101 protein-coding genes, 2 pseudogenes and 1 riboswitch (2 of these 104 only partly in view) are annotated in these 113,704 nt (G+C 71.8%); of the genes and pseudogenes, 57 read left to right on the top strand and 46 right to left on the bottom strand.

Going from position 1 to position 113,704, the window contains the following annotated elements; translation table 11 throughout:
- The 4 genes from ACGFZW_RS27910 to ACGFZW_RS27895 all read left to right on the top strand — a co-directional run.
- Positions 1-440, top strand: partial view of a zinc-binding alcohol dehydrogenase family protein gene (locus ACGFZW_RS27910; RefSeq protein WP_393895984.1) — the end only. The gene continues 505 nt to the left of window position 1, outside the view; the window shows 440 of its 945 coding nt (coding positions 506-945); the start codon falls outside the window, past its left edge; its stop codon occupies positions 438-440.
- A 156-nt stretch (positions 441-596) separates the two neighbouring features.
- A complete protein-coding gene (locus ACGFZW_RS27905; RefSeq protein WP_393895983.1) occupies positions 597-1,517 on the top strand; it encodes an IclR family transcriptional regulator C-terminal domain-containing protein in 921 nt (306 codons plus the stop codon).
- Positions 1,518-1,804: 287 nt separating this feature from the next.
- Complete coding sequence (locus tag ACGFZW_RS27900) at positions 1,805-2,443, top strand: uridine kinase (RefSeq protein ID WP_393895982.1); 639 nt, start codon at positions 1,805-1,807, stop codon at positions 2,441-2,443.
- Positions 2,444-2,714: 271 nt separating this feature from the next.
- Positions 2,715-3,176: a type II toxin-antitoxin system PemK/MazF family toxin gene (locus ACGFZW_RS27895; RefSeq protein WP_393895981.1), complete on the top strand. Its 462-nt coding sequence runs from the start codon at positions 2,715-2,717 to the stop codon at positions 3,174-3,176.
- A 90-nt stretch (positions 3,177-3,266) separates the two neighbouring features.
- Here the strand turns inward: ACGFZW_RS27895 and ACGFZW_RS27890 are convergent, their stop codons facing one another.
- From ACGFZW_RS27890 to ACGFZW_RS27880, 3 genes are all read right to left on the bottom strand, one after another.
- The gene (locus ACGFZW_RS27890) at positions 3,267-3,809 is read right to left on the bottom strand and encodes a DUF1697 domain-containing protein (RefSeq protein ID WP_393895980.1); all 543 of its coding nucleotides are present in this window, start codon (positions 3,807-3,809) and stop codon (positions 3,267-3,269) included.
- A gap of 50 nt (positions 3,810-3,859) precedes the next feature.
- Entirely contained in the window at positions 3,860-4,468 is a 609-nt protein-coding gene (locus tag ACGFZW_RS27885; RefSeq protein ID WP_393895979.1) for a methylated-DNA--[protein]-cysteine S-methyltransferase, read from the bottom strand.
- Positions 4,469-4,551: 83 nt separating this feature from the next.
- Positions 4,552-5,436, bottom strand: a complete 885-nt coding sequence (locus ACGFZW_RS27880) for a glycerophosphodiester phosphodiesterase (protein WP_393895978.1) — start codon at positions 5,434-5,436, stop codon at positions 4,552-4,554.
- Positions 5,437-5,988: 552 nt separating this feature from the next.
- Between ACGFZW_RS27880 and uvrB the strand changes: the two genes are divergently transcribed.
- The 4 genes from uvrB (at position 5,989) to ACGFZW_RS27860 (ending at position 12,352) form a co-directional block, all read left to right on the top strand.
- Positions 5,989-8,112: an excinuclease ABC subunit UvrB gene (gene uvrB, locus ACGFZW_RS27875; RefSeq protein WP_393895977.1), complete on the top strand. Its 2,124-nt coding sequence runs from the start codon at positions 5,989-5,991 to the stop codon at positions 8,110-8,112.
- Positions 8,113-8,344: 232 nt separating this feature from the next.
- Positions 8,345-8,923, top strand: a complete 579-nt coding sequence (locus tag ACGFZW_RS27870) for a TerD family protein (protein ID WP_393895976.1) — start codon at positions 8,345-8,347, stop codon at positions 8,921-8,923.
- Positions 8,924-9,041: 118 nt separating this feature from the next.
- Positions 9,042-11,102 (top strand): TerD family protein, encoded by a 2,061-nt coding sequence (locus ACGFZW_RS27865; RefSeq protein WP_393895975.1) that lies wholly within the window; start codon positions 9,042-9,044, stop codon positions 11,100-11,102.
- A 266-nt stretch (positions 11,103-11,368) separates the two neighbouring features.
- Positions 11,369-12,352 (top strand): TerC family protein, encoded by a 984-nt coding sequence (locus tag ACGFZW_RS27860; protein ID WP_393895974.1) that lies wholly within the window; start codon positions 11,369-11,371, stop codon positions 12,350-12,352.
- A gap of 75 nt (positions 12,353-12,427) precedes the next feature.
- Here ACGFZW_RS27860 and ACGFZW_RS27855 read toward each other — a convergent pair whose 3' ends face one another.
- The 3 genes from ACGFZW_RS27855 to ACGFZW_RS27845 all read right to left on the bottom strand — a co-directional run bounded on the left by ACGFZW_RS27855 (position 12,428) and on the right by ACGFZW_RS27845 (position 15,066).
- A complete protein-coding gene (locus ACGFZW_RS27855; RefSeq protein ID WP_393895973.1) occupies positions 12,428-13,486 on the bottom strand; it encodes a S66 peptidase family protein in 1,059 nt (352 codons plus the stop codon).
- Positions 13,487-13,656: 170 nt separating this feature from the next.
- Positions 13,657-14,313: an MBL fold metallo-hydrolase gene (locus ACGFZW_RS27850; RefSeq protein WP_393895972.1), complete on the bottom strand. Its 657-nt coding sequence runs from the start codon at positions 14,311-14,313 to the stop codon at positions 13,657-13,659.
- 9 nt (positions 14,314-14,322) lie between these two features.
- On the bottom strand, positions 14,323-15,066 hold the full coding sequence (locus tag ACGFZW_RS27845; protein ID WP_393895971.1) for a maleylpyruvate isomerase family mycothiol-dependent enzyme: 744 nt from the start codon (positions 15,064-15,066) through the stop codon (positions 14,323-14,325).
- A 664-nt stretch (positions 15,067-15,730) separates the two neighbouring features.
- Between ACGFZW_RS27845 and uvrA the strand changes: the two genes are divergently transcribed.
- Positions 15,731-18,772: an excinuclease ABC subunit UvrA gene (gene uvrA, locus ACGFZW_RS27840; protein WP_393895970.1), complete on the top strand. Its 3,042-nt coding sequence runs from the start codon at positions 15,731-15,733 to the stop codon at positions 18,770-18,772.
- A 104-nt stretch (positions 18,773-18,876) separates the two neighbouring features.
- Here the strand turns inward: uvrA and ACGFZW_RS27835 are convergent, their stop codons facing one another.
- Together ACGFZW_RS27835 and ACGFZW_RS27830 are read right to left on the bottom strand one after the other, a co-directional pair.
- Positions 18,877-19,890, bottom strand: a complete 1,014-nt coding sequence (locus ACGFZW_RS27835) for a carbohydrate kinase (RefSeq protein WP_393895969.1) — start codon at positions 19,888-19,890, stop codon at positions 18,877-18,879.
- Entirely contained in the window at positions 19,871-20,995 is a 1,125-nt protein-coding gene (locus ACGFZW_RS27830; RefSeq protein WP_393895968.1) for a LacI family DNA-binding transcriptional regulator, read from the bottom strand. The genes ACGFZW_RS27835 and ACGFZW_RS27830 overlap by 20 nt, the downstream gene beginning before the upstream one ends.
- A 351-nt stretch (positions 20,996-21,346) precedes the next feature.
- Between ACGFZW_RS27830 and ACGFZW_RS27825 the strand changes: the two genes are divergently transcribed.
- Positions 21,347-21,757 (top strand): Rieske (2Fe-2S) protein, encoded by a 411-nt coding sequence (locus ACGFZW_RS27825; protein WP_393895967.1) that lies wholly within the window; start codon positions 21,347-21,349, stop codon positions 21,755-21,757.
- 61 nt (positions 21,758-21,818) lie between these two features.
- Here the strand turns inward: ACGFZW_RS27825 and ACGFZW_RS27820 are convergent, their stop codons facing one another.
- Entirely contained in the window at positions 21,819-22,757 is a 939-nt protein-coding gene (locus ACGFZW_RS27820) for a hypothetical protein (protein ID WP_393895966.1), read from the bottom strand.
- Positions 22,758-22,998: 241 nt separating this feature from the next.
- Between ACGFZW_RS27820 and ACGFZW_RS27815 the strand changes: the two genes are divergently transcribed.
- From ACGFZW_RS27815 to pgi, 13 genes are all read left to right on the top strand, one after another.
- The gene (locus ACGFZW_RS27815) at positions 22,999-23,643 is read left to right on the top strand and encodes a papain-like cysteine protease family protein (protein ID WP_393895965.1); all 645 of its coding nucleotides are present in this window, start codon (positions 22,999-23,001) and stop codon (positions 23,641-23,643) included.
- Between the two features lie 3 nt (positions 23,644-23,646).
- Positions 23,647-24,513, top strand: coding sequence for a hypothetical protein (locus ACGFZW_RS27810; protein WP_393895964.1), 867 nt, complete (start codon positions 23,647-23,649; stop codon positions 24,511-24,513).
- A gap of 288 nt (positions 24,514-24,801) precedes the next feature.
- Complete coding sequence (gene uvrC / locus ACGFZW_RS27805) at positions 24,802-27,039, top strand: excinuclease ABC subunit UvrC (protein ID WP_393895963.1); 2,238 nt, start codon at positions 24,802-24,804, stop codon at positions 27,037-27,039.
- On the top strand, positions 27,023-27,976 hold the full coding sequence (gene rapZ / locus ACGFZW_RS27800) for an RNase adapter RapZ (protein ID WP_393895962.1): 954 nt from the start codon (positions 27,023-27,025) through the stop codon (positions 27,974-27,976). The genes uvrC and rapZ overlap by 17 nt, the downstream gene beginning before the upstream one ends.
- Entirely contained in the window at positions 27,973-29,034 is a 1,062-nt protein-coding gene (gene yvcK / locus ACGFZW_RS27795) for a uridine diphosphate-N-acetylglucosamine-binding protein YvcK (protein ID WP_393895961.1), read from the top strand. Before rapZ ends, yvcK begins: the two co-directional genes overlap by 4 nt.
- Positions 29,025-30,014 carry a DNA-binding protein WhiA gene (gene whiA, locus ACGFZW_RS27790; RefSeq protein ID WP_362916587.1) on the top strand — a complete coding sequence of 330 codons (990 nt, stop codon included), beginning with the start codon at positions 29,025-29,027 and terminating at the stop codon, positions 30,012-30,014. The genes yvcK and whiA overlap by 10 nt, the downstream gene beginning before the upstream one ends.
- A 217-nt stretch (positions 30,015-30,231) precedes the next feature.
- The gene (gap, locus tag ACGFZW_RS27785) at positions 30,232-31,236 is read left to right on the top strand and encodes a type I glyceraldehyde-3-phosphate dehydrogenase (RefSeq protein WP_393895960.1); all 1,005 of its coding nucleotides are present in this window, start codon (positions 30,232-30,234) and stop codon (positions 31,234-31,236) included.
- A 145-nt stretch (positions 31,237-31,381) separates the two neighbouring features.
- On the top strand, positions 31,382-32,593 hold the full coding sequence (locus ACGFZW_RS27780) for a phosphoglycerate kinase (RefSeq protein ID WP_393895959.1): 1,212 nt from the start codon (positions 31,382-31,384) through the stop codon (positions 32,591-32,593).
- A gap of 38 nt (positions 32,594-32,631) precedes the next feature.
- Positions 32,632-33,387, top strand: coding sequence for a triose-phosphate isomerase (gene tpiA, locus ACGFZW_RS27775; RefSeq protein WP_393896043.1), 756 nt, complete (start codon positions 32,632-32,634; stop codon positions 33,385-33,387).
- 166 nt (positions 33,388-33,553) lie between these two features.
- Positions 33,554-33,790: a preprotein translocase subunit SecG gene (gene secG / locus ACGFZW_RS27770; RefSeq protein ID WP_128508572.1), complete on the top strand. Its 237-nt coding sequence runs from the start codon at positions 33,554-33,556 to the stop codon at positions 33,788-33,790.
- A 178-nt stretch (positions 33,791-33,968) separates the two neighbouring features.
- On the top strand, positions 33,969-34,304 hold the full coding sequence (locus ACGFZW_RS27765) for an RNA polymerase-binding protein RbpA (RefSeq protein ID WP_078518748.1): 336 nt from the start codon (positions 33,969-33,971) through the stop codon (positions 34,302-34,304).
- 224 nt (positions 34,305-34,528) lie between these two features.
- Complete coding sequence (locus tag ACGFZW_RS27760) at positions 34,529-35,791, top strand: MFS transporter (protein WP_393895958.1); 1,263 nt, start codon at positions 34,529-34,531, stop codon at positions 35,789-35,791.
- Between the two features lie 47 nt (positions 35,792-35,838).
- Positions 35,839-37,500, top strand: coding sequence for a glucose-6-phosphate isomerase (gene pgi, locus ACGFZW_RS27755; RefSeq protein WP_393895957.1), 1,662 nt, complete (start codon positions 35,839-35,841; stop codon positions 37,498-37,500).
- Positions 37,501-37,583: 83 nt separating this feature from the next.
- On the opposite strand, the gene pgl is transcribed toward pgi, so the two are convergent.
- Genes pgl through tkt form a run of 5 tightly spaced genes read right to left on the bottom strand, consistent with a single transcriptional unit; the run spans position 37,584 to position 44,162 of the window.
- Entirely contained in the window at positions 37,584-38,366 is a 783-nt protein-coding gene (gene pgl / locus ACGFZW_RS27750) for a 6-phosphogluconolactonase (RefSeq protein ID WP_393895956.1), read from the bottom strand.
- The gene (gene opcA, locus ACGFZW_RS27745) at positions 38,363-39,397 is read right to left on the bottom strand and encodes a glucose-6-phosphate dehydrogenase assembly protein OpcA (RefSeq protein WP_393895955.1); all 1,035 of its coding nucleotides are present in this window, start codon (positions 39,395-39,397) and stop codon (positions 38,363-38,365) included. The genes pgl and opcA overlap by 4 nt, the downstream gene beginning before the upstream one ends.
- Positions 39,394-40,917 (bottom strand): glucose-6-phosphate dehydrogenase, encoded by a 1,524-nt coding sequence (gene zwf, locus ACGFZW_RS27740; RefSeq protein WP_393895954.1) that lies wholly within the window; start codon positions 40,915-40,917, stop codon positions 39,394-39,396. The genes opcA and zwf overlap by 4 nt, the downstream gene beginning before the upstream one ends.
- A gap of 4 nt (positions 40,918-40,921) precedes the next feature.
- Positions 40,922-42,040 (bottom strand): transaldolase, encoded by a 1,119-nt coding sequence (gene tal, locus ACGFZW_RS27735; protein WP_393895953.1) that lies wholly within the window; start codon positions 42,038-42,040, stop codon positions 40,922-40,924.
- Positions 42,041-42,074: 34 nt separating this feature from the next.
- Positions 42,075-44,162: a transketolase gene (tkt, locus tag ACGFZW_RS27730; RefSeq protein ID WP_393895952.1), complete on the bottom strand. Its 2,088-nt coding sequence runs from the start codon at positions 44,160-44,162 to the stop codon at positions 42,075-42,077.
- 488 nt (positions 44,163-44,650) lie between these two features.
- Here tkt and ACGFZW_RS27725 point away from each other — a divergent pair, with 488 nt between their 5' ends.
- The 3 genes from ACGFZW_RS27725 to ACGFZW_RS27715 all read left to right on the top strand — a co-directional run bounded on the left by ACGFZW_RS27725 (position 44,651) and on the right by ACGFZW_RS27715 (position 47,212).
- Positions 44,651-45,607 (top strand): heme o synthase, encoded by a 957-nt coding sequence (locus ACGFZW_RS27725; RefSeq protein ID WP_393895951.1) that lies wholly within the window; start codon positions 44,651-44,653, stop codon positions 45,605-45,607.
- A 24-nt stretch (positions 45,608-45,631) separates the two neighbouring features.
- Positions 45,632-46,015, top strand: a complete 384-nt coding sequence (locus tag ACGFZW_RS27720) for a hypothetical protein (RefSeq protein ID WP_393895950.1) — start codon at positions 45,632-45,634, stop codon at positions 46,013-46,015.
- A gap of 141 nt (positions 46,016-46,156) precedes the next feature.
- Complete coding sequence (locus tag ACGFZW_RS27715; RefSeq protein WP_393895949.1) at positions 46,157-47,212, top strand: amidohydrolase; 1,056 nt, start codon at positions 46,157-46,159, stop codon at positions 47,210-47,212.
- Here ACGFZW_RS27715 and ACGFZW_RS27710 read toward each other — a convergent pair.
- The 3 genes from ACGFZW_RS27710 to ACGFZW_RS27700 all read right to left on the bottom strand — a co-directional run bounded on the left by ACGFZW_RS27710 (position 47,176) and on the right by ACGFZW_RS27700 (position 49,997).
- Complete coding sequence (locus tag ACGFZW_RS27710) at positions 47,176-48,177, bottom strand: heme A synthase (protein ID WP_393895948.1); 1,002 nt, start codon at positions 48,175-48,177, stop codon at positions 47,176-47,178. The genes ACGFZW_RS27715 and ACGFZW_RS27710 overlap by 37 nt on opposite strands.
- 96 nt (positions 48,178-48,273) lie before the next feature.
- Positions 48,274-49,074 (bottom strand): ABC transporter permease, encoded by an 801-nt coding sequence (locus tag ACGFZW_RS27705; protein ID WP_393895947.1) that lies wholly within the window; start codon positions 49,072-49,074, stop codon positions 48,274-48,276.
- Positions 49,074-49,997, bottom strand: a complete 924-nt coding sequence (locus ACGFZW_RS27700) for an ABC transporter ATP-binding protein (RefSeq protein WP_393895946.1) — start codon at positions 49,995-49,997, stop codon at positions 49,074-49,076. The genes ACGFZW_RS27705 and ACGFZW_RS27700 overlap by 1 nt, the downstream gene beginning before the upstream one ends.
- A gap of 441 nt (positions 49,998-50,438) precedes the next feature.
- On the opposite strand from ACGFZW_RS27700, the gene ACGFZW_RS27695 reads away from it, so the two are divergent.
- The 14 genes from ACGFZW_RS27695 to ACGFZW_RS27630 all read left to right on the top strand — a co-directional run bounded on the left by ACGFZW_RS27695 (position 50,439) and on the right by ACGFZW_RS27630 (position 61,452).
- Complete coding sequence (locus ACGFZW_RS27695; protein ID WP_393895945.1) at positions 50,439-51,299, top strand: helix-turn-helix transcriptional regulator; 861 nt, start codon at positions 50,439-50,441, stop codon at positions 51,297-51,299.
- Positions 51,296-52,717, top strand: a complete 1,422-nt coding sequence (sufB, locus tag ACGFZW_RS27690) for a Fe-S cluster assembly protein SufB (RefSeq protein WP_393895944.1) — start codon at positions 51,296-51,298, stop codon at positions 52,715-52,717. Before ACGFZW_RS27695 ends, sufB begins: the two co-directional genes overlap by 4 nt.
- A gap of 57 nt (positions 52,718-52,774) precedes the next feature.
- Positions 52,775-53,995, top strand: coding sequence for a Fe-S cluster assembly protein SufD (sufD, locus tag ACGFZW_RS27685; RefSeq protein ID WP_393895943.1), 1,221 nt, complete (start codon positions 52,775-52,777; stop codon positions 53,993-53,995).
- Entirely contained in the window at positions 53,992-54,309 is a 318-nt protein-coding gene (locus ACGFZW_RS27680; RefSeq protein WP_326621575.1) for a non-heme iron oxygenase ferredoxin subunit, read from the top strand. The genes sufD and ACGFZW_RS27680 overlap by 4 nt, the downstream gene beginning before the upstream one ends.
- 7 nt (positions 54,310-54,316) lie before the next feature.
- Positions 54,317-55,081, top strand: coding sequence for a Fe-S cluster assembly ATPase SufC (gene sufC, locus ACGFZW_RS27675; protein WP_393895942.1), 765 nt, complete (start codon positions 54,317-54,319; stop codon positions 55,079-55,081).
- On the top strand, positions 55,078-56,334 hold the full coding sequence (locus tag ACGFZW_RS27670; protein ID WP_393895941.1) for a cysteine desulfurase: 1,257 nt from the start codon (positions 55,078-55,080) through the stop codon (positions 56,332-56,334). Before sufC ends, ACGFZW_RS27670 begins: the two co-directional genes overlap by 4 nt.
- A gap of 20 nt (positions 56,335-56,354) precedes the next feature.
- Positions 56,355-56,813 (top strand): Fe-S cluster assembly sulfur transfer protein SufU, encoded by a 459-nt coding sequence (gene sufU / locus ACGFZW_RS27665; protein ID WP_393549675.1) that lies wholly within the window; start codon positions 56,355-56,357, stop codon positions 56,811-56,813.
- A complete protein-coding gene (locus ACGFZW_RS27660; RefSeq protein ID WP_393895940.1) occupies positions 56,810-57,157 on the top strand; it encodes a metal-sulfur cluster assembly factor in 348 nt (115 codons plus the stop codon). The genes sufU and ACGFZW_RS27660 overlap by 4 nt, the downstream gene beginning before the upstream one ends.
- Positions 57,158-57,376: 219 nt before the next feature.
- Positions 57,377-57,697 (top strand): DMT family transporter, encoded by a 321-nt coding sequence (locus ACGFZW_RS27655; protein ID WP_393895939.1) that lies wholly within the window; start codon positions 57,377-57,379, stop codon positions 57,695-57,697.
- Positions 57,697-58,236: a TetR/AcrR family transcriptional regulator gene (locus ACGFZW_RS27650; protein ID WP_393895938.1), complete on the top strand. Its 540-nt coding sequence runs from the start codon at positions 57,697-57,699 to the stop codon at positions 58,234-58,236. Before ACGFZW_RS27655 ends, ACGFZW_RS27650 begins: the two co-directional genes overlap by 1 nt.
- A 105-nt stretch (positions 58,237-58,341) precedes the next feature.
- Complete coding sequence (gene dapD, locus ACGFZW_RS27645) at positions 58,342-59,346, top strand: 2,3,4,5-tetrahydropyridine-2,6-dicarboxylate N-succinyltransferase (RefSeq protein ID WP_393895937.1); 1,005 nt, start codon at positions 58,342-58,344, stop codon at positions 59,344-59,346.
- A gap of 265 nt (positions 59,347-59,611) precedes the next feature.
- Entirely contained in the window at positions 59,612-59,815 is a 204-nt protein-coding gene (locus ACGFZW_RS27640) for a hypothetical protein (RefSeq protein ID WP_393895936.1), read from the top strand.
- Positions 59,812-60,474, top strand: coding sequence for a hypothetical protein (locus ACGFZW_RS27635; protein WP_393895935.1), 663 nt, complete (start codon positions 59,812-59,814; stop codon positions 60,472-60,474). Before ACGFZW_RS27640 ends, ACGFZW_RS27635 begins: the two co-directional genes overlap by 4 nt.
- A 63-nt stretch (positions 60,475-60,537) precedes the next feature.
- Positions 60,538-61,452 carry an EI24 domain-containing protein gene (locus ACGFZW_RS27630; RefSeq protein ID WP_393895934.1) on the top strand — a complete coding sequence of 305 codons (915 nt, stop codon included), beginning with the start codon at positions 60,538-60,540 and terminating at the stop codon, positions 61,450-61,452.
- Here the strand turns inward: ACGFZW_RS27630 and dapA are convergent.
- The 3 genes and pseudogenes from dapA to ACGFZW_RS27615 form a co-directional block, all read right to left on the bottom strand.
- Positions 61,373-62,328 (bottom strand): annotated as a pseudogene (gene dapA / locus ACGFZW_RS27625) (4-hydroxy-tetrahydrodipicolinate synthase). The gene ACGFZW_RS27630 and the pseudogene dapA sit on opposite strands and share 80 nt — an antisense overlap.
- 163 nt (positions 62,329-62,491) lie before the next feature.
- Complete coding sequence (locus ACGFZW_RS27620; protein WP_393895933.1) at positions 62,492-62,644, bottom strand: hypothetical protein; 153 nt, start codon at positions 62,642-62,644, stop codon at positions 62,492-62,494.
- 100 nt (positions 62,645-62,744) lie between these two features.
- Positions 62,745-64,583, bottom strand: a complete 1,839-nt coding sequence (locus ACGFZW_RS27615) for an endonuclease/exonuclease/phosphatase family protein (protein WP_393895932.1) — start codon at positions 64,581-64,583, stop codon at positions 62,745-62,747.
- A gap of 235 nt (positions 64,584-64,818) precedes the next feature.
- On the opposite strand from ACGFZW_RS27615, the gene ACGFZW_RS27610 reads away from it, so the two are divergent.
- Complete coding sequence (locus ACGFZW_RS27610; RefSeq protein WP_393895931.1) at positions 64,819-66,336, top strand: hypothetical protein; 1,518 nt, start codon at positions 64,819-64,821, stop codon at positions 66,334-66,336.
- Positions 66,337-66,561: 225 nt separating this feature from the next.
- Positions 66,562-68,004: an alkaline phosphatase PhoX gene (locus ACGFZW_RS27605; protein ID WP_393895930.1), complete on the top strand. Its 1,443-nt coding sequence runs from the start codon at positions 66,562-66,564 to the stop codon at positions 68,002-68,004.
- Here the strand turns inward: ACGFZW_RS27605 and ACGFZW_RS27600 are convergent.
- Positions 67,976-68,956: a class I SAM-dependent methyltransferase gene (locus ACGFZW_RS27600; protein ID WP_393895929.1), complete on the bottom strand. Its 981-nt coding sequence runs from the start codon at positions 68,954-68,956 to the stop codon at positions 67,976-67,978. The two genes, ACGFZW_RS27605 and ACGFZW_RS27600, sit on opposite strands and share 29 nt — an antisense overlap.
- A gap of 170 nt (positions 68,957-69,126) precedes the next feature.
- On the opposite strand from ACGFZW_RS27600, the gene ACGFZW_RS27595 reads away from it, so the two are divergent.
- Positions 69,127-70,167: an MsnO8 family LLM class oxidoreductase gene (locus ACGFZW_RS27595; protein WP_393895928.1), complete on the top strand. Its 1,041-nt coding sequence runs from the start codon at positions 69,127-69,129 to the stop codon at positions 70,165-70,167.
- A 413-nt stretch (positions 70,168-70,580) separates the two neighbouring features.
- On the opposite strand, the gene ACGFZW_RS27590 is transcribed toward ACGFZW_RS27595, so the two are convergent.
- From ACGFZW_RS27590 to ACGFZW_RS27575, 4 genes are all read right to left on the bottom strand, one after another.
- On the bottom strand, positions 70,581-71,378 hold the full coding sequence (locus ACGFZW_RS27590) for a hypothetical protein (protein ID WP_393895927.1): 798 nt from the start codon (positions 71,376-71,378) through the stop codon (positions 70,581-70,583).
- Between the two features lie 264 nt (positions 71,379-71,642).
- Positions 71,643-72,860, bottom strand: coding sequence for a TerD family protein (locus ACGFZW_RS27585; RefSeq protein WP_393895926.1), 1,218 nt, complete (start codon positions 72,858-72,860; stop codon positions 71,643-71,645).
- Positions 72,861-72,991: 131 nt separating this feature from the next.
- Entirely contained in the window at positions 72,992-73,264 is a 273-nt protein-coding gene (locus ACGFZW_RS27580; protein WP_393895925.1) for a GlsB/YeaQ/YmgE family stress response membrane protein, read from the bottom strand.
- Between the two features lie 237 nt (positions 73,265-73,501).
- The gene (locus tag ACGFZW_RS27575) at positions 73,502-74,311 is read right to left on the bottom strand and encodes an NAD-dependent epimerase/dehydratase family protein (RefSeq protein WP_393895924.1); all 810 of its coding nucleotides are present in this window, start codon (positions 74,309-74,311) and stop codon (positions 73,502-73,504) included.
- 248 nt (positions 74,312-74,559) lie between these two features.
- Between ACGFZW_RS27575 and ACGFZW_RS27570 the strand changes: the two genes are divergently transcribed.
- Both ACGFZW_RS27570 and ACGFZW_RS27565 read left to right on the top strand, forming a co-directional pair.
- Entirely contained in the window at positions 74,560-75,510 is a 951-nt protein-coding gene (locus ACGFZW_RS27570; RefSeq protein ID WP_393895923.1) for a 5-dehydro-4-deoxyglucarate dehydratase, read from the top strand.
- Positions 75,510-76,742 (top strand): hypothetical protein, encoded by a 1,233-nt coding sequence (locus ACGFZW_RS27565; RefSeq protein ID WP_393895922.1) that lies wholly within the window; start codon positions 75,510-75,512, stop codon positions 76,740-76,742. Before ACGFZW_RS27570 ends, ACGFZW_RS27565 begins: the two co-directional genes overlap by 1 nt.
- Before the next feature lie 55 nt (positions 76,743-76,797).
- Here ACGFZW_RS27565 and ACGFZW_RS27560 read toward each other — a convergent pair whose 3' ends face one another.
- The 3 genes from ACGFZW_RS27560 to ACGFZW_RS27550 all read right to left on the bottom strand — a co-directional run bounded on the left by ACGFZW_RS27560 (position 76,798) and on the right by ACGFZW_RS27550 (position 79,266).
- Positions 76,798-77,454, bottom strand: coding sequence for a class F sortase (locus tag ACGFZW_RS27560; protein ID WP_393895921.1), 657 nt, complete (start codon positions 77,452-77,454; stop codon positions 76,798-76,800).
- 116 nt (positions 77,455-77,570) lie between these two features.
- Entirely contained in the window at positions 77,571-78,182 is a 612-nt protein-coding gene (locus ACGFZW_RS27555) for a hypothetical protein (protein ID WP_393895920.1), read from the bottom strand.
- 313 nt (positions 78,183-78,495) lie between these two features.
- Positions 78,496-79,266, bottom strand: coding sequence for an IclR family transcriptional regulator (locus ACGFZW_RS27550; protein ID WP_393895919.1), 771 nt, complete (start codon positions 79,264-79,266; stop codon positions 78,496-78,498).
- Positions 79,267-79,386: 120 nt separating this feature from the next.
- Between ACGFZW_RS27550 and ACGFZW_RS27545 the strand changes: the two genes are divergently transcribed.
- From ACGFZW_RS27545 to ACGFZW_RS27525, 5 genes are all read left to right on the top strand, one after another.
- Positions 79,387-80,937, top strand: a complete 1,551-nt coding sequence (locus ACGFZW_RS27545) for an aldehyde dehydrogenase (NADP(+)) (protein ID WP_393895918.1) — start codon at positions 79,387-79,389, stop codon at positions 80,935-80,937.
- A gap of 52 nt (positions 80,938-80,989) precedes the next feature.
- The gene (locus ACGFZW_RS27540; protein WP_393895917.1) at positions 80,990-81,487 is read left to right on the top strand and encodes a GNAT family N-acetyltransferase; all 498 of its coding nucleotides are present in this window, start codon (positions 80,990-80,992) and stop codon (positions 81,485-81,487) included.
- A gap of 146 nt (positions 81,488-81,633) precedes the next feature.
- Positions 81,634-82,338, top strand: a complete 705-nt coding sequence (locus ACGFZW_RS27535; protein WP_393895916.1) for a DsbA family oxidoreductase — start codon at positions 81,634-81,636, stop codon at positions 82,336-82,338.
- A gap of 112 nt (positions 82,339-82,450) precedes the next feature.
- A complete protein-coding gene (locus ACGFZW_RS27530) occupies positions 82,451-83,515 on the top strand; it encodes an aminotransferase class V-fold PLP-dependent enzyme (protein WP_393895915.1) in 1,065 nt (354 codons plus the stop codon).
- A 163-nt stretch (positions 83,516-83,678) separates the two neighbouring features.
- Positions 83,679-84,749: an alkene reductase gene (locus ACGFZW_RS27525; RefSeq protein ID WP_393895914.1), complete on the top strand. Its 1,071-nt coding sequence runs from the start codon at positions 83,679-83,681 to the stop codon at positions 84,747-84,749.
- A 45-nt stretch (positions 84,750-84,794) separates the two neighbouring features.
- Here ACGFZW_RS27525 and ACGFZW_RS27520 read toward each other — a convergent pair whose 3' ends face one another.
- From ACGFZW_RS27520 to ectA, 5 genes are all read right to left on the bottom strand, one after another.
- Positions 84,795-86,105, bottom strand: a complete 1,311-nt coding sequence (locus tag ACGFZW_RS27520) for an alpha/beta fold hydrolase (RefSeq protein WP_393895913.1) — start codon at positions 86,103-86,105, stop codon at positions 84,795-84,797.
- A 199-nt stretch (positions 86,106-86,304) separates the two neighbouring features.
- Complete coding sequence (gene thpD / locus ACGFZW_RS27515) at positions 86,305-87,204, bottom strand: ectoine hydroxylase (protein ID WP_393895912.1); 900 nt, start codon at positions 87,202-87,204, stop codon at positions 86,305-86,307.
- A 92-nt stretch (positions 87,205-87,296) separates the two neighbouring features.
- Entirely contained in the window at positions 87,297-87,701 is a 405-nt protein-coding gene (locus ACGFZW_RS27510; protein ID WP_393895911.1) for an ectoine synthase, read from the bottom strand.
- Positions 87,702-87,747: 46 nt separating this feature from the next.
- Positions 87,748-89,016, bottom strand: a complete 1,269-nt coding sequence (gene ectB, locus ACGFZW_RS27505) for a diaminobutyrate--2-oxoglutarate transaminase (protein WP_393895910.1) — start codon at positions 89,014-89,016, stop codon at positions 87,748-87,750.
- Positions 89,017-89,147: 131 nt separating this feature from the next.
- Positions 89,148-89,714, bottom strand: coding sequence for a diaminobutyrate acetyltransferase (gene ectA, locus ACGFZW_RS27500; RefSeq protein WP_393895909.1), 567 nt, complete (start codon positions 89,712-89,714; stop codon positions 89,148-89,150).
- A 504-nt stretch (positions 89,715-90,218) separates the two neighbouring features.
- On the opposite strand from ectA, the gene ACGFZW_RS27495 reads away from it, so the two are divergent.
- The gene (locus ACGFZW_RS27495; RefSeq protein ID WP_393896042.1) at positions 90,219-91,310 is read left to right on the top strand and encodes an amidohydrolase family protein; all 1,092 of its coding nucleotides are present in this window, start codon (positions 90,219-90,221) and stop codon (positions 91,308-91,310) included.
- 248 nt (positions 91,311-91,558) lie between these two features.
- On the opposite strand, the gene ACGFZW_RS27490 is transcribed toward ACGFZW_RS27495, so the two are convergent.
- Positions 91,559-92,524: a bile acid:sodium symporter family protein gene (locus tag ACGFZW_RS27490; RefSeq protein WP_393896041.1), complete on the bottom strand. Its 966-nt coding sequence runs from the start codon at positions 92,522-92,524 to the stop codon at positions 91,559-91,561.
- 444 nt (positions 92,525-92,968) lie between these two features.
- On the opposite strand from ACGFZW_RS27490, the gene ACGFZW_RS27485 reads away from it, so the two are divergent.
- On the top strand, positions 92,969-93,907 hold the full coding sequence (locus tag ACGFZW_RS27485) for an SCO1860 family LAETG-anchored protein (protein WP_393896040.1): 939 nt from the start codon (positions 92,969-92,971) through the stop codon (positions 93,905-93,907).
- 156 nt (positions 93,908-94,063) lie between these two features.
- On the opposite strand, the gene cobC is transcribed toward ACGFZW_RS27485, so the two are convergent.
- From cobC to ACGFZW_RS27440, 9 genes and pseudogenes are all read right to left on the bottom strand, one after another.
- Positions 94,064-95,185 carry an Rv2231c family pyridoxal phosphate-dependent protein CobC gene (gene cobC, locus ACGFZW_RS27480; protein WP_393895908.1) on the bottom strand — a complete coding sequence of 374 codons (1,122 nt, stop codon included), beginning with the start codon at positions 95,183-95,185 and terminating at the stop codon, positions 94,064-94,066.
- Complete coding sequence (locus ACGFZW_RS27475; RefSeq protein ID WP_393896039.1) at positions 95,169-96,098, bottom strand: sirohydrochlorin chelatase; 930 nt, start codon at positions 96,096-96,098, stop codon at positions 95,169-95,171. Before ACGFZW_RS27475 ends, cobC begins: the two co-directional genes overlap by 17 nt.
- A 180-nt stretch (positions 96,099-96,278) precedes the next feature.
- Positions 96,279-96,764: pseudogene (locus ACGFZW_RS27470) on the bottom strand (cobalamin biosynthesis protein); the annotation flags it as partial.
- Positions 96,761-97,417: a VOC family protein gene (locus ACGFZW_RS27465; RefSeq protein ID WP_393895907.1), complete on the bottom strand. Its 657-nt coding sequence runs from the start codon at positions 97,415-97,417 to the stop codon at positions 96,761-96,763. The gene ACGFZW_RS27465 and the pseudogene ACGFZW_RS27470, both read right to left, overlap by 4 nt.
- Positions 97,414-98,841 (bottom strand): cobyrinate a,c-diamide synthase, encoded by a 1,428-nt coding sequence (locus ACGFZW_RS27460; RefSeq protein ID WP_393895906.1) that lies wholly within the window; start codon positions 98,839-98,841, stop codon positions 97,414-97,416. The genes ACGFZW_RS27465 and ACGFZW_RS27460 overlap by 4 nt, the downstream gene beginning before the upstream one ends.
- A 7-nt stretch (positions 98,842-98,848) precedes the next feature.
- On the bottom strand, positions 98,849-99,454 hold the full coding sequence (cobO, locus tag ACGFZW_RS27455; protein WP_393895905.1) for a cob(I)yrinic acid a,c-diamide adenosyltransferase: 606 nt from the start codon (positions 99,452-99,454) through the stop codon (positions 98,849-98,851).
- Positions 99,454-101,679, bottom strand: coding sequence for a putative cobaltochelatase (locus tag ACGFZW_RS27450; RefSeq protein WP_393895904.1), 2,226 nt, complete (start codon positions 101,677-101,679; stop codon positions 99,454-99,456). Before ACGFZW_RS27450 ends, cobO begins: the two co-directional genes overlap by 1 nt.
- Before the next feature lie 121 nt (positions 101,680-101,800).
- Positions 101,801-103,405 (bottom strand): cobyric acid synthase, encoded by a 1,605-nt coding sequence (locus ACGFZW_RS27445; protein ID WP_393895903.1) that lies wholly within the window; start codon positions 103,403-103,405, stop codon positions 101,801-101,803.
- A 10-nt stretch (positions 103,406-103,415) separates the two neighbouring features.
- Positions 103,416-104,459, bottom strand: a complete 1,044-nt coding sequence (locus tag ACGFZW_RS27440) for a cobalamin biosynthesis protein (RefSeq protein ID WP_393895902.1) — start codon at positions 104,457-104,459, stop codon at positions 103,416-103,418.
- Between the two features lie 129 nt (positions 104,460-104,588).
- A riboswitch (cobalamin riboswitch) is annotated at positions 104,589-104,745 on the bottom strand.
- Positions 104,746-104,949: 204 nt separating this feature from the next.
- On the opposite strand from ACGFZW_RS27440, the gene ACGFZW_RS27435 reads away from it, so the two are divergent.
- From ACGFZW_RS27435 to ACGFZW_RS27425, 3 genes are read left to right on the top strand one after another with little or no spacing between them, the layout of a single operon-like run.
- Positions 104,950-105,402, top strand: coding sequence for a hypothetical protein (locus tag ACGFZW_RS27435; RefSeq protein ID WP_393895901.1), 453 nt, complete (start codon positions 104,950-104,952; stop codon positions 105,400-105,402).
- A gap of 5 nt (positions 105,403-105,407) precedes the next feature.
- Positions 105,408-108,056: a caspase family protein gene (locus tag ACGFZW_RS27430; RefSeq protein WP_393895900.1), complete on the top strand. Its 2,649-nt coding sequence runs from the start codon at positions 105,408-105,410 to the stop codon at positions 108,054-108,056.
- Entirely contained in the window at positions 108,053-109,456 is a 1,404-nt protein-coding gene (locus ACGFZW_RS27425) for an extracellular solute-binding protein (RefSeq protein WP_393895899.1), read from the top strand. Before ACGFZW_RS27430 ends, ACGFZW_RS27425 begins: the two co-directional genes overlap by 4 nt.
- 50 nt (positions 109,457-109,506) lie before the next feature.
- Here ACGFZW_RS27425 and ACGFZW_RS27420 read toward each other — a convergent pair whose 3' ends face one another.
- From ACGFZW_RS27420 to ACGFZW_RS27410, 3 genes are all read right to left on the bottom strand, one after another.
- Complete coding sequence (locus ACGFZW_RS27420; RefSeq protein WP_393895898.1) at positions 109,507-109,743, bottom strand: hypothetical protein; 237 nt, start codon at positions 109,741-109,743, stop codon at positions 109,507-109,509.
- A gap of 23 nt (positions 109,744-109,766) precedes the next feature.
- Complete coding sequence (locus ACGFZW_RS27415; protein ID WP_393895897.1) at positions 109,767-111,029, bottom strand: anion permease; 1,263 nt, start codon at positions 111,027-111,029, stop codon at positions 109,767-109,769.
- 139 nt (positions 111,030-111,168) lie between these two features.
- Positions 111,169-111,855 (bottom strand): lysozyme, encoded by a 687-nt coding sequence (locus ACGFZW_RS27410; protein ID WP_393895896.1) that lies wholly within the window; start codon positions 111,853-111,855, stop codon positions 111,169-111,171.
- 389 nt (positions 111,856-112,244) lie between these two features.
- Between ACGFZW_RS27410 and ACGFZW_RS27405 the strand changes: the two genes are divergently transcribed.
- Both ACGFZW_RS27405 and ACGFZW_RS27400 read left to right on the top strand, forming a co-directional pair.
- Entirely contained in the window at positions 112,245-112,922 is a 678-nt protein-coding gene (locus ACGFZW_RS27405) for a class II aldolase/adducin family protein (protein WP_393895895.1), read from the top strand.
- 78 nt (positions 112,923-113,000) lie between these two features.
- Positions 113,001-113,704, top strand: partial view of an alpha/beta hydrolase gene (locus tag ACGFZW_RS27400; protein WP_393895894.1) — the 5' portion only. 424 nt of this gene lie beyond the right edge of the window; only the first 704 of its 1,128 coding nucleotides appear in the window; its start codon is at positions 113,001-113,003; the stop codon falls past the right edge of the window.

Here is a 113,704-nt window from a genome sequence, read left to right as displayed (position 1 = left end):
TCGCCGAGGAGCTGGGCGCCCACGCCGTCGTCGACTCGACCGCGGAGGACCTGACGGAACGCATCCTGGAGGCAGCAGGTGGCCCGGTCCAGGCGGCTCTGGAGATGACCGGAGGAGCCACCTTCGCAAGGACGCTCGCAGCCGTCGCGCCCCGCGGCCGCCTCGCGGTCTACGGGTTCGCGGGGGGCGAGCTGGCGAACGTGCCGACGCGGGACCTGATGGAGCGGTCGCTCACCGTCTCGGGCTTCTGGCTGCCGCAGCTCTACGGGGACCGCACCGCGCTTCCGACGTCCATGCGGGCGCTGTTCGACGCAGTCGCCGACGGTTCCCTCAAGCCGCTGACGGGTGCCACCTACGCCCTCGGCGAGGCGGCCCGGGCGCACCACGATCTGGCCGCGCGCACCCCGACCGGCAAACTCGCCCTCGACGTCGCCCGCTGACACCGGGCGCCGGAGGGGTAGCACCGCCCCGGCAGCGCACGCCGGGGCGGCCCGCCACCGGCCGCAACGCAGTCCGCGGCCGGTGGGTGTGCCGGCTCGCACCGGAAATGCCGTGCGCCTTCGGGCGCGGAACACTGCCAGGGGAGAGAGCACACGATGGGCAACAGCACCGCGGCGTCCAAAGCCGCCGCACCGAACTCCGCTTCGAGGGCCCCGGGAACGGCTCCGGTCACCCCGGGCCGTTCCGGACGCAAGGGCGGTGGGGCGGGCGCCGGCTCCCGGACGTCGGGATCCAGCCATGCCGAACGGGTCTTCCTCGTCCAGACGGCCTTCGCCGAACTGGGCGGGTCCGCCCACGGGCCCGGTGAGATCGCCGAGTGCACCGGCCTGGACGACTCCGTCGTCTACCGCATCCTGCAATCCGGCATCTACCAGCGGATCTTCGAGCGGGTGGACCGCGGCCTCTACCGGCTGCGGACCTCGGCCGCCCAGCTCGCCTTCACCGCCCTCGACCACCGGCTCGACGGTGCCACCTCGCAGACGGTGCTGCGCGAACTGCGCATGGCCACCGACGGGGGGTTGGCGTTCCTCTACATGGTCGCCCCGTTCTCCGGCGCGCAACGGCAATGTGTGGACATGGCCGTCGGCGACTCCGACCTCGCGGAACTGGGAATGACGCCGCGCGATGTGCTGTCCGTGACGCGTTCGCTGCGCACCGGCGCCTCCGGGCGGACGATCCTCGCCTACCTGCCGGAGGTGCTGCAGCAGCGGGTGCTGTCCGAGCCCGTCCCAGACCAGGCCGGACCGGGCGTCTACCGGGACAACGACGCGCTGAGGGCGTCCCTGGCCGAGGTCCGCGACCTGGGCTACGCCCTGGGCTACGAGGAGTGCATGGCCGGCTGGAACTCCTGTGCGGCGCCCATCATGTGGGACGGCGCCATCATGGGGGCGGTACTGCTCCTCAAGCTCAAGTCGGTGATGCCGGTGGCCCCGGAGGACGTCATCGAGGCGACGAAGGAGGCGGCGGCCGAACTCAGCCGCTACGGCGCGGCCCGGCCGACCGCGGACCAGGCCTGACCGGCGGAAAGCGACCGCGGGCCGGTTCATGAGCCCGGCTCCTGCCGGGTGCGCGAAGGAGAGCTGAAGGTGTCGCGAGCCGATCCGGTCGCTGTGGGGGAACTACGCGCGCTGGTCGACGAGTTGCAGCCCGAGCAGGGGAAGGCCGCGGTGCGGGACGCGCACCACACCATGCCGGAGACCGCGCCGACCGGGGTCACGGTGCTCACCCCCGGCGTGCCCCCGGACCGGCCGCTGCCCGGCGGACCCGGCGCGCCCCGCCCCGCGCGGCCGGGCACAATGGCCGGGTGCGGCTCGAAGCGATCACCTGGGAACGGCTGGCCGATGCGCTCGCCGAGCGCATCGCCACCATGCCGGCGAAGGACGGGAGCTCGTGGCTGCGGGTCGCGGTCGACGGGGCTCCTGCCGCGGATCCCGGTGACCTCGCAGGGCGCCTCGCGGAGGCCCTGCGCCTCAGGGGGCGGCCTGTGCACAAGGCGGGTGCGTTCGGTTTTCTGCGTCCCGCCTCGCTGCGCCTTGAGTACGGCCGTGAGGATCCGGACGCCTTCCACGACGAGTGGTTCGACCGGCAGGCCCTGTGGCGAGAGGTCTTCCAGCCGCTGGACCCGGGTGGCACCGGACGGGTGCTGCCGGATCTGTGGGATCCGGTGGCGGACCGGGCGACGCGCAGCGCGTACCTGGAGCTGCCGCCCGGCGGTGTGCTGTTGTTGCACGGCCCCCTGCTGCTGGGTCACTGGTTTCCCTTCGATCTCTCGGTCCACCTGAAGCTGTCCCCCGCCGCCTTGGCCCGCCGCACGCCGGACCACGCGCGGTGGACGCTGCCCGCCTTCGCGCGCTACGAGGAGGAGACGAGGCCGGAGCAGGCCGCGGATGTCGTCGTCCGGGCCGACGACCCCTGGCGTCCCGCATGGAGCGGACCGGGCTGATCGCTCCCTGGCTCGGCCCGACAACCCGGACGGCCGTTCAACGGCGTCGGACGAGGTGCCGGATCTCGCGCGCACCGCCACTTCGCGCAACTTGTGGGCGCCGGCGCCCTCTTGCGACAGTTCCGGATACGTCGTGTTCCCGGACATGGCGATCCCTCCCCCCTGGCGGTCCCAACGGCCGCCCCCACTGCTGAAAACCGTACGGCCGGCCACTGACAATCGACCGCTGACCGCTGGTCAGCGCGCCGGTGAGGGCCGCTAGCGTGGGCCCGTGACCACTTCATTCAACGCATCCGACGAGCCGGTGGCGCTGCCCGGCAGCCACGGTCCCACCGCGACGGTGGAAGCCCGGCCACGCGCCGTGGGCGCCATACAGACGTCCTACGCACCCGACCCGGACGGCGACCCGGATCCCGGCGAGATCGTGTGGACCTGGGTGCCCTACGAGGAGAACGACGGGCGGGGCAAGGACCGGCCGGTGCTGGTCGTCGCCCGGGAGCGGGGCGGCACGCTGCTGGCCGTGCAGCTCTCCAGCAAGCGGCACGACAACGACCGGGAATGGGTGCCCCTGGGTGCGGGGCCGTGGGACCGCGCCGGACGCGACTCGTGGGTCGACGTGGACCGGGTGCTGCGGGTGCACCCGGCCGGGATGCGGCGCGAGGCGTGCGCACTGGACCGGGGCCGCTTCAATCTGGTCGTCAACCGGCTGCGCGAGCTCTACGGCTGGCGCTGAGAGCCCGCCCGGGCAGGCGCGTATCGCGCGTTGGCCGACAGCCGCCTGCAGGAGTCTGTCGCGCCGGGACGCACCGGCGTCGGAGGCGGCTCAGGCGTCGGCCAGGGCCAGGAGCTTGGTGACGGTGTTCCAGTTGCGCGCGGTGGCCGACACTCCGAGCCGGGCGCGGCTCACCTTCTCGGCGAGCTTGGAGCGGCCGATGCCACCGGGACACCAGAGGAACAGCTCGCGCCCGACCAGCTGGAACCGGTCGGGCGCGAACGCGGCGAGGTCGAGGGCGTCCAGCGCGGAGGTGTCGGTCGGCGCCGCCGACAGAAACGTCACATGCAGGCTCTTGGGCTCCGGAACGGCCTGCGGAAACGGATTCGCGGCGACGGCGGCCGCCAGCTCCTCGCGGGTGCGGACCATGACCGTCACCGACAGGCCCAGCTCGGCGGCGATCGCCTCATGGAGCGTGCGGGCGGTCGTCTCCGGCGGCGTCCCCGGATCTGCGAAGACGATATTGCCGGTCTGCAACAGGACGGAGACGTCCTCGAAGCCCAGAGATTCGGCCAGCTGGAGCTGCCGTGCCTTGGGAAAGGAGTTGTGGCCTCCGACGTTGATGCCGCGGAGCAGAGCGATCTGACGGGACATGGCGCTGCCGTTCGTAGGTGCCGGGGACCGGCGGTCGACGGGAGGAGTGGTCAGAACAGGGGAGCGGGGAGCACCCCTTCGAGGGCGAGCAGCAGGCGCTTGGTCTCCAGGCCACCGCCGAAGCCCCCGATGCCGCCGTCGCTCGCCACGACGCGGTGGCAGGGCACGATGACCGGGAGCGGATTGGACCCCATCGCCGCGCCGCCCGCGCGGGCGGCGCCCGGCTCCCCGACGCGGTCGGCGAGGTCCTGATAGCCGACGACGCTGCCGTAGGGCACGCTCTCGGCCAGGGCGTGCAGGACCCGGGCGGAGAAGCCGCTCGACAGGTCCCAGTCCAGGGGCACCGTGAAGGCCCGTACGTCCCCGGCGAAGTAGGCGGTGAACTCGGTGGTCGCCGTCGCCAGGTGAGGTATCTCCGCAAGCGGTGGTCCCCCGAAGCGCTGCTCCAGCCGGGTCAGCGCGCGGTCGGCCGTCGGCTCGTCGGCATGGAAGAGGACCTGGACCAGTCCCTTCCTGGTCGCGGCGAGCAGCAGGGGTCCGATCGGGCTCTCCAGCAGGGTCCGGCCCCAGTCGCGGGGGGCCGCGACCGCCGCGTCCCGGCCGGTGTCCGGCGGCGTCGACCGGAAGGCTTCCTGGTCGTCCTGCTCTGCGTTCGTCACGTGTTCAGCGTAGGACCCACCACTGACAATGCGGCGGAGAGCGGGGCGGAGGCGTTCGCCCGCCCCGCTCCGCCGGCCGGGCGTCAGCCGGAGGCGCCCGCCAGGGCGTCCCGCACGACGTCGGGCTTGTTGGTGATGATCCCGTCGACGCCCATCTCGGCGACCTTGACGGCCCGCGCGCCGTCGTCGACGGTCCAGGTGTGGACCTCCAGGGCCCGGCCGTGGGGGCCCTTCAGGCCGTGCACGGCGGATACGTAGTCACGGGTGACCGCGTTGTGGTTCGGATTGATCTGGTCGCAGTACTCGGCGTATTTCGGCAGGTCGGCGACGGTGGGGTTGCCGAGGAAGCCGGTTTTGACGTCCGAGCGGAAGAAGTGCACGGTCTTGATGGCGTCGGCGTTGAAGCTCTGGATGACCAGGCGGCGCTTGACGTGCGACTTGCTCAGCCAGCCGTCGCGGCGCAGCTCGACGAGGGTCTGGAGTTCGATGCCCGGGTAGAGCTCCGGCGACTTGAGCTCCATCAGCAGCTTCTGCCCGTTGTGCTCGACCTCGTCCATGTAGGCCTCCAGTGTGGGCACGCGCTCACCCTCGAACTTCTGCCCGAACCAGCTGCCCGCATCCAGCTTCTCGATCTCGTTGAGCGTGAAATCGGCGACGTTCCAGGGCGCACGGTCGGGGAACACCTGCTCGACGTCGGTCGTCCGGGCGAGCGAGTTGTCGTGCAGGATCACCAGCTCGCCGTCCTTGGTGCGCTGGACGTCGTTCTCGACCCAGTCGATGCCGAGCCGGTGCGCCGCGTCGATCGAGGCCAGGGTGTTCTCCGGGGCGTACGCCGAAGCGCCCCGGTGGGCGAAGACGACCGTTCTGTGGTCGTCGGTCGCGGCGTGGGCGGCGGAGGGGGAGAGGACGAGCGTGGACAGACCCATGAGCGCAGCGGTGACGCCGGTGGCAACGGGGCGGATACGCATGCGGACTCCTCGTGACGTCGTGGAAGTGAGCAGACGTGCAGTGACGTGAACGGGTCGGATGAGCAGAGGCTGGCAGCCGGGCCGTAGCGGGAGGTAGGCGTGGGATGGCCAGATAATGAACGAGAAGCAGCAGCTTTTATGTGTTTGAGCGCCGAGGCCGCGGGATGCCCGGAGAGTGCGGTGCAACGGTCGTACGCCCCGACGTCGTCCAACTTGCCGGAGCCACGGCGTCCGCGCATCTCGGCCTATGGTTCGTCACCGCTCGTGCTTCTGACTGGTTTTGGTCTTGCGAGCAGGCGGGTGTTCTGTATATAGATCCGAGAGCGACGCGCCCGGGTCGGATCTGCCGGAGAGCGCCCTACGCAGGGACGTCAGGGCGGGGTGGCGACGCCATGCCGGAGCCGGGGCTGTGCGCGGGAGGGGCAGGATATCGCCGAAGGAATGTGGCGGTGCACCGGCCGCGTCGGCCGCCGCCCCGGGCCTGTGGGGTGAAACCGCAGGTCAGGGCAATTACCACGTCGATTGTCAGTGCTGGGTCGTACGGTGGATTCCATGCGGCCCGTATCAAAGATCGAACGCACGGTGGCACCCTTCGAGGTTGTCAGCCCTTATCAGCCCAATGGTGACCAGCCCACGGCCATCGCCGACCTCGAGCGGCGCATCCGCGGGGGTGAGAAGGACGTCGTCCTGCTGGGTGCCACCGGCACCGGCAAGTCGGCGACCACCGCGTGGATGATCGAGAAGCTGCAGCGCCCGACGCTCGTCATGGCGCCCAACAAGACCCTCGCGGCCCAGCTCGCCAACGAATTCCGCGAGCTCCTGCCGAACAACGCCGTCGAGTACTTCGTCTCCTATTACGACTACTACCAGCCCGAGGCGTACGTCCCGCAGTCCGATACGTACATCGAGAAGGACTCCTCCATCAACGAGGAGGTCGAACGGCTGCGCCACTCCGCGACGAACTCACTGCTCACCCGGCGGGACGTCGTCGTGGTCGCGTCGGTGTCCTGCATCTACGGCCTCGGCACGCCGCAGGAGTACGTCGACCGGATGGTGCCGCTGAAGGTCGGCGACGAGATCGACCGCGACCAGCTGCTGCGCCGTTTCGTCGACATCCAGTACACCCGCAACGACGTGGCCTTCACCCGCGGCACCTTCCGGGTGCGCGGCGACACCATCGAGATCTTCCCGGTCTACGAGGAGCTGGCCGTGCGGATCGAGATGTTCGGGGACGAGGTCGAGGCGCTCTCCACCCTCCACCCCCTGACCGGCGAGGTCATCAGCGAGGACCGGGAGCTGTACATCTTCCCGGCCAGCCACTACATCGCAGGTCCCGAGCGCATGGAGCGTGCCATCGCCGGGATCGAGGCCGAGCTGGCGGACAGCCTGGCCACGATGGAGAAGCAGGGCAAGCACCTGGAGGCCCAGCGCCTGCGGATGCGCACCACGTACGACATCGAGATGATGCGTCAGATCGGCTCCTGCTCCGGCATCGAGAACTACTCGATGCACATGGACGGCCGCGAGCCCGGCTCCGCGCCCAACACCCTCATCGACTACTTCCCGGACGACTTCCTGCTGGTCATCGACGAGTCCCATGTCACCGTCCCGCAGATCGGTGCCATGTACGAGGGCGACGCCTCGCGCAAGCGCACCCTCGTCGAGCACGGTTTCCGCCTGCCGTCGGCCATGGACAACCGGCCGCTGAAGTGGGAGGAGTTCCTGGAGCGCATCGGCCAGACCGTCTATCTGTCCGCGACGCCCGGCAAGTACGAGCTCGCACGCGGCGACGGCTACGTGGAGCAGATCATCCGCCCGACCGGTCTGGTCGACCCCGAGGTGGTCGTCAAGCCCACCGACGGGCAGATCGACGACCTGGTGCACGAGATCCGTACGCGGACGGACAAGAACGAACGGATCCTCGTCACCACCCTCACCAAGAAGATGGCCGAGGACCTCACGGACTACTTCCTGGAACTCGGCATCCAGGTCCGCTATCTGCACAGTGACGTCGACACCCTGCGGCGTGTGGAACTGCTGCGCGAGCTGCGTTCCGGTGAGTACGACGTCCTGGTCGGCATCAACCTTCTGCGTGAGGGACTCGACCTTCCCGAGGTCTCCCTGGTGGCGATCCTGGATGCCGACAAGGAGGGCTTCCTGCGATCGGGGTCCGCGCTGATCCAGACGATCGGGCGTGCCGCGCGAAACGTCTCCGGTCAGGTCCACATGTACGCCGACAAGATCACGCCGGCGATGGAGAAGGCCATCGACGAGACCAACCGCCGCCGGGAGAAGCAGCTCGCGTACAACAAGGAGCGCGGCATCGACCCGCAGCCGCTGCGGAAGAAGATCGGTGACATCGTCGCGACGATCGCCCGCGAGGAGATCGACACCCGCGAACTGCTGGGCTCTGGCTACCGCAAGCAGGCCGACGCCAAGGACGCCAAGGCGCCGGCGCCGGTACCGGAGCTCGGCGGGAAGGCCAAGGGCGGTAAGGGCAAGGTTGCCCCGACGGACCGTCCCGCCGCCGAACTCGCCGGGATCATCGAGGAGATGACCGAGCGGATGCGGGCGGCGGCGGCCGAGTTGCAGTTCGAGGTCGCCGCGCGGTTGCGCGACGAGGTGGGTGAACTGAAGAAGGAGTTGCGTCAGATGCGGGAGGCGGGGGTGAAGTAGCGGGCAGCGCTGGGCGCCTGCCGAGCCGGGGGGCAGGCGGTGCGGGGGCCTGAACGCGTAGGCAGAGAGGCGTCGCTGCAGCTCTGCGTGACAGGGGGGCGCCGTCGCCCGGGAGGTCCGCTGTGTCGCAGAAGTGCCACAAAGGCGGGCCTGGCGGCTTGCGGGGCGGTCGTTCTGCGTAGGCTCGACGGGGCCGCCGGAACGGCGGCCCAGCACAGAGAGGGGACGGCGCGTGTCGGTCAATTTGTCCAAGGGACAGGGCGTCAGCCTGCAGAAGTCCGACGGAGGGGCCCTCACCGCGGTGCGGATGGGGCTGGGATGGCGCTCGGCGCCGCGTCGCGGGCTCTTCGGGCGACGCACCAAGGAGATCGACCTCGACGCCTCGGCGGTGCTGTTCGCCGGCAAGGAGCCCATCGACGTCGTCTTCTTCCGCCACCTCGTCAGCGACGACGGCTCGGTCCGCCACACCGGTGACAACCTCGTCGGCGGCGCGGGGCAGGGCGGCGACGACGAGGCCATCCTGGTCGACCTGGCCCGGGTCCCGGTGCACATCGACCAGATCGTGTTCACCGTCAACTCCTTCACCGGGCAGAGCTTCACCGAGGTGGAGGACGCCTTCTGCCGTCTGGTCGACGAGGCCAACGGGCAGGAGCTCGCCCGGTACACCCTCACTGGTGGCGGCAACTACACCGCGCAGGTCATGTCCAAGGTGCACCGCGTGGGCGACGGCTGGAAGATGACCGCGATCGGTGAGCCCTCCAACGGCCGTACCTTCCAGGACGTGGTGCCGGCGATCGTGCCGTATCTGTAGCCGTCTCCGCCGCCATGGCGGGGAGCGGCAGCGCGCACCGGGCCGCGCCGCCGCCACGCTCCGGGCCATCGGTGCCCGGGGCCTGCCCGGGACGTACGACAACCAGGGGGAACGAACGATGACGGCCGAGCTGGTCCGGGGGCAGAACCATCCGCTGGACCGCACCCGTGTGGAGATCCGTGTGGTGGCGGGCCGGCCCGTCGTGGCGGGGGTGACGCTCGGCGACGAGCAGGGCAGGCTGTCGGGCGCCGACGCCGTGGCCCACCCGGGGGCACCGCGCCTCACCGGCATCGAGGTCCCCCGTCAGGCAGCCACCGAGCACCGCCTCGCGGTGGATCTCGACGCGCTGTCCGAGGCCGTGCACCGCGTGAGTGTGCTGCTGGCGCTGCCCGGGAGCGGCGGCGTGAGCGGTTTCGGGGCGACTGCCGCGCCCTCCGTCACGGTCACCGGCCTGGACGGAAGTGGGATCGCCGGCTACACCCTCACCGGTCTGGGCGCAGAGTCCGCCGTCGTCGCCGTCGAGCTGTATCGCAGGCAGGGGGCCTGGAAGGTGCGCGCCGTGGGGCAGGGATATGCCGACGGACTCACCGCGATGCTGCGTGATCAAGGGCTTTCGCAGGCCGCCGAGTTGTCCGCGGAGATCGAGGCGGCGGTCAGCCTGGGTCATGCGCGGGCGGTCCCCGCGCCCGCCGGGGCGAGCCGGTCGGAACAGCCCGGGATTCCGCCCGGCGATGTGAACCACTCGAATCCGGCAGCCGCTGCTCCGGGCTCGGACATCGCGGCGCCAATCGCTTCTTCGGACAGCGCGCAGTCCTCCGCCCCGGGCAGCTCGCAGTCCTCGGCCGTCCCGTCCGGCCCCGCAGCGGCCGGCCCGGCCCCGGGGGAGAGCGGCCAGGGCGGCGGCCCGATCGACTACCGGCACCCGAAGCGCCGCACCACCCCGGCACCGGCTGCCGCCCCCGGACCCGTGCCGTCCGCCGACGGCCCGCCCCTGCCGGTGGCCGGTGACGCCGCCGGATGGAGCATGGAGGAGCGGCTCTACAACCAGATCTGGGGCATGTTCGAAGACCTGGCCCGGTCGGTCTCCGCCTACCGCAGCGCCTCCGACTTCGCCGAGTCGCGCCTGGAACAGGAGCTGGACAAGGCCCTCGCCGACCCGCGCAACCGCCTCGGGACGGCCGCCGACACCGCCCGCGCCACCGCCAGGGACCGGCACGCCTCCCTCGTCGCCCAGGCGCGCGCCGCCCTCGACCGCGACCTCGCCCAGCTCATGGCCGAATCGGACGTCGTGGAGCCCGCGCTGCCACCCGCCTTCGCCCGCTGGGACAGCCCCGTCTGGCAGGGCTACCACGTTCCGCTGGAGCCCCCCATGGCGCTGCGCCTGGGCGATCTGCATCTCCCGGAGGTGCTCGATCTGCGTATCCCCATGCTCGTACGGCTCCCCCTGGAGCGCGGCCTGTGGATCGACAGCGGCCGCGGTGCCCACGCCCGCGACAGCGAGGAACCCGAGCGGGAGTACGGGCGCCGGGAGCTGGGCAGCGCGCTCACGGACGGACCGCTGGACGAGGCGGAGCTGCGCCGGCGCGCGATGGAGACCGCGGTGGCCATCGCGGCACGGTTGCTCGCGATTCACCCCGCGGGCGATTTCGTCGTCCAGGTCATCGATCCCGGCGGCGGTGCGGCGTCCGCGCTCGCGCCGCTGCGGGAGTCCGGCGCCCTGCGCGAGGCCCCGGCGGCCGGGGCCAAGGGTGTGGCAGCGGTCCTGGAGGCGCTGACCCGGCGGGTGGACCTTGTCCAGATGGCCGTGCGCAACCGGGTTGCGGACGCGCTGCCGCCCGACGTGGACACCGCCGAACACCTGCTGCTCGTGCAAGACTTCCCGCACGGCTTCGATGACCGGGCCCTCACCCAGCTCCGTTATCTGGCCGACGAGGGACCCGCGGTCGGGGTGCATCTCATGATGGTCGCCGACCGGTCCCAGGCGCAGGAGTACGGCCCGGTCCTCGACCCGCTCTGGCGGTCCCTGCTGCGGATCACTCCCGTGCCCGACGCGCATCTGGCCGACCCCTGGGTCGGCCACGCCTGGACGTACGAACCGCCGCTCCCGCCGAAGGGGAGCCAGGTGGTCCGTCAGGTTCTGGGACGGCTGGGCGAGGCGCGGCGCGGCGACCGGCGGTGATGCTGTCCGCGGCTGCCGCAGCGTGCTGGTAAAGCCCCTGACCAGCCACTTTGCCCATTTCTTTACTAAGTCTTGGGCTTCCTTTACTCTTTAGGGGCGGAGGGGAGTATTCCCGCTGCGACGTACCCGTCATCACGGATTGCGAGTGTGACGAGATCCCGGGGCGTCGGCCCGTCTCAAGGACCGCGAGCATTCGCGGACCAGGGTGGAAGAGACCTCCGGCAGCGACGACGCTGTAAGTGCCGTACGACTCTGCCGGAGGAGCAGTGGACGTTTCCCTGACCATGTGGGCATTGACCATCCTTGGTCTGTGCGCCCTCATCGCCGCCGATTTCTTCATCGGCGGCCGTAAACCGCACGAGGTCTCCCTCAAGGAGGCCGGCATCTGGACCGGTGTCTGGATCGCGCTCGCCGCGCTGTTCGGCCTGGGCCTGCTGGTGTTCGGCGGCGGCGCCCCCGCCGGCGAGTTCTTCGCGGGCTTCATCACCGAGAAGTCCCTGAGCGTCGACAACCTCTTCGTCTTCGTTCTGATCATGGCCAAGTTCGCCGTCCCGGCGATCTACCAGCAGCGGGTGCTGATGGTCGGCGTGCTGATAGCACTGGTGCTCCGGGCCGGCTTCATCGGCGCCGGCGCCGCGATCATCGCCAACTTCTCCTGGGTCTTCTACCTCTTCGGCGCGTTCCTCATCTGGACGGCGTGGAAGCTGATCAAGGAGGCAAGGGCCGAGGAGCAGGACGAGGAGTTCGAGGAGAACCGCGTCCTGAAGATGGTCGAGAAGCGCGTGCCGTCGACCGACACCTACCACGGCACCAAGTTGTTCATCGTGGAGAACGGCAAGCGGCTGATGACGCCGATGCTGATCGTCATGCTGGCGATCGGCACCACCGACGTCCTCTTCGCACTGGACTCCATTCCGGCGATCTTCGGCCTCACCCAGGACCCGTACATCGTCTTCACCGCCAACGCCTTCGCGCTGATGGGCCTGCGGCAGCTGTACTTCCTGATCGGCGGGCTGCTGAAGAAGCTGGTCCACCTCTCGTACGGCCTGTCGATCATCCTCGGCTTCATCGGTGTGAAGCTCGTGCTGCACGCCCTGCACGAGTCGGGGGTGGGCGTCCCGGAGATCAGCATCCCGGTCTCGCTGGGGGTCATCTGCACCGTCCTCGTCGTCACCACGATCACCAGCCTGCGCGCTTCGAAGAAGCAGGCGGCGGCCGAGACGGAGACCAAGAGCAGCATCGACGCCTGAAATCCGCACCGCTGAAAGCGGCCGGTACCGCTCCCGTCGGAGCGGTACCGGCCGCTTTCGCACCGGGTCCGCAGGTCAGTACGTGACCGTGATCCGCCGCGTCTGCCCGTCGACACGGATCGTGCCGCCGTAAGGGATCACCAGCTGCGGATCGGTGTGCCCGAGGTCGACGTCGAAGACCGCCACCATCTCCGGCGCGTACGCGGCCAGCGCCCGCAGCACCGCCGCGCGCTGCTCCCGCACATACGACGCCTTCGCCTCGGGGGAGTGGGGCTGGTCGAACGACCATGCCTTCGGGCGTCCCATCAGCAGCGCGCCGAACCGCCCGAGGAGGCCGCGCTCGCCCATGCTGCGCAGCACGTAGTACACATCGTCGGCGCGCGGCAGCTCCTCGGATGTCTCCAGGAAGAGCACACCGTCGTCGTCGAAATCGGTGACCGCCCCGATCTCCCGGTCCGTCATCAGCATCCAGGACAGCACTTCCAGGCAGCCGCCCCAGCTGACGCCCTCCACCACCCGCTCCGGCCCGTGCCAACTCCAGCCGTCGCCCGGCCACATGGCGGGCTCGGTGGTGAAGGTGTCCGGGTCGGCCCAGTCGCCGCCCTCGTCGGTGTACTGCGTGGCGGCCCGCAGTTCGTACGGGCCCGGGGTGAACAACGCGGCGCGCAGCGACTCGGCGGTGAGCGGGTGCAGCGCCCCGGGACGGCCCAGTTCGCACATCACCGAGGCGCCGTGGAAACCGACAATCCCGGTGCTCCGCAGGTAGGCCAGCAGGTTGGTGCAGTCGCTGTAGCCGAAGAACGGCTTGGGATCGGCGCGGAAGACTGCGCGGTCCAGGTACGGCAGGACCGTGATCTGGTCGTCGCCGCCGATGGTGGTGAAGACCGCCCTGATCGCAGGGTCCGCGAACGCCGCGTGCAGGTCGTCGGCCCGCTCCTGCGGAGAGGCGTCCTTGCGCAGCGTGGACGGGTAGGTGACCGGTTGCAGCCCGAACTCCTTCTCCAGCCGGGCGAGGCCGAGTTCGTACGGCAGCGGCAGCCGTGCCGCGAGGTCGGACGACGGGGACAGCACGGCGACGCGGTCGCCGGGACGGGGCTTTCGCGGGTACACGGGAGAGGAGCGCAACGGCAGCATGGCGTGACACTAAGGCGCGGACGCCGGGCTCGCAGCTCGATTACGCGCCCATGGACAGGAACGCGGCCGTGGAACCCGCACTTGGACCCCGCACGCGGCGGGCCCGCACACGGACTTGCCGCGTGCGGGCCCGGACGCGCGCCCTTTGGCGTGCTCGTGGTCGCGAAGCGCTACCAGCCGCGCTCGCGCCACTCCTTCAGGTGCGGACGCTCGGCGCCGAGCGTGGTGTCGTTGCCGTGGCCCGGGTAGACCCAGGTCTCGTCCGGCAGCTGGTCGAAGAGCTTGGTCTGCACGTCGTCGAGGAGGCTGGTGAAGTGCTCGGCGTTGCCCCAGGTGTTGCCGATGCCTCCGGGGAAGAGGCAGTCGCCGGTGAACACGTGCGGAGCGCCGTGCGGGTCGTCGTAGACCAGCGCGATGCTGCCCGGCGTGTGGCCCACCAGATGACGGGCGGTCAGCTGTACCCGGCCGACGGTGAGGGTGTCTCCGTCGGCGACCAACACGTCGGTGGGCACGGGGATGCCCTCGGCGTCGTACCGTCCGGCGTACGTCCGCGCACCCGTCGCATCGACCACCTCGCGCAGGGCGCCCCAGTGGTCACCGTGCTGGTGCGTGGTGACCACGGAGGCGATGCCGCTGTCGCCGATCAGCGAGAGAAGGGTGTGCGTATCGGCGGCCGCGTCGATCAGCAGCTGCTCGTCGGTCGCCCGGCACCGCAGCACGTAGGCGTTGTTGTTCATCGGACCGACCGCGACCTTCGAGATCATCAGGTCGGTCAGCTCGTGCACGTCGGCCGGTCCGCCGACCTTCACTGCTCCGCTGTAGCCCATGGGGCCACTCTAAAGCGGCGGGACCGCGGGCAGCTCGGAGCCCTGGGCGTCGAGTTCGGTTCCGTCGGCCCGCCCCGTGAGCCAGCCGACCAGAGCCGCGGCCGAGCCCGTCACCACCACGGGCGGGTCCTCGCCGCCCGTCGTGGTACCGCCGCCCCCGGTGCGCCACATGCGGCCGTCATCGGTCCGCAGTTCCAGGGCGGGCAGCTTCGGATGCCGGGCGAACTTCACCGTGGCCAGGAAGTCCAGCTCACTGCTGAGGAAGGTGGGCGGCAGCTCGGCGACGGCGTAGCCGACCCCGAGGTCGACGTGGTGCAGCTCGACCTCCGCCAGCCGCCGCAGCGGCAGCCGGTCGGCCCGCTCGACGACGCCGTTGCGCATCTCGACCTCGTACGCCAGGCGCTCGGCCGGCAGCGCGTCCACCGCCGTGTCGAACCGCGCGGCGCTCTCCCGCAGGTCCCCCAGGTGTGCCGCCAGTGAGCGGTCCGCGTCCCGGGCGATGTCGCCGTCGCGGGCCGCAGCGCTGATGTACATCGGCGCCGGGACTCCCGTACGCGCCCAGGTGAGCAGGTTGACCAGCGCGTCCGCGTTGCGCGCGAGGTGGGCCAGGACGTGACCGCGGGACCAGTCGGGGAGCAGGGACGGTTCGCCGATCGCCTCGTCGTCGAGCTTGCCCAGCGAGACGAGCAGGCGGTCGGTGGCCTCGCGGACAGCGGCCGCGTCGTGCGGGAAGTCTGGCGGAGTGAGGGTCATGGCCCGACGCTAGCGCCGTGAGGGCGAGTTCGGGAGTCGGCCGACACGGATCCGTGGCGTACGCGGGTGGTGCGCGAGGGGCGGGCGAGTCACCGCGGCCGGCCCTCGCACCACTGCACGCAGCGTGAGGCCGCCCCCGGGATCGCCGAGACGCTTGTTTGACCATGGGGACGCGGTCCAGCCGAGTGCGCTTGCGGAGCCGCCGGGGCTGTGTGTGAGGTACGCGACCCTGACGCGCGGCCGGCCTCGCTGCCGATCATGGCGGCATGCGGCACCGCGGGCGGCGGAGCCGTGGTGCGGCAGGCGATGGGTGACCTGGTGGGCGCTGAGGCCGTTGAACAGGCTGCGGCGCCGCGGCGCAGGTTCTCCTGCCGGAGCGGGAGCCGCTGCACAGGCTCGGGGCCGGGGCTGCAGACCCGCGGTGTACGGGCGGCGGGGCGGGCGGGAAGGAAACGGCGCCGCCACACGTTTGGGTGAAGGGTGCTCTCGAGCACCGTAAATCGAATGCGCGTGCTATAGGCTCGTGTAGGCATCACTAAGACAGTGCCGCGGCGGTCCCCATACCCTGGGGCGTGGGCTCCGCTCCGCTCCGCCGCCTCTGCTCCACCGAGCGGCGGACGCAGGGCCGCGGCTCCCCGCCCCTCTCCAGAAAGGTGCGACCGGCGTGGCCGACCGTCTCATCGTCCGTGGCGCTCGTGAGCACAATCTCCGCAACGTCTCGCTCGACCTCCCCCGCGACTCCCTCATCGTCTTCACGGGGCTCTCCGGGTCGGGTAAGTCCTCGCTCGCGTTCGACACGATCTTCGCCGAGGGGCAGCGGCGCTACGTCGAGTCGCTCTCCTCGTACGCCCGGCAATTCCTCGGGCAGATGGACAAGCCCGATGTGGACTTCATCGAGGGCTTGTCCCCCGCGGTCTCGATCGACCAGAAGTCGACCTCGCGCAACCCGCGCTCGACCGTCGGCACGATCACCGAGGTCTACGACTACCTCCGCCTCCTCTTCGCCCGCATCGGCAAGCCGCACTGCCCGGAGTGCGGGCGGCCGATCGCCCGGCAGTCGCCGCAGGCCATCGTCGACAAGGTCCTGAAGCTCCCCGAGGGCAGCCGCTTCCAGGTGCTCTCCCCCCTGGTGCGCGAGCGCAAGGGCGAGTTCGTCGATCTCTTCTCCGACCTCCAGACCAAGGGCTACAGCCGGGCGCGGGTCGACGGGGAGACGATCCAGCTCTCCGAGCCGCCGAAGCTGAAGAAGCAGGAGAAGCACACCATCGAGGTGGTCGTCGACCGCCTCACGGTCAAGGAGTCCGCCAAGCGCCGGCTGACCGACTCGGTGGAGACCGCCCTCGGCCTCTCCGGCGGCATGGTCATCCTCGACTTCGTCGACCTCGACGCGGACGACCCGCAGCGCGAGCGGATGTATTCCGAGCATCTGTACTGCGCCTACGACGACCTGTCCTTCGAGGAGCTGGAGCCCCGGTCCTTCTCCTTCAACTCGCCCTTCGGCGCCTGCCCGGACTGCACCGGCATCGGCACGCGCATGGAGGTCGACCCCGACCTGATCGTTCCCGACGAGGAGAAGTCCCTCGACGACGGAGCGATCCACCCCTGGTCGCACGGCCACACCAAGGAGTACTTCGGCCGGCTGGTCGACGCCCTCGCGGACGCCCTCGGCTTCCGTACGGACATTCCGTGGGCCGGGCTGCCGCAGCGCGCCAAGAAGGCCCTGCTGCAAGGCCACCGCACCCAGATCGAGGTGCGCTACCGCAACCGGTACGGGCGCGAGAGGGCGTACACCACCCCCTTCGAGGGTGCCGTGCCGTTCGTCAAGCGCCGGCACAGCGAGGCGGAGAGCGACAGCAGTCGGGAGCGCTTCGAGGGCTACATGCGCGAGGTGCCCTGCCCGACCTGTGAGGGGACGCGGCTCAAGCCGATCGTGCTCGCCGTGTCGGTCCAGGAGAAGTCGATCGCCGATGTCGCGGCCATGTCGATCAGCGACTGTGCCGACTTCCTGCGGGACATGAAGCTCGACGCCCGCGAGAAGAAGATCGCCGAGCGGGTCCTCAAGGAGGTCAACGAGCGGCTGAAGTTCCTGGTCGACGTCGGCCTGGACTACCTCAGCCTGAACCGCGCCGCCGGCACCCTGTCCGGTGGCGAGGCCCAGCGCATCCGCCTCGCCACCCAGATCGGCTCCGGCCTCGTGGGCGTGCTCTACGTCCTGGACGAGCCGTCGATCGGCCTGCACCAGCGCGACAACCACCGCCTCATCGAGACCCTGGTCCGTCTGCGCGACATGGGCAACACCCTGATCGTCGTCGAGCACGACGAGGACACCATCAAGGTCGCCGACTGGGTCGTGGACATCGGCCCGGGGGCGGGGGAGCACGGCGGCAAGGTCGTGCACAGCGGTCCCATGAAGGAGCTGCTGACCAACAAGGACTCGATCACCGGGCAGTATCTGGCCGGCAAGCGGGCCATCGCGATGCCCGACATCCGCCGGCCCGCCGACCCGGCCCGGCAGCTGACGGTGCACGGCGCGAAGGAGAACAACCTCCAGGACATCGACGTCTCCTTCCCGCTCGGTGTGCTGACCGCCGTCACCGGAGTCTCCGGCTCCGGCAAGTCGACGCTGGTCAACGACATCCTCTACACCCACCTCGCGCGCGAGCTGAACGGCGCCAAGTCGGTGCCGGGCAGGCACACCCGGGTGGCGGGCGATGACCTGGTGGACAAGGTCGTGCACGTCGACCAGTCGCCGATCGGCCGGACCCCGCGCTCCAACCCGGCCACCTACACCGGTGTCTTCGATCATGTCCGCAGGCTCTTCGCGGAGACGATGGAGGCCAAGGTCCGCGGGTACCTCCCCGGCCGCTTCTCCTTCAACGTCAAGGGCGGCCGCTGCGAGAACTGCTCCGGCGACGGCACGATCAAGATCGAGATGAACTTCCTGCCGGATGTGTACGTCCCGTGCGAGGTGTGCCACGGCGCGCGCTACAACCGCGAGACGCTTGAGGTGCACTACAAGGGCAAGTCCATCGCCGAGGTGCTGGACATGCCCATCGAGGAGGCGCTGGACTTCTTCGAGGCGGTGCCGACCATCTCCCGGCATCTGAAGACGCTGCACGAGGTCGGTCTGGGATACGTCCGCCTCGGCCAGTCGGCACCGACCCTCTCCGGCGGTGAGGCACAGCGGGTGAAGCTGGCGAGCGAGCTCCAGAAGCGTTCCACCGGCCGCACGGTCTACGTCCTGGACGAGCCGACGACCGGTCTGCACTTCGAGGACATCAGCAAGCTGATCTCGGTGCTGTCCGGACTGGTCGACAAGGGCAACTCCGTGATCGTCATCGAGCACAACCTCGACGTGATCAAGACGGCGGACTGGGTCGTCGACATGGGTCCCGAGGGCGGCAACGGCGGTGGACTGGTCGTCGCCGAGGGCACGCCCGAGGAGATCGCCGCGATTCCCGCCAGCCACACCGGCAAGTTCCTGCGGGACATCCTCGGCGACCGCGTCAGCGACGCCTCGCCGGCCTCGAAGCCGGCGAAGAAGGGCGCGGCGAAGAAGGCTGCGGCGAAGAGGCAGCCGGCCAAGAAGGCCGTGTCGGCTGCGGCGAAGAAGTCCCCGGCGAAGGTCACGGCACGGACGGCTTCGGCCGAGAAGACCGCACCCGCCGCCGCGAAGAAGACGACCCGGGCCCGCCGGACCTGCTGACGCCGTGGACGCGTGACCCACCGGGCCGCCATCGCACCTCGTTCACGAGGCGGTGGCGGCCCGTCGTCGGCTACGAGCCGTTCCCTGTCCCTTCCCCACCCTGCCTACATCGCGATTTCCGCCGCGTACGGGGGCTCGGCGCCGGCGCGGGAGCAGGTGACGGCGGCTGCCCGGGCGGCGAAGCCGAGGATGTCCCGCCAGTCGCCGGCACCGAGCGCGGCGACTGCGGCGTGGGACAGGGCGCCGTGCGCGTCGAGCCGGTGCAGCAGCGCGGCGTTGACGGTGTCGCCCGCGCCGATGGTGTCGACGACCTCGACCCGATCGCCGGGCACGCTCACCTCGTCGCCCCCGTGGGTCAGGACGGTCAGACCGTCGCCGCCACGCGTGATGACGATCGCTGCGGGGCCCGCGCCCAACCAGCCCTTCGCCGCCGCGGCGACCGCCTCCCACGCTCCGTCCGCACCGCTGTCATCACCGTTGTCCGAGGCACCCGGGGCGCCCGAAGGCGAGCCGGTCTCCACCTCCGCCAGCCAGCGCGCGTCCTCCTCCGACATCTTCAGCAGAGCGACGTGCGGGAGCCAGGAGGCGAAGCGCGCGCGGTAGGCGGCGGGGTCTGCGATCAACCCGGCACGGATGTTGGGGTCGAGCGCGGTGAAGACGCCGCGGCGCGCCTCGCGGCGCAGCAGGGCCTCGTAGGCGCTCGCGCCCGGTTCCAGAACGAGTGAACAGGTGCCCAGGGACAGGGCGCGGGCCCCCTCCGGCAGTGCGGGCGGCAGCGTGAAGAGGCGGTCGGCGGTGCCGTCGACGTAGAAGCCGTAGCCGGCCGAGCCGTCCGGGCTGATGTCCGCCAGGGCGAGGGTGGTCGGCTCGGTGCCCCGCTCCACCAGGGAGGTGTCGACGCCACCGGTGCGCAGTCCCTCCACCAGTGCCTCACCGAAGGCGTCGGTCGAGATGCGCGAGCAGAAGGCGGTGGGCGAGCCGAGTCGCCCCAGGGCGATGGCGGTGTTGTACGGGCCGCCGCCGCGGCGCGGCGAAAGCGCGGGCAACCGGCCGTCCCCGGACGCTTCCCGGGGGCTGGGGACGAGGTCGATCAGTGCCTCACCGGCGACGACGATCACGGGTGCGGTTCCTTTCCTGTGGGGCTCGGCCGGCGGCTGTTTCGGCCGGGCCAGTGGTCGCGGCCGGTGCTGCGGCCGGGTGGGCGGTGCCCGCCGCGCCCGGCGCGGGAGAGGGGCAGCCGCACGACGAACGGTGAACCAAGGTGCAAGGGAGACGGATGGTGCGCGGTGGCCGGTCCGGTGCCTCCAGGCGCTCCAGCAGCAGCCGGACCGCGGTGGCGCCGATCTCCTTGCTGGGCTGCGCGATCGCGGTCAGCCGCGGTGTGAACAGGTCGGCCCAGGAGAAGTCGTCGAAGCAGGCCAGCGCGATGTCGCGGGGGACCTGGAGGCACTGTTCGCCCAGCGCACGCAGCGCGCCGATGGTCATCGCGTTGTTCGCGGTGATGATCGCGGTGGGTGGTTCAGGCGCGGCGAGCAGTTGCCGGGTCGCGTCCTGAGCCCCGTCCGCCTCGGAGTTGCCGCCGGCGAGCAGTTCGGGGGCGAACGGCAGCCCGCGGGCGCGCAGCCCCTCGCGGTATCCCTGGACGCGTTCGGTGGTGGTGCTCAGCCCGGGGAGCCCCGCCACCATGCCGATCCGGGTGTGCCCAAGACCGGCCAGATGCTCGACCAGCTCACGTACCGGGCCGGTGCTCTCGGCGCAGACCTGGTCCCGGCCGTCGTCGACCAGACGGTCCAGGAAGACGGTGGGCACCTCGCGCCGGGTCAGATACCCGACCATCTCGGCGGGCTCCGCTGACGGCGCGACGATCATGCCGTCCACCCGCCGCTCGTGCAGCAGTTGGACGACCTTGCGCTCGTGCACCGGGTCGTCGTGCGGATCGGCGATCAGCAGGCTGTAGCCGGCCTCCAGTGCGCCGGCCTCCACACCCTGGAGGATCTCGGTGAAGTACGGGTTGCTGATCGCGGAAACGGCCAGGCCGATCGACCGGGTGCGCGAGGTGACGAGGGAGCGGGCGAGGGTGTTGTGGGTGTAGCCGAGCTCGTCGATGGCGCCCAGCACCGCGGCGCGGGTGCCGGCGCGTACCGGCCGGGTCTCGTTGAGCACATGCGAGACCGTGGCGACGGAGACGCCCGCGAGCCGCGCCACATCGGCCATCGTTGCCATTCGGTATGTCCTTCCCGGTCCGGGCGGCCCCGGCGCCGACCGTGCGGCTCCTCGTGGCGCCGGCACCATCACAACATACGCGTAAACGTTTGCGTAAGCGCTTGCGCCCAGAAAGTTGTCCGGAGGGGAACCGGGCGTCGGACCGCCTTCGCGAGCAGGGCCGCGCCGTCGGCACCCGCGCCGGCGCAAGCACCCGCGCGATGCCCTGGGACGCGCGGCGCCGCAGGACACGGCGGATCGGAGGCCGCCGCGTACGGAGGGCCGTGCGACCCGAGGCATTCGGGTCGCCGGAGGCGGAATGATCCGTATCGGTATCGTCGGGTCCGACACCCTCGGACCTCTGGAGTAGCCATGCGCCAGCCCCCCGCCCGTCGAACCGTACTGCGGGGAGCGGCCCTCGCCGGCGCCGCCGGTTTCGGGGTGGCGGCCTGCTCGGGCGGCTCGGAGGAGGACGCCTCGGCCGTGCCCACCGCACCGGTCGATCTGGGGTCCGCCGCCGAGGTGCCGGTTGGCGGCGCCAAGCTCTACCGCGAGGACCGGCTGGTCGTATCGCAGCCCGCCAAGGGCGACTTCAAGTGCTTCAGCGCCAAGTGCACCCACGCGGGCTGCATCCTCGCCGATGTCGACAGGACCGAAGGCAACTGCGTCTGTCACGGCAGCCGCTTCGACGTCACCACCGGCAAGGTCATCGAGGGCCCGGCGACCCGGCCGCTGCCCGAGGTCCCGGTGAAGGCCGAGGGCGGGAAGCTGATCGCGGGCTGAGTTCGCGGGGCGGACGAGCCGGATGGTGGTGGGTCGCTCCGGTCCGGTCGCCCCCGGGCCCTCAGCCCCAGTCCCAGTCGATCCCCAGTATCCCGGGCCGCACGCCCTGTTCCACGAGATGGACCGCGCGGTGCCGGCCGTTGAGCGTCAGTTCCTGCCTGCCGGTGCGTGGCGCACCGGCCGACGCCTGGGAGAAGCGGCGGCAGCGTACCGGCAGGGCCGCCTCGTCGAAGTGCACCTGCAGGACGTACTGGCCGCCGGCGAAGCTGAACCCGCGGATGTACTCGGCGCTCGGGCCGCCACTGCCGTCCTCGAAGACATAGCCGAAGACCTGGGTGTCGCCGGCCCGCAGCCGCGCGTCGAAGAGCAGCTCGGCGACCACCACACCGGTCTCCGCGTCCCCGCGCACCCGACCCAGCCGGCAGTTCTCCACGGCGCGCACCGTGACCCGGGACGGATCGCAGCCGGTGTCGCCGCGGTGGATGGCGATGTAGCGGTCCACTCCGTCCCTGTGGGCGCGGACCACCTGCAGTGATTCGCGTTCGCTCAGCTCACGTCCCGGCCCGATCCGTACCCGTTCGTGATGCCCCACGGTGTGCAGCCCTCCGTCCGCGGGGGTTTCCAGCTCGGTGAAAAGCTGGCGTAGCGCGTCGGCGGGTGCCACAAGCGAGCGGTACGAGCGGCCGACCGGGCGTTCGGCCTCCGGGCGGGGCCCGCCCTCGGGCTCCAGCAGCCGGTGCAGGGACTGGGCGGGCAGGCCGAGCACCTCCTCCAGAGCGCGGACCGCTCGCAGCGACTCGGGGCGCTGCGGGCGACGGGCGCCTTGCTGCCAGTAGCTCAGGCTCGTCACCCCGACCTTGATGCCGCGCTGCGCAAGCTTGTGCTGGACGCGGGTCAGGGCGAGGCCGCGCACCGTGAGCGCGCTGCGCAGGGCGAGGTGGAACGGCCCGGTGCGCAGCAGCTGCTCCAGCTCGGCCGACTCGGGGGTCTTCTGTGCCATTGCCTCATTCCTCCGGCGCGCGGGTGAACGTTCACAACCGGGACGCACGCCGCGCGCCTTTCCTGCCTGGTCACTGCAGGACGCGCGCCGCCGGCCGTTCACATCCGGGCCCGTCCGTCCACACCCCCATGTCACCTCGCATTGAAGCGTGTTGACCTCCCCGCGACAACACCCGATGCTCCTCAGCAGCATCCGGATGCGCTCCTCTCACCCCCTCCACCCCCCTCACGGGAGGAACGCCATGACCCGTGCACCCCTCGCACGCCGTTCGCGCCGCAGATGGCTGTCGGCCGCGGCACTCACCGTCGCGGCGCTGACCACGCTCCCCGGCGCCACCGCCTCGGCAGCCGCGCCCCCGGCGCACGCCGACGCGACGGCCGGCGCGGCAGCCCCCGCCGCGTCGCTCGCCGCCAACCGTCTCGACATCTCCATGCAGGCCCAGGAACAGAGCAACTGGTGCTGGGCCGGCTCCGGCAACACCATCGCGGCCTGGTACGGCAAGAGCTACAGCCAGAACCAGTTCTGCAACGCGGCGTTCAACCGCCAGCAGGGCACCTCCTGCCCCAACAACCAGGCCACCCTCGGCAACGTGCAGAACGCCTTCGACTGGATGGGCATCAACTCCGGCTCGTACGTCACCGGATATCTGCGCTACAGCACGGTGCAGAGCGAGATCAGCGCCAACCGGCCCATCGAGACCCGCATCCAGTGGTCCTCCGGCGGCGGCCACATGCATGTCATCCACGGCTTCGACACGGACCGGAACTGGGTCTACTGGGGCGACCCCTGGGGCTCCAACAGCCGGTACAACTGGGGCGATTTCGACTACTACGTGAACGGCAGCTCCTTCTCCTGGACGCACTCCCTCTACCGGATAGGAGCCTGAGCCGTGAGGAAGCACACCGCCGTACGCGCCGCCGCCACCGGAACGCTCGCCACCGTCCTCATCGGCCTCGCCCCGCACGTCGCGCTGGCCGCCGACAGCCCCGCGCCGCCGAAGGCTCCGGCCCGTACCAGCCTCACCGCCGCGCACGAGGCGGCTGCCGCCCCCGCCACCCTGGCCACCCTCGCCCGGTTCTTCGCCCGTGACGAGGCCCGCGGCGGCGCCGGCGCGACCGCGCCCCGGACAGCGACCGCCCCGCGCATCGAGGGTGCGGCGGTCCCCGTGTACGTCCTGTCGCCCGACTTCGTCCGCGGCAAGGCCGACGCCCCCGTCGCCCGGCTGGAGTTCCTCGCCAGCAAGGCCGTGGCGGCCGACGGTGAGAAGGCCTCGGTGTGGACCGTGCGCCGGGGCGCGGACTGGCGGGTCGTCAACATCGCCAGCGGCGACGACGAGACCCGCTACACCCGCGCCGGGGCCGCGAAGGGCGGCGCCGGCACGGTCTTCCACGAGCCGCAGATCGATGCCTGGTACGTGCAGCGCGGTGACCGGGTGGAGCCGCTGGACGCGGAGGCGCGGCAGGCCGTGGGAGCCCACGGCACCAGCGTGGCCGCCTACCGGAAGCGGGTGGCGGAGGCGTACGGCGACAAGCTGCCCGGCTCCGCCTACGACAAGCGGGGCGAGGCCGGCGGCTACGGCCCGCCGTCCGAGGGGGCCGCCAAGGAGAGCGCCCGCAAGCAGCAGGCCGAGGCCGCCGCCGTGCCGGCGAGCGACGACATACCGGTGACCGCCGCCTCGACCGTGGCCGGGCTCGCGGCCCTGCTCGCGCTCGGTCTCTCCGGCGCGGCGGCGCTGCGCAGGAGGCGCGCCCGGTGAGTGCCCGCCCGGCCTGCGCCCGTAGCTGATCCGCCACCTCACCACAGGCGGTCGGCGCGGCCACCGGGCACCGCATCAACGCGCAGGGGCCCCGGTCCGCCCACGACGGCGGGCCGCGGTCCTTGCGGTCCAATTCCGCGAGGAGCCGCCGCTCGCCCGCGCGGGCGGCGTGCGGCGGCGCACTGCCCGCCGACCGCGCTTGCGGGGCCGCCTCGGCGTGGCCGGACGGCCACCACCGGGAGGCCGTCCGGACCGTGAATGTCGGTGGCGGTCAGTAGGGTGGTGGTCATGGCAGACCCCAGTAGCTACCGACCCAAGCCGGGACAGATCCCCGACTCGCCGGGGGTCTATAAGTTCCGCGACGACCATGGCCGTGTCATCTACGTCGGCAAGGCCAAGAGCCTGCGCCAGCGCCTGGCCAACTACTTCCAGGACCTCGCCGGGCTCCACCCGCGCACGCGCACGATGGTCACCACCGCCGCCTCCGTCGAATGGACCGTGGTCTCCACCGAGGTCGAGGCGCTCCAGCTGGAATACAGCTGGATCAAGGAGTTCGACCCGCGCTTCAACGTCAAGTACCGCGACGACAAGAGCTATCCGTATCTCGCGGTGACGCTCAACGAGGAATTCCCCCGCGTCCAGGTCATGCGCGGCGCCAAGAAGAAGGGCGTCCGCTACTTCGGTCCGTACGCCCACGCCTGGGCCATCCGCGAGACCGTCGACCTGATGCTGCGCGTCTTCCCCGTGCGCACCTGCTCCGCCGGGGTCTTCAAGCGCTCCGCCCAGATCGGCCGCCCCTGTCTGCTCGGCTACATCGGCAAGTGCTCCGCCCCGTGCGTGGCACGCATCTCGGCCCAGGAGCACCGTGAACTCGCCGAGGAGTTCTGCGACTTCATGACCGGCCGCACCGGTGCGTACATCCGCCGCCTGGAGCGGAAGATGCAGGACGCCGCCGAGGAGATGGAGTACGAGAACGCCGCCCGGCTGCGTGACGACATAGTGGCGCTCAGGCGGGCGATGGAGAAGAGCGCCGTGGTGCTCGCCGACGCCACCGACGCCGATCTCATCGCGCTGGCCGAGGACGAACTCGAAGCCGCCGTCCAGATCTTCCACGTCCGCGGCGGCCGGGTGCGCGGTCAGCGGGGCTGGGTCACCGACAAGGTGGAGGCGGTCGCCACCGCCGACCTCGTCGAACACGCCCTCCAGCAGCTCTACGGCGAGGAGCAGGGAGACGCCGTCCCCAAGGAGGTGCTGGTCCCCGCGCTTCCCGAGCCGGTCGAGCCGATCCAGCAGTGGCTGTCCGAGCGCCGCCGAGCCCAGGTCTCGCTGCGCATCCCCCAGCGCGGCGACAAGAAGGACCTGATGGCAACGGTCCAGCGCAACGCCCAGCAGGCCCTCGCGCTGCACAAGACCAAGCGGGCCTCCGATCTGACCACCCGCTCCCGCGCCCTGGAGGAGATCTCCGGGGCTCTCGGCCTGGATTCGGTGCCGCTGCGCATCGAGTGCTTCGACATCTCCCATCTCCAGGGCGATGACGTCGTCGCCTCCATGGTGGTCTTCGAGGACGGCCTCGCCCGCAAGAGCGAATACCGTCGCTTCCAGATCAAGGGCTTCGAGGGTCAGGACGATGTCCGGTCCATGCACGAGGTCATCGGTCGACGATTCAAGCGCTATCTGCAGGAGAAGCAGAAGTCCGGCGAGTGGACCGAGGAGCCGGCCGCGGACGCCCACGCGGAGGACGAAGGAGTGCCGGTCGGCAGCGGCGCGGCGGCCGGCGACGGCACGTCCGCCCGCAACGGTGCGGCGTTCGCCGGCGAAGCGCCCCCTGGCGCCACCGCGGCCCGCACCGACCCGGCCGCCGCGGGCGAAGACCCCATGACAGGCTCCGCAGGCTCCGCGCTGGTGAACGCGGCGGACCTGGAGCCCGACCCCATGGGCGGCCGCGCCACCGACGAGGAGGGGCGCCCCAAGCGGTTCGCCTATCCGCCTCAGCTCGTCGTCGTCGACGGCGGCGCCCCGCAGGTCGCGGCGGCCCGCCGGGCCCTGGACGAACTCGGCATCGACGACGTCGCCGTGTGCGGCCTCGCCAAGCGCCTCGAAGAGGTCTGGCTGCCCGAGGACGACGACCCGGTGGTGCTGCCGCGCAGCAGCGAGGGCCTCTACCTCCTCCAGCGCGTCCGTGACGAAGCACACCGCTTCGCCATCAGCTACCAGCGCAGCAAGCGCACCAAGCGGCTCAAGGCCTCACCGCTCGACGCCGTCGCGGGACTCGGTGACAGCCGCCGTCAGGCACTGCTGAAGCACTTCGGCTCGGTGAAGAAGCTGCGGGCCGCCACGATCGACGAGATCTGCGAGGTCCCCGGGGTCGGCCGCAAGACCGCGGAGACGGTCGCCGCGGCGCTGGCCGGGGCGGCACCGGCCGCGCCCGCGGTGAACACCGCCACAGGAGAGATCATTGAGGATGACGGGGCCGCTCCGGCCGCGTTGTCCCGGAACGGGGGCAGGAACGATGAGCACACCGCGTGAAACGCAGGAAACCGAGAGAGACGGTGCACAGGTGAGTACGGGCACGATGCGCGAGTCCGACCAGGGTGAGAGCGCCGCGATCCCCGAGCTGGTGATCATCTCCGGCATGTCCGGGGCCGGCCGCAGCACCGCGGCGAAGTGCCTGGAGGACCTCGGCTGGTTCGTCGTCGACAACATCCCGCCCGAGCTGATCCCGCCGATGGTCGAGCTGGGAGCCCGCTCGCAGGGCAACGTCGCGCGGATCGCCGTCGTCGTCGATGTCCGCGGGCGTCGCTTCTTCGACAACCTCAAGGAATCCCTGGCCACCCTCGACGGCCAGAACGTCCGGCGCCGCGTGGTGTTCCTGGAGTCCTCCGACGAGGCGCTGGTGCGCCGCTTCGAGTCGGTGCGCCGCCCGCACCCCCTCCAGGGCGACGGCCGGATCGTCGACGGCATCGTCGCCGAGCGCGATCTGCTGCGCGAGCTGCGCGGCGACTCCGACCTGGTCATCGACACCTCCAGCCTCAACGTCCACGAACTGCGCGCCAAGATGGACGCCCAGTTCGCCGGCGAAGAGGTCCCCGAGCTGCGCGCCACGGTCATGTCCTTCGGCTTCAAGTACGGCCTGCCGGTCGACGCCGACATGGTCATCGACTGCCGCTTCATCCCCAACCCGCACTGGGTCCCCGAGTTGAGGCCGTTCACCGGCCTCAACGAAGAGGTCTCCAACTACGTCTTCAGCCAGCCCGGCTCCAAGGAGTTCCTCGACGGCTACGCCGAGCTGCTGCGCCTGGTCGCCGAGGGCTACCGCCGTGAGGGCAAGCGCTATGTGACCATCGCCGTCGGCTGTACGGGCGGCAAGCACCGCAGCGTCGCGATGTCCGAGAAGCTCGGGCGCCGGCTCGTCTCCGAAGGGGTCGAAACCGTCATCGTCCACCGGGACATGGGGCGCGAGTGACCGGCCGTGCGCTGCGGCTGCACCGGGTCCGCAGGCTCGTCCCCAGCGGCCGCATGACCAAGGGCGCCACGCCCAAGGTGGTGGCGCTCGGCGGCGGCATGGGCCTGTCCGCCTCGCTCACGGCACTGCGCCGCATCACCGGCGACCTGACCGCCGTGGTCACCGTCGCCGACGACGGCGGCTCCAGCGGACGGCTCCGCGACGAGCTGGGCGTGCTGCCGCCCGGCGACCTGCGCAAGGCCCTGGCCGCCCTGTGCGGGGACGACGACTGGGGCCAGACCTGGTCGCGGGTGATCCAGCACCGCTTCAAGAGCGAGGGCGAACTGCACGACCACGCCGTCGGCAACCTCCTGATCGTCGCCCTGTGGGAGCAGCTCGGTGACCACGTCCAGGCGCTGGACCTGGTCGGCAAGCTGCTCGGCGCGCACGGCCGGGTGCTGCCCATGTCGGCGGTGCCGCTCGAACTCCAGGCCGAGGTCAAGGGCCATCACCGGGATCGCCCGGACGAGATCAGCACGGTCCGCGGCCAGGCCACCGTCGCGCTCACCCACGGTGAGGTGCGCTCGGTCCATGTGGTGCCCGAGGACCCGCCGGCCGTCCCCGAGGCGGTCGCCGCGGTGCGCGACGCGGACTGGGTGGTCCTCGGTCCCGGCTCGTGGTTCTCGTCCGTGATCCCCCATCTGCTGGTGCCGGAATTGCGCGAGGCGCTGGAGGAGACGAAGGCCCGAAAGGTCCTTTCGCTCAACCTTGCGCCCCAACCGGGCGAAACCGATGGCTTCTCACCGCAGCGTCATTTGGAGGTTTTGGCCCGACACGCCCCTAAACTCGCCTTCGACGTGGTGCTGGCCGACAAGGCCGCCGTGCCCGACATCGAAGGTCTGACGGTTGCCGCCAAGCAGCTCGTCGGCAGCGAGGTCGAGCTGGCGGCGGTCGCCGCACAAGGAGACGACGCCCGGTCGACGGCCGGGGGAGCCCCCGACCGGCACGACCCGGAGCTGCTGGCAGCCGCGTACGACCGTATTTTTCGGATGCATGGAAGGATCGGCCCATGGCGATGACGGCTGCGGTGAAGGATGAAATCTCCCGGCTCCCCGTCACCCGGACCTGCTGCCGGAAGTCGGAGGTCTCGTCGATCCTGCGGTTCGCGGGTGGTCTGCACCTGGTCAGCGGACGCATTGTGATCGAGGCGGAGCTGGACACGGGCATCGCGGCCCGGCGGCTCCGCAAGGACATCCTGGAGATCTTCGGACACTCCTCCGACCTGGTGGTGATGGCTCCCGGCGGCCTGCGGCGCGGCAGCCGCTACGTCGTCCGCGTGGTGGCCGGCGGCGATCAGCTCGCCCGGCAGACGGGTCTGGTGGACGGCCGCGGCCGTCCCATCCGCGGCCTGCCACCACAGGTGGTCTCGGGAGCGACCTGCGACGCCGAGGCGGCCTGGCGCGGCGCCTTCCTGGCGCACGGCTCGCTCACCGAGCCCGGCCGCTCCTCCTCCCTGGAGGTCACCTGCCCCGGCCCCGAGGCGGCGCTCGCGCTGGTCGGCGCGGCCCGCAGGCTCGGTATCGGGGCCAAGGCCCGCGAGGTGCGCGGCGTGGACCGCGTCGTCGTCCGCGACGGGGACGCCATCGGCGCGCTGCTGACCCGCCTCGGCGCCCATGAGTCGGTGCTCGCGTGGGAGGAGCGGCGGATGCGCCGCGAGGTCCGCGCCACCGCCAACCGTCTCGCCAACTTCGACGACGCCAACCTCCGCCGCTCGGCGCGCGCCGCGGTGGCCGCGGGCGCCCGGGTCCAGCGGGCCCTGGAGATCCTCGGCGAGGAGGTCCCCGAGCACCTCGCGGCGGCCGGCCGGCTGCGCATGGAGCACAAGCAGGCATCCCTGGAGGAGCTGGGCGCCCTCGCCGACCCGCCGCTGACCAAGGACGCGGTCGCCGGCCGGATCCGCCGGCTGCTGGCGATGGCCGACAAGCGTGCGCAGGATCTCGGCATCCCCGGTACCGAGTCCAACCTCTCCGAGGAGCTGGCCGAGGGCATGGTCGGCTGACCGTCCGCAGGCTCATCCGCAGCCCCGCTCGCCCCCGGTTTCCCAGGAGATTCCGGGGGCGCGGGGCGTGTTGGCCGGGAGTGGTTCTTGAGGGAGCGCGAGCCGTCCCTGTCAATGTCACGTACGTCTCGTATTGGGGGTAGGGTCGGAGGCGGTCGGGGACATCCCATACAGCTCGCCGGTATCTGAGCCGGCGTACCAACGAGGAGATCGGTTCGTGACGATCCGCGTAGGCATCAACGGATTCGGCCGCATTGGTCGTAACTACTTCCGCGCGCTCCTGGAGCAGGGTGCGGACATCGAGATCGTCGGTGTCAACGACCTGACCGACAACGCCACCCTGGTCCACCTGCTCAAGTACGACACCATCCTGGGTCGCCTCAAGCAGGACGTCAGCCACACCGACGACACCATCACGGTCGGCAACCAGACCTTCAAGACGATGGCCGAGCGCGACCCGGCGAACCTCCCCTGGGGTGAGCTCGGCGCCGACATCGTCATCGAGTCGACCGGCATCTTCACCAAGAAGGCCGACGCCGCCAAGCACATCGCGGCCGGCGCCAAGAAGGTCCTGATCTCCGCGCCCGCCAAGGACGAGGACATCACGATCGTGATGGGCGTCAACCAGGACAAGTACGACGCCGCCAAGCACAACGTCATCTCCAACGCCTCCTGCACCACCAACTGTGTGGCGCCGATGGCCAAGGTTCTCCTGGAGAACTTCGGCATCGTCAAGGGCCTGATGACGACGGTGCACGCGTACACCAACGACCAGCGCATCCTGGACTTCCCGCACAGCGACCTGCGCCGTGCCCGCGCCGCCGCCGAGAACATCATCCCGACCACCACCGGTGCCGCCAAGGCCACCGCCCTGGTGATCCCGGAGCTCGCCGGCAAGCTCGACGGCATCGCCATGCGCGTGCCGGTCCCCACCGGTTCGGTCACCGACCTGGTCATCGAGCTGGAGCGCGAGGTCACCAAGGACGAGGTCAACGCCGCCTTCCAGAAGGCGTCCGAGGGCCAGCTCCAGGGCGTCCTGGAGTACACCGAGGACCCGATCGTCTCCTCGGACATCGTCAACTGGCCGGCGTCCTGCACCTTCGACTCCTCCCTGACCATGGTCCAGGGCAAGAGCGTCAAGATCGTCGGTTGGTACGACAACGAGTGGGGCTACTCCAACCGCCTGGTGGACCTGACCACCTTCGTCGGCGGCCAGCTCTGATCTCGACCAGCAGGCGCTGAGAGGTGCCCCCTTGCTTCACCGGGCACCCCAAGGCATTGAGATGTGAGGACGGGGCTCGTATGACGCGATGAAGCGTCGTACGGGCCCCGACCCATGACTGACTGAAGCTACGGAGTCACTCCTCATGAAGACGATCGACGATCTCACCGCAGAAGGGGTCGCGGGCAAGCGGGTATTCGTCCGCGCCGACCTCAATGTGCCGCTGGACGGCACGACCATCACCGACGACGGCCGTATCCGCGCCGTCCAGCCGACGATCGCCAAGCTCGCGCAGTACGGCGCCAAGGTCATCGTCGCCTCCCACCTGGGCCGCCCCAAGGGTGCCCCGGACCCGGCCTTCTCCCTCGCCCCCGCGGCTGCCCGGCTGGGCGAGCTGCTCGGCAGGGACGTGGCCTTCGCGACCGACACGGTCGGCGAGTCCGCGAAGTCCGTCGTCGACGGCCTCTCCGACGGCCAGGTCGCCGTACTGGAGAACCTCCGCTTCAACCCCGGCGAGACCAGCAAGGACGACGCCGAGCGCGGCGCGTTCGCCGACCAGCTCGCCGCCCTCGCGGACCTGTACGTCGGTGACGGCTTCGGCGCCGTGCACCGCAAGCACGCCTCGGTCTACGACCTCCCGGCCCGCCTTCCGCACGCCGCCGGCGACCTGATCGCCGCCGAGGTCAACGTGCTGAAGAAGCTCACCGAGGACGTCAAGCGCCCCTACGTCGTCGTCCTCGGCGGCGCCAAGGTCTCCGACAAGCTCGCCGTGATCGACCAGCTGCTCGGCAAGGCCGACCGGCTGCTGATCGGCGGTGGCATGGCGTACACCTTCCTCAAGGCCAAGGGCTACGAGGTGGGCATCTCGCTGCTGCAGGAGGACCAGGTCCCCGCGGTCACCGAGTACCTCGAGCGGGCGGAGAAGAACGGCGTCGAGCTGGTTCTTCCCGTCGACGTCCTGGCCGCGGCGGAGTTCCCCGACCTGAAGACCAAGGCGCCCGCCGAGTACGTTGTCGTCGACGCTGACAAGATCCCCTCCGACAAGGAGGGCCTGGACATCGGCCCGAAGACCCGCGAACTCTTCGCCTCGAAGATCGCGGACGCCGAGACGGTGTTCTGGAACGGCCCGGTCGGCGTCGCCGAGCACCCCGACTACGCGGGCGGTACCACGGCCGTCGCGCAGGCACTGCTCGACAGCCCCGCCTTCACCGTCGTCGGTGGTGGGGACTCGGCCGCGGCTGTCCGCGCCCTGGGCTTCGACGAGAACGCTTTTGGCCACATTTCGACCGGCGGTGGCGCCAGCCTCGAATACCTCGAAGGCAAGACGCTCCCCGGCCTCGCTGCTCTGGAGGACTGAAGAACGTGACTGCTCTGAACGAGGGCCGTACCCCGCTGATGGCGGGCAACTGGAAGATGAACCTCAACCACCTCGAGGCCATCGCACACGTCCAGAAGCTCGCCTTCGCCCTCGCCGACAAGGACTTCGACGCCGTAGAGGTCGCGGTCCTGCCGCCCTTCACCGACCTGCGGTCGGTGCAGACGCTGGTGGACGGCGACAAGCTGAAGATCAAGTACGGCGCCCAGGACCTCTCGGCGCACGACTCCGGGGCCTACACCGGTGAGATTTCCGGCAGCATGCTCGCCAAGCTCAAGTGCACCTATGTGACCATCGGGCACAGCGAGCGCCGCCAGTACCACGGCGAGAACGAAGAGATCTGCAACGCCAAGGTCAAGGCCGCCTACAAGCACGGCCTCACCCCGATCCTGTGCGTCGGTGAGGGCCTGGACGTCCGCAAGGCCGGCAACCAGGTCGCACACACCCTCGCCCAGGTCGACGGCGCGCTGACGGACATCCCCGCCGAGCAGGCCGAGTCCATCGTGATCGCCTACGAGCCGGTGTGGGCCATCGGCACCGGCGAGGTCGCCACGCCCGAGGACGCGCAGGAGGTCTGCGGTGCGATCCGCGGCCGCCTCGCCGAGCTCTACAGCCAGGACCTGGCCGACAAGGTCCGCATCCAGTACGGCGGCTCGGTCAAGTCCGGCAACGTCGCGGCGATCATGGCGCAGCCCGACGTCGACGGCGCGCTGATCGGCGGCGCGGCGCTGGACGCGGACGAATTCGTCAAGATCGTCCGCTTCCGCGACCAGTAGCAGCTATGACGACGGGCCCGGCCCGTCGTACCCTGTCGGGGCCGGGTCCGGCGTCCAGCACGCCGCCCCGGCCCCGCACCATTTTGATCTCGTGTGGTGGGTCTCCGTCGCCGGAAGGCGTCGGAACAACTGTTCCGTCCGTCAGTCCTAGAGAGTTGGTCCAGCCGTGGTCATCGGGTTCTCGATCGCCCTCATCGTCTTCAGCCTGCTGCTGATGATGCTGGTGCTCATGCACAAGGGGAAGGGCGGCGGCCTGTCCGACATGTTCGGTGGCGGTATGCAGTCCTCGGTCGGTGGCTCCTCGGTCGCCGAGCGCAACCTCGACCGCATCACCATCGTGATCGGTCTGCTGTGGTTTGCGTGCATTGTCGTTCTCGGTGTCCTGATGAAGCTCGGAAACTGACATACCGTCGGAGACGCGGCCTATCATGAGGGCGGCGTCCTCGGACGGGTAACTCCTGTCACTGGACGCGCGTTGGGCCTTACGTAAACTGGGGGGCCCGCAGCGCAGCTGCTGTTAGAGCCCGCAGTGAAGCTGTTGTGAGAGGCTTCGCAGCACCATTACGCAGGGAGTTACGACCGTGGCAAGTGGCAACGCGATCCGAGGAAGTCGGGTCGGGGCGGGGCCGATGGGGGAGGCCGAGCGCGGTGAATCCGCGCCGCGCACCCGCATCTCCTTCTGGTGCTCCAACGGGCACGAGACACAGCCCAGCTTCGCCGGTGACGCGCAGGTTCCTGACACCTGGGACTGCCCGCGCTGTGGTTTCCCGGCAGGCAAGGACCGGGAGAGCCCTCCGGACCCGCCGCGCACCGAGCCGTACAAGACTCACCTCGCCTACGTCCGGGAGCGTCGTAGCGACGCTGACGGAGAGGCGATTCTCGCCGAGGCGCTCGCCAAGCTCCGCGGCGAGATCTGACGGACCACAGACGCCGGACCGGCCCGGCCGGAGGGGACAGACGACCCTCCGGCCGGGCCGGTCGCGCGTGGGGCGCCTCATCGCGAGTCCCTGTCCAGCCCGCCACCGGCTGTCGGCCGCACCCGGCGCGGCATCTGAGGTAGCGGATGGGGAAGCTGCCCGAGGTCCGCTGTCAGTGGTCGTCGTTACCGTTTGTGTACCGGGAGAAACGGTACGGAGGCGGCATGGCGAGCACGGGGGTTGGCGGCGCGGCGGGTGTCGTCACGCTCGCCTGGCGCGGCGGCTTCGGCCTGCTGTGGACCGCGGCGGCCGTCTCCCGCTTCGGTGACGCGCTGCGCGGTACGGCGCTGCCGCTGCTCGCCTACTCCCTGACCGACTCACCGGTGCTGATCTCCCTCGTCACCGCCTGCGGTCTGCTGCCCTGGCTGTGCTTCGGCCTGCTGGGCGGCGCGGTCGCCGACCGGGTGGACCAGCGCCGGGCCATGTGGGTGGTCGATGTGCTGCGCGGCCTTCTGATGGCCGGCTTCGCCCTGGCCGTGGCGCTCGGGGCGGCCGGCATCGGGCTGTTGCTGGCCCTCGCCTTCGCTCTCACCACCCTCCAGACGCTCTTCGACAACGCCGCCACGGCCCTGCTGCCCGCGGTGGTGTCGCAGGAGGCACTGGGCATCGCCAACGCCCGTTTGATGACCGGCCAGGAGGTGCTGGGCCGGTTCGTCGGCGGGCCGCTGGCGCCACTGCTCATCGCGCTGGGCGCCGCCGCGCCCTTCGCGGCCGACGCCGTCACCTACCTCGTCGCTGCGGCACTGGTCGCCTCGCTGCGCGGCCTGACCCCCTCGCGGCCTGCGCCGGCCCGTGCCGCATCCACTCTCCGGCGTGAAATCGCCGACGGCACCCGGGCGTTGTGGCGCGACCGGGTCCTGCGGTCGTTCTGCGTAGCGGTGGCGCTGGGCAACGTCGGCATCGGCGCGTTGATCGCCACCCTCGTGGTGGTGGTCAAGGAGTGGCTGGGTGCGGGGGACTTCGGCTATGCCGCGGTGACGACCGGGTACGGCATCGGGATGGTGCTCGGCGGGCTGACGGCGGGCCGGGTCACCGCCGCGCTCGGCGGCCAGGTCCGCACCCTGCTCCTGGCCGGCCTGCTGCAGACCGCCGTGCTGGTGGCCTTCGGGACGCTGCGCTCCCTGTGGGCCGCGTCGGCGTTCCTCGGCCTGTTCGGCTTCGCGAGCATGGTGTGGAGCGTCCTGGAGACGACGGTGGTCCAGCAGCGCAGCCCCACCGCGATGCTCGGGCGGATCAGTGCCGCGTTCCGCACGGTCTCCGTCGCCGGGACGCCGCTGGGGGCGCTGCTGGGCGGCGCGGCCGCCGCGGTGTGGGGCGCCAACCTCCCGGCCCTGCTGGCCGCCGCGCTGCTGGGTCTCGGCGTCGTCACCCTGATACCCGTGCTTCAGTCGGCCGACAGCGGACAGACACCTCATACCGTGCCCTGATCAATTAGGTTGGAGCACGGCGGGGCCGGTACGAGATGAGAAGGCTGATGTCGGAGATGAACGCAGAACGCCGCAGCAGGCTCGACCAGCTGCCGGAGTGGACGGCGCTGAACAAGCACCGGGAGCAGCTGGGGGAGGTACATCTTCGTGAGCTGTTCGACCGGGACCCGGCCCGCGCCGAGCGGTACACCCTCCAGGTCGGCGATCTGCACCTGGACTACTCCAAGCACCTGGTCACCGATGACACCCTGCGGCTGCTCCAGGAGCTGGCCGCGGCGACCGGCGTGGCCGGGCTGCGGGACGCGATGTTCCGCGGCGAGAAGATCAACATCACCGAGCGGCGTGCCGTGCTGCACACCGCGCTGCGCGCACCCGGCGCGGCGGTCATCACGACGGGCGGGGAGAACGTCGTCCCGGCCGTGCACGCCGCCCTGATGAAGATGAGCGTCTTCTGCGACCGGATCCACTCCGGCGACTGGAAGGGCCACACCGGCAAGCCCATCAAGACCGTCGTCAACATCGGCATCGGCGGCTCCGACCTGGGCCCGGCGATGGCGTTCGAGGCGCTGCGCGCCTACAGCCACCGCGAGCTGCAATTCCGGTTCGTCTCCAACGTCGACGGCGCCGATCTGCACGAGGCGCTGCGCGACCTGGACCCGGCCGAGACGCTGTTCATCATCGCCTCGAAGACCTTCACCACCATCGAGACGATCACCAACGCGACGTCCGCGCGTGACTGGCTGCTGTCCACGCTCCGCGCCGGTGACGACGCCGTGGCCAAGCACTTCGTGGCGCTGTCGACCAACGCCGAGAAGGTCGCGGAATTCGGCATCGACACCACCAACATGTTCGAGTTCTGGGACTGGGTGGGCGGCCGCTATTCCTTCGACTCCGCGATCGGTCTGTCGCTGATGCTCGCGATCGGCCCGGAGCACTTCCGCGAGATGCTGGCCGGTTTCCACCTCGTCGACGAGCACTTCCGCTCCGCCCCGCCGGAGGAGAACGCCCCGCTGCTGCTCGGCCTGCTCGGCATCTGGTACGGCAACTTCTGGGACGCCCAGTCGCACGCGGTCCTGCCGTACAGCCACTACCTCTCCAAGTTCACCGCGTATCTCCAGCAGTTGGACATGGAGTCCAACGGCAAGTCCGTGGACCGCGAGGGCAACCCCGTCAACTGGCAGACCGGGCCTGTCGTGTGGGGAACGCCCGGTACGAACGGCCAGCACGCCTACTACCAGCTGCTCCACCAGGGCACGAAGATGATCCCGGTGGACTTCATCGGTTTCGCCGAGCCGGTCGCTGATCTGCGGCCGGGCCTGGTCGCCCAGCACGACCTGCTGATGGCGAACCTCTTCGCGCAGGGCCAGGCGCTGGCCTTCGGCAAGACGCCCGACGAGGTGCGCGCCGAGGGCGTGGCGGAGGAGCTGGTGCCGCACAAGACCTTCCGCGGCAACCACCCCAGCACCACCATCCTGGCCAAGGAACTCAGCCCGTCCGTCCTCGGCCAGCTGATCGCCCTCTACGAGCACAAGGTCTTCGTCCAGGGCGCGATCTGGAACATCGACTCCTTCGACCAGTGGGGCGTGGAGCTGGGCAAGGTCCTCGCCAAGCGGGTGGAGCCGGCCCTGACGGACGGCGCCACGGTGCCGGGCCTGGACGTCTCCACCGCCCGCCTGGTCGGCAAGTACCGCGAGCTGCGCGGCCGTTGATCGAGGGCGCCACGGCGCTTTCGAGAGACGACAGCGGCCCCGCCCTCCCGGAGGAGGACGGGGCCGCAGGCGTTCTTCGGAACCTACGCCGAGGCGGGCGGATAGAGGCTGCGCGGCAGTTGGGCCGCCGCCGCCTCGTCCAGCAGCCACAACGTCCGGCTGCGGCCCCGGGCACCGGCTGCCGGAGCCTGGACCTCGCCCGCGCCGGAGAGCGCGATCGCCGCGGCACCGGCCTTGTCCTCGCCGGCCGCCAGCAGCCAGACCTCCCGTGCCGCACGGATCGCCGGCAGGGTCAGCGAGATGCGGGTGGGCGGCGGCTTGGGGGCGCCGTGCACCCCGACCACCGTCCGCTCGCTCTCGCGCACGGCCGGCAGCTCGGGGAAGAGCGAGGCGACATGCGTGTCCGGGCCGACACCCAGCAGCAGGACGTCGAAGGACGGCACCGGGCCGTGGTCCTCGGGCCGTGCGGCGGCGGCCAGTTCGGCCGCGTACGCCTCGGCCGAGGCGTCGGCGTCATTGCCGTACGCTCCGCCCGAGGGGGGCATCGGATGCACCCGGGCCGGGTCCAGCGGAACGCTGTCCAGCAGCGCCTCGCGGGCCTGGGTGTCGTTGCGCTCGGGGTCGCCGTACGGCAGGAAACGCTCGTCGCCCCACCACAGGTCCAGGCGGGACCAGTCCACCGCGTCCCGGGCGGGCGCCTCGGCGAGGGCCGCGAGCAGCCCGTTGCCGTTGCGTCCGCCGGTCAGCACCACCGAGGCGAAGCCCCGGGCGGACTGCGCGTCGACGATCTTGGTGATCAGCCGGGCCGCGGCGGCCTTCGCCATGAGTTCCTTGTCGCGGTGGACGACGACCTGCGGAGCACTCACTTGCCGGCCGCCTTCTTGGCGGGTGCCTTCTTCGCCGCGGGCTTGGCCGGGGCGGCTTCCGCTGCGACCGGCGTCTCCTCGGCGGACTTCGCCTCCGCGCCGGACGACTCCCCGAGGCGTGCCACGCCGTACTTCAGCGCTGCGGCATAGGTGTCGTCCGGGTCGAGCCGGCGCAGTTCCTCGGCGAGCAGCTCGGAGGTGTCCCGTCGCTTGAGGGCCACCGCCCGGTCGGGCTGGCCCTGCATGCAGAGCGTGGCCAGCGAGCCGTCCGGACGGTCCAGCACGATGGGACCGCAGCTGCTCTCCATCCGCACGGCCGTCAGGCCGGGACCGGCCGACGCGGTGCGCTTGACCGGGACGTGCAGCCTGCTGGCGAGCCACATGGCGAGCAGCTCGCAACTGGGGTTGAACTCCTCGCCCTCGACCTCGGCCGAGGTGACCGTGCACGGCGCCTGGTCGAGCGCCGCGGCGAGCATCGAACGCCAGGGGGTGATGCGGGTCCAGGCGAGGTCGGTGTCGCCCGGGGTGTAGGTGTCCGCGCGACTTGCCAGCTCCGCCACCGGATTCTCGGCGGCGTAGGCGTCGGTGACACGGCGCTGGGCCAGCGCACCGAGCGGGTCCTTCGCGGGGTTCTTCGGGGCGTTCACCGCCCACCAGACCACGACCGGCGCGTCCGGCAGCAGCAGCGGCAGCACCACGGACTGGGCGTGGTCGATGGCCTCGCCGTACAGCCGCAGTACGACCGTCTCGCCGGTGCCCGCGTCCGTGCCCACCCGGACCTCTGCGTCCAGGCGCGCCTTGGAGCGGTTGCGCGGCGACCGGCTGACCCGCTTGATGACGACGAGCGTGCGCGAGGGGTGCTCACGCGAGGCTTCGTTGGCGGCCTTCAGGGCGTCGTAGGCGTTCTCCTCGTCGGTGACGATGACGAGGGTCAGCACCATGCCGATGGCAGGGGTGCCGACGGCGCGACGGCCCTGGACCAAAGCCTTGTTGATCTTGCTGGCCGTGGTTTCCGTCAGATCGATCTTCATGGGCGACGCCAGCTCCGTCCGTCTCGTGCGAGCATTTCGTCCGCCTCGACGGGTCCCCAGGTGCCCGCCGGGTACTGCGCGGGCTTGCCCTTGCTCTCCCAGTACTCCTCGATCGGGTCGAGGATGCGCCAGGACAGCTCGACCTCCTCCAGTCGCGGGAAGAGGTTGGCGTCACCGAGCAGTACATCGAGGATCAGCCGCTCGTACGCCTCGGGGCTGGACTCAGTGAAGGACTCGCCGTACGCGAAGTCCATCGAGACGTCCCGCACCTCCATCGAGGTTCCCGGCACCTTGGAGCCGAACCTGACGGTCACGCCTTCATCCGGCTGCACGCGGATGACCAGGGCGTTCTGCCCCAGCTCCTCCGTCGCGGTGTGGTCGAAGGGGGAGTGCGGGGCGCGCTGGAAGACCACCGCGATCTCGGTCACGCGGCGGCCGAGGCGCTTGCCGGTGCGGAGATAGAAGGGGACGCCCGCCCAGCGGCGGTTGTCCACCTGCAGCTTGATGGCGGCGTAGGTGTCGGTCTTGGACTGGGGGTTGATGCCCTCTTCCTCCAGATAACCGACGGCCTGCTCGCCGCCCTGCCAGCCGGCCGTGTACTGCGCGCGCACGGTCTCCTTGCCGAGGTCGGCGGGGATCCGGACGGCGCCGAGCACCTTGGTCTTCTCGGCGACCAGCGCGTCCGCCTCGAAGGAGGCGGGCTCCTCCATCGCGGTCAGCGCGAGCAGCTGGAGCAGGTGGTTCTGGATGACGTCACGCGCCGCGCCGATGCCGTCGTAGTAGCCGGCCCGGCCGCCGATGCCGATGTCCTCGGCCATGGTGATCTGCACGTGGTCGACATAGCTGCGGTTCCAGAGCGGCTCGAACATCGTGTTGGCGAACCGCAGCGCCATGATGTTCTGGACCGTCTCCTTGCCCAGGTAGTGGTCGATCCGGAAGACCTCTTCCGGCGGGAAGACCTCGTGGACGACCTGGTTGAGCTCCTGAGCGCTCTTGAGGTCGTGGCCGAAGGGCTTCTCGATGACCGCGCGGCGCCAGGAGCCCTCCTTCTGGTCGGCCAGCCCGTGCTTCTTCAGCTGCTGGACGACCTTGGGGAAGAACTTCGGCGGCACCGAGAGGTAGAAGGCGAAGTTGCCGCCGGTGCCCTGCGCCTTGTCGAGCTCGTTGATGGTGTTCTTGAGGGTTTCGAAGGCGTCGTCGTCGTCGAAGTTGCCCTGGACGAAGCGGCAGCCCTGGACCAGCTGCTGCCAGACCTCCTCGCGGAAGGGCGTCCGGGAGTGCTGCTTGACGGCCTCGTACACCTCCTTCGCGAAGTCCTCGTGCTCCCACTCACGGCGGGCGAACCCGATGAGGGAGAAACCCGGCGGGAGCAGACCGCGGTTGGCCAGGTCGTAGACGGCGGGCATCAGCTTTTTACGGGACAAATCGCCCGTGACGCCAAAGATGACAAGGCCGGACGGCCCCGCGATACGCGGGAGCCGCCGGTCCTGTGCGTCACGCAGCGGATTGCTGCTGGTCAATTCCTCAGGCCTCCGAAGGGGAAAGGCGCTTGAGCTCCGCCTCAGTGGACTTGAGCAGGTCGTTCCAGGACGCCTCGAACTTCTCGACGCCCTCGTCCTCCAGGAGCTGCACGACCTCGTCGTACGAGATCCCCAGCCCGGCGATCGCGTCGAGATCGGCCTGGGCCGACTCGTACGTGCCGCGCACCGTGTCGCCGGTGATCCGGCCGTGGTCGGCGGTGGCCTCCAAGGTGGCCTCCGGCATGGTGTTGACCGTGCCCGGGGCGACCAGCTCGTCGACGTACAGCGTGTCCTTGTAGGCCGGGTCCTTGACGCCGGTCGAGGCCCACAGCGGACGCTGCTTGTTGGCGAGCGCCTTGTCCAGCGCGGCCCAGCGGTCCGAGGAGAAGACCTCCTCGTACGCCTGGTAGGCCAGGCGGGCGTTGGCCAGCGCGGCCTTGCCCTTGAGCGCCTTGGCCTCGTCCGTGCCGATCTTCTCCAGGCGCTTGTCGATCTCGCTGTCCACACGGGAGACGAAGAACGAGGCAACGGAGTGGATCTTGGAGAGGTCCAGGCCGGCGGCCTTGGCCTTCTCCAGACCCGCGAGGTAGGCGTCCATGACCTCGCGGTAGCGCTCCAGCGAGAAGATCAGCGTGACGTTGACGCTGATGCCCTTGCCGATGACCTCGGTGATCGCCGGCAGGCCGGCCCTGGTCGCCGGGATCTTGATGAGGGTGTTGGGGCGGTCCACCAGCCACGCGAGCTGCTTGGCCTCCGCGACCGTCGGCAGGGTGTGGTGCGCGAGGCGCGGGTCGACCTCGATCGACACCCGGCCGTCCTGGCCGCCGGTGGCGTCGAAGACCGGGCGCAGGATGTCGGCGGCGTCACGGACGTCCGCCGTCGTGATCATGCGGATGGCTTCCTCGACGGTGACCTTGCGGGCCGCGAGGTCGGCGACCTGCTGGTCGTAGCCGTGACCGTCCGAGATCGCCTTCTGGAAGATCGAGGGGTTGGTGGTCACACCGACGACGTGCTGCTGGTCGATCAGCTCGGCGAGGTTGCCGGACGTGATGCGCTGGCGCGACAGGTCGTCCAGCCAGATCGCGACGCCTTCGTCGGAGAGGCGCTTGAGTGCGTCTGTCATGGGTTCTGCATCTCCTACTTGTCGTATATGGGCGTCAGCGCGCGGCGGCTTCGATCGATTCCCGAGCGGCGGCGGCCACCGCGTCGGCGGTGAAGCCGAACTCGCGGAAGAGGACCTTCGCGTCGGCGGAGGCACCGAAGTGCTCCAGGGACACGATGCGGCCGGCGTCACCGACGAAGCGGTGCCAGGTCAGACCGATGCCGGCTTCGACGGCGACACGGGCCTTGACCGACGGGGGAAGCACGCTGTCGCGGTACGCCTGGTCCTGCTCCTCGAACCACTCCACCGACGGCATCGAGACCACGCGGGTCGGGATACCGGCAGCCTGGAGCTGCTCACGGGCGCCGACGGCGAGCTGGACCTCCGAGCCGGTGCCGATGAGCACGACCTGCGGCTCACCGCCGTCCGCCTCGAAGAGCACGTAACCGCCCTTGGCGACGCCTTCGTTGGCCTCGTAGGTCGGCACGCCCTGGCGAGTCAGCGCGAGGCCGTGCGGGGCCCCGACGCCGAACTCCTTGGTGTAGCGCTTGAGGATCTCGCGCCAGGCGATGGCGGTCTCGTTGGCGTCGGCCGGGCGCACGACGTTCAGGCCCGGGATGGCGCGCAGCGCGGCGAGGTGCTCGACCGGCTGGTGGGTCGGACCGTCCTCACCCAGACCGACGGAGTCGTGCGTCCACACGTACGTCACCGGCAGGTGCATCAGGGCCGACAGCCGGACGGCGTTGCGCATGTAGTCGGAGAACACCAGGAAGGTGCCGCCGTAGATGCGGGTGTTGCCGTGCAGCGCGATGCCGTTCATCTCCGCGGCCATGGAGTGCTCGCGGATGCCGAAGTGGATCGTGCGGCCGTACGGGTCGGCGCCCGGCAGTGGGTTGCCCTCCGGCAGGAACGACGACGTCTTGTCGATCGTGGTGTTGTTCGAACCGGCGAGGTCGGCGGAGCCGCCCCACAGCTCGGGCACGATCCCGCCGAGTGCCTGCAGCACCTTGCCCGAAGCGGCGCGGGTGGCGACGGCCTTGCCCGGCTCGAACGACGGGAGGTGGTCCTGCCAGCCCTCGGGCAGCTCGCCCGCGGCGATGCGGTCGAACTCGGCGGCGCGCTCGGGGCTGGCGGTGCGCCAGGCGGCGAACGCCTTGCCCCACTCGGCCTTGGCGTCGCGGCCGCGGTCGAGGGCGGAGCGGGTGTGCGCGAGCACCTCGTCGGAGACCTCGAAGGACTTCTCCGGGTCGAAGCCCAGCACGCGCTTGGTGGCGGCGACCTCTTCGTCGCCCAGCGCGGAGCCGTGTGCGGCCTCGGTGTTCTGGGCGTTCGGGGCCGGCCAGGCGATGATCGAGCGCATCGCGATGAAGGACGGGCGCTCGGTCTCGGCCTTGGCCGCCTCGATCGCCTCGTACAGGGCGGCCGGGTCGAGGTCGCCGTTCTCCTTGGGCTCCACGCGCTGGACGTGCCAGCCGTAGGCCTCGTACCGCTTCTCGGTGTCCTCGGAGATCGCGGTCTCGGTGTCGCCCTCGATCGAGATGTGGTTGTCGTCCCACAGCAGGATCAGGTTGCCGAGCTTCTGGTGCCCGGCCAGGGAGGACGCCTCGGCGGAGATGCCCTCCTGGAGGCAGCCGTCACCGGCGATCGCGTAGATGTGGTGGTCGAACGGCGAGCTGCCGGCGGCCGCCTCGGGGTCGAACAGGCCGCGCTCGTAGCGGGCGGCCATCGCCATGCCCACGGCGTTGGCGACACCCTGGCCGAGCGGGCCCGTGGTGGTCTCCACGCCGGTGGTGTGGCCGTACTCCGGGTGGCCGGGGGTCTTGGAGCCCCAGGTGCGGAAGGCCTTGAGGTCGTCCAGCTCCAGGCCGAAACCGGCCAGGTAGAGCTGGATGTAGAGGGTCAAGGACGAGTGGCCCGCGGACAGTACGAAACGGTCGCGGCCGGTCCAGTCGGCGTCCGCCGGGTCGTGCCGCATCACCTTCTGGAAGAGGGTGTACGCGGCAGGAGCGAGGCTCATGGCCGTACCGGGGTGGCCGTTACCGACCTTCTGCACGGAATCCATGGCCAGAACGCGGGCGGTATCGACGGCACGCTGGTCCAGATCGGTCCACTCGAGACCTGTGGTGGTCGGCTTGGTGCTCACCCTGGGTCAGGGCTCCTCTCCACATGTCGAATGCCGGGAACGGAAATGCCCCCGGACGAAGTCGAGCCTACCTGCGTGGGAGGCGCATTTTTTCGCCGGAACCCCGGGCTTTGTCACCTGCAACACATGAGTTTTCCGGCCGGCGAACGAGCGCCCGGATGAGCAGGTGAACGCCCAGGCGACACGGGGTGTCGGCGGCACGGTCGGACTGCCGTCGGATGCCCCGATTCGCCTCGTGAACATCCGGGTGCCCCGGCAGTCGGGTGTGAATCCTGCGGCCCGCCGGAGGCGGTGGCCTTCGCCGCGGTCGCGATTCCTCCTGCGCCGTCGGGGTCAACACGACCCCACCCCCCGCGAAGGCCGCGGTATCCCCTACGTCTAGAGTGGCGTGGTACGCGCAAGTGCTCACCGGGCTGTTACCCGCCCGGATGTCTTGCTGGCCTTATCTCCGCGGCGCTCAGCCGCAGTAGTTACTTCCAGGGGTGTGCGTGACGGCCGTCGAATCCCGTCCTGCGGGGGCGCTCTCTCGGAGCCCTGGGAGTCCAGGTCCAGGCAACCGTCCTTTCGGTGCCCGGGTCAAGGCTTTCATCGCCCTGACCAAGCCGCGCGTCATCGAATTGCTGCTGATGACGACGGTGCCGGTGATGTTCCTGGCCGCCGAGGGCGTGCCGGACCTCTGGCTGGTGCTGGCGACCTGCATCGGCGGTTACCTCTCCGCCGGCGGGGCGGGTGCCTTCAACATGTACATCGACCGCGACATCGACGCGCTGATGGACCGCACCTCCCAGCGGCCTCTGGTCACGGGCATGGTCTCGCCGCGTGAATGCCTGGTCTTCGCGACCACCCTCGCGGTGGGCTCCACCGCCTGGTTCTGGTTCCTCGTCAATCCGCTGTCGGCGATGCTGTCCCTCGGGGCGCTGCTTTTCTACGTCGTCGTTTACACGATGATCCTGAAGCGGCGTACCGCGCAGAACATCGTCTGGGGCGGTATCGCGGGCTGCATGCCGGTCTTCATCGGCTGGTCCTCGGTGACGAATTCGGTCTCCTGGGCCGCGGTGATCCTTTTCCTTGTCATCTTCTTCTGGACGCCGCCGCATTACTGGCCGCTGTCGATGAAGGTCAAGGACGACTACGAGCGGGTCGGGGTGCCGATGCTGCCGGTCATCGCCGGCAACAAGGCCGTCGCCCGCCAGATCGTCGCCTACAGCTGGGTGATGGTCGCCGTCTCGCTGCTGCTGCAGCCCCTGGGCTACACCGGCTGGTTCTACACCGCGGTCGCCCTCGCCTGCGGCGTCTTCTGGCTCAAGGAGGCGCACGGCCTGCAGGCCCGCGCCAAGGCCGGTGTCACCGGTGCCAAGCTCAAGGAGATGCGACTGTTCCACTGGTCCATCACCTATGTCTCCCTGCTGTTCGTCGCCGTTGCCGTGGACCCCTTCCTCCGTTGATTACCGGCGGGTAGCATTCTGTCCATGGCAGACAACCAGCAGGCGGACGAGCAGGTGACGACGGCGGCCGACGAGAGCGCCGGTGCGAAGCCCGACAAGCGGGCCGAGCGGCGTACGGCCAAGCTCGCGAAGGAGATCCGCGCCTTCGCCACGTCGCACGGCGGCAGCGCCGAGGGCCAGCTCGCACACATCGGCCGCGGCCGCACCCGTATCGCCCTCGTCGGCGCCAACGGCGAGTGGGGCGCCCTCGTCGCGGAGAGCTACGACTCCGCCAAGGGCGCGGCAGAGAAGGCCGGCGTCGCACTCCATGACGACTTCGACGGCGACATCGCCGCCAAGGTCCGCACCGGTCCGTACGAATGGTCCCGGATGGCAGGCATCCAGCTGGGTGGCCCGGCCAACTCCTGACGGCCCTGCCGGAGCGGCGCCCGCGCCCTGCGGCGGGCCGCCCGGCGCCTGCGAGCCCGATACCTGACGACCTCCTCGTCCGTTGAACCCACGGGCGCGGCGCTTCCGCGCCGCCCGGCGGCTCTCGGCGAGGAGAAGCGGATGGACGGATCTCCACCGCTCATCGATCAGTACAGCCACGGCGCGGTGCACGGTGAACTCGGTCTCGGCTCCTTCGAGGCCCACCTCGGCGCCGCTGCCGGTGCGCATGGCCCGGCCCCCGCTGGCACGACCTACTTCGACAGCTGGACCGGCATCGCCGTACGCCGCTGGTGCCCCCCGCTGCTCGGCCTGGAGCCGCACTGCCCGCCGACCCGCTATCTGGCCCGCAGACGCGAGATCGGCGCCTACCGCGCCGGCCGCCTCCTGCTGCGCGGCGCCGGCATCGGCACCTTCCTGGTGGAGGCCGGCACCCCCAGCGATCTGACCTCCGCAGCGGAACTGGCCGGGGCCGCCGCGGCCCGCGCCCACGAGGTCGTCCGGCTCGAACCCCTCGCCGAGCAGGTCGCCGACACCTCGGGCAGCGTCGACTCCTTCATCGGCTATCTCGCGGAGGCGCTGTACGCGTCCGCCCAGCACGCCACCGCCTTCGCCTCCGGCGCCACGTACTGCGACGGACGGGCGCCGGGGGCCGGTGCGGTGCGGAGTGCGGCGGACCGCTGGCTGCGCAGCCGCCGCCCCGGTGAGCGGCTCGACGAGCCGGAGCTGGTGCGGCATCTGCTGTGGAGCGCGGTGGCGACGGGGCTGCCGGTGCAGCTGCACTGCCCCGATCCCCAGCCGCTCGCGGGCTTTCTGGGGGCCACGACCGGTCTCGGAGCGGACCTGGTGCTCATGCCCGCCGCACCGCACCACCGGCGGGCGGCGCAGCTCGCGGCGGTGCACACCCATGTGTACGCCGATGTCGGACCGCAGCCGGAGGAGACCCTCGGTCAGGCGCCGTTCGGCAAGCTGCTGTTCTCCTCGGGTGCGAGCGGCCTGCCCGAGCTCTACGTGACCGGCGCGCGCATCTTCCTGCGCGCCATGGCACGCGTCGTCCGGGAGTGGTCCGACGAGGGGCTGTGCGACGGCTCGGACGGACGGCGGATCACCGAGATGATCGGCTCCGGGACCGCCCGCCGGGTCTACCGGCTGGCGGCGGAGGTGCCGGTCGCCGGCTGAGGCTCCAGGGCCTCGTGCACGCCCGCGGGCGCCGGGACCAGCGGCACCGCACCGCGCTCGCGCAGGGCAAGGACGACCCGCAGCACCGCGATCCAGACCAGGGCCGAGCCCAACATGTGCAGCCCGATGACGATCTCCGGCAGCCCCATGAAGTACTGGATGTAGCCGACGCCGCCCTGGAAGAGGAGGCAGCCGAACAGCTCCAGCACCGCACGGCGCGGAGCGGCCGGTGCCTTCACGGCGCGCAGCGTGAACCACACGGCGACCGTCAGGCCGACGACGATGTAGACGAAGTCGACGTGGAGCTGGGTGATCTCCTGCCAGTTCAGCGGGATGCGGTGCACCTTCCTGGCGTCGCCCGCGTGCGGCCCCGCGCCGGTGACGACGGTGCCGAGGAGGGTGAGCACACCGGTCGCCGCCAGCAGGAGCCAGGCCAGCTGGCGCACCGGGCGGACGACGACGCCGCGCGGCTCCTCGTCACCTTCGCGGGCCCGCTGCCAGGCCACCACGGAGACCGTGAGGAGGCCGGTGGTGAGCAGGAAGTGCGAGCTGACAATGTAGGGGTTCAGCCCGGTCAGGACGGTGATGCCGCCGACGACGGCGTTGCCCATCACGATCCAGAACTGCGCCCAGCCCAGCCGGGTCAGCGAGCGCCGCCGGGGCGAGCGGGCGCGGGCGGCGATGATGAACAGGCCGACGAACGCGCACAGCACATAGGTCAGCATGCGGTTGCCGAACTCGATCAGGCCGTTGATGCCCATCTCGGCGGTCGGCGTGAGGCTGTCCGGGGTGCATCGCGGCCAGGTGGAGCAGCCCAGACCGGACTGCGTCAGCCGTACCGCGCCGCCGGTAATGACGATGATCACGGCCATCACGACGGTGGCGAGCGCGGCCCGCCGCACAAAGCGGGCGGAGGGCTGCCAGCGGCGGGCGATCAGCTCGAGGGGATTCAGCGTGTTCGGCACGGGAGCCATCGTAGGCGGCCCCTTGTGCAAACTTTCACGAGGGGTCCGTATCACTACGGAACCACCCGAGCCGCCCCCGCCGAACCGCGCGGGCGGTCACTCCCAGCGGAAGAAGCGGGCCGCAGCGCCCAGGCCGAGCACCGCCCACACGGCCAGGATCCCGAGGTCCTGCCAGGGGATGCCCGCGCCGTGCTGGAGCACGTCGCGCAGCCCGTCGGACAGCGCCGTGATCGGCAGCAGTTCGAGCACCGTCCGGGCCGCCTCGGGGAACTTCTCCAGGGGGACGATCACGCCGCCGCCCACCAGCAGCAACAGAAAGACCAGGTTGGCCGCGGCGAGGGTCGCCTCGGCCTTGAGGGTGCCGGCCATCAGCAGGCCGAGTCCGGAGAACGCAGCGGTGCCCAGGAGAAGCAGCAGCAGCACGGAGGTCACGCCGCCGGAGGCACCGGCGTGCGGTGACCAGCCCAGCGCGAACGCCACGGCGGTCAGCAGCGCGATCTGCACGATCTCGGTGACCAGCACCGCGCAGGTCTTGGCGGTCATCAGCCCCCAGCGCGGCAACGGGGAGACGGCGAGGCGCTTGAGCACCCCGTAGCGCCGCTCGAATCCGGTCGCGATCGCCTGGCCGGTGAAGGCGGTGGACATCACCGCGAGCGCCAGGACACCGGGCGCGAGGAAGTCCACGGAGCTGCCCGCGCCACCGGCCGTGCCGGTGGGCACGGCGATGATGTCGACGGCCGAGAACAGCACGAGCAGCAGCGTCGGGATGACGACGGTCAGCAGCAGCTGCTCGCCGTTGCGCAGCAGCATCCTGGTCTCCAGGGCCGCCTGCGCGCGGATCATCCGGGGCAGCGGCGCCGCCGCGGGCCGCGGGGTGAACGTGCCGGTAGCGGTCATCAGCGCAGCTCCTTGCCGGTGAGCTCCAGGAAGACGTCCTCCAGGGTGTGCCGTTCGACGGCTATCGCGTCGGGCATCACGCCGTTCTGCGCGCACCAGGAGGCGACGGTCGCCAGGAGCTGCGGATCGACCTTCCCCTGGACGCGGTAGGTGCCCGAGGTCAGCTCGGTGGCCGCGCTGTCCGCGGGCAGCGCCTTGAGCAGCGAGGCGATGTCGAGTCCGGGCCGTCCGGTGAAGCGCAGGGTGTTCTCCGCGCCGCCCCGGCACAGCTCGTCCGGGGCGCCCTGGGCGATGACCCGGCCGCCGTCGATGATCGCGACGTCGTCGGCGAGCTGCTCGGCCTCGTCCATGAAGTGGGTGGTGAGCACGGTGCTGACGCCGTCCTGCCGCAGCTCCCGCACCAGGTCCCAGGTGGCGTGTCTGGCCTGCGGGTCGAGGCCGGCGGTCGGCTCGTCGAGGAAGACCAGCTCGGGCCGGCCGACGACGGCCATCGCCAGCGCCAGCCGCTGCTGCTGGCCGCCGGACAGCCGCCGGTAGGCCGTACGGCCGCAGCTGCCCAGGCCCAGCCGGTCGATGAGGAGGTCCACATCGATCGGGTGGGCGTGCAGAGTGGCGGTGTGACGCAGCATCTCCTCGGCCCTGGCGCCGGGGTAGACGCCGCCGGACTGGAGCATCACGCCGATCCGCGGGCGCAGCGCCGCGGCGTCCGCGACCGGGTCGAGGCCCAGGACGCGGACCTGCCCGGCGTCGGGGCTGCGGTAGCCCTCGCAGGTCTCGACCGTGGTGGTCTTCCCGGCGCCGTTCGGGCCCAGTACGGCGGTGACGGTGCCGCGCGCGACGGTCAGGTCGAGCCCGTCCACGGCGGTCTTGGCCCCGTATCGCTTGACCAGGCCGACGACCTCGACGGCAGGCTCGGTTCGCATGCCGGGAAGTCTACGAAGAGCGGCGGGCGGCGAGTCCATGGGGGCTCGGATGCGTTGCAGGGGTGGGACCGGGGCGCACATCGTCCGTTCCGGGTCCCGCTCGATGGCCCAGGGGGGAGCCGTGCGTAACCGTATGGCGGTGCGCGGCGCCATGGATTTCGTGCGAACGCTCGGGGGAGGGCGGTCGGGCGCCGGAATCCCCGTGTTCGCGGGCTCGGTGCCGTGCGCGGGGCGTCGCTGCGGACCGTGCGGAACAGAGTTTCGAGGCGCGGCTCCCGGAGGTGTCGAGCGGGCGGGGAAGCGGAGCGCATGCGCAGGTCGGAGTCGGTGTACGGGTCTCCGGGAGCCCCTTGGATTAGGTCACCCTTAGTGATCGAGGCCACCAGTCCGTGATCCGGACGAGGGTTGTATCGCTCCGAGGAATTACGCAACAATGACGTTGTGAAATACGCGAGCGAGGATCAGGAAGGGCCCGTGGTCGAGACGACCACCGGGCCGGCCGCCTCCGCGCCCGAGCAGACCGTGCACACCGCACGGGCCGGTCACACCGCCCCGTCGCCGCACGACGAGCAGCAGGGCACCCGCAACCGGGTCGCCCGCTCCATTCTCGACCACGGTCCGTCCACCGCGGCCGAGCTCGCCCTTCGCCTGGAGCTGACCCAGGCGGCCGTCCGCCGTCACCTCGACGCGCTGGCCGCTGAGGGCGTCGTGGAGCCCCGCGAGCAGCGGGTCTACGGAGCGCGCACGCGCGGTCGCCCGGCCAAGGCCTTCGCACTCACCGACTGCGGTCGGGACGCCTTCGACCAGTCCTACGACCAGCTGGCCTCCGACGCACTGCGCTGGATCGCGCAGACCGCGGGCGGCGGCGAGATGGGCGAGGCCGCGGTCGCCGCCTTCGCGCGCGCCCGGCTCGCCGAACAGGCCGAGGGCTACCGCCAGGCGGTGGAGACCGCCGAGCCCGAGGCCCGCACCAGGGCCCTTGCCGAGGCATTGACCGCGGACGGGTACGCTGCTACGGCGCGCAGCGCGCCCAATTCCCAGCTCGGTGAACAGCTCTGCCAGCACCACTGCCCGGTCGCCCACGTCGCCGAGCAGTATCCGCAGTTGTGCGAGGCGGAGACCGAGGTCTTCTCCCGTCTGCTGGGGACCCACGTACAGCGACTCGCCACCATCGCCCACGGCGACGGGGTGTGCACCACCTTCATCCCGAAGGCCGGCGGGGCCGCTCACAGCACCACTGCGCCGAAGAACACCAAGACCACCAAAGCATCTGCAAGCACGGCCGGGAGGAACCCCGCATGACGCTCCCCACGGAGACTGCTCACCCCGAGCTCGAGGGTCTGGGCAAGTACGAATACGGCTGGGCCGACTCCGACGTGGCCGGCGCCTCGGCGAAGCGCGGAATCTCCGAGGCCGTCGTCCGCGACATCTCGGCGAAGAAGAACGAGCCCGAGTGGATGCTCAAGCTCCGCCTCAAGGGTCTGAAGCTGTTCGACAAGAAGCCCATGCCCAACTGGGGATCGGACCTGTCGGGCATCGACTTCGACAACATCAAGTACTTCGTCCGCTCCACCGAGCAGCAGGCCGCCTCCTGGGAGGACCTGCCCGAGGACATCAAGAACACCTACGACAAGCTCGGCATCCCCGAGGCGGAGAAGCAGCGCCTGGTCGCCGGTGTCGCCGCGCAGTACGAGTCCGAGGTCGTCTACCACCAGATCCGTGAGGACCTGGAGGAGCAGGGCGTTCTCTTCCTGGACACCGACACCGCGCTGAAGGAGCACCCGGAGCTCTTCCAGGAGTACTTCGGCACGGTCATCCCGGTCGGCGACAACAAGTTCGCGTCGCTGAACACCGCGGTGTGGTCCGGCGGGTCGTTCATCTACGTCCCCAAGGGTGTCCACGTCGACATCCCGCTGCAGGCCTACTTCCGGATCAACACCGAGAACATGGGCCAGTTCGAGCGGACGCTGATCATCGTCGACGAGGACGCCTACGTCCACTACGTCGAGGGCTGCACCGCGCCGATCTACAAGTCGGACTCGCTGCACTCCGCGGTCGTCGAGATCATCGTGAAGAAGGGCGGCCGCTGCCGCTACACGACCATCCAGAACTGGTCGAACAACGTCTACAACCTGGTCACCAAGCGCGCCGTCGCCTACGAGGGCGCGACCATGGAGTGGGTCGACGGCAACCTCGGCTCCAAGGTGACCATGAAGTACCCGGCCGTCTACCTCATGGGCGAGCACGCCAAGGGTGAGACCCTCTCCATCGCCTTCGCGGGTGAGGGCCAGCACCAGGATGCCGGCTCCAAGATGGTCCACATGGCGCCGAACACCTCCTCCAACATCGTCTCCAAGTCGGTGGCGCGAGGCGGTGGCCGGACCTCCTACCGCGGTCTGGTCGAGATCGGTGAGGGCGCGGCGGGCTCCAAGTCCAACGTGCTCTGCGACGCCCTGCTGGTCGACACCATCTCCCGGTCGGACACCTACCCGTATGTCGACGTCCGCGAGGACGACGTGTCCATGGGTCACGAGGCGACCGTCTCCAAGGTCAGCGAGGACCAGCTCTTCTACCTGATGGCCCGAGGCCTGACGGAGTTCGAAGCCATGGCGATGATCGTGCGCGGCTTTGTCGAGCCGATCGCCCGTGAGCTGCCCATGGAGTACGCGCTGGAGCTGAACCGGCTGATCGAGCTGCAGATGGAAGGCTCGGTCGGCTGACCCGGCCCCACGCAGCGACCGACTCCCTGATTGCAGAAAGCGAGCACGACGACAGCCATGGCTGAGGCTCAGAACTCCCCCACTCTCGGCTCCGCTCGAGCGGGGGGACCCCCATCGGCGGGTTCCACGACCACCGGCTCCATCGCGGTGGCCGCGGAGTCCACCGTCGCCACACGGATGAGCGCCCCGCCGTCCTATGACGTGGCGGACTTCCCCGTGCCGCACGGCCGCGAGGAGGAGTGGCGTTTCACCCCCCTCGCGCGCCTGCGGGGCCTGCACGACGGCACCGCCGTCGCGGGCGGCGCCGATCTGAAGATCGACATCACGGCGCCGGAGGGCGTCACCCACGAGCTGGTGGACCGTGCCGACCCGCGCGTCGGCAAGGCCGGCAAGCCGGTGGACCGCGTCGCCGCGCAGGCGTACAGCACCTTCGAGAAGGCCTCGGTCGTCTCGGTCCCCAAGGACACCGTGCTCGACGAGCCGATCCGGATCGCTGTGCACGGCGAGGGCGGTACGGCCTTCGGCCACCAGGTCATCGAGCTCGGCGCGTTCGCCGAGGCGGTCGTCGTCATCGATCACACCGGTGACGCGGTCCTGGCCGCCAACGTCGACTTCCTCCTCGGTGACGGCGCCAAGCTGACCGTCGTCTCCGTTCAGGACTGGGACGACAAGGCGGTCCACGTCGGCCAGCACAACGCCCTGGTCGGCCGCGACGCCACCTTCAAGTCCGTGGTCGTCACCTTCGGCGGAGACGTCGTCCGGCTGCACCCGCGCGTCAACTACGCGGGCCCCGGCGGCGAGGCCGAGCTCTACGGCCTCTACTTCACCGAGCAGGGTCAGCACCAGGAGCACCGCCTCATGGTCGACCACGAGGCCCCGAACTGCCGCTCGCACGTCACGTACAAGGGTGCGCTGCAGGGCCAGGACGCACACGCCGTCTGGATCGGCGACGTCCTGATCCAGGCGTCCGCGACCGGCACGGACACCTACGAGCTCAACCGCAACCTCGTCCTCACCGACGGCGCGCGGGTCGACTCGGTCCCCAACCTGGAGATCGAGACCGGCGAGATCGTCGGCGCCGGCCACGCCTCGGCGACCGGCCGCTTCGACGACGAGCAGCTGTTCTACCTGATGGCCCGCGGCATCCCGGCCGACGAGGCCCGCCGACTGGTCGTCCGCGGCTTCTTCGCCGAGCTGGTGCAGCAGATCGGCCTCCCGGACGTCGAAGAGCGTCTGATGAGCAAGATCGAGGCCGAGCTGGAAGCGTCCGCCGCATGACGTACGTACGCGCAGCGGCGCTCAGCGAGCTGGAGGAGGACACCCCCAAGAGGGTGGAACTCGACGGCACGCCGATTTCCCTGGTCCGCACCGAGGGCGAGGTGTTCGCGATCAACGACATCTGCTCGCACGCGAACGTCTCCCTCTCGGAGGGCGAGGTCGAGGACTGTTCGATCGAGTGCTGGCTGCACGGATCGAGCTTCGACCTGCGCACCGGCAAGCCGTCCGGCCTTCCCGCGACGCGCCCCGTCCCCGTATACCCCGTAAAGATCGAAGGGGACGACGTGCTCGTCTCCGTCACCCAGGAGTCCTGAGTTCCCCATGGCAACGCTTGAGATCCACGACCTGCACGTCTCCGTCGAGGCCGAGAACGGCCCCCGCGAGATCCTGAAGGGCGTCGACCTGACCGTGAAGCAGGGCGAGACGCACGCCATCATGGGCCCCAACGGCTCCGGCAAGTCCACCCTCGCCTACTCGCTCGCGGGTCACCCCAAGTACACGATCACCGGCGGCACCGTCACCCTCGACGGCGAGGACGTCCTGGAGATGTCCGTCGACGAGCGCGCCCGTGCCGGCGTCTTCCTCGCCATGCAGTACCCGGTCGAGGTGCCCGGCGTCTCCGTCTCCAACTTCCTGCGCACGTCGGCGACGGCGATCCGCGGTGAGGCCCCCAAGCTGCGGCTGTGGGTCAAGGAGGTCAAGGAGGCCATGGAGCGTCTCTCCATGGACCCGGCGTTCGCCGAGCGCAACGTCAACGAGGGCTTCTCCGGCGGTGAGAAGAAGCGCCACGAGATCCTCCAGCTGGAGCTGCTCAAGCCGAAGATCGCGATCCTCGACGAGACCGACTCCGGCCTGGACGTCGACGCGCTGCGCACCGTCTCCGAGGGCGTCAACCGCGTCCGCGAGACCGGCGAGGTCGGCACCCTGCTGATCACCCACTACACGCGCATCCTGCGCTACATCAAGCCCGACCACGTCCACGTGTTCGCGAACGGCCGCATCGCCGAATCCGGTGGCGCCGAGCTCGCCGACAAGCTGGAGGCCGAGGGCTACGAGGCCTACACGAAGGGTGGGGCGACCGCGTGACACAGATGCCGGGCCTCCTCGACACAGAGGCGATCCGTAAGGACTTCCCCCTGCTGGATCGTGTGGTCCACGACGGGAAGAAGGTCGTGTACCTGGACAACGCGGCGACTTCGCAGAAGCCGCGCCAGGTCCTCGACGCGCTGAACGAGTACTACGAGCGGCACAACGCCAACGTCCATCGCGGCGTGCACGTGCTCGCGGAGGAGGCCACGGCGCTGTACGAAGGCGCCCGTGACAAGGTCGCCGCGTTCATCAACGCACCGAGCCGCGATGAGGTGATCTTCACCAAGAACGCCTCCGAGTCGCTCAACCTCGTGGCGAACATGCTCGGCTGGGCCGATGAGCCCTACCGCGTGGACCACGAGACCGAGATCGTCATCTCGGAGATGGAGCACCACTCCAACATCGTTCCGTGGCAGCTGCTCTCGCAGCGCACCGGTGCGAAGCTGAAGTGGTTCGGCATCACCGACGACGGCCGTCTCGACCTGTCCAACATCGACGAGATCATCACCGAGAAGACGAAGATCGTCTCCTTCACGCTGGTCTCCAACATCATGGGCACGGTCAACCCGGTCGAGACGATCATCCGCCGTGCGCAGGAGGTCGGTGCGCTGGTCTGCATCGACGCCTCCCAGGCCGCCCCGCACATGGTGCTGGACGTCCAGGCGCTGCAGGCCGACTTCGTCGCCTTCACCGGCCACAAGATGTGCGGCCCGACCGGTATCGGTGTCCTGTGGGGCCGCCAGGAGCTGCTGGAGGACCTCCCGCCGTTCCTTGGTGGCGGCGAGATGATCGAGACGGTGTCGATGCACTCCTCGACCTACGCGCCCGCGCCGCACAAGTTCGAGGCAGGTACGCCCCCGATCGCCCAGGCCGTCGGCCTCGGCGCGGCCGTGGACTACCTCTCCTCGATCGGTATGGACAAGATCGCCGCGCATGAGCACGCGATCACCGAGTACGCCGTCAAGCGGCTGCTCGAGGTGCCCGACCTGCGCATCATCGGTCCCAGCTCGGCCGAGGACCGCGGGGCGACGATCTCCTTCACGCTCGGCGACATCCATCCGCACGACGTCGGCCAGGTCCTCGACGAGCAGGGCATCGCGGTCCGGGTCGGCCACCACTGCGCGCGGCCGGTCTGCCTGCGGTTCGGAATTCCTGCGACCACCCGAGCGTCGTTCTATCTGTACTCCACCCCCGGCGAGGTCGATGCCTTGGTCGAGGGCCTGGAGCACGTCCGCAACTTCTTCGGATGAGGACGAGGACTGACTGAGCCGTGAAGCTGGATTCCATGTACCAGGACGTCATCCTGGACCACTACAAGCACCCGCACGGGCGCGGTCTTCGGGACGGCGACGCCGAGGTGCACCACGTCAACCCCACCTGCGGTGACGAGATCACGCTGCGCGTGCGGCTCGACGGCGCGACCATTGAGGATGTGTCCTACGAGGGGCAGGGCTGCTCCATCAGCCAGGCCAGCGCGTCGGTGCTCAACGAGCTGCTGGTGGGCAAGCAGCTCGGCGACGCCCAGAAGATCCAGGAGACGTTCCTGGAGCTGATGCAGTCCAAGGGGCAGCTCGAACCGGACGACGCGATGGAAGAGGTGCTGGAGGACGCGGTCGCGTTCGCCGGTGTCTCGAAGTACCCGGCGCGTGTGAAGTGCGCCCTGCTCAGCTGGATGGCCTGGAAGGACGCCACGGCCAAGGCTCTCTCCGAGGAGGCGAAGACCGCATGACCGACACCCCCGAGAATACGATCACGAGCACCAAGCCGGCCTCGGAGGAAGAGGTCCGCGAGGCGCTCTACGACGTCGTCGACCCCGAGCTGGGCATCGACGTCGTCAACCTGGGGCTGATCTACGGCATCCACGTCGACGACGCCAACATCGCCACCATCGACATGACGCTGACCTCCGCGGCCTGCCCGCTGACCGACGTCATCGAGGACCAGGCGAAGTCCGCCACGGACGGCATCGTCAATGAACTGAAGATCAACTGGGTCTGGATGCCCCCGTGGGGCCCGGACAAGATCACCGACGACGGCCGCGAGCAGCTGCGCGCGCTGGGCTTCAACGTCTGACCGCGGCTCGGGGCCTCCTTCGGGAGACGTCCCGGCCGCGTCGAAACGGTCATATCCGCCAGGCACTCCCTGGCGGATATGGCCGTTTCGACGTGTCGGCTCGCCCTGCATGCCCATCGCCCTCGGCGCCTCGGCCGCGCCGGGGCGGCGCCCCTCCCTTGCGCAGGCCACGCACGGCCTTGTGTACGGGCGTACGCAACGTTGTGTACGCTCGTACGCATGGTCTATGTGACGCTGGCCGGCGCGATCTTGTCCGAGGTCCTCGCCACCACGGCGATGAAGTACAGCGACGGCTTCTCCAGGCTGTGGCCGTCGCTGGGCACCGCGGCGGGCTACCTCGTGGCCTTCGCCCTGCTGGCGCAGACGCTCAAGGCGATGAACATCGGCACCGCCTACGCGATCTGGGCCGGAGCCGGCACGGCCCTCGTCGCGGCGATCGGCATGATCTTCATGGGGGAGAGCGCGTCCGCCCTGAAGATCCTCGGGCTGGTGCTGGTCGTGGCCGGCGTCGTGGTGCTGAATCTGGGCGGTGCGCACTGATGGCCCGCCGCTACGACCCCGACCGCCGGCAGCGGATCATCGACGCGGCGATCGCGGTGGTCGGCGAACGGGGGATCGCGGGCCTTGGGCACCGCGCCGTGGCCGCGGCCGCGGATGTGCCGCTGGGCTCGACGACCTACCACTTCGCGACGCTGGACGATCTGCTGGTCGCCGCGTTGCAGCAGGTCAACGGCGAGTGGATGACCGACTTCGCCCGCTGGGTGGACGGCATCGACCTGGCGGCGCCGCTGGCCGACGAGGTCACCCGGCTGGTCGAGGACACCCTTGCCGGCGACCGTGGCCGGGTGGAGCTGGAGTACGAGCTGTATCTGGCGGCGTTGCGCCGCGAGGCGGTGCGGCCGATCGCCGCCGCCTGCCTGGACGAGATGGTGCGGCTGCTCGGCCGGCGCATCGGCGATGAGCCGACGGCGCGGGCGGTGGTGGCGTTCGCCGACGGGCTGCTCCTCCAGCACCTGCTCACCGGCCAGCCGTTCCAACCCGCCACGGTACGGGCGGGGTTGGCCGGGATCCTGGGCTGACCTCGCACGCGGCCGGGGGCGGGGCCGGTGCGGCGGGCGGTGCGGGCCGGTCTGATCGCTGAGACCGGTTCGCCTCGGCGGGCACCCTCCGGTTAGGTTTCGAACATGACCGATGCTGCTTCTTCCCGTCTCCAGACCGGCGCCGTCGCCGCCGGGCTCGCCACCGTCACGTCCGACGGTGCTGTTCTCGACACCTGGTTCCCGGCCCCTGAGCTGGTCGCTGCGACCGCCGAGGCCCCTGGCCCGGCCGGCACCGAGGTGCTGACCGACGAGCGCGCCACCGAGCTCCTGGGCGCCGCCTCGCTGAAGGCGATCGGCCCGGACCCGGTCCGCGACGTGGAGGTCGTGGCCGTCCGCACGGTCATCGCCTCCCTGGACGACAAGCCGCTGGACGCGCACGACGCCTACCTGCGCCTCCACCTGCTCAGCCACCGGCTGGTCAAGCCGCACGGGCAGAACCTGGAGGGCGTCTTCGGCCTGCTGTCGAACGTCGCCTGGACCTCGCTCGGCCCGGTGGCCGTCGACCAGCTGGAGAAGGTGCGCCTGAACGCCCGCGCCGAGGGGCTGCACCTCCAGGTCACCAGCGTCGACAAGTTCCCGCGGATGACCGACTACGTCGCGCCCGCCGGTGTGCGGATCGCGGACGCCGACCGGGTGCGGCTGGGCGCGCACCTCGCCGCCGGCACCACCGTCATGCACGAGGGCTTCGTCAACTTCAACGCCGGCACCCTGGGTACCTCCATGGTCGAGGGCCGCATCAGCGCGGGCGTCGTCGTCGGTGACGGCTCCGATGTCGGTGGCGGCGCGTCCACCATGGGCACCCTGTCCGGTGGTGGCAAGCAGATCATCGCCATCGGCGAGCGCTGCCTGCTGGGCGCCGAGTCGGGCATCGGCATCGCGCTGGGCGACGAATGCGTGGTGGAGGCGGGCCTGTACGTGACCGCCGGCACCCGCGTGACGCTGCCGGACGGCCAGGTCGTCAAGGCGCTGGAGCTGTCCGGCGCCGACAACATCCTCTTCCGTCGCAACTCGACCACCGGCGCCGTCGAGGCCCGGCCGAACAAGGCGGTCTGGGGCGGTCTCAACGAGATCCTGCACAGCCACAACTGAGCGGTCACCGCTGAGCGCGCCGGTCCCGTGGGACCGGCGCGGGCACGGTGCGCCAACGGCCCGGTGGGGAGACCCGCCGGGCCGTTGGCGTGCCCGGTGAGGGACGCGGTGAAAGGGCGCAGCGAGTGGCTCCGCGGGTGCGCGGGCGCGGACCGGAGTGCGCCCGGGGCGCGGAAGCGGGGGCCGGTTTGCGCTGGTGCCAAGGCCGCTGCCGGTGGGCCACCATGGCGTGCACGAAGTCCAACGCACCGTACCGGGAGGCGTCATGAGGCTGGGCAAACCGCTCGCTGTCGGCATCGCTGAGGAGCGGGAAGCGGTCGGCCCACCGCTCCGGGCCGAGGCGGCCGGCGAGCCGGAGCGGGACGCGGCGCGGTCGGTGGCCACCGACGCCACCGACGCCACCGACGCCGCCGAGGCCGTCGCCGATGCCGTGCTGCGGCTCGGCGCCGGGGTGCCGGCCGGCCGATGAGGAGGCTGCGACTGCCGCAGGAGCGCCCGGCCGAGCCGCCGCGCGGGTACAAGCTCGCCCACCCGGTGGTCTCCCATGACGACGGTCGGGTCGGTTTCGCGGGGGTGTCGATCGGCGGCGCGCTGCCGTACGGGGTACTGGACGAGGCGAGGTGCGTCTACGGCCGCCGGCACCGCAGCCCCGCTCTGCGCTGCGACTGCGGCTTCCACTGCCTGCACGCACTCTCCGACACCCTCGCCCTGACCTGTGCGGGCGCGCACCGGCGGGCGACGCTCCTCGAGGTCACGGTGCTCGGTGCGTACATCCGTTTCGAGCGAGGCATGCGCTACGCACGCCAGCGGGTGCGGGTGGCACGCGTCGGCCCGTGCGGCTGCGGTCTTCCGGCGGAGGTCTTCGTGGACGCGGGCTGGGGCCGTACCGGCTGGCGGGCGCTGACCGGCGCGTGCGGGAGCTGTGCGGCGGGGCGGGGGCATATGGCCTTCGCGGAGTTCGCCCGGGTCGGTGGCGGCCGGCTGCGGGTGGTGGCCGGGCACCGCCGGGAGCCGGGCGAAGGGCCCGCATCCCGTTCGGTGCCCCGTCCGGCCACCGAACCCGCGTTGATGCAGGCCAGGCTCGACCGGTTGCAGGGGCGCTGGGCGCGGCTGACCGGGGAGCCGTGACGGACACCGGGAAACTGGCATGGCCGTGTCACCGGCCGTGCGGCGCGCCGCTAGGCTTGGGCCATGCGTGATCTTGCAGCGGGGCTGCGGTATCTGGGCAAGGGCCAGCGGTGGGTCGCCGGGCACGGCCGGTGGTGGGGCTTCGGGTTGATTCCCGCGCTGATCACCCTGGTCCTCTACGCCGCGGTGCTCACCGCGCTGGCCTTCTGGTCCGGTGACATCGCCGCCTGGGCCACGCCGTTCGCCGACGACTGGGGCTCGCCCTGGCAGGGGCTGCTGCGCGGCCTGTTCGTGGCGCTGTTGTTCGCCGGCGGGCTGATGCTGTCCGTCCTCACCTTCACGGCCGTCACCCTCCTGATCGGCGACCCGTTCTACGAGTCGTTGTCGGAGAAGGTCGAGGAGTCCGAGGGGTTCTGCCCGCCGAGCCCGGACCGGCCGCTGTGGCAGGAGATCTGGATCGCCCTGCGCGACAGCGTCCATGTGCTGCTGCGCGCCGTCGGCTTCGGCATCCTGCTCTTCGCCCTCGGATTCGTGCCGTTCCTCGGGCAGACCGTCGTCCCCGTGATCGGCTTCTGCGTCTCCGGCTTCTTCCTCGCCGTGGAGCTGACGTCGGTGGCGATGCAGCGCCGGGACATCCCCGTCCGTGAGCGGCTGCGGCTGCTGCGCGGCCGCAAGGCGCTCGCCGTAGGCTTCGGCACGCCGATCGTGCTGCTCTTCCTCGTCCCGTTCGTCGCGGTGCTCCTGATGCCCGGCGCGGTCGCCGGAGCGACGCTGCTGGTCAGGGACCTGCTGCCCGAGGAGCAGCCGCAGGCCGCCGGCCCCGGGGAAGGCGAGGGGCTGCAGGCCGCCGGGCCGCACGGGCAGGGCGGGTTCGGGCCGCCGCCGGCGCAGTTCCCCGCTACCCAGGGACCGCCGCGGCAGGCGCCGCCGCAGACCGGACCCGGGTCCTCCACAGCGCCTCCGTCAGCCGGGTGGTGAGCTGGGGGCCTGCGTCCAGGAGCGGCCCGCGGACCGGTCCCGCCGGCAGTTCCAGGTGGTTCAGCAGCGCCTTCACGGTGACCGCGCCCGGAGCTTGCGAACCGGTGACCGCCTCGAAGAGGGGCACCAGATCCAGATGGCGCCGGGCGGCTTCGCAGGTGGCTCCGGCGTCGTAGGCGTCCTGCACGGAACGCACCGCACGGGGCGCGACATTGCCGGTGGTGGTGACGCAGCCGGTGCCGCCGATCGCGCGGAGCGGCAAGATCTGCTCGTCGCATCCCGCGTAGTAGGCCAGGCCGGTTGCTGCCAGGACCTTCGCCGACTTCAGCAGGTCGTATCCGCAGTCCTTGACCGCCGCGATGCGGGGATGGTCGGACAGACGCAGCAGGGTCTGCGCGGTCGGTGCGGTGCCGGTGCGGGCGGGGATGTCGTAGAGCATCACCGGCAGTCCGGTGGCGTCCGCGACCGTCCTCAGGTGGTGCGCGACGGATTCCTGAGTGGGCCGTGAGTAGTACGGAGTCACCACCAACAGCCCCTGGGCTCCTGCCCGTTCCGCGCTGCGGGCCAGGGCGACGCTGTGCCGCGTGTCGCTCGTGCCGACCCCGGCGGTGACGCGCGCCCGGTCGCCAACAGCCTCCACGACGGCCCGGAGCAGCGTTTCCTTCTCGGCGTCAGAGGTGGTCGGGACTCCCCGGTGGTCCCACTCAGCACCAACCCGTCGCAGCCGCCGTCATCCACGAGATACGCGGCGAGCCGCTGCGCTCCTGCCGGGTCCAGCTCTCGGTCCGGGGAGAACGGCGTGATCATGGCAACTGCGGTGCGCCCGAAGAGTGGTGGGGCGCCGGGTGCCGCGATGGGCGAGGCTGCGGTGTCCATTCCGGGAGTGTGCTCCCGACCCACATTTCACGCCCACTTAGTTGTGCTCGCTCGTCCGTGAAGCAGTGCTACAACCAGCTCGTTGCGGGGACGAGGAGAGGGCGACGCGGAGCGGCCGCCGCGTCCAGCAGGGCGCGGCGGCCGCTCGGGCGTCACAGGCCCATTACTCGCCGGTCAGGCCGTTGCGCGACCGGGGCTTGAGGTCCTGGGTCCGCTCGGCGGCGGACTCCTCGGTCCCCTGCGGCTTCCGCTCGCGGTCGCTGCGCCGCTCGGCGCCGCGGTTCTTGGCCGACTTGCGGTTCTGGCCCTTGCCCATGATGACTCCCTTGTCCGAGCCGATGTGCTTACCTGCCCAGTACCGCACCCTCAGGGGGAGTTGGCGATCCGGAGGTGGGCCAGGAGAGTGAAGGCCACCGTCACGGCCGGATGCGCAGCACCTGCGGGTCGTGATCGCTGGCCTGGTCCGCGTACTCGGCGTTGATGTGCACGATGTCGTAGTCGGCGCGGGCCGGATGGCGGCTGGTGAGCATGTGGTCCAGCACCTGGGAGTTGCCGTTGTAGACATAGCCGTAGCGCTCGGAGCGCGGCAGCCTGCCGACGAGGTCGGTGAGCACGCCGCCCTGCGTCAGCTTCTTCAGCACGGGCGAGAACTGGTAGTCGTTGAGGTCTCCGGCGACCACCACATCGGCGCGGGGGTTCTTGGCCAGCAGATCCTTGACGAAGGCGTTGACCAGCCCGGCCTGCGCGATGCGCTGGGTCTCCGAGCTGCGGGCCGGCGGCTGGAAGCGGCTGTCCAGGCCCTGGTCGCCGCCCTTGGAGTTGAAGTGGTTGGCGACCACGAACACCCGGCTCCCGGGGCGGCTCTTGAGCGAGAACTGGCCGACGAGCGGCTTGCGGCTGTCCTTCCACGCCGGGTCGGCGGGCGCGATCCGGCCAGGCGAGGCGGAGAGTGCGGCCTTGCCGTGGTCGTCGACCACCTTCACCGGGGTGGTGGCGTCGCCGCCGGCGATGTCGGTGAAGGAGACCCGCTCGGGGTTGAAGAGGAAGGCGACCCGGATGTTGCCGCCGGGCTGTCCGCCGTCCTGGTCGTTCGCCGGGTCGATCTGCCGCCACTCGTACGCCGGGCCGCCCGCCGCCTTGATGGCGTCGGTGAGCTTCTTGAGGGTGGCGCCCGCGGTCACCACGCCGTTGTCGGTGGCGCCGCTGTCGTCCTGCACCTCTTCCAGCGCCACGACGTCGGGGGCGGCGAGGTGATCGACCAGCGCCGCCGCGAGACGGTCGAACTTGGCCTGCGGGGTGGTGGGCGCGAGGTTCTCCACGTTGTACGTGGCGACCGCGAGCTCGTCGGTCTTCTGCTTGCGAGTGCTCTCCGGCGCCGGCCCGTGATCGGTGACCGTGCCCAGCTCGGTGGCCTGGAGGGTGTAGCCGCCGAAGTTGTCGTAGTCCAGCGGGCCCGCGGTGGTGCCGGTCAGCTCGTCGCCGACGTCGGCCACCGGGAAGGGACGCTCGGAGAACGGGATCAGCGAGGCCACCTTCACCCGGCCGGGGTTGGGGTCCTTGTAGGAGTCGTAGAGGGTGCCGCCCCGGGCCGTGCGGTGGTGCTTGGGCTCGGCGGTGACCCACAGCTCGTGATGGGTGTTGGTCGCGCCGACGACCGGCGCCCCGGCCACCGAGACGCGCATGCCCTCCAGGGACTCGTAGCGGTCCAGCGCGTATGAGCGGGGGCGCAGCGGCAGCGATTCCATGTTTCCGCCGTCAGCGCGGGGGGCGTAACGGGTCGGTATGGAGGCGGCGTTCAGCCGGTAGGCGGCGGGCAGCTTCGCGCCGGAGGAGTCAACTGTCCACGTGGCGCCGGTTATCTCGGTGACGGACTGCAGACCGGCGTCCTTGCCGCCCGGGTAGTACTCGCTGACCTTGCCCGCGACGGTGACCGCGTCACCGACGGCGACCTTCGGCGTCTGGCCGCCGGTGAAGACGAAGATCGCCTCGCTGGTCGCGGCGTTGTCGTCCGGATGCGGGTCCTGCACCCAGAAGCCGCGCGCGGAGCCGAACGACCGTACCGCGGTGACCGTGCCCGGCACGTCGCTGACCTGCTGCCCGGCGAGCGGGGAGAGGCGGGTGCTGCCTTGGATGTCGTGGATCCTGGCGCCGGCGGCGCCGGCGGACTGCGGCGCGGTGAGCAGGCCGGTGGCGAGTGCGGCGCAGGCCACCGCACTGACGGTGGCCGGTCTGCGGAGCGAACGGCGGGACGGCATGAGGGCCTCCTGGGAAGTGGGGGAAGAGGATGCGGGCGTCAGGGCGGCAAACAGCGCGGCGCGGAGCGGCCCGGCGATCTCTACGCGCGTCAATCTCTTGTGTGGCCACGGGAGTTGTCAAGGTCCACCGGGTGATCGGGCGCGGGCGGGTGGGTGAACCGCCCGAGATACGGAGAATTCCGTCTACGCTTGGGCGTCGCACGAGCCGTAGTCCGTTCGAGGAGCTGAGCCCCAGATGTCCGCAGACCGCCCCACCCTGCCGCCGGTGCGGCTGCACTCCGAAGCGGAACTGGCCCGGGACGCGCTGAGTGCGCCGCTGATGGCCCGAGCCGCCAAGCTGGCCCGCTGGGCGGAGCGGGGCGTACCGGTCGGCGTCGGCGGCGAGATCCTCCAGGATTCGCTGGAGGCCGCCACCGAGCACCTCGGGCTGAGCGCCGACGAGGACGGCCCCGGATACGCCGCCGAAGCCTGGCAGCTCGCGGTGGACACCGGCCTGGTGGAGATCGAGGAAACGGCGGACGAGGCGGCCGACGCCGACGACCTCCCCGACGACGCCGCGGTCGGCACCGCCCGCCCCGGCGAGGAGCTGGGCATGCTCACGTCCGGCAGCCCGCAGGACATCCTCGACATCTGGCTCGGCGGCATGGAGACCGTGCTCGCCGACGCGGTCGCCCCCGACCTCTCCGACATCGCCGACCAGCTCGCCGAGGGCGGCGAGCTGGACCTGGACGCGATCGACTGGAACCCGGAGGAGGAGGCCGAGATGCTGGACGGCATCCTCGGCAACCTCTACCTGCTCACGGCCGTGAACGAAGGCGCCGAGCAGGACGTCCCGCTCCCCGCCCTCGCCGCCTCCATGATCGTCCCGGACGACATGGACGAGCCCACCGACGACATCCTCGAAGAGGTCTCCGAGGCGATGATGCGCCTGGACGACCAGTTCCGGGTCCTGGAGCCGATCGGGCTCGTCGCCTACACCCCCGTGGACGAAGCCCTCATCGAGGAGCTGGACGAGGACGGCGAGACGGTCCTCCCCCAAGGACCAGGAGGGACTGCAGGCGCCGAGCCGCCGGCCGACGCCGACGTCTCCCGCTACGGCCTGGTCCGGCTCACCCCGCTCGGTCTCTACGCGGTCCGCGCGCGGATGCTGGACGCCGGTGTCCACGCCCCGGCCGTCGGCGACCTCACGGACAAGGGCGCGGACGTCCTCCTCGACGCGCTGCCCGAATACCCCGAGACGCTCGCCCAGGCCGAGTCCGAGCAGTGGCTCGCCGCCCGCACCCCCGCGGACGCCGCCCGTGACCTCCTCGCGGCCGCCCGCGGCGACGACGAGCGCGCCCCGCTGCGCCGGCTCGCCGCCCAGCAGACGCTCTCCCTGGTCTCGCCGGATGCCGAGCCCGCGCTGCGCGAGGTCCTGGACGACCGGCAGCTGGGCGGCCTGGCCCGGGTCTGGCTGGCCGAGCGCGCGGCGACCGGCATTCCCGAGCCGTCCCAGGAAATGATCTTCTGGCTGACCGTGGACACCATCGCCGCGCAGCTGGACAGCGCGACGGAGGACGCGGCGAACGAGCTGCGCGAGCTGGTCCGCAGCCTGACCGACCAGCACAGCGGGTTCTTCGACACCGCCTGGCGGGTGGACCACCCCGCCACCGCCGACGTCCTGGAGGCCATGGGGCGGCTGCACCCGGACAAGAAGGCCGCCAAGGAGGCCCGCAAGGCCGCCTTCAAGGCGCGCTCCCGCAAGGCGGACTGACTTCTCTCCGCTGCTCCCGGGCCACCGGCCCGGGCAGCCGTGGTGCTCCGGTGCGGCAGTGATACGGGCGGGGGCGGGCGTGGGCCGAAGGGCTTGCGACCGCCCCCGCCCGCTGCACGCGGGCCAACTGCTTCCTGGATGTCGCGCCGCGTTCAACTGGAATTCGAAGGCGGGCGGGAACGTGTGCGGCGCAGGCAGAAGAAACCGGCCATCCAGGAGATGACAATGCCGCTGACCCGGAGAGACTTCGCCAAGCGTTCCGCCCTCGCCGGTGCGGGGGTGACGCTGGCCGGCAGTGTCGGAGTGCTGGCCACCGCCCCCGGCGCACTCGCGGGCGAAACGGCCACCGGCGGCGCCGACGGAACGGCGGACGGCCACCCGCTCGGCTACGGCCCGCTGATCGAGGACCCGGACGGCATCCTCGCGCTGCCCGCCGGCTTCTCGTACCGGATCATCACCCGGACCGGTGTGACCACGCTCGACAGTGGTGAGTCCACGCCCTCCAACCACGACGGCACCGGCGCGTTCGAAGGCCCCCGGGGCACCACCCTGCTCGTCAACAACCACGAGCTGAAGGGCCCGCGCGCCGACTGGCCGCACCCGGTGCCGCTCGCCGACGGACTGGTCTACGACCCGGCGGCGGCCGGCGGCTGCACCGTCGTGGAGGTCGCCAAGGACGGCACCCCCGTCGGCGAACGGGTCGGCATCGCCGGCACGTCCACCAACTGCGCGGGCGGACACACCCCTTGGGGCACCTGGCTCACCTGCGAGGAGAACGAGGACAAGGCCGGCCAGAAGGGCATGACCAAGGACCACGGTTATGTCTTCGAGGTCGACCCGCTCGACATCCGGGCCGGCCGTGACCCCAAGCCCGTCAAGGCGCTCGGCCGCTACGCGCACGAGGCGGTGGTCGTCGACCCCAAGCGCGGTCACCTCTACCTGACCGAGGACGCCGACACCCCCAACGGCCTGTTCTACCGCTGGACCCCGCCGCACGGCTTCCGGCACGGCCGGGGGCAGCTGCGGACGCTTGCCGACGACGCCGGTGTGCTGGCCGCGCCCAGGTGCTACGACTCCGGCGGCCGGTTCGTCGACGACCTCTCGCGTGCCACGAGGACCGGCACCGTCTACGGCGTCGACTGGGCCGAGGTGCCCGACCGCGACGCCCGCGAGGTGCCGGTGCGGCGGCAGTTCGAGGACGGCGACATCACCCGTGCCCGCAAGCTGGAGGGCATGTGGTGGGCGGACGGCGGCGCGTACCTCGTCTCCTCCTTCGCCCGCGAGGAGAGCCCGGTCCAGCACGACGGACAGGTCTGGTTCTACGACCCGCGGCGGCGCACCCTGACGCTGAAGGTGCTGCTCGGCGTCAATCAGGACCCCACGAAGGACGGGGCGCTCGACGGCCCCGACAACATCACCGTCTCGCCCTACGGCGGACTGATCATCGCCGAGGACGGCGAGGGTGTGCAGCACCTCTTCGGCGCCACCGAGGACGGCCGCACCTACCCCCTCGCGCGCAACGACCTCAACATCGGGACCGCCGACGAGCCGGAGTTCAGCGAGTTCACCGGGCCGGTCTTCTCCCCGGACGGCCGGACGCTCTTCGCCAACATCCAGGACCCGGGCATCATGCTGGCGATCACCGGGCCGTGGAAGCGGCAGCGGTAGCGGCGGAACCACCCTCACCGGCGCCGCCACCGCCGTCGGGTGCCTCGGCGGTGAGGACGTAGTAGTCCAGCAGACCGGTCTCGTACGCCCTGAGGTAGCGGCGTGGCCATTCGTCGCGGAGTTCCGGCTGCTGGGCCATGTAGCGGTCGTAGGAGGCCCAGACCCGGTCGCCGATCGCCCGGACCCGGACATCGCGGAGGCCGGCGTCGGCGAGAGTGGCCGCGGCCTCGTCGATGACATGCGGGACGTCCAGGCCGTCGGCGTACGGCGGCAGAAGTTCCGGCAGCGCGCGGGCGGCCTCAGGGCCTCGGGCGAAGAAGGTGGTCAGCGCCAGCCGGCCGTCCGGGCGCAGCACCCGGGTCGCCTCCCGGGCGAAGCCGGTCAGCTCACGGAAGTGCTGCGCGGCCTCGACGGAGTAGACACAGTCGACGGATGCGTCGGGCAACGGGATGCGTGCGGCGATCCCGCGCACGAAGGTCAGGGCGCCCGAGGGCGCCGGAGGGGAGCCGGGGGTGGCGGGCGTGGGGCCGTTCGCGAGCAGCGCGGCGTTGGCCTCCCGGGCGCGGGCGATCTGGTCCGGGTGGGCGTCCAGGCCGATCACCGAGCCGAGGTCGAATTCGCGCAGCGCCAGCGCGCAGCCCAGGCCCCGTCCGCAGCCCACTTCCAGCGCGGTGCGGCCCGCGGGCCGGTCGAAGGCGCTCAGCACCAGTCGGTAGAGGTCCTCCTCGCTGCGGACCCGGTCGGCCACGGTCAGCGGGCGGTCGGCGCCGGGCGGCTGCTCCCAGTAGCCGAAGTTGATGAAGCCGCCGGCGAACGCGGGGACGGTGCTCAGGTCGAGGTCGCCGTAGATCTTCGCCACGCGGTCGGGGAGATCCGGCACCCCGGAGCCGTCCGGGCGGCCGGGCTGCTTCCGCCGGCCTGCGTCGCCTGCCGGGTGTGACTGCTGCGTCATCGAACGCTCCTCGTGCGTGCCGTGTGCGCGTGCGGTGTGCGCTCCGCACGCGGGCCGGGGGTGGTCGCTCCGTTGCCTGTCGTGGGGTTCTTGCCCGCCGGGTGGCCCCGCTGGGTGGGGCCGACGGAGGTGGCGAGGAATCTTGAGCGGGCGCGGACGTTGAAGGAGGGGTGAGCTCGACGATACGGACGACACAATTCTCGATCCTGGACCGCTCCCGCACCAGAGAGGGGCACCCGGAGGGGGCCGCCCTGCGCGACACCGTGGATCTGGCGCGGCGGGCGGAGCGGCTCGGCTACCACCGGTTCTGGGTCTCCGAGCACCACAGCGTGCCGGGGGTCGCCGGGTCCGCGCCGACGGTGCTGGCGGCCGCGGTGGCCTCCGCGACGTCGTCGATCCGGGTCGGCACGGGCGGTGTGATGCTGCCCAACCACCGGCCGCTGGTGGTCGCCGAGCAGTTCGGGGTCCTGGAGTCGCTCTTTCCCGGCCGGATCGACATGGGGCTCGGCCGGTCGGTCGGCTTCACCGGCGGCATCCGGCGGGCTCTGGGCACGGAGAAGGACGCCACCGAGGACTTCAGCGCCCAACTGGCGGAGCTCATCGGCTACTTCACGGGTACGCAGACCGCTCATCCGCAGGTCCACGCGCGTCCCGCCGAGGGGCTGCGGGTGCCGGCGTTCGTCCTGGCGACGGGCGCGGGGGCGCAGGTCGCCGCGGAGGCCGGCCTCGCTCTGGTCATCGGCGACCTCCGCGGCCGGGCGAAGATGCTCGACGCGATCGAGTCCTACCGGGCGCGGTTTCGTCCCTCCCACCTGTGGGACCGGCCGTATGTGGTGATCTCCGGGACGGTTGCCGTCGCCGCCACGACGGAGGCGGCGCGTCGGCTGCTGGTCCCGGAGGCCCGGGCGATGGCGTACTCCCGGACGCACGGTGCCTTCCCGCCGCTGCGGCCCGCCGAGGAGATGCCCCCGGCCGGTGCGGGAGCCGCCGGCGAAGGCGCGGTGTCCGCGCGGGAGCGGGAGTTCTACGAGGAGGCGCTGCGGGGCCACCTGTACGGCACCGAGGAGGAGGTCGCCGAGGCCCTCGACGCCCTCATCGCAGGCACCGCGGCAGACGAGGTCCTGGTCACCACCAGCACCTATGACCGCACGGCCCTGCTGGAGTCCTACGAGCGACTGGCCCGGGTCGCGGGACTGGCCGGACGGGGCTGAGGAGAGGGCGGCGCCGCGGGGGAGAGGGCCGGTGGCGCGAGCCATCGGGCGATCGGGTGGGGGCGAGCGGGCGGGGAGCGAGCGATGCGCCTTCACCGAGCCCCGCCGGTCCTCCCAGCTACCGCCGTCCGTGCCATCCGGCCGGGGGCGGGGGTACCCGGCCCGGCCGCCAGCCGCCGGCCCGGCCGCGAGCCCGACCCGGCCGCGCGCCCCGACCTCCGACCCTCCCCCCTGGAGCTCGGGCCGCCGGGCCCCGGCCCTGCGTCGCCCCTCCCAGGCGCGCCGGTCGCCCCGATGCTGCCGTCGGCCCCTCGGCCCCTCGGCCCCTCGGTCTCTCGCAGCCCTCGCGGTCCCTCGCGGCCCTCGGTTTCCTCGACCCCGTGACGACCGACGGTCACGCGCTTCCTCGCCCCCTACGCCCCCGCGTCCGCCGTCGGCAGTTGTTCGACCTCGGCCCGGTCGTAGCGGTCCAGCAGGCCCGGCCGGAGGGCGTTGCGTTCCGCGGTGACCTCGAACCTTCCCGGTGCCCATCCCAGCAGCGCCGCAGCTTCCTTGGCCGTGAGGCTCTGGGCGAGCCATTCCTCGCGTTGCTTCACCACTGTGGCGATGTGCTCCTGGGGGAGGCCGTCGAGGCTGTCCAGGCCGAACATGGGATGGCCGCGGAACTCGCCGACGGGACGGAGCAGGCCCTGGTCGGCCAGGGCGCGGACATCGGGCCGTCCGACCGGGAGGCCGGTGCGGGCGGCGAGTCGATTTGCCGCGTCGATCGAACCGAGCCCGGGGTGGTCCCCCAGGACCTCGCGGATCTCCGTCACCCGGTCGCGCAGTGCCTCGACCACCTCGCGCGACCAGCGGGTGCCGTCCACGTCCGGCGCTGGGATCAGCCCGCGCTGCTCCGCCCTGCCGGCCTGCCAGCGTTCCAGACCCAGCTCCTTCGCCAGCTGGTGTGGGCCGAAGCTGTCCCGCTTCGGCACTCGGCGCCGCGCGGTCCCGCCGGGGGGCTGAGCCGCGGGATAGTGCTCGTCGTCCACGGCCGCCAGGATCGTCTCGACGCGGTCCACGAGGGTCTTGGCGACGGATAACGACCAGCGCTCGTCCGCCACGTCCGGTGGCGGGATCAGCCCGCGCGTCTCGGCGCGGCGCAGGTGGCGTGGTGCGATGCCCAGCCAGTGGGCCAGTTGCTGTGGGCCGAAGTCCTTTTCCCCTGTCACGATTCCTCCCCGTTCCGTAACTGCCACCACCCAGCCTACGGCGTGGGTCTGACAATCAACTGTGGCCCGGAGGAGGGGTGTTGGGGCTATGGGCGCGATCGCCATTCGTGCCCGTCCCAGCACTCGCCTGCCCCTTCGCGGGGGCTTGGGGTGCGGGCACCCGGAGGTGGTTCATCCGGTGCCTGGTTCCGGCGGGAGCGCCCCTCCCGGCCGCGGCGGTGACGTCGGGACCGGGTGGGGCGGGGCGCCGGAGGGGCCCTGGGGTCAGAGCGCCTTGGCCGCGGGCTTCACCATGCCGCGCACCGTGCGGGAGTCGACGAACTCGCCCATGGCTGTCATCTCCCACTCGCCGGAGAACTGCCGGATGAGCTTGGCCATCATGACGCCCGTACGCGGCTCGGCGTTGGTGAGGTCGAAGCGGACCAGCTCCTCGCCGGTCTGCGCGTCGGCCAGTCGGCAGTACGCCTTGGCGACGTCCGAGAACTTCTGGCCGGAGAAGGAGTTCACCGTGAAGACCAGACCGGTCACCTGCGGGGGCACGCCGCCGAGGTGGACGGTGATGACCTCGTCGTCGCCGGAGCCGTCACCGGTGAGATTGTCGCCGGAGTGCTGGATCGCGCCGTTGAGGATCGACAGCTTGCCGAAGAAGCAGTTGTCGATCTTCTTGCGGTCCGGGCCGTAGGCGATGACGGAGGCGTCCAGGTCGATGCTCTTGCCGCGGAAGGCGGGCTCCCAGCCGAGCCCCATCCGGACCGAGCTGAGCAGTGGCTGTCCGCCCTTGACCAGCGAAACCGTCTGGTTCTTCTGGAGGCTGACACGGCCCTTGTCCAGGTTGATCTTGCCGGCGCCCGGAGCCGGCGCGGCGGGCGGTGCCGCGGCTGCGGCGGGCTGCGGCGCGGCGGCCGGTGCGGCGACGGGGGGCGCCGCGGGAGCCTGGGGAGCGGCCTGCGGGGCGGCGGGAGCCGGCGTCTGCGGGGCGGCCGGTTCCTCGACGCTCACGCCGAAGTCGGTCGCGATGCCGGCGAGGCCGTTGGCGTAGCCCTGTCCGACGGCGCGGACCTTCCAGACGCCGTTGCGCCGGTAGATCTCGACGACCACCACGGCGGTCTCCGTGCCGAGCTGCGGCGGGGTGAAGGAGGCGATGACACTGCCGTCGTCGGCGTTGCGGACCGTGCCGGTCGGCTCGGTGCCGGCGAAGGTGGCACCGGGGGCGTCCAGGCTCGCGGTGACGACGACCTTCTCGATGACGTCGGGTACCGCTCCGGTGTCCACCGTGATGGTGTCGCCGCCGCCGGGGGCCGCGGAGTGGGTCACACCGGGGCCGTTGGGCTGGTTGTAGAACACGAAGTCGTCGTCTGAGCGCACCTTGCCCTCGGTGGTGAGCAGCAGGCCCGACACATCCAGCCGCACGGGTGCGGTGACGTCCACCGCGACCCGCGCGGAGGTGAGCGGGAGATTCGAGCCAGGAGTCATAGCGGTCATGCCAGCAGTAACGACCGGCCGGCTTTTACGGTTCCATTACCCGCACCCGGATGGTCGCCGGGCCGGTCCGGCGCCGTCGCCGTGGCCCCCGGCAGGCGCCTCCGGCGGTTCCCCGCCGCCGCCCGCCCGGCTCAGCGGCGGTCGCGGGAGTTGCCGAACAGCAGCCGGTAGGCGATCAGCAGGACCAGGGCCCCGGCGACCGCGGCCACCCACATCGACGGGTCGTAGAAGTCCTTCGGTATCGGACGGTCCAGGACGCGGGTGGAGAGCCAGCCGCCGATGAAGGAGCCGGCGATCCCGATCAGGGTCGTCCCGACCAGCCCGCCCGGGTCGCGCCCCGGCAGCAGGACCTTGGCGATGACGCCGGCGATGAGTCCCAGTACGAGCCAGCTGACGATGCCCATGATGCGTTTCCTCGTTCCTGCGGTGTGGCGTCGGCGCGGGGCCGCGCTGCGCGTTTCCGCGCTGCTCCGCTGCCCTGCTTCGCCTTCAAGGACGCGAGGGGGCGGTGGCGAGTTCCGTACGGTGACGGATCGGCGCCGGGCGGGAGCGGGACGGCAGCGTCAGGCGTCAGCAGCCGACCGCCCGCGGAAGCGCCCGACGGCCGGTGGCGCACCCCGGCGGGCGCGCCCGCCCTCCGGTCAGTACGGCCAGCGCGGCGGGTCGGTGCAGAACGCGCCACCGAGATGGGCGTGCTCGGGGTTGTCGGGGTCGAGCTCGCCCTGGGCCGCGATCAGTTCCGCCGCGTAGGGCTCGGAATCGTCCTGCGGGTTGTAACCCAGGGCGCGGGCCGACGACAGGTCCCACCACAGGCGGGTGTTGGCCGAGGAGGCGTAGGCGACGGTGTGGCCGACGTCCTCGGCGGTCAGCGCGGCGTGCAGCAGCCGGGCGGCGTCCGCGGGGCTCAGCCAGATCGACAGCATGCGCACGGAGGTCGGTGCGGGGAAGCAGGAGCCGATGCGCAGGGAGACGGTCTCGATGCCGTGCAGGTCCCAGTAGAGCGAGGCGAGGTCCTCGCCGAACCCCTTGGACAGGCCGTAGTGGGTGTCGGGGCGGCGAGGGGTGTCGACGGAGATCGCTCCGGAGCCGTCCGGGGGCCGGGGGGTGAAGCCCACGGCGTGGTTGGAGGAGGCGAAGACGACGCGGCGCACGCCCTCTTCGCGGGCGGCCTCGTAGAGGTGGTAGGTGCCTTCGATGTTGGCCCGCAGGATCTGCTCGAACGGGGCTTCCAGGGAGATGCCCGCGAAGTGGATGATCGCGTCCACGCCGCGTACGGCCTCGCGCAGCGCCTCCTTGTCCGCCAGATCGGCGGTGATCGCGTCCGGCTCGCCGTCGATGGGCCGCTGGTCGAAGAGCCGCAGGCGGTAGCCGTGGGGCGGCAGCAGCTCGCGCATCAGGGTGCCGAGCCCGCCGGCGGCGCCGGTGAGCAGAACGGTGCGGGGTGCGGTCATGTGCGGGGACTCCTCCGGCTGCGCTGTGACGCTGGATGCGTGGACAGCATTCAGATGTGTGGACACGCTAAGGACCGCCCCGCAGGGGGTCAAGGAGGCCGGTGGAATGGTCGAACCGGCTTGACGCGCCGGGGATTTCGCGCTCTTGACCGACGTGGGACGGCTGCTCTAGCGTGGTCGAGTTCAGAAATATAGACACAGATCAGAGGCATGCACGTGTGCATGCGCATGCGTGCCAGGGAGAGCCCGTGACCCCAGCCCCGCCGCTCGCCGGCCGCCTCGACGGACTGCTGTTCTTCCCCGTGACCGCGTACGCGCCGGACGGCGCCCTGGACCTGGAGGTCTTCCGGGCGCATGTGCGCGGCGGCATCGAGGCGGGCGCTGCCGCCGTCTTCGCCTGCTGCGGCACCGGGGAGTTCCACGCGCTGACCCCGGAGGAGTTCGGTGCCTGTGTCGCCGCCGCGGTCGAGGAGGCGGCGGGCCGCGTCCCGGTCGTCGCCGGAGCGGGCTACGGCACCGCGCTCGCCGAACGCTTCGCGGGCATCGCCCACGAAGCCGGCGCCGACGGCCTGCTGGCCATGCCCCCCTATCTCGTCGTCGCGGAACAGGAAGGGCTGTTGCGGCACTACACCGCACTCGCAGCGGCCACCCCGCTTCCCGTCATCGTCTACCAGCGCGACAACGCCGTCTTCACCCCCGAAACCGTGGTCCGACTGGCCAGGACGCCGGGCATCATCGGCCTCAAGGACGGTCTGGGCGACCTCGACCTGTTGCAGCGGATCATCAGCGCCGTGCGCACCGAGGCCGCCGACGAGAGCTTCCTCTACTTCAACGGGCTGCCCACCGCCGAACTCACCGGTCCCGCCTACCTGGGCCTGGGGGTGCGGCTCTACTCCTCCGCCGTGTTCGCCTTCGCGCCCGAGATCGCCCTGGCCTTCCACCGGGCCCTGAACGCCGGTGACGAGGCGACGGTGGCCCGGTTGCTCGACGGCTTCTACCGGCCCCTGGTCGACCTGCGCAACAAGGGCCGCGGCTATGCCGTTTCCCTGGTCAAGGCGGGCGTGCGGCTGCGCGGCCTGGATGTGGGGGAGGTCCGGCCCCCGCTCAGCGAACCGGCCCCGGCGCACGTCAAGGAGCTCGCCGACCTGATCGAGCGCGGCCTGACCCTGGCCGCCGAGGCTCCGGAGAACGGCGCCTGATGCACACCGCCGCCTTCCTCTACCCCTGGGACATCGTCGGCGACCCGGACGCCGCCGGCCGTATCGCCGACCTCGGTGTCCAGCAGGTCACGCTGGCCTCCGCCTACCACTCCACCCGCGCTCTGACCCCGCGCCACCCCGACCGCCGCATCGTCACCGCCCGGCACGCCGCCGTCCTCTACCCTCCGGACGCCATGCGCTGGGCGGGGCGCACGCTGCGGCCGTACACCCAGGACTGGGTGCCGGGTGCCGATCCCTTCGGCACGGCCCTGCGCGCGCTGACCGAGGCGGGTCTTGAGGTGCACACCTGGGTGGTGCTGGCGCACAACTCCCGTCTGGGCGGCGAGCATCCGTCCGCCGTCGTCCGCAACGTCTACGGGGACGCCTACCCCTGGGCACTGTGCATCGCCCGCGGCGAGGTGCGCGAGTATCTCGTGGACCTCGCCGCGGAGGCAGCGGTACGCCCCGGCGCCCGGGGCACCGAGCTGGAGTCGTGCGGCTGGTACGGAATGGCCCATCTGCACGCGCACGACAAGATCGGCGGGGCTCCGCTGTCCGGCGCCGGGCAGTACTTGATGTCGCTGTGCTTCTGCTCGGTCTGCTCGGACGGATACACCGCGCTCGGGATCCCCGCGGCTGAGGTGCGCGCGGGGGTGCGGCGGGCGCTGGAGCCGCTCTGGAGGGAAGGGCCGGGCGCGGGCAGCCGGCCGGTGGCGGCGGCCCCGGGGGAGCGGGCGGCGGAACGGGACCGGATCGAGGCGCTGCTCGGCGGGGACCTCGCCGGTGTGGTGCGCACCTGGCGCGACCGGGCGGCCCGGTCCCTGCAACGCGCTGCCGTGCGCGCCGTACGGGAGGCCGCGACGGGGGAGTTCCGGGTGCTGCTGCACGCCGACCCGGCCGCGCATCGCTGCGGAGCCAACGCCGGGGTGGATCCAGCGGATGTCCTCGCGCACGCCGACGGGGTGGTCGTGCCGTGCACCGGTGACGACGCGGCCCGCGCCGACGTGCTCGGGCCGTTCGCCGACCGCCCGGCCGGCGCCACCGTCGCCGCCAACCTCACCGTCGTCGCCGGCATGGGCGGCAGCCCCGGCACCCTCGCCGCCGACGCGGCGCACGCCGGCTCACTGGGCGCGAACGCGCTGCGGCTCTACCACGGGGGGCTGGCGGGCGACGGCGACCTCGCGGCCGTGCGGCACGCGCTGCGCACCACTGCGCAGGGCCTCGGAAACTGACCGCCCCGGATTTCCGCGAGGGGTTCGCGACGCCCGCGAAGGTGAGGTGCGCGCGTCATGGGCCCTCGCTGCCGGTGAGATGGGCGAAGACGACGACGTTGCCCAGGTACTCCTGGGTGGCCTCGTCGAAGCCGCCCCCGCAGGTGATCAGACGGAGTTCGGGCCGGGCGGCCGGGCCGTAGACCTTGTGGTCAGGGAAGTCGTCGCCCTGGTAGACCTCGACGGCGTCGACCGTGAAGAGCGCCGTCCGGCCGTCCGCGCGCCGTATCCGGATGGTGTGGTTCTTCTGCACGGAGCCCAGGCGGTAGAAGACGGCAGGGCCGGCGTGGTTGTCGACGTGACCGGCGATCAGAGCGGTGCCCCGGGCGCCGGGTGCGGTGCCGGCCGCGTACCAGCCGGCCAGGTTCGCGTCCTTCTCCGGCGGTGCCGCCAGGCTCCCGTTCGCGGCGAGCCCCAGCCGGGTCAGCGGCGCGTCGACGCCGACCGACGGCACCGTGACGCGCACCGGATCCGACACCGGCAGCGGGCGGGCCGCCGGGCCCGCGGGCCGCCCGGCCCCTGATGACGCCGAGAATCCCTGGGCGGCGGACGGCTGCGGCGGGGCGGTGGTCCCGGCCCCCTGGGCGACCAGCCAGATCCCGGTGCCCAGCGCGAGCAGCGTGCCGATGGCTATGACGGTTCTGTCCCCCTGCGCGCGGCTGCTGGTTCCCATGGCGGTGCGCACCCCTCCCAGGAAGCGGTGAATGGCTCACGCCCCGGCCTCCCACGTACGACGGGTGTCCCCGGGAGGCGGGTGTCTCGTGGGTCACCGGCCGTGGCCGGCCCCGATCAGATCCGGTCTCCCGAGCGGCGACGGCGCGAGGCCCAGGCGCCACCGGCGACCGCGGCGAGCAGCACGGCCGCGCCCGCGGCGATTTCGGTGGTGTCGGTGTTCTGGCTGGTGGTGCCGACACCGGTCGCCACCTTGCCCTTGGGCGGGGAGGCGGGGCCGTGGGCCGGGGCGGAGCCGGCACCGCCGGCCGGGGCAGCGGTGTGGCCGCCGGCCGGAGCGGCGAGAGCACCGGCGGCCGGGGCGGCCGTGGCGCTGCCGCCGCGGCCGATGTGGACGGTGCCGGTGATCTCCTTGCCGCCGGAGCAGGTGCCGCTGATGCCGTAGTTGCCGGGCCAGGTGCCCTGCCTGATGGTCAGCTCGCCGGTCAGCGAGCCCCGTACGGACTGCTGGGTGAGCTTGATGGTGCCCGTGCCGAGCGTGCTGGTGTCGACGCTCGCGGAGCGGCTGTTCCCGCAGCCCGTGACGGCCAGGGAGACCGTGGAGCCGGGCCGGACCGGGTCGGGCGACACCTCGATCACACCGAAGTCGCCGGCGTACGCCGCGGTGGCGGAGAGGCCGAGAGCGGCCAGGGACAGCCCGGCTCCGGTGAGAAGTCGAGTGGAACGCATGGCACGAACCTCCACGAAGCACGGACGTGGCACACCACTGCGCCTGAGGGGAATTCCGCGCTTCCTGGTTCCGAGATAAGCGGTCCGGCGTCGGGAGAGCCTGCTGACGAGTTGTCAGAACGCGCCCACTGCGGCGCCATGACGCCCGAGTTCGTCAAGAAAGAAGCAGGCCAGAGGGGGTTTCCGGCGAATGCCTCGCGGCCGGCGGTCTTGAGGTGAACGGGTGACCGGCCTTGCTCGGGGCGGGTGACACTCCGTGACAAAACTGCCGGAGCGGCGGCCGCGCAGAGGTCGCAGGGCCCGCCCGCGTCGTTCACAGCCGCCGGGTGGCCAGCGTCAGGCGGTCCCGCGCGTCGAAGAGCGTGTCCTTGATCATCTGCTCGTGGGCCGGGGTCAGCCGGGCCACCGGCACCGAGCAGCTGATCGCGTCCCGCGCCGGCGTGCGGTAGGGGATGGCGATGCCGAAGCAGCGCAGACCCAGCGTGTTCTCCTCGCGGTCCACGGCGTAGCCCTGCTCGCGCACCGCGTGCAGCTCCTCGATCAGCTTCTCGCGGTCGGTGATGGTGTGTTCGGTCAGCGGCGCGAGGGTGGGCGGCAGCAGCGCGCGCACCTGGTCGTCCGTGTAGGTGGCGAGCAGCGCCTTGCCCAGGGACGTGGAGTGCGCCGGCAGCCGGCGGCCGACGCGGGTGAAGGGGCGCAGGTAGTGCTGCGACTGGCGGGTGGCGAGGTAGACGACGTTGACGCCGTCCAGCCGCGCGAGGTGGATGGTCTCGGTGGTGTCGTCGGAGAGCCGGTCCAGGGTGGGCCGGGCGGCGGCCACCACCTCGTCACCGTCGATGTACGACGTGCCGACCAGCAGGGCGCGGACGCCGATGCCGTAGCGCGTACCGGTGGCGTCCGTCTCGACCCAGCCCAGGTCGACGAGGGTCCGCAGCAGCATGTAGAGGCTGGACTTGGGATACCCGACGGCTTCCTGCACGGACGCCAGGCTGTGCATACCGGGGCGGCCGGCGAAGTACTCCAGCAGCTCCACCGTCCGTACCGCGGACTTGACCTGCGCTCCACCGGTATCGGCAGCTGACATCGCCCTTGACCCCTCTGTTCGGACACCCATAGAGTCCCAGAGATTCACCATCCGGGACGGCGTTCAGCATACCGAACACGGTCGGGTGTGCGGCAAGACTTCATCGGGAAGGAATGCACGGTGGCAGCAGCGGCAGCAGCACCAGTCTGGAGCGTCGACCCCCGAAGCGGGAAGCGGCGTGAGCAGGTTGCGGTGGAGGCGACGGCGGCCGAGGTGGATGCCGCGGTTGGCGCGGCGCACGCCGCCCGCGCCTCGCTCGCCGACCGGGACGTGCGCGCGGCCTTTCTGCGTCGCGCCGCCGATGTGCTGGAGGAGGCCGGCGACCGCGTCATCGAGGCCGCAGACGCCGAGACGGCGCTCGGCCCGGGGCGCCTCACCGGAGAACTCGGCCGGACCACCTACCAGTTGCGTGCCTTCGCCGACATCGTCGCCGAGGGCGCGTTCCTCGACGTGCTGATCGACCACGCCGACCCCGCCCTCGCCCCGCCGCGGCCCGACCTGCGCCGCTACAAGATCCCGCTGGGCGTGGTCGCGGTCTACTCCGCCAGCAACTTCCCGCTCGCCTTCTCGGTGCCCGGCGGCGACACCGCAAGCGCCCTGGCAGCCGGCTGCCCGGTGGTGGTCAAGGCGCACCCGGACCACCCCGCCACCTCCGAGCTGTGCGTCGCGCTGCTGCGCCGGGCCGCGGCCGATGTCGGCCTGCCCCAGGGCGTGGTGAGCCTGGTGCACGGCTTCCAGGCCGGCGTCGACCTGGTACGCCACCCGCTCATCACCGCCGCCGGGTTCACAGGTTCGGTACGCGGCGGCCGGGCCCTTCACGACGCCGCCGCGGCCCGCCCGCAGCCCATCCCCTTCCACGGCGAGCTCGGCAGCCTCAACCCCGTGGTGATCACCGAGGCCGCGGCCGCCGAACGCGCCGAGGAGATCGGCGCCGGACTGGCCGGCTCGGTGACCCTCGGCGTCGGGCAGTTCTGCGTCAAGCCCGGTCTGGTCCTCGCCCCCGAAGGAGAGGCCGGCGATCGGCTGCTGAAGTCGCTGACCGCGGCGGTCAGCGACAGCGAGGCAGGCGTCCTGCTGGACCACCGGATGCGCGACGCCTTCGTGGACGGTGTCCGGGCCCGCGCCGAACTCCCCGATGTCCACGCTCCGGTGACCCCCGGCGCGGGCGGTGAGCACAGCGTCAGCGCGGGCTTCCTCGCCGTGCCGGCAACCCGCCTCGCGGCCGAGGGCCCGCACGACCTCCTCCTGGAGGAGTGCTTCGGCCCGGTCACCGTCCTCGCCCGCTACGCCGACGAGTCCGAGATCGGCGCGGTCCTCGCCCGACTCCCCGGCAACCTCACCGCGACCCTGCAACTCGGCGACGAGGAGGGCGCAGGCACCGACGCCGAGGGACGCGGCGCCCGGCTGCTCGCCGACCTCACCCCGCTCGCCGGCCGCGTCGTCGTCAACGGCTGGCCGACCGGCGTCGCGGTCGCCCCCGCCCAGCACCACGGCGGGCCCTACCCGGCCACCACCTCCACGTCCACGTCCGTCGGCGGCACCGCCATCGAACGCTGGCTGCGGCCGGTCGCCTACCAGGACGCCCCGCCCGCGCTGCTCCCGCCCGAGCTGCGGGAGGACAACCCGCTCGGGCTGCCGCGCCGCGTCGACGGCCGTGCCGAAGGCGCGTAGGGCCACCGGAGCCTTGCGTCCCGAAAGCGGGGAGCCCGCCCTCCAGGTCCGCGTGGCACACACCGCGGACCTGGAGGCGATCGCCACCCTGCACAGCCGCGCCCGCGCCGCGTACCAGCGCGGCCGGGCGCCCGGCGTGCCCTTCGACCTGCCCGCCGAGCACATCCGCTGCCGGGCGGTCTGGGAACGCGCCCTGGAGCGTGACGACACACTCTGCGTCGTGCGGGACGGCACAGTCCTGGGCGCCGCCTCCTACGGGCGTCCCGTAGGACCGGGCGCCCGCGGAGCCGTCATCCTGCACCAGCTCCAGGTCGACCCCGACCACTGGGGCACGGGCGTCGGCCGCGCCCTGCACACCGCCTGCCTGCTCGCCTGGCGTAACGCCGGGTTCTCCCAGGCCGCCCTGGACGTCGTCTGGCACAACCAGCGGGCCCGCGCCTTCTACACCGACCACGGCTGGCGGCCGGACCCGCGCCGCCGCCCCGCCCCCGACGCCACCCACCTCACGCTGACACTGGCCCTCGCGGTAGCCACTCCCGGCGGGCACTGAGCCGTAGCTGCCGTCGGGCCCGCGGTCTGTGGCGATCACCCCGGGGCCGGCCCGCGGAATAGCGCGCCGCCCCCGCCTGTTCCCCTCAGGCCCCCGCGAGAAGAAGCCGCGCCGAAAGCCGCGACAAAGAGAAGGTCAGCCACTCCATGCGCGTCGAAATCTGGTCCGACATCGCCTGCCCCTGGTGCTACATCGGCAAGGCCCGCTTCGCGTCCGGGCTCGCCGCCTTCGCCCACCGCGACGACGTCGAGGTTCTGCACCGCTCCTTCGAACTCGACCCGAACGCCCCGGCCCCCGGCGACACCCCCGTACTGGACATGCTGGCCCGCAAGTACGGCGTCACCCCCGAGCAGGCCGAAGCCATGGAGGCCCGGGTCGCCGGCGCCGCGGCGGAGGAGGGGCTGGACTACCGCTCCGACCGGATCCACGGCAACACCTTCGACCTGCACCGCCTGCTGCACCTCGGCCGGGCCCACGGAGTTCAGGACGCCCTGCTCGACGCCTTCTACCGCGCCAACTTCGCCGAGGCCCGGCCCCTCGGCGACCCCGCCGTGCTCACCGGGATCGCCGTCGGCGCGGGGCTGCCCGCCGACGAGGTCGCACGGGTGCTGGCCGACCCGGACGCCTTTGCGGACGCCGTCCGTGCCGACGAGCGGGAGGCCGCGGAGCTGGGCGCCACCGGCGTTCCGTTCTTCGTCATCGACCGCAGGTACGGCATCTCCGGCGGACAGCCCGCCGAGGTCTTCCGGCAGGCACTGGAGCGCGCCCACGCCGACGGCGCAGGCCGGCACCTCCCGGCAGGCGACGCCGAGGTCTGCGCGGACGACGGCTGCGCCGTGCCCGGGAAGTGACCGCCCGTCGGCCCGCCCACAGGCCCGCCACCAGCGCGGATGAGCGGCTCTCGGGGGCGGGCACGGCACGGACGCCATGGACGTGGCACGGATCGCCCCGCACAGTGGGGACATGCAGCGACGAAAGCCACTCGGCGGGGCCGAATTCGCGCCCGAGACGATCTACCTGAACTCCGCGTCCAGCGGACTGCTTCCGGCCCGCAGCGCAGCCGCTGTGCGCGCCGCCCTCGACGAATCCGCGTCCTACGGCACCATGGGCCGCGACTACTTCGCCCCCGCCGCAGCCTCCCGGGCCGCCTTCGCCCGGCTCCTCGACACCTCCCCGGAGCGCGTCGCCATCGGCAGCTCGGTCGCGGTGCAGTCCGCCTTCGTCGCCGCCACGCTCCCCGCAGGCTCCGAAGTGCTGGTGCCCGAAGGCGACTTCAGCTCCCTGGTCAACCCCCTGGCCGCGCGCCCCGGCATCAAGCTGCGCAGCGTTCCGCTCGCCGACCTCGCCGAGGCGGTACGCCCCGGCACCTCGCTGGTCGCGTTCAGCGCCGTGCAGTCGCTGGACGGCAGGATCGCCGACCTGGAGGCGGTGCGGACCGCAGCCAGGGCCCACGGCGCACGTACCTATCTCGACATCACCCAGGCCGCCGGCTGGCTACCGCTGCGCGCAGCCGACTTCGATTTCGTCGTCTGCGGGGCCTTCAAATGGCTGCTGTGTCCGCGCGGCACCACCTTCATGGCCTTCGGCGGGCCGGACCGGGATGCGGCGAAGTGGCCCGCCGCGCTGCACGCAGGCTGGGTAGCCGGCGAGGACACCGGCGCCTCCAGCTACGGCCCCGTCGTCACGCCGGCCGCCACCGCCCGGCGCTACGACGAACCGCACGCCCACTTCTCCTACGTCGGCGCCGAGCACTCCCTCGCCCTCATCGAGGAGCTGGGCGTCGCCACCGTCCACGCCCACAACACCGCGCTCGCCGACCACTATCGCTCCGGACTCGCCGCCCGTGGTCTCACCCCGCGCCCGGCCCCCGGCTCGGCGATCGTCTCCACCCCCGGAATCGCGGACGCGGAGACCCGGCTGACCGAGTCCGGCGTGCGGATCTCGGTGCGCGGCGGGCTGCTGCGCGCCGCCTTCCACCTCTACAACTCCACCGACGACGTGGACCGGCTGCTGGAGCTGCACGCCTAGGGCGTGCCAGGCGTCGCGGGCCAGGCGGGACTTTGCGGACACGCCCCAGCGGACGGGGCGCCGATGGGGGAATGCAAGGGCCGGCCAGGCTGCTGAAACCATGGTCAACATCTCGACCGCACTCAGGTCGATGTCCCGTGGCCCAGCAACGGAAAGGCCCTCAGTGACCACCGCCTTCGACCCTGTCGACCTCGCCGGCACCCCGCTCGCCAACCGCATCGTGATGGCACCGATGACCCGCAACCGCGCCACCCAGGGCGGTGGCGTACCGACCGACTCGATGATCACGTACTACGCCCAGCGCGCCACCGCCGGCCTGATCGTCACCGAGGCCACCCAGCCCTCCGTGGTCGGCCAGGGCTATCCCTTCACGCCAGGACTGCACACCGCGGAGCAGGTCGCCGGCTGGCGCCGGGTGACCGACGCCGTGCACGAAGCGGGCGGCCGGATCTTCGCGCAGCTGTGGCACGGCGGCCGGATCGGCCACCCGGACGTGCTGCCGGACGGCCTGATACCGGTGGCGCCGTCGCCGGTGGCCGCCGGCAGCCAGGTCTTCACCGAGGACGGCATGAAGGACTGCGTCACCCCGCACGCGCTCACGGACAGTGAGATTCGCGCCACCGTCGCCGACTTCGCGGCGGCCGCCCGCAACGCCGTCGAGGCCCGCTTCGACGGCGTGGAGATCCACGGCGCCAACGGCTATCTCATCCACCAGTTCCTGGCCCCCAACAGCAACCTGCGCACCGACGCGTGGGGCGGCACGACCGAGGGCCGGATCCGCTTCGCTGTGGAGGTCACCCGCGCGGTGGCCGACGCGATCGGGGCCCACCGCACCGGCCTGCGGCTCTCGCCGGGCAACCCCTTCAACGACATCGACGAGCCCGCTCCCGAGCCCCTCTACACGGCTCTGCTCCGGGCGGTGGAGCCGATCGGCCTGGCCTACCTGCACGTCTGCGACGTCCCCGACCACGAGCTGCTCGGCAGGCTGCGCAAGCACTTCACCGGCACCTTCGTCCTCAACCCGGCAGGCGACGGGCGCCCCGCCGGCCCCGAGGACCTGGCGCTCATCGAGGACGGCACCGCCGATCTGCTGGCCTTCGGGCGGCAGTTCCTCGCCAACCCCGACCTGCCCCGGCGGCTGGCGCTCGGCGGGCCCTTCAACACGCCCGACCGCGCGAGCTTCTACGGCGGTGACGACACCGGATACCTCGACTACCCGGCCCTGCAGGCCTGATCCGGGAGCGGCCGCGGCGGGGCGCACGGGCACCCCGCCCGCCGTTCACACCTCGCCGCGCACGGTCCGGATCAGCCGGTCGAGCACCGCGCCGTCGCTCACCCGAAGGCCGTCGTGCTCCCACTCGTTGGTCACCCACACCCGCAGGCCCCGGATGCGATCGGCGGTCCGCAGCGCCTGCGCGGTGTCGACGTACATGTCGTCGAAGTAGACGGCCGCGGCGGCCGGCACCGTGTTGCGGGCCAGCCGCCCGGCGTCATAGAGATCCGGCCAGTCGGTCCGCTCCGCGAGCGCCTGCGCGGTCTCCTTCAGCGGGACCAGCGCGGGGTCGGTGTCGAACAGCCACGGGTACATCATCTCGCCGGTGAAATACAGCGGCCCTTCGCCGGCCAGCGCCGCGTCCACGTCGAACTCCGGGAAGCCGGGGCGCACACGCTGCGCCGCCCAGCCGGTGGGGCCCGGATCGACCGAGCGCTGCCCGTAGATCGTCTCGTGCAGCAGCGCGAACAGCGGGGTGGTGGCGTGCGAGAGGTGGCTCTGCACCGCGTGCAGGAAGGCGTCGGCGAGCTCGGGGCCGCCGGGGCCGGTCATCCAGGCCTCGGTGACGAGGTGGTGCAGGGTGTGCGAGCCCGTGCCGCTGCCCAGCATCAGGCCCAGCGCCTGGAACGCCTCGGCCGTCAGCAGCCCGCCGCCCGGCAGCCGTACGGTCCGCTCCCGCAGGTGCGCGGCGATCTCTTTCACCGCCGCCACGTCCTGCGGATAGCGGGCGTAGTGGGCGGCGTTCTTGCGCGCGACCCTCGGATACGCCGCCAGGTAGACATCCTCCGCGCTCGCGTCGATCCCGGGCAGGCCGCCGGTGATGTACGCGGCGCCCAGGCCCTCCGGAGCCCGGGAGAGGTACGCGACGGTGCAGAATCCGCCGAAACTCTGCCCCAGCACGCTCCACGGCGCACCATCCGCCACCAGCCGGCGCCGGAACAGCTCGGCGTCCCGCACGATGGCGTCGGCGCGGAAGTGCGCCAGGTACGCGGCCTGTTCGGCCGGGCCGCCGCGCAGAGGCAGGGTCTGACGGTTGGCCGGGGTCGAACGTCCGGTGCCGCGCTGGTCCAGCAGCAGCACGCGGTGGTCCTCCAGGGCCCGGGACAGCCAGGAGTCCTGGCCCAGCGGGCGCGGTGCGGGGCAGCCCGGCCCGCCCTGGAGGTAGACCAGCCAGGGCAGTTCGTCCCGCTCGCGGCCCGCGGCGACCACCTCGCGTCCGTAGACCGCCAGATGCTCCCCGTCCGGATCGTCGTGGTCCAGCGGCACCGCCAGCAGATGGTCCGTCAGCACCACACCGGGCAACCGGTCGACAGCCATGCGCTCTCCTCGCTCCTCGTCTCCGTCGCCACCATGAAACCGCAGGGCGGGCAGGAGCGGCGGGCCGTGTCCGGCAGGGGCGTCCGGCACGCCCACACAACGCAGCGCGGCCCCCGCACAGTCGATGCTGTGCGGCGGCCGCGCCACCCGTGCGTACCGGCGAACCGCGGGCTGAGGCCGCGGGTTCCGGAGAGATCCGCTACTTCACGGGGGTGAAGTCGCGTGCGCCGATGTAGTCCGGGCGCCGGATCGGAGCCGCGAACGGCTCCACCGCGGCGTTCTCCACGCTGTTGAAGACGATGAAGACGTTGCTGCGCGGGTACGGGGTGATGTTGTCACCGGAGCCGTGCAGGGCGTTGCAGTCGAACCACGTCGCCGAGCCCGCCTTGCCGGTGAACAGCCGGATGCCGTGCTTGTCGGCCATCTTCGTCAGCACCTCGTCCGACGGGATGCCCGCGTCCTGCATCTGCAGCGACTTCTTGTAGTTGTCCTTCGGCGTCTCACCCGCGCAGCCCACGAAGTGCTCGTGGGAGCCCGGCATGATCATCAGGCCGCCGTTGGTGTCGTAGTTCTCGGTCAGCGCGATCGAGACCGACACGGTCCGCATGTTCGGCAGACCGTCCTCTGCGTGCCAGGTCTCGAAGTCCGAGTGCCAGTAGAAGCCCGAGGCACCGAAGCCGGGCTTCACGTTGATCCGCGACTGGTGGACGTAGACGTCCGATCCGAGGATCTGCCGGGCGCGGCCGACCACACGCGGGTCGGAGACCAGCTTGGCGAACACCTCGCTGATCTTGTGCACCTCGAAGACGGTCCGTACGTCCTGGGACTTCGGCTCGACGATCGAGCGCGGGTCGGCGCGCATCGTCGGATCCAGGACGAGTCGGTCCAGCTCGGCGCGGTACACCGCGACTTCTTCCGCCGTAAGCAGTTCCCCGATGGCGAAAAAGCCGTCGCGTTCGAAGTCGCTCAGCTCGGACGGCTCGAAAGGTCCGGCCGTTCCGGGCTGCGACCACACCACCGGGTCCCTCCGCGGAGTGATCACCTCAGTGGATCCGCGGGTCGGGTACAGGTCGGCGGTGCGCTCGGGTGCGGTGGTCATGGTGTTGCCTTCCTCTCCTCTCGAAGTGCTCTTGGCTACCTGCTCGTGTGCGTGCCTTCCTCAGCTGCCGGACGGGGCAGGCGGGGTACGCCTCAGACCGTCTCAGGTTCGGTGAGCAACGGGTAGACGCCGTTCTCGTCGTGGTCCTCGCGGCCGGTCACCGGAGGGTTGAACACACAGACGCAGCGGAAGTCCGTCTTGGGCCGCATCGTGTGCTTCTCGTGGCCGTTGAGCAGGTACATCGTGCCGGGCGTGATCCAGTGCTTCTCGCCGGTCTCGTCGTTCGTGAGCTCGGCCTCGCCCTCTACGCACAGTACGGCCTCGATGTGATTCGCGTACCACATCGACGTCTCGGTTCCGGCGTACAGCGTGGTCTCGTGGAGCGAGAAGCCGACGCGCTCCTTGGCGAGCACGATGCGCTTGCTCTCCCACGTGCCGGAAGCGGCCTTGACGTGGCGGTCGGTGCCTTCGATGTCCTTGAAGGATCGGACGATCACGGTGAGTCGGTGCCTTTCTGTGAAACGGTAAGGAGCTCTGGGCTGTTCAGGCGCAGTCGCGGACCGCGCGGGCGAGGGTGCGAAGCCCCTCGTCCAGCTCCTCGGGGGTGGTCGTCAGTGCGGGGAGCAGCTTGACGACCTCGCTCTCCGGGCCGGAGGTCTCGATGAGCAGACCCAGCTCGTAGGCGCGCTTGGCGATTTTGTTGGCGAGGCTCTTCTCGATGCACTCCAGGCCCCACACCAGACCGCGGCCGCGGTACTCGGCTATGGCTTCCGGGTGCTCCTCGACGATGGCCTTGAGGTGGGCCTCCACGATCTCACCGCGGGCGAGAGTCTGCTTCTCCATCTGACCGTCGGCCCAGTAGGTGTCCAGGGCGGCGGCGGCGGTGACGAACGCGGGGTTGTTGCCGCGGAAGGTGCCGTTGTGCTCGCCCGGCTCCCACACGTCCAGCTCCGGCTTGAACAGCGTGAGCGCGAGGGGCAGGCCGTAGCCGCTGATGGACTTCGAGACGGTGACGATGTCCGGCACGATGCCCGCCTCCTCGAAGGAGAAGAAGGCACCCGTACGGCCGCAGCCCATCTGGATGTCGTCGACGATCAGCAGCATGTCGCGGCGCTCGCACAGGTCGGCGAGGGCGCGCAGCCACTCGGCGCGGGCGACGTTGATGCCGCCCTCGCCCTGGACGGTCTCGACGATGACCGCGGCGGGGGTGTTCAGGCCCGAGCCCTGGTCCTCGAGCAGCCGCTCGAACCACAGGAAGTCGGGGTACGCGCCGTCGAGGTAGTTGTCGAACGGCATCGGGGTGCCGTGCACCAGCGGGATGCCGGCGCCGGCGCGCTTGAAGGCGTTGCCGGTGACGGCCAGCGAGCCGAGCGACATGCCGTGGAAGGCGTTGGTGAAGGACACGATCGACTCGCGGCCCTTGACCTTGCGCGCCAGCTTCAGCGCGGCCTCGACGGCGTTGGTGCCCGTCGGGCCCGGGAACATGACCTTGTAGGGCAGGTCACGCGGCCGCAGGATGATGTTCTGGAAGGACTCCAGGAACGCCCGCTTGGCCGTGGTGGACATGTCCAGGCCGTGGGTGACGCCGTCGCGCTCGATGTAGTCGATCAGCGCGCGTTTGAGGACCGGGTTGTTGTGGCCGTAGTTCAGGGACCCGGCACCGGCGAAGAAGTCGAGGTAGGTGTGGCCGTCCTCGTCGAACATGCGGCTGCCCTGCGCACGGTCGAACACGGTCGGCCAACCGCGGCAGTAGCTCCGCACCTCGGACTCAACGGTTTCGAAGACGCTCAGATCGGGCTGGGTGATGGTCACAGCATGCTCCTGGGAGATGAGTGGCGAAAGGGGGAGAAGTCTTGGGTGGCTGGGGCGGGACCGGCGGTACTACGGGGTGTGCCGGAACCGCGTGGCGTACGCGGCATCGGAGCCGCGTGGCCCGGAGGCCGTCAGCGCCCGGAACCCGGTGGAGGGTCGAACGGGCCGATGAGGTGCAGGACCTCCGGCTCGTGGCCCTGCTCCGGGAACAGTCCCGCGTCGAAGAGCACCTCGCGCTTGAGCGGCACCTGGTGGCGCTCGGCGAACGAGGAGAACAGGCGGTTCGACGCGGCGTTGTCGGGCGTGATCGTCGTCTCTACGAGGCGGATGCCCAGCTCACGTGTGGCGCGGGCGGTCAGCCCGTCCAGAAGTGCGGCGGCCAGCCCCTGACCCTGGTGCGCGTCGTCGACGGCGACCTGCCAGACGACGAGCGTGTCGGGGCGCTCGGGGCGGATGTAGCCGGTGACGAAGGCCGCCGGCTCGCCCTCCGCGTCACGTGCGACGACGGAGGTGGCGGCGAAGTCGCGACACCACAGGAGGTAGCTGTACGAGGAGTTCAGGTCCAGTGCCTTGGAGTCGCGAGCGATACGCCAGATCGCGGCCCCGTCCTCTACGCGTGGGGTGTCGAGCTTGAAGCCCTCCGGCAATTCTCTGATATCGCTACGGGCACCTGCATGGTCTGCTTGTGCGGCGGTCATAGAAATTAAATTTACCCAGTGAAAAAGGAAATTGCATCGCGAGGAGGGGTTACGGAACGGATCGTTTTATGGTATCGCGCGGGGGCGCTCGAGCGCGCGATCCAGCGGAGGGATGTCCCGATTTGACCAGGAAGTTCGGGGCGAAACGGACACCGTGTGTAGTCGGTCACAGGTCCGTAACGTCCTGGAGACCGGTCCGAATTACGGCACTTGCCACCTGCGGAATCGTGGCGTTTGAGGTGCAAAAAAGCGGGCAGAAGAATACGGGAAGCTGAGCTTCCGAGAAATTGGGAATTCGCCGGTGGAAGGTCTACCGAGCGTACGCGGGACTCTCTCCGCGAGACACGCGAGAAGATGTGCGAGATGATGGGCGGGAACGCCCGCGAAGGAATGCGCAACGCACCGCCGGGTTTCCCTGGCGCGGCGCGGAAAAAGCTGCCGCGCGCGTGGCGACCGCCCTTCGGCCTGCTGTGGCGCGCCGCTTAAAGTGCCGCCATGACGTCCATGAGCGAAGGTGCGGCACTGCACCTCAAGGGGAGGGTCCTGGCGGGCCCGGACGACGTGCGCGACGAGATCTGGGTCGTCGGCGGGCGGGTGACGTTCCAGCGGCCGACCGGGACACGTGATCTCACCACCGTCAAGGGCTGGATCCTTCCGGGGCTGGTCGACGCGCACTGCCATGTCGGTCTCGACGCCCACGGGTCGGTCGACGCCGGGACCGCGGAGAAGCAGGCGCTCACCGACCGTGACGCCGGCACCCTGCTGATCCGCGACGCCGGATCGCCCTCGGACACCCGCTGGATCGACGACCGCGCGGACCTGCCACGGATCATCCGCGCCGGCCGCCACATCGCGCGCACCCGCCGCTACATCCGCAACTATGCCCACGAGATCGAGCCCGAGGACCTGGTCGCCTACGTCGCCCAGGAGGCCCGGCGGGGCGATGGCTGGGTCAAGCTCGTCGGCGACTGGATCGACCGCTCGACCGGCGATCTGGAGTCCTGCTGGCCACGGGGCGCGGTCGAGGAGGCCATCGCCGAGGCGCACCGGCTCGGCGCCCGGGTGACCGCCCACTGCTTCGCTGAGGACTCCCTCGCACCGCTCGTCGAGGCCGGGATCGACTGCGTCGAGCACGCCACGGGCCTCACCGAGGACACCATTCCGCTGTTCGCGGAGCGGGGCGTCGCCATCGTCCCGACGCTCGTCAACATCGGCACGTTCCCGCGCCTTGCCGACGGCGGGGAGGCGAAGTTTCCGCGTTGGGCGGACCACATGCGGCGGCTGCACGCCCGCCGCTATGACACCGTGCGGGCCGCTTACGACGCCGGCGTGCCGATCTTCGCCGGTACGGATGCGGGCGGCTCCCTGGCGCACGGGCTGATCGCGGACGAGATCGCGGAGCTGCGGAAGGCCGGGCTGCCCGCCGTGGCCGCGCTCTCCGCGACGACCTGGGGCGCCAGGGAGTGGCTCGGCCGCCCCGGCCTCACCGAGGGCGCTCCGGCGGACCTCGTCGTCTACGAGAGCGATCCGCGCGCGGACGTGCGGGTGCTCGCGGCGCCGCGCCGCGTGGTGCTGCGCGGGCGGGTGATCGGCTGAGGCGCGCCGCGGAGCGCGGGGGTGCGGCCGGGAGGGTGGCCGTACGCCGCTCTCCCGGCCCGTGGGGCCATGTGGGTGACTCGGGGGCCTGGTGCCCCTCAGGGGCCCGTCACGCCCCGGCCTGCTCGGGAGAGCCGTGAAGGTGACGCGCCGGGCTCTGCTCCGCGGGGCCGGCGTGAGGCGGCTCGGTCCGATTCCGCGGCGACCCGGGGCCTGCCGTTCGGAGCAGGCCCCGGGGCGTGTCCGCCCTAGCTCTGGCGGCGCGCGGACCGTGCCATCCAGGCGGCGACCAGCGCACCCGAGACGTTGTGCCAGACGGAGAAGACCGCGGCGGGCAGCGCCGCGGCCGGGCTGAAGTGGGCGGTGGCCAGGGACGCCGCGAGCCCGGAATTCTGCATACCGACCTCGAAGGCCATCGCCCGGCTCGCCGGGCGGCCCAGCCGGGCCAGCTTCCCGGACGCGTAGCCGAGCGCGAGGCCCAGCCCGTTGTGCAGCACCACCGCGAGCACGACCGGGGCCGCCGCGTCCTTGATCGCCGCGGCGCTGCCGGACACCACGGCCAGCACGATGGCCGCGATGGTGACGGCGGAGAGCCAGGGCAGCGCGCCGAGCACCCTGTCGACCCAGCGTCCGGCGACCACCCGCACCACCAGCCCCGCGACCACCGGGAGCAGCACGGTCTTGAGGATGTCGGTGACCATGACCCCGGCGTCCACGTCGAGGAACTGCCCGGCGAGCAGCAGCGTCAGCGGGGGAGTGATGAGCGGCGCGAGCACCGTGGAGACCGTGGCCACCGAGACCGAGAGCGCGACATCGCCACGGGCCAGGTAGGTCACGACGTTCGAGGCCGTGCCGCTGGGGGCGCAGCCGACGAGGATCACGCCCGCCGCGAGCTGCGGGGGCAGGTCGAGCGCGGTGGCGATCAGCCAGCCGAGCCCCGGCATGATCACGTAGTGCGCGACCAGGCCGAGCCCGACCGCCCACGGCCGCTTGGCGACCGCCGTGAAGTCCGGCGGGGTCAGCGTCAGGCCCATCGAGAACATCACCACGCCGAGCATCCACGGCACCGCGGGCGCCCAGTCGGTGAAGTGTGCCGGCCACAGGAGGCCGACCGCCCCGGCGGCGAGCACCAGCAGGGGGAAGACCGTGACCGCCCGGCGGGCGGTGCGGTCGGACGCGGGAAGGCCGCCGGTGGGTGCGGGCGGCTCCGGTATGCCGGATTCCGCGGCCGGTTCCGGGCTCTGGTTCGTCTGCTCGGTTGACACGGCGGCACCCTAGCTCCCGTATGCGTGTACGAGGCATCGGATTCCGGATGGTGGACGTCGGGGCTCCGCGGCGGCGGGCCCCGGGTGCGAGGAGCCGGTCTCCTCGGGTCGCCCCTGAGGTGGGACGGCTGGGGCGCGGGGGGCGCGTTGCATCGAAGAAATTCGAAAACAGAGGCGGAAACCACCCATTGGGATGAACTCGCGTCGCGTGGCTGCCCGTTCACCCTCGGTGCGGCCACGATGTGCGGGTCGAGGTCGTCGGCCCGCGTGATGTCCCCCATGGCGCGGCCGACGGCTCACTTCTCCTGTGGGGGTTCCACACTCGTGTCCACCAGATCCACCAGCTTCTTCGGCGTGCCCGTACGCAGCCGGGCGACCGGTTCCGCCGCCCCGCTGCCGGCCCGCCGGCTCGCCGCGACGTTCGTCGCCACCGCCTTCGCCGCCGGCCCCGCCGTCCTGCTCGGCGCCGTCCCGGCGCACGCCACCGGTGACCACGGTGCGGGCGGCGGCACCTCCGGGGCGGTCGTGCTGCGCACCGCCCTGGACGTCGGGCTGCTCGACAAGACGGTCAAGGTGCCGCTGCGGGCCGCGCTCAACGAGGTGCGTGCCCCGGCCTCCGCGGAGAAGACCTCGCTGACCGTCGACCTCGACGGCATCAACCAGGGCAAGCCGTTCAGCGTGCTGCGGGCGGATGTCGCCACCGCGCGGGCCACCGCCGCCCGCGGCAGGACCGAGGGCTACGCCAACGTCGCGCACGCGAAGGTGCACGTCCCCGGCCTTCCGCTGCTCTCCTTGATCGAGGTCGAGCAGGTCACGTCCAAGGCCGTCTGCGAGGCGGGGAAGCGGCCCCGGGCCGAGTCGAACGTGCTGGGCACGGTGCGCGTCCTGGGCAAGAAGGTCACGCTGAGTTCGAGCGGCACGACCGACGTCAAGGTGCCGGGAGTGGGGGAGGTGCGGCTGGACCTGTCGAAGAAGAGCGTCACGTCCAAGTCCGCAGTGGCCACCGCTCTCGACCTGAAGGTCTCCGTCAACCCGCTGAAGCTGAACGTCGCCGAGGTCGAGGGCCGGGTCACGCTCGCCGAGGCCACCTGCACCGCACCCCGCACCGCTCCGCCCGAGGACGGCTCGGGCGGCACCACCGGTGGCGAGAGCTCCGGGCCGAGCACCCGGACCGGTTCCCGGCCGAGCACCCAGAACCTCGCGGAGACCGGCGGCAGTTCCGCCACGCCGTATCTCGTCGGCGGCGCGGCCCTGCTGGTCGCCGCGGGTGCCGGATCGCTCGGCTACGCCCGCCGACGCCGGGGCGCCGCGTCGCAGGGCGGCCGCGGCTGACAAGCCCCGTATCCGCGCTCGGTGCCGTGGGGGCGCCGGGCGTGGGTACGGCCCGAGGTGTGCCGCGCGTGGCCGGTGACGGCCGCCGCGGTGTGCCTCACCCCGCCGGGTTCCCCGTAGAAGCGTGGTTCACGGGGAACCCGGCGGGGCTCTCGGTCAGTCGGGGTGCCCCGCCGTCAGGTCGGTGGCGAGCACCTCCGCGAGGGCCGTCACGAAGCGGTCCGTCGTCGCCCGGTCGCGGACGGCGAGCCGCAGCCAGTCGGGCCCGAGGCCCGGGAAGGTGTCGCCACGCCGCACCGCGAAGCCGCGCTCGCGCAGCCCGGCGCGTACCGCCGCAGCACGCCGCAGCCGGATCAGCACGAACGGTCCTTCCGCCGGGCCGACGGCGCGTACCCCGGGGAACTCGCCCAGCCGGGCCAGCAGATGGTCCCGGTCACCGGCGATGTCGACCGCCGCCGCGGCCGCCTCGTCGAGCGCGGCGGACTCGCAGCACGCCTCCGCCGCGGCCAGCGCCGGGCTGGAGACCGGCCACAGCGGCTGTGCCCGCTCCAGGGCGGCGACGGTGTCGGGATCGGCCAGCACATAGCCGACGCGCAGCCCCGCGAGCCCCCAGGTCTTGGTGAGGCTGCGCAGCACCACCAGGCCCGGCAGATCGGTGCGCCCGGCAAGCGACGCCCGCTCACCGGGAACCGCGTCCATGAACGCCTCGTCCACGACCAGCGTGCGGCCCGGACGCGCCAACCGGGCCAGGGCCTCCGCGGGATGGAGCACTGACGTCGGGTTGGTCGGGTTGCCGACGACCACCAGATCGGCGTCGTCGGGCACCGTCGCGCCCGCCAGCCGGAAGCCGTCGTCCTCGCTGAGCAGCACCCGCTCCACCGTGTGCCCGGCGTCCCGCAGGGCCGCCTCCGGCTCGGTGAACTGCGGATGCACCACGACCGGCCTGCGGGCGGCCACGGCACGGGCGATCAGCACGAATGCCTCCGCGGCTCCCGACGTCAGCAGCACCCGTTCGACCGGCAGACCGTGCCGCGCCGCGACCGCACGGCGTGCCGCCCGGCCGTCCGGGTATGCGGCGAGGCCGTCGAGGGACGCGGCGATCCGGGCCTTGAGCCAGGCCGGGGGAGTGCCGGCCCTGACGTTGACCGCCAGGTCCGTCAGTCCGCCCTCGGCGCCCCGCACTTCGGCGTCGCCGTGGTGTCGCAGGTCGGGCTCGTGCGGCGGCAGGGAGGACGGCCGTACCGGCGCCCGCCGCGCGGACTCAGCCGGCGCTGACATGGCCACCCCGCTCCCCGGCCGCCGTGGCTCCAGGACCCTCCTGCTCCGGTGCGCAGGCCGTCCCCAGGCCGTCCTCCGCAGCCACCGCGCACCCGGGGTGCCCGTCCCGCAGCAGGGGATCGCCGGCCACCGCCTCGCGGTAGCGCTCCATGACCACGTCGGCCAGTTCCGGCTCGGGACCGATCACGCCGGCGCCGAGCACCTCGATGCCCGGGTGCGCCGCGGCCCATCCCTCGGACTGCATCCGCAGCCGCTCCAACAGGTCGCCGCGGAACAGGAAGTAGGGCAGCACGACGATCCGGGGCGGGCCACCCCGCCCCGGCGCCGCGGCGGCCAGCACGCTGCACCGGTCGAGTCCGGCCGGCACATCGGGTGCCGCGTGCGAGACGAAAGCGGTCTCCACCCCGGCGAAGCCGCGGCCCTCCCAGAGCAGGCGCGCGGCCCGTGCCACCTCGGCGTTGGCGTGCGGGTCGGGGGCGCCGCGGCCCACCAGCAGCACCGTCGTACGGGCCCGGTCCTCGGGCCTGCGGGCGCCGCCGCCCAGCGCCTCGTCCAGACGCCGCTCCAGCACAGCGAGGAGCTTGGGGTGCGGCCCCAGTTCGGCGCCGCAGGCGTAGTCCAGGCCGGGGTGGCGCTGCACCGCCCTCGCCAGCGAGACGGGAAGCGCGTCGGGCACCGGCCCGCTCGGATCCAGCAGCAGCGGTACGGCGGCGATCCGGGTCGCGCCCCGCTCGACGAGCTCCTCGACGGCGTCGTCCAGTGGCCGGACCGGTGAGGAGCCGAAGAAGCCGCCCGCGACGGGCACGTCGGGGTGACGCTCGTCGAGTGCCCGCACCAGGGCACGCAGGGCCTCGGCCCCGCTGGCGTCTCGGGTGCCGTGACCGGCGATGAGCAGAGCGGGAGGGGTGGTCACAACGTCTCCTTGGAGCCGGGGTCTCGCTGTCGGGCGCGGCGGTGCGGACGGCGGGCCGCTGCGGTGCGTGGTGGGGGAGGTCATGACGATATCCGCCGCGCGCAAGGGGGTGGTGGCCGCTCCCCACGTACTGTCGGTAAGGCCCGAGGTGTCCGGTCCCGTCCCGATGGCGAGCGCACAGGTCGCCCGGGCCGGACGGTCGTACGGTGCCGACTTCCGCTTGCCCGCGACCAGTTCGGCCCCCGGCCCGGCGGCCAGCAGCGCGGCGGCCTCCGCGACGCTCGGCGTTCCGACCGCGGCCTCCGCGGCGGCGGACGGCGCCGGTACCGACACGGCCGCCAGAACATGCGCCGGGAACGACCGCAGCGGTACCCCGAGTCGCCGTGCCGCCCCGACCAGACCCGGCTCAGCGGCCTTGGCCGTCACCGTCGCCAGCGCGGTCAGCGCGTCCGCGGGCCGTCCTGCGGACGCGAGGGCGGCCGTGATGAGGTCCAGCACTTCCGCCACCGGTACGCCGCGGCTCGCTCCGACACCGACGACCAGCGGTGCGGCGGGCGGCCGTGGTCTCCCGCCCTGCGGTGCCGGAGACCGCTTCGCACTCACGTGTCCGCTCCGCGGCGCCTCGCCGGCGCCGTCGCGCGGCCTGCTTCCCGCCCCGTCCGTCATACCGCGACGGCTCCCCGGCCGAAGGCCACCGGCCCCCGCCGGCCTGCCAGGACGGCGGTGAGCCCGCCGGGTCCGGTGGTGAGTGGCTCTCCCGGCCACCGGGTGCCGAGCGCCGCCAGCCGACCCGCGACGGCGTCGGGCTCGGGGTCGCTCGCGGTGAGCGAGACCAACGGCAGCTCGGGGAGAGCGGCGTCGGAAGGGTGCGGCGTGTCGCCCCAGTCGAGGAGGAACGGCGTGCGGCCGCCGCCCGCGCCCGGTGGCGTCAACTGCCAGGCGATGCGGCCGCCGTTCGGTGCCCGGCGGCTCATCGCGACCGCGTCGCCGGGGTCGTAGCCGTGGGCCCGCGCGCGGGCGACGCAGGCCGCGATGCCGGTGACCCGGACCGCCCAGGTGACCAGTTCGGGACCGGACAGCGCATCGATGCCGAACCACCGCGGCCCGTCCGGCGCGGGCTGCTCCGGATCGGGCCCGATGATCTCGAAGTAGGCACCGCCGCCCAGCCCCAGCAGGTGATTGCGGGTACCCCGGCCCGGATGGCTGCCGCCCGGGGCGGGGCGCACACCGGTCAGTTCCGCCACTTCGGCGACCGTACGGTCCAGATCCGGCGTGGCGTGGACGAGATGGTCCAGGACGGCGCCCCGGCCGCCGGTCACCCGGCACCCCCCGGCGCGCCGGACGGCGTGCGCTGCGCTGCGCTCTCGACCAGGCGGCCGGCCAGCGAGGGCTCGGCAGCCCAGTGCACATGCAGATACGAGGCGTGCACGCCGCCGCTGACGAATCCCTCGACCCGGCGCTCGGGGTGCGTCAGGCCCCATGCGGGCGACGCGCCGGCGCCCGGCTCCAGCGTCGTGCGATGGAACTCGTGGCCGCGCACCCGCGTCCCGGCGGCCGCCAGCGCGTTGTCCTGGAGCGCCACCGCCTCCCGGTAGCCGAGCGTGAGCCGCTCGGTCATCCGGGCGTCCGCGGGCAGCACCCCGCACATCGGCTTGCCGTCGATGGAGCGGGAGAGGTAGAGCAGTCCGGCGCACTCGGCGGACACCGGGGCCCCGGAGGCGGCCAGCGCGGCCACCGCGGCCCGCAGCGGCGCGTTCGCCGACAGGTCCGGCGCGTACACCTCGGGGAAGCCGCCACCGATCACCAACCCCTGCGTCCCGGGCGGCAGTTGCTCGTCGTGCAGCGGGTCGAAGGGTGCCACATCGGCGCCCGCGGCGGCCAGCAGCTCGGCGTGCTCCGCGTACGAGAAGGTGAAGGCGGCACCTCCCGCGACGGCGATCAGCGGCTTCCCGGCGGCCGCGTCGGTGGGAGCCGCCCCGGCCGTCGCGCCGACGACGGGCGCCACCTCGGCGGCCGGATCCCAGGGCGTGTCCGTCAGCCGCGGCACGTCGTGCGCCAGGGCCAGCAGCGCCTTGAGGTCGCAGCCCTCGCGCACCCGCGCGGCGAGTTCGCGCACCGACTCCACCGCGTCCGTCCGGCGCTCGGCTACCGGCACCAGGCCCAGATGCCGCGAAGGGGTACGGGCCTGCTGGGTACGCCGCAGGGCGCCGAGCACCGGCACCCCGGACGATTCCATCGCCTCGCGGAGCAGCGCCTCGTGGCGGTCCGAGCCGACCTTGTTGAGGATCACCCCGGCCAGCCGGACCTCCGGGTCCCAGGACGCGAAGCCGTGCACCAGCGCGGCCACCGACCGGGATTGCGAGGACGCGTCCACCACCAGCACCACCGGCGCCCGCAGCACCTTCGCCACCTGCGCCGTCGACGACAGCTCGCCCTGCCCCGACGCCCCGTCGAACAGGCCCATCACGCCCTCGACGACCGCGAGGTCCGCGCCCGCCGACCCGTGCAGGAACAGCGGGGCGATCCGGCCGGTCCCGCACAGGTAGGCGTCGAGGTTCCGGCCCGGCCGGCCGGTGGCCAGGGAGTGGTAGCCGGGATCGATGTAGTCGGGGCCCACCTTGTGCGGGGAGACCGCGAGGCCCGCCTCGGCGAACGCCGCCATCAGGCCGGTGGCCACCGTCGTCTTGCCCGCTCCGGAGGCGGGCGCGGCGATGACCAGCCGCGGGATCGTCGCTCCGCTCACGCCGCGCTCACCATTCGATGCCCCGCTGGCCCTTCTGGCCCTCGTCCATCGGGTGCTTGACCTTGGACATGTCCGTCACCAGATCGGCGAAGTCCACCAGGGGCTGAGGGGCGTTGCGGCCGGTGATGACGACATGCTGCGTACCCGGGCGGTCGCGCAGCACCGACACCACCTCCTCGGTGTCGATCCAGCCCCAGTGCATCGGGTAGGCGAACTCGTCCAGCACCAGCAGCTTGTAGGTCTCGGCGGCGAGATCCCGCTTGACCTGCTCCCAGCCCTCGCGCGCCGCGTCCTCGCTGGAGAGCGCGTCCCGGACGTTTCGCTGCACCCAGGACCAGCCCTCGCCCATCTTGTGCCAGGCGACGCTGCCGCCCTCGCCGGTCGCGCCGAGCACCTTCAGCGCGCGCTCCTCGCCGACCTTCCACTTCGCCGACTTCACGAACTGGAACACCCCGACCGGCCAGCCCTGGTTCCAGGCGCGCAGCGCCAGACCGAAGGCGGCGGTGGACTTCCCCTTGCCGACGCCCGTGTGGACGAAGACCAGCGGCCGATTGCGGCGCTGGCGGGTGGTGAGCCCGTCGTTCGGTACGACGGACGGCTGTCCCTGCGGCATTACGCGACCCTCCGGGATCCTTGAGTGTGATCAGTGGTGCGGGCGGCCCGGCCGCCGGCCGCATGAAACGGTTCCTGCGCACCGGCCCGGCGGCCGGCGGAGCCCGACCGCGCGGGGTGCCCGCCGTGGCCTCCCTGCACCTCGCGGACGAGCGCCGAGACGCTGTCCGCGCGCAGCTCGTCGAGGGTGACCGCGGTGCCCTGCAGGGCCCGGGCCAGCTCGCCGGCCAGCCCCAGCCGGACGGGCCCCTGCTCGCAGTCCACGACGACCGAGGCGACGCCCTCCGAGGCCAGCAGGCGTCCGGCGCGGGTGGCCCGCGGCAACGGCTGGTCGCCGCCGGTCGCGCGGCCGTCCGTGACGACCACCAGCAGCGGCCGGCGCGAGGCGTCCCGCATCCGCTCCACCCGCAGCACCTCGTGGGCCTTGAGCAGGCCCTCCGACAGCGGTGTACGGCCGCCGGTGGGCAGCTGTTCCAGCCGTGCCGCGCCCGCCTCCACCGAGGAGGTCGGCGGCAGCGCCAGCTCGGCGCCCTTCCCGCGGAACGTGATCATGCCGATCTTGTCGCGGCGCTGGTAGGCGTCGAGCAGCAGCGAGAGCACCGCGCCCTTGACCGCGCTCATCCGCTGCCGGGCCGCCATCGAACCGGACGCGTCCACGACGAACAGCACGAGATTGCCCTCCCGGCCCTCGCGCACCGCCTCGCGCAGATCGTCCCGGCGCACCACCAGGCCCCGCCCGCTGCGCCCGCGGGCCCGCTGGTGCGGCGCCGCGGCCTGCACCGTCGCGGCCAGGTGCAGCTTGGTCAACGTCCCTTGCGGGCGCCGGGCGCCGGTGGTCCGGCCGTGCGCGGTACGGGCCCGCGACCTGCGGCCGTCCGCGCCCTCGCCCAGTCCGGGAACGTCCAGCCGCCGCGTGGTGAACGGCTCGGCCGCACCCACAGCCGCGCGCTCCGCTCCGGGCCTCGCCGGGGGCTGGTCGGTGGACTGCTCGGGGGCCGGTGCTCCGGTATCGGCGGGGTCTGCCGCGCCCGACTCCGGCTCCGGGCCCGCCGGGGGCGTCCGGTCGTCCCGGCCCTCGGGTCCCCCGTCCTGCGGCGGCGGCCCGCCGGGGCCGTCCGGGCCACCGTCGGGGCCGCCCTCCGGGCCGTCGGGGCCGCCGTCGGGGCCGCCGTCCGGCCCATCGGGCTCCGGGTCGTCGCCGTCGTCGGACCCGCCGAACTCCTCCAGCGTCTCGTCCAGTTTGTCCTCGTCCAGGCCCGGCGCGTCGAAGGGGTTGCGGCGCCTGCGGTGCGGCAGCGCGAGGAGCGCGGCCTGCCGGACGTCCTCGGCCAGTACGTCGGTCCGCCCCGCCCAGGCCGCGAGCGCGGTCGCGGTGCGCGCCATCACGATGTCCGCGCGCATCCCGTCCACCTCGAACGCCGCGCAGGTCGCGGCGATCTGCCGGAGCGCCGCGTCCCCGAGCGTCACGGCGGGCAGCAACTCCCGTGCCGCCGAGATACGCAGGCGCAGCTCGTCCTCCTCGTCCGCCCAGCGCGCCGCGAAGCCCGCCGGGTCGGCGTCGTACGCCAGCCGGCGCCGTACGACCTCGACGCGCCGGGCCGGCTCGCGGGAGGCCGCGACCTCGACCGTCAGCCCGAAGCGGTCCAGCAACTGCGGCCGCAGCTCGCCCTCTTCGGGGTTCATGGTGCCCACGAGCAGGAAGCGCGCCGCGTGCCGTACCGAGACGCCCTCGCGCTCGACGTACGAGGCGCCCATCGCCGCCGCGTCCAGCAGCAGGTCCACGAGGTGGTCGTGGAGCAGGTTGACCTCGTCGACGTAGAGCACGCCGCGGTGCGCGTCGGCCAGCAGGCCGGGCTCGAAGGCCTTGACGCCCTCCGACAGCGCCCGTTCGATGTCCAGGGCGCCCACCAGCCGGTCCTCCGAGGCGCCGACGGGCAGTTCGACCATCCGCGTCGGGCGGTCCTCACCCGCACCCGCCTCGTGCGGGCCGTCCGGGCAGGCCGGGTCGGGCGCGACGGGAGCGCAGGAGAAGCGGCAGCCGGTGATCACGTCCACGGGTGGCATCAGCGACGACAGGGCACGCACCGCCGTGCTCTTGGCGGTGCCCTTCTCGCCACGCACCAGCACACCGCCGACCGCGGGGCTGACCGCGTTCAACAGCAGCGCCAGCCGGAGATCGTCCATGCCGACTACCGCGGTGAAGGGATAGTTGGGAGTCGTGGTCATGCGTTGATGCCTCCTGCGGGCGCAGTACGCCCGCGCACGTGATCTGCCACCGCGGCCCCGGCCGCCGTGGCGCTGTGGCCCCCGCTTGAACGGGGGTGGTACGTCCTTGTCCGCCGGCTCCTCACGGCGCGCCCGGAGGGACGAACGGCAGCCCCTGCGGCACCCCCTCCTCGATCAGCCGCAACAGCGCGTCGGTGTCCGCGTGCTCCTCGATCAGATCGCCGAGCCGGTCCAGCTGCTCCTCGCGCAGCGCGCCGAAGCAGGTGTCGGGCGCCGGCACGAAGGCCCGGCCCGCGGCCGCCGCGACCTGCCGCAGAAAGGCCCGCCGGAACGCGTCGCTCTCCAGCGAGCCGTGCCAGTGGGTGCCCCACACCGAGCCGACCCGGCACCCGTCCAGACTCTGCCCGCGGCCGTCGGAGATGAACGTCTGCCCGCCGTTGACCTCGGCCACCCCGTGGTGGATCTCGTATCCCTCCACGGGCTCGTCCAGCGCCTGCCCCACCGGGCGCGCCAGCGTCTTCTCCACGGCGAAGCGCACCCGGACGGGCAGCAGCCCGAGGCCGGGCACCGCGCCGGCCCGCGACTCCACCTCGTCGTCGATGTGCTCACCGAGCATCTGGAACCCGCCGCAGATGCCCAGCACCGGACGGCCCTCGGCGGCCCGGCGCGCGATCGCGTCCGCAAGACCGCGCTCGCGCAGCCACTCCAGCGCCCGGACCGTTCCCCGGGTGCCCGGCAGCACCACCAGGTCCGCGTCGGCCAGTTCCTCGGCCCGGTCCACGAACCGCACCACCACGCCCGGTTCGGCGGCCAGCGCGTCCACGTCCGTGAAGTTGGACATCAGCGGTACCGCGGCGACCGCGACCCGCAGGACGTCCGCGCCGTGCGGCGGCGCCACCACGCTCTCGCGCACCGCGCCGCGCAGCGAGATCCGCAGACCGTCCTCCTCGTCGATGCCGAGCCCGTGGGCGAAGGGCAGCACGCCGAGCGTCGGCCGGCCGGTGAGGCCGCGCAGCATCTCCAACCCCGGCTCCAGCAGCGTCACATCGCCGCGGAACTTGTTGACGACATAGCCCGCGATCAGCGACTGGTCCTCCTTCGACAGCAGCGCCGTGGTGCCGAAGAAGGAGGCGAACACCCCGCCCCTGTCGATGTCCCCGACCACGACGACGGGCAGCCGGCCGGCGCGCGCGATGCCCATGTTGACGATGTCGGTGCGACGCAGATTGATCTCGGCGGGACTGCCCGCGCCCTCGCAGATCACCGCGTCATGAGTCCTCCGCAGTTCCTGGAGGCAGTCGGTGACCGTACCCAGCAGCGCCTCGCGCCGCCCGGCGTACGGTCCCGAGCCGCCGGGCGTCCGGCCGTCGGGGTGGCCGAAGTATCCCGTGGCGCTCAGCTCGCCGACCGGCTTGCCCAGCAGCACCACCTGGCTGCTGCGGTCGCTGCCGGGCTTGAGCAGCACCGGATTCATCAGCGCCGTCGGCTCGACCCGGGCGGCCGCCGCCTGCATCGCCTGCGCCCGCCCGATCTCCGCGCCCTCGCGCGTCACGAACGAGTTCAGTGACATGTTCTGCGCCTTGAACGGCGCGACGCGGACGCCCTGGCGGACCAGCCACCGGCAGATGCCCGCCGTGACCACGCTCTTGCCCGCGTCGGACGTCGTACCGGCCACCAGCAGGCCACCGCCGACAGACCCGCCGGACACCTCGAACCGTCCCGTCACCGGGTCCTCCTCATCTGCCGGGGCATCGCTGTGCCGTGAGCCGTGCCGTACCCGCCCGGCCGCGCGCCCTCGCCGTCCGGATCGCGCCCACCGCGAGCCGGCCCGCGACCGTCGTCGCCAGCGCCAGCACGCTCACCCGGCGCGAGAGCCTGACCGCCCGCTCGATGTCGGGCACGCCGACCGGCCGCGCCGCGCCGTTGAGCACCGGCCGGTGCTCAACCCGCCCGCCGTACGCCAGCGTGCCGCCCAGCCGGACGCCGAGCGCACCCGCGAACGACGCCTCCACCGGGCCGGCGTTGGGGCTCGGGTGCGCGCCGCCGTCGGCCCGCCAGGCGTTCAGCGCGCCGCGCCGGTCGGGTCCCGCGAGCACCGTGAGGGCGGCGGTCAGCCGGGCCCCGGGCCAGCCGGCCACGTCGTCGAGCCGGGCCGACGCCCAGCCGAACCGGCGGTAACGAGGCGATTTGTGACCCACCATCGCGTCCAGGGTGTTCACCGCCCGGAACGCCACCAGGCCGGGCACACCGCCCAGCGCCCCCCAAACCAGCGCGCCCACCACCGCGTCCGACGTGTTCTCCGCGACCGACTCGACCACCGCGCGCGCCATCTGCGGTTCGTCCAGCGCCTGCGGGTCGCGCCCGCACAGATGCGGCAGCCGCTCCCGCGCCAGATCCGGGTCGCCCGCCGTCAGCGCACCGCCGATGGCCCGCGCCTCCCGGCCCAGCGAGGTGCCGCCCAGCACGGCCCAGACCGTCGCCGCGGTGAGGGCGACGCCCGCGGCGGTACGGGCGCGGGCGCCACCGGCGGGAAGAGGTGAGGTCAGGGAGCCGCGTACGGCGCGCTGCAGGAGCGCGGCGCCCGCCGCCGCGCCGCCCGCGCACAGCAGGGCATGGGCCGCTCCGCGGCCACGGTGATCGCGCCACAGTCGGCGCTCGACGGTACCCGCGGCCCGGCCGAACGCGGCCACCGGATGGCCGCGCCGGGGGTCCGCCGCGATCAGGTCGCCGAGAAAGCCGAGGGCCGCGCCGCACGCGTACGTGGCGTGTTCGGCACGCATCGGATCAGACCGCCGTCAGTCCTCGAAGGGATGCTGCGGCGTCGCTCAACGGGCATCTCGAACTGCGGCCGGGCATGGCGGTATGTCCTCACTCAGGGTCCGCGCCCTGGCTCGACGTGACGGCGACGAGAGTCTCCTGGCTCCCGGATCGGCGTTTCCCCCGGCCTTCCAGCCCGTACGCACGCGACCTGGCGGGCGTACGCGTGACGGGCCGTGACCTCTCCTGGAGGAACGCTCCCCGGTGACAGTGGCGGGACCGCGCCGGATTCTCACCGGACTTCCTCATCTGTCGCCGAATGGCTCCGGCAGTCCACCACGCTCCACGAATGCCCGTCAACTCACCCTTGACCTGCGACGCAGCCCTGTGGCAGGCACTGTGGCGCACACCACAGGGTGCTCCGGAGGTCACGGACGGTTGCCCCCGCACCTGATCCCACGTCACTATCTGGTGGCACGGCGGGCGATGGCGCCGCCGGAAGGGGGTCGGGGGATGCCGGACAGGGCTGACCGTCACGAGATCCGCATCAGGATCACGGGCACGAACAACGCACACCAGGACATCGAGGATCTCAAGGCATGGCTGGAGCGCGAGCCGTGGCTCGCACACCAGCGGCACGACTGGACCCTGCGGCCGCGCCCGGCCGACGCAGACCGCGCCCCGGAGGAACGCGACCTCGGGGACATGGCCATCGGCATCGACGATCTGGTCCTGGTCCTCATCGGCACGGTCGCCGCCGAGGTGACCAAGAGCCTGAGCATCGCCCTGCGGGAGTGGCTGCGGCGGCGCAGGGAGGAACGGGCGGCGGGGGAAGAGCCGGCCGTGGCCGTCGACGGCGACGGCGGGCTGGCGCCGGTCGGTGACCCGGGCCCGCGCGGCGCGGCCCCCGAACGCCCCGACCCCGGAAGCCGGTCGACCGAGGGCGGCAGCGCCGGCGAGGACTGAGCCGGATGTCCCACTACGACGCGCGGGGCAAGATCAACCGGGCGCTGCTGATCTGTGTCAGCGACTACAAGAATTTATCCGCGCTCCCCGCCGTGGAGGCGAACGCCGAGGAACTCAAGCGGGTCCTGATCGACCCCGGCACCGACCTGTTCACCGACGAGGAAGTCGTCATCTGCCGGCCCCAGGAGCCCTGGGAGCTGGAGCAGGCCCTGGACGCCGTCACCGACGAGGCACGCGGCCTGCTGCTGGTGCACTTCTCCGGCCACGGCTGGGTCGGCCGCGACGGCGGCGACCTGCAGCTCATGGTCGGCATGTCGGACACCCGCCAGCGCCACAAGGCCGTGTCCTGGCAGGACATGGTGCTGTCCTACCTCGACAGCGCACGCGCCGACCGGATCGTGATCCTGCTGGAGTGCTGCTACTCCGGCAACGCCGACGAGACCTTCCACTCCCGCCGCAAACCCATGTCCCTGCTGATGGCCGCGCAGCCCAACCGCCGGATCTTCAGCGGCGACGAACCGGCCGGCGGCTCCCTCTTCACCCGCGCCGTCGTGCAGATCCTCGAACGCGGCATACCCGGCGAGCGGTTCGTCACCTTCGAGGACCTCGTCCGCACACTGCGCGAGCGGCTGGCCCACGAGCGCACGCCGATGGGCGACGTCTGGGAGCCCCGCTCGGCCAAGCAGAACACCGTCGACGACGTCATCCTCTCCTTCGCCACCCCGGAGGTCCGGCCCCCCACGCCGCTGCGCATCCGCTTGCGCCGGTGGCTGAAGCAGCGCCTCAGCCGCTGGCTGCGGGTCATCGCCGTCCTGGTGACCGTCCTCGGCCTCACCGCCGCCGGCCTCGTCGCCTTCCAGCTCCTGCGGACCGACCCGGCCTGCCCGCCCGCCCTCGAACTGCGTCTGCTCACCGCACCCGAATCCGAACCCGCCCTGCGCCAGGCAGCCTTCGCCTACGAGATGTCCGACCTCAACACCCGCCCGCTGCAGGGTGAGGACGACGTCCCCGACGGCTGCCGACGCGCCCAGATCACCGTCTACTCCGCGGCCAAGGACCAGGTCGACCAGGGCTTCGCCGCCGCCGACCGCTGGCAGGGCGAGGCTCACGGCACCGGCAAGGGCCACCCGTCCACCAAGGGCATCGACCCCCTCAACAGGCCGGGGCCGCAGCCCGATCTGTGGATCCCCGAATCCAGCGCCGACTACGCCGAGGTCCGCCGCGGCATGCCCGCCACCGGATCCCCCGTGACCCTGCACCACACCGGCCCGGTCGCCTACACCCCGCTCGTCGTCGGCATCCCGGCCAACCAGCGCCTCGACGACGTCGAACAGGTCGGCGCGTCCTGGCAGGAGATCCTCACCGGCACCGACAGCGACCACCGCGACCTGCGACTGCTGCGCCCCAGCCCCGTCCTGTCCGGCACCGGCCTGCTGCACACCATCGGCCTCTATCTCGCCAACGACGGCTCGCGGATCGGCCCCGCGGGCGGCCCCGACCCCACCCTCGCCCGGGACGCCGAGCGCAGGCTCTCCGCCCCGGGCAGCCAGTACGCGGGCAGCACCGAGCTGCTGTGCTCGCTGCGGCCCACCGGCCAGGACGGCCGCCCCGGCACCGGCCGGGGGAAGGGGGCGGCACCACTGGTCTCGGAGAAGTCCCTCGCCGACTTCAACCTCGGCCGCGCCATCGGCAGTTGTCCCGCCCTGGGGAGCCCGCTCGCCCCCGGCGACCGGTACGCCGCCTACTACCCCAAGAACGTCCCGGCGCTCGACCACCCGCTGATCCGGGTGGACTGGCAGGGCGCCACCGACGCCGCGCCGCGCCAGGACGCCGTCGGCCGCTTCGGCGACTGGCTGCGGGACCCCGAGGCCGGCCGGCGCATCCTCAGCAGACAGGGCTACCGCGCGGTCCCGGGCAAGGACGGCAAGGCGCCGGACCCGGTGCCGGACTCGCCGCTGACCGATCACCGTGCGGACGCCGACCTCGACGCGCCGGTCACCCCGTTCACCGCGGGCGGCGATCAGGTGACACGGGTGCTGGACGGCTACGACAAGGCGCAGAAGTCCAGTCGGCTGCTGATTCTCATGGACACCTCCACCTCGATGGCGGAAGGCGGCAAACTCCCGATCGCCCTCAGCGCGGCCGGCCGCGCCCTGGAGATGGTGGGCACCCACCACACGTACGGCCTGTGGGCCTTCCCCGACGGCGCGCACCCCACCGATCCCGGCGCGGTACGCCGGACCGTCCCGCTGGGCACCGCTGACCCCGCCCCGGGCAAGGCGGCCCTGGACCGCATCGCCAAGGGGGAGCTCGTCGAACACGGCGCGGCCATGCAGGAGGCACTGACCGCCGCCGTACGGGAGATGAAGAAGTCCACCGGCACCAACAACGCCATCGTGCTCATCCTCGACCAGGACGACGGCGCCGCACGGCGGGCGACGGGCGTGGAGCAGACCCTCAACTCACTTCTCAAGAAGGGACCCGAGGTGCCCGTCCTCACCCTCGTCATGGGCAAGGCAGGCTGCGACTCCTTCGTCCTCCAGGGGCTTGCCGGTGCCTCCAAGGGCCAGTGCGTCCCCGGCGGTCCGGACGCCCCCGATCTGCTCGCCGGACTTGTCGCCTCCGTCGGCACGGCCGGAAAGGACAGCCGGTGAGGGCCCGGCGGGCCGGCCTTCCCACGGCCCTGGTGGGCCTGACGCTGACGGCGGCTGCGAGCGGCTGTACCTCCGGGCCGGAGCCCACCCCGGAGAAGGGCGCGATCGTCCTCGCCACCGGCAGCGACCTCAGCAGCTCCGGCGTGCGTCAGGACCTCATCCTCGACTGGGAGCGGCGCACCGGCCGCAGCGTCCGGATCGTCAAGCTGCCGGACACCGCGGACGGCCAGCGCAGCCAGCTGCTGGCCTCCGGTCAGTCCGGCAACAGCGGCTACGACGTGCTGAACCTCGACGTGGCCTGGACGGCGGAGTTCGCCGAGGCGGGCGTCATCCGGCCCTGGGGCGCGAGCCTGGACGCCGATTTCCTCGACAGCGTGGTCAAGACCGTCGAGTACGGGGGCAAGGTGTGGGGCGTGCCCTTCAACACCGATGCCGGGCTGCTCTACTACCGCAAGGACATCCTCCACGACTACGGCTACGACCGGCCGCCCACCAACTGGGGCGAGCTGAAGAATGTGGCCGCCCAGGTCGCGGACGCCTACAACCGCAAGGCCGCGAAGGACGCGAAGGCCGCCGGGAACGCGGACGAGGACGCCGACACCGTCCCGAAGATGTACGGCATGGTCGCCCAGCTGCGGCCGTACGAAGGGCTGACCGTCAACACCCTGGAGTCGGCCTGGGCCAACGGCGGCGCCCCGGAGGCGACCAGCTTCACCAAGGGCGAGCAGGTCGGCGCGCTCCAGCAGGGCGTCGCCGATGTCAAGGACCGGCTCGACTCGATCATGCCGCACGAGGCCACGACGATGGACGAGACCGAGAGCCGCCGCTGGTTCGCCGACGGCCGGGCACTGTTCATGCGCAACTGGCCGGTGGAGTACGCCTCGGTCGCCGAGAAGCTGGAGGCGGGCGTCCAGTTCGACGTCGCCGAGCTGCCCGGGCGCCCGACCGACGGCAAGCGGATGTCCGTCCTGGGCGGGCAGAACCTCGCGATCTCCGCGACCAGCTCCCACCCGGAGGGCGCCCGCCGGCTGATCGAGGCACTGACCGGTCCGGGCAGTGAGCGGTGCCTGCTGGAGCGGGGGTTCGCCGCGACCCGCGACTCGGCCTATCGCGCTCCCTCGAAGGCCCCTGACTGCACCCTGCCGCCCGGGGACGCCGAGCGTGCGGAACACGGTGCCACCCGGCAGCCGGTACAGCGCCCCGACCAGGAGCCGCCGTACACCCGGACGCTGTACGCGGCGCTACGTGCCGCCGAGCCACGCCCGCGCTCCGCCCACTACCAGACCTTCAGCAAGGTCGTGCAGCTGCGCGTCTCCGAATACCTCAACAGCCGCGGCGGCACCGCCATAGCCGACGCCCTGGCCAGGGAAGCGGACGAGGCGCTCAGCGGCCGCGGCTGATGCCGCGGTCCGCCGAACGCCTCGTCCGGTGGAGTCCCTCGCCGTACCGGTCAGCCGGCGACGATGAGGTAGATGCCGTAGGCCACGGCCGCCGCGCACAACGCGAAGGAGGCCACCGCGCCGGTCCGCGCGCCCGCGCCGGGCGCGGAGGCCACGGCGGCCGCGCCCTCCTGCTGCGGCTTGCGGGACGTACCGACGATGCCGACGGTGAACAGGCCCACGATCCCGACCGTCACCACGAGGCTGACGCCGAAGACCTGACCGAGAGCTGCCCATTCGATGTTCATTGCGTGTCCTTAGGTGAGGGCCGCTAGCGGCTGGCTGCGGTCGCGGCCGCGGTGCGGTGGGCGGCGGTCGGGACGGCCGCGGTGCCCGGCTCGCGCTCCTCGGCGAGGGGGGCGGGCGAGCTCGCCGGGGGAGGGGAGACGCTCTGCAGCGCCGCCGTCACCACGCCCACGGGCTCCGCGGCGGGTGCCTCGTTGACGTTGGTGTGGTCGACCGGCTTGCGCCGGGAAGCGGCCCAGATCGCACCGCAGACGGCGAGTCCGAGGACCGCGACCGTCGCCACGCCCCAGTCGCCCTGACCGGCCAGGAGGGCGGCGCCCGCCGCGACCAGACCGGCGGCCGGCAGCGTCAGGCCCCAGGCCAGCACCATCCGGCCGGCCGTGGACCAGCGCACCACGCCGCCCCTGCGGCCCAGGCCCGAGCCCATCACGGAACCGGAGCACACCTGGGTGGTGGAGAGCGCGAAGCCGAGGTGGGAGGAGGCCAGGATGGTGGCCGCGGCGCCGGTCTGGGCGGCGAAGCCCTGCGGCGGCTGGATGTCGGTGATGCCCTTGCCCATCGTGCGGATGATCCGCCAGCCGCCCAGGTAGGTGCCGAGCGCGATGGCGACACCGGCCGAGGCGATGACCCACAGCGGCGGATCGGCGTGCGGGGCGACCACACCACCGGTGATCAGCGCGAGGGTGATCACGCCCATCGTCTTCTGCGCGTCGTTGGTGCCGTGGGCGAGCGAGACCAGGGCGGCCGAGGCGATCTGGCCGCTGCGGTAGCCCTTGGCGGTGTCCGTCTCGTCGCGGTTGCGGGCCAGCCGGTAGGTGAGCCGGGTCGCGGCCATCGCCGCGAGACCGGCGACCACCGGGGCGGCCACGGCCGGGATGAGGACCTTCATCACGACGGCGTCCGCGTGCACCCCGCTGGTGCCGACGGACACCAGGGTCGCGCCGATCAGACCGCCGAACAGAGCGTGGGAGGAACTGGAGGGGAGCCCGGCGAGCCAGGTCAGGAGGTTCCAGACGATCGCGCCGACCAGGCCGGCGAAGATCACTTCAGGTCTGATGCCGGCACCTTCGTCGATGATGCCGCCGGAGATGGTCTTGGCGACCTCCACCGACAGGAATGCTCCGACGAGGTTGAGCACCGCCGACATCGCCACCGCTGTCTTGGGCTTCAGTGCCCCGGTGGAAATGGTGGTGGCCATCGCGTTGGCCGTGTCGTGGAAGCCGTTCGTAAAGTCGAACACCAAGGCCGTGACGATCACGATCCCGATGAGAAGCGTGATGTGTTCCATTCACCCAGGCAATCAGCTCGATGGTCAGTGACTTTCGGAAACGTACGGAGGGCGGGTGAACGGAAAGTGAACTGGGGCGGGCCGAGTGATGACACCACCGCAGGGTTCACGGGGAGGTACCCCTGGCGTCACTTCCGTCTCACCCTCTGGCGAACTTCTTGAGCTGCCCCAGCGTCCCGTTCCAGCGGTCCTGATCACCTGGAAGGGGCCCCTGGTCGGCGTACTGCCAGAGGGTGGGGGCCGACCAGCCGGCGGGCAGCGGACCGGGCACGTCGTGCCAGTTCGCCAGCCACAGCGGATGGGACCTGAACGAGCGGCTGCTGCCCGTGCAATCGTTCCACCAGCGGGTCGTCGTGTAGATCACCGGCCGGCGGCCCGTCGCGCGCCGCACCTCCTTGCTGAAGGAGCGGATCCAGCGCACCATCGCGCCCTTGCTCAGCCCGTAGCACGGCTGCCTGGCGTTGTAGGGGTTGTGCTCGATGTCCAGGGCGGGCGGCAGCGTCCAGCCGTCCGACCTCCAGCGGCCGCCGTTGCGCAGGAAGTAGCGAGCCTGACGCGCGCCGCCCGAGGCGCTCGGGACCGCGAAGTGGTAGGCGCCGCGCAGCAGACCGGCCTCACGCGCGCCGTTGTACTGCTCGCGGAAGGCGGGGCTGCGGTAGCTGTGGGACTCTGTGGCCTTGACGTACACGAACCGTGCGCCCTCCTCCCGGGCTTCGGTCCAGTCGACGTTCTTCTGGTGTGAGGAGACGTCATGTCCGCGGGGCGAACCGCCCGCGGCGGCGGGCGCCGCGGGCCCGACGAGCGCCGCGCCCGCCAGCGCGACCACGGGCAACGTCGCGGCCAGTAGCCGGCGCGGACCGCCGGCGGGTCGAGGGTTCCGGAGGCTTCGGGGGCGAGGCTGCCGCGAGTCGGGGTGCGCGGATCGCGGCAGGGCGTCGGCGGGAATGCGGTGGGAAGCGCGCTCACTGGCCAATGGATCCCCTTGGTCGGCGACGTCTGGAGACAGTTCCCGACAGTAGTTGCTCGTTTACCCGGGGTGGCGGATTTAACGGATAATCATTTCGGGAGTGTCGCTATCATTCGTTGTCCGTTGTTATCGCCTGCTATTTGCCGATAACGGACACCGGGGGGGTCGGTCCCGCGCCTTCCCCCGAGCCGGCCTGCCCGTACGGTGGCGCGCACCGCCCGCTTCTGCCGCACCGCACCGGAGGACCCGTGAAGGACCAGCCCGACTCCGATGCCCGCCTCGCCGCCGCCTGGGAGGAACTGGTCGACACCGCACGGCGCACCGTCACCGACGGCCTGGTCGTCGGGACCTCGGGCAATGTCTCGGTGCGCGTCGGCGACCTGGTCCTGGTCACCCCCAGCGGCGTCCCCTACGACCGGCTCGGCCCGGACGACCTCACCGCGGTCGATCCCGAAGGCCGCCAGGTCGCCGGCGATCTGCGGCCCACCAGCGAACTCCCCATGCACCTGGCCGTCTACCGCACCACCGCGGCCACCGCCGTCGTGCACACCCACGCCCCGCACGCCACCGCCGTCTCCACGCTGGTCCCCGAACTCCCGCCGGTCCACTACATGGCCGCGGCGCTCGGCGGCCCCGTCCGGGTCGCCCCCTACGCCCTGTACGGCAGCGACGAACTGGCCCGGCACATGCTGGAAGCGCTCCGCGACAGGACCGGCTGCCTGCTGCGGAACCACGGCACGATGGTCTACGGCGACAGCCTCGGCCAGGCACTGGACCGCACCGCCCAGCTGGAGTGGATGTGCCGGGTCTGGCTCCTCGCCGGATCCGTTCCCGGCCACACCCCCGGCCTGCTGTCGGCCGGTCAGCTCGACGAGGCCGGGGCGCAGCTACGGGGCTACGGTCAGCAGAAGGTCCGGCGGCGCTGAAAGCGCCGGGTCCGGCGCCCGTCACCCGGCCGCTCCCGCCCACTGGCCCCGCCGCTCTCCCCTCCGCACACTGGGATGGTGCGCCTGGGTACTGCGGCGGCTGTCGCCGCCACCACCGTGATCGGTGCCGGGGCGGCCGCGGTGGCGGTCGGCCGGTACGCCAGCGATATTGCCCTCAAACCGTCGCCGGACCACCCCCTGCCGGGCGACCCCCGTCTCACGGTCCACTCCGCCACGGACGAGCTGATCACCCTCACCCGGACGCTCGCCTCGCTGCGGCCCGGCACCTACGGCCTCGCCGGCGCCGGCTGCCACGCGGTGGTCGGCCCCGTCGTCCGCGGCGTCCCGCATCCCGCCGACACCGTCGTACGCCGGCTGGAGCGGGTCACCCATGGCGTCCTGACGCCGGGCGCCCGGATGCTGCTGACCCCGCAGGTGTACATCGGCAACCCCCGCGACGCCCTCGGGATCGATTACGCCGATGTCGACATCCCCGGCGAACTCGGCGCACTGCCCGCATGGTTCCTCCCCGGCGTCCGCGACACCTGGGTCATCACCGCGCACGGCCTCGGCACCACTCGCGAGCACCCGATGGTCGCCATGCCGTTCCTGTGGCGCCATCAGATCCCGGTCCTCGACCTCGCCTACCGCAACGACGTGGGCGCCCCGCGCACCACCGACGGCATCAGCCATCTCGGCGACTCCGAATGGCGGGACCTGGACGCGGCGATCCGCTACGCGATCCGCTACGGCGCCCACAAGGTGGTCCTCTACGGCTGGTC

Source organism: Streptomyces sp. NPDC048248 (assembly GCF_043201875.1).
Lineage (GTDB): Bacteria > Actinomycetota > Actinomycetes > Streptomycetales > Streptomycetaceae > Streptomyces.
The sequence above is the reverse complement of the archived record's forward strand: the minus strand, read 5'-3'. Positions and strand labels throughout refer to the sequence as shown.

Bases quoted from the DNA above. Each gene is read 5' to 3' on its own strand.
- ACGFZW_RS27905 (WP_393895983.1), top strand. From the start codon at position 597: ATGGGCAACAGCACCGCGGCGTCCAAAGCCGCCGCACCGAACTCCGCT.
- pgi (WP_393895957.1), top strand. From the start codon at position 35,839: ATGTCGGAGATGAACGCAGAACGCCGCAGCAGGCTCGACCAGCTGCCG.
- tal (WP_393895953.1), bottom strand. From the start codon at position 42,040: ATGACAGACGCACTCAAGCGCCTCTCCGACGAAGGCGTCGCGATCTGG.
- ACGFZW_RS27640 (WP_393895936.1), top strand. From the start codon at position 59,612: ATGAGGCTGGGCAAACCGCTCGCTGTCGGCATCGCTGAGGAGCGGGAA.
- ACGFZW_RS27880 (WP_393895978.1), bottom strand. From the start codon at position 5,436: ATGCGTATCCGCCCCGTTGCCACCGGCGTCACCGCTGCGCTCATGGGT.
- ACGFZW_RS27630 (WP_393895934.1), top strand. From the start codon at position 60,538: ATGCGTGATCTTGCAGCGGGGCTGCGGTATCTGGGCAAGGGCCAGCGG.
- ACGFZW_RS27420 (WP_393895898.1), bottom strand. From the start codon at position 109,743: ATGAACATCGAATGGGCAGCTCTCGGTCAGGTCTTCGGCGTCAGCCTC.
- ACGFZW_RS27440 (WP_393895902.1), bottom strand. From the start codon at position 104,459: ATGCGTGCCGAACACGCCACGTACGCGTGCGGCGCGGCCCTCGGCTTT.
- ACGFZW_RS27560 (WP_393895921.1), bottom strand. From the start codon at position 77,454: ATGGGAACCAGCAGCCGCGCGCAGGGGGACAGAACCGTCATAGCCATC.
- sufB (WP_393895944.1), top strand. From the start codon at position 51,296: ATGACGCTCCCCACGGAGACTGCTCACCCCGAGCTCGAGGGTCTGGGC.
- ACGFZW_RS27680 (WP_326621575.1), top strand. From the start codon at position 53,992: ATGACGTACGTACGCGCAGCGGCGCTCAGCGAGCTGGAGGAGGACACC.
- ACGFZW_RS27550 (WP_393895919.1), bottom strand. From the start codon at position 79,266: ATGTCAGCTGCCGATACCGGTGGAGCGCAGGTCAAGTCCGCGGTACGG.
- rapZ (WP_393895962.1), top strand. From the start codon at position 27,023: ATGAGCACACCGCGTGAAACGCAGGAAACCGAGAGAGACGGTGCACAG.
- ACGFZW_RS27820 (WP_393895966.1), bottom strand. From the start codon at position 22,757: ATGGCACAGAAGACCCCCGAGTCGGCCGAGCTGGAGCAGCTGCTGCGC.
- ACGFZW_RS27450 (WP_393895904.1), bottom strand. From the start codon at position 101,679: ATGACCACGACTCCCAACTATCCCTTCACCGCGGTAGTCGGCATGGAC.
- ACGFZW_RS27780 (WP_393895959.1), top strand. From the start codon at position 31,382: ATGAAGACGATCGACGATCTCACCGCAGAAGGGGTCGCGGGCAAGCGG.
- ACGFZW_RS27845 (WP_393895971.1), bottom strand. From the start codon at position 15,066: ATGACCCTCACTCCGCCAGACTTCCCGCACGACGCGGCCGCTGTCCGC.
- ACGFZW_RS27520 (WP_393895913.1), bottom strand. From the start codon at position 86,105: ATGGCTGTCGACCGGTTGCCCGGTGTGGTGCTGACGGACCATCTGCTG.
- ACGFZW_RS27850 (WP_393895972.1), bottom strand. From the start codon at position 14,313: ATGGGCTACAGCGGAGCAGTGAAGGTCGGCGGACCGGCCGACGTGCAC.
- ACGFZW_RS27635 (WP_393895935.1), top strand. From the start codon at position 59,812: ATGAGGAGGCTGCGACTGCCGCAGGAGCGCCCGGCCGAGCCGCCGCGC.
- cobO (WP_393895905.1), bottom strand. From the start codon at position 99,454: ATGCCGCAGGGACAGCCGTCCGTCGTACCGAACGACGGGCTCACCACC.
- thpD (WP_393895912.1), bottom strand. From the start codon at position 87,204: ATGACCACCGCACCCGAGCGCACCGCCGACCTGTACCCGACCCGCGGA.
- opcA (WP_393895955.1), bottom strand. From the start codon at position 39,397: ATGAAGATCGATCTGACGGAAACCACGGCCAGCAAGATCAACAAGGCT.
- ACGFZW_RS27615 (WP_393895932.1), bottom strand. From the start codon at position 64,583: ATGCCGTCCCGCCGTTCGCTCCGCAGACCGGCCACCGTCAGTGCGGTG.
- ACGFZW_RS27705 (WP_393895947.1), bottom strand. From the start codon at position 49,074: ATGACCGCTACCGGCACGTTCACCCCGCGGCCCGCGGCGGCGCCGCTG.
- ACGFZW_RS27585 (WP_393895926.1), bottom strand. From the start codon at position 72,860: ATGACCGCTATGACTCCTGGCTCGAATCTCCCGCTCACCTCCGCGCGG.
- ACGFZW_RS27650 (WP_393895938.1), top strand. From the start codon at position 57,697: ATGGCCCGCCGCTACGACCCCGACCGCCGGCAGCGGATCATCGACGCG.
- uvrC (WP_393895963.1), top strand. From the start codon at position 24,802: ATGGCAGACCCCAGTAGCTACCGACCCAAGCCGGGACAGATCCCCGAC.
- ACGFZW_RS27580 (WP_393895925.1), bottom strand. From the start codon at position 73,264: ATGGGCATCGTCAGCTGGCTCGTACTGGGACTCATCGCCGGCGTCATC.
- ACGFZW_RS27720 (WP_393895950.1), top strand. From the start codon at position 45,632: ATGGCAGACAACCAGCAGGCGGACGAGCAGGTGACGACGGCGGCCGAC.
- uvrB (WP_393895977.1), top strand. From the start codon at position 5,989: ATGCGGCCCGTATCAAAGATCGAACGCACGGTGGCACCCTTCGAGGTT.
- dapD (WP_393895937.1), top strand. From the start codon at position 58,342: ATGACCGATGCTGCTTCTTCCCGTCTCCAGACCGGCGCCGTCGCCGCC.
- ACGFZW_RS27435 (WP_393895901.1), top strand. From the start codon at position 104,950: ATGCCGGACAGGGCTGACCGTCACGAGATCCGCATCAGGATCACGGGC.
- ACGFZW_RS27430 (WP_393895900.1), top strand. From the start codon at position 105,408: ATGTCCCACTACGACGCGCGGGGCAAGATCAACCGGGCGCTGCTGATC.
- ACGFZW_RS27760 (WP_393895958.1), top strand. From the start codon at position 34,529: ATGGCGAGCACGGGGGTTGGCGGCGCGGCGGGTGTCGTCACGCTCGCC.
- ectA (WP_393895909.1), bottom strand. From the start codon at position 89,714: ATGACCGCCGCACAAGCAGACCATGCAGGTGCCCGTAGCGATATCAGA.
- ACGFZW_RS27495 (WP_393896042.1), top strand. From the start codon at position 90,219: ATGAGCGAAGGTGCGGCACTGCACCTCAAGGGGAGGGTCCTGGCGGGC.
- ACGFZW_RS27555 (WP_393895920.1), bottom strand. From the start codon at position 78,182: ATGCGTTCCACTCGACTTCTCACCGGAGCCGGGCTGTCCCTGGCCGCT.
- ACGFZW_RS27830 (WP_393895968.1), bottom strand. From the start codon at position 20,995: ATGGCAACGATGGCCGATGTGGCGCGGCTCGCGGGCGTCTCCGTCGCC.
- ACGFZW_RS27415 (WP_393895897.1), bottom strand. From the start codon at position 111,029: ATGGAACACATCACGCTTCTCATCGGGATCGTGATCGTCACGGCCTTG.
- ACGFZW_RS27890 (WP_393895980.1), bottom strand. From the start codon at position 3,809: ATGTCCCGTCAGATCGCTCTGCTCCGCGGCATCAACGTCGGAGGCCAC.
- ACGFZW_RS27575 (WP_393895924.1), bottom strand. From the start codon at position 74,311: ATGACCGCACCCCGCACCGTTCTGCTCACCGGCGCCGCCGGCGGGCTC.
- sufC (WP_393895942.1), top strand. From the start codon at position 54,317: ATGGCAACGCTTGAGATCCACGACCTGCACGTCTCCGTCGAGGCCGAG.
- sufD (WP_393895943.1), top strand. From the start codon at position 52,775: ATGGCTGAGGCTCAGAACTCCCCCACTCTCGGCTCCGCTCGAGCGGGG.
- ACGFZW_RS27715 (WP_393895949.1), top strand. From the start codon at position 46,157: ATGGACGGATCTCCACCGCTCATCGATCAGTACAGCCACGGCGCGGTG.
- cobC (WP_393895908.1), bottom strand. From the start codon at position 95,185: ATGTCAGCGCCGGCTGAGTCCGCGCGGCGGGCGCCGGTACGGCCGTCC.
- ACGFZW_RS27610 (WP_393895931.1), top strand. From the start codon at position 64,819: ATGTCCGCAGACCGCCCCACCCTGCCGCCGGTGCGGCTGCACTCCGAA.
- ACGFZW_RS27700 (WP_393895946.1), bottom strand. From the start codon at position 49,997: ATGCGAACCGAGCCTGCCGTCGAGGTCGTCGGCCTGGTCAAGCGATAC.
- ACGFZW_RS27605 (WP_393895930.1), top strand. From the start codon at position 66,562: ATGCCGCTGACCCGGAGAGACTTCGCCAAGCGTTCCGCCCTCGCCGGT.
- ACGFZW_RS27600 (WP_393895929.1), bottom strand. From the start codon at position 68,956: ATGACGCAGCAGTCACACCCGGCAGGCGACGCAGGCCGGCGGAAGCAG.
- ACGFZW_RS27855 (WP_393895973.1), bottom strand. From the start codon at position 13,486: ATGCTGCCGTTGCGCTCCTCTCCCGTGTACCCGCGAAAGCCCCGTCCC.
- ACGFZW_RS27530 (WP_393895915.1), top strand. From the start codon at position 82,451: ATGCAGCGACGAAAGCCACTCGGCGGGGCCGAATTCGCGCCCGAGACG.
- ACGFZW_RS27655 (WP_393895939.1), top strand. From the start codon at position 57,377: ATGGTCTATGTGACGCTGGCCGGCGCGATCTTGTCCGAGGTCCTCGCC.
- ACGFZW_RS27815 (WP_393895965.1), top strand. From the start codon at position 22,999: ATGACCCGTGCACCCCTCGCACGCCGTTCGCGCCGCAGATGGCTGTCG.
- ACGFZW_RS27825 (WP_393895967.1), top strand. From the start codon at position 21,347: ATGCGCCAGCCCCCCGCCCGTCGAACCGTACTGCGGGGAGCGGCCCTC.
- whiA (WP_362916587.1), top strand. From the start codon at position 29,025: ATGGCGATGACGGCTGCGGTGAAGGATGAAATCTCCCGGCTCCCCGTC.
- ACGFZW_RS27535 (WP_393895916.1), top strand. From the start codon at position 81,634: ATGCGCGTCGAAATCTGGTCCGACATCGCCTGCCCCTGGTGCTACATC.
- ACGFZW_RS27865 (WP_393895975.1), top strand. From the start codon at position 9,042: ATGACGGCCGAGCTGGTCCGGGGGCAGAACCATCCGCTGGACCGCACC.
- ACGFZW_RS27660 (WP_393895940.1), top strand. From the start codon at position 56,810: ATGACCGACACCCCCGAGAATACGATCACGAGCACCAAGCCGGCCTCG.
- tpiA (WP_393896043.1), top strand. From the start codon at position 32,632: ATGGCGGGCAACTGGAAGATGAACCTCAACCACCTCGAGGCCATCGCA.
- ACGFZW_RS27620 (WP_393895933.1), bottom strand. From the start codon at position 62,644: ATGGGCAAGGGCCAGAACCGCAAGTCGGCCAAGAACCGCGGCGCCGAG.
- ACGFZW_RS27565 (WP_393895922.1), top strand. From the start codon at position 75,510: ATGCACACCGCCGCCTTCCTCTACCCCTGGGACATCGTCGGCGACCCG.